This window comes from Billgrantia tianxiuensis, assembly GCF_009834345.1.
Classification (GTDB): Bacteria; Pseudomonadota; Gammaproteobacteria; order Pseudomonadales; family Halomonadaceae; genus Halomonas; species Halomonas tianxiuensis.
This window is the reverse complement of record NZ_CP035042.1, coordinates 622,403-737,745: the sequence shown is the minus strand read 5'-3', so window position 1 is coordinate 737,745 and position 115,343 is coordinate 622,403. Positions and strand designations below refer to the sequence as shown.

Annotated in this window: 90 protein-coding genes, 3 tRNA genes and 12 pseudogenes (1 of these 105 cut by a window edge); 35 read left to right on the top strand and 70 right to left on the bottom strand. The window is 65.0% G+C overall.

Annotated features, from left to right (window positions below):
• Nucleotides 1-178 precede the first annotated feature (178 nt).
• Together EKK97_RS03370 and EKK97_RS03365 are read left to right on the top strand one after the other, a co-directional pair.
• Nucleotides 179-1,657, top strand: a complete 1,479-nt coding sequence (locus EKK97_RS03370; RefSeq protein ID WP_159549058.1) for a hypothetical protein — start codon at nt 179-181, stop codon at nt 1,655-1,657.
• Between the two features lie 193 nt (nt 1,658-1,850).
• Nucleotides 1,851-2,192, top strand: a complete 342-nt coding sequence (locus tag EKK97_RS03365) for a 2Fe-2S iron-sulfur cluster-binding protein (protein WP_149328627.1) — start codon at nt 1,851-1,853, stop codon at nt 2,190-2,192.
• Nucleotides 2,193-2,277: 85 nt separating this feature from the next.
• Here EKK97_RS03365 and EKK97_RS03360 read toward each other — a convergent pair whose 3' ends face one another.
• Genes EKK97_RS03360 through EKK97_RS03350 form a run of 3 tightly spaced genes read right to left on the bottom strand, consistent with a single transcriptional unit; the run spans nt 2,278 to nt 5,748 of the window.
• The gene (locus tag EKK97_RS03360; RefSeq protein WP_159549055.1) at nt 2,278-3,600 is read right to left on the bottom strand and encodes a sodium ion-translocating decarboxylase subunit beta; all 1,323 of its coding nucleotides are present in this window, start codon (nt 3,598-3,600) and stop codon (nt 2,278-2,280) included.
• A gap of 13 nt (nt 3,601-3,613) precedes the next feature.
• The gene (gene oadA / locus EKK97_RS03355) at nt 3,614-5,440 is read right to left on the bottom strand and encodes a sodium-extruding oxaloacetate decarboxylase subunit alpha (RefSeq protein ID WP_159549052.1); all 1,827 of its coding nucleotides are present in this window, start codon (nt 5,438-5,440) and stop codon (nt 3,614-3,616) included.
• Between the two features lie 59 nt (nt 5,441-5,499).
• Entirely contained in the window at nt 5,500-5,748 is a 249-nt protein-coding gene (locus EKK97_RS03350) for an OadG family transporter subunit (RefSeq protein WP_159549049.1), read from the bottom strand.
• Nucleotides 5,749-5,915: 167 nt separating this feature from the next.
• Between EKK97_RS03350 and EKK97_RS03345 the strand changes: the two genes are divergently transcribed.
• Nucleotides 5,916-6,878: a tRNA dihydrouridine synthase gene (locus EKK97_RS03345; RefSeq protein ID WP_159549047.1), complete on the top strand. Its 963-nt coding sequence runs from the start codon at nt 5,916-5,918 to the stop codon at nt 6,876-6,878.
• A gap of 192 nt (nt 6,879-7,070) precedes the next feature.
• On the opposite strand, the gene EKK97_RS03340 is transcribed toward EKK97_RS03345, so the two are convergent.
• From EKK97_RS03340 to EKK97_RS03295, 11 genes and pseudogenes are all read right to left on the bottom strand, one after another.
• Nucleotides 7,071-7,147, bottom strand: a tRNA-Arg gene (locus EKK97_RS03340).
• Between the two features lie 92 nt (nt 7,148-7,239).
• Nucleotides 7,240-7,316, bottom strand: a tRNA-Arg gene (locus EKK97_RS03335).
• Nucleotides 7,317-7,349: 33 nt separating this feature from the next.
• Nucleotides 7,350-7,442: transfer RNA gene (locus EKK97_RS03330), tRNA-Ser, on the bottom strand.
• Nucleotides 7,443-7,541: 99 nt separating this feature from the next.
• On the bottom strand, nt 7,542-7,742 hold the full coding sequence (gene csrA / locus EKK97_RS03325; RefSeq protein ID WP_159549045.1) for a carbon storage regulator CsrA: 201 nt from the start codon (nt 7,740-7,742) through the stop codon (nt 7,542-7,544).
• Between the two features lie 252 nt (nt 7,743-7,994).
• Nucleotides 7,995-9,245: an aspartate kinase gene (locus tag EKK97_RS03320; RefSeq protein ID WP_159549043.1), complete on the bottom strand. Its 1,251-nt coding sequence runs from the start codon at nt 9,243-9,245 to the stop codon at nt 7,995-7,997.
• Nucleotides 9,246-9,349: 104 nt separating this feature from the next.
• The gene (locus EKK97_RS24230) at nt 9,350-10,030 is read right to left on the bottom strand and encodes a DHHA1 domain-containing protein (RefSeq protein WP_236551364.1); all 681 of its coding nucleotides are present in this window, start codon (nt 10,028-10,030) and stop codon (nt 9,350-9,352) included.
• Nucleotides 10,024-11,957, bottom strand: a pseudogene (alaS, locus tag EKK97_RS03315) (alanine--tRNA ligase). Before alaS ends, EKK97_RS24230 begins: the two are co-directional and overlap by 7 nt.
• 172 nt (nt 11,958-12,129) lie before the next feature.
• Nucleotides 12,130-12,612 (bottom strand): regulatory protein RecX, encoded by a 483-nt coding sequence (locus EKK97_RS03310; RefSeq protein ID WP_159549041.1) that lies wholly within the window; start codon nt 12,610-12,612, stop codon nt 12,130-12,132.
• Nucleotides 12,613-12,615: 3 nt separating this feature from the next.
• Nucleotides 12,616-13,680 (bottom strand): recombinase RecA, encoded by a 1,065-nt coding sequence (gene recA / locus EKK97_RS03305; protein WP_159549039.1) that lies wholly within the window; start codon nt 13,678-13,680, stop codon nt 12,616-12,618.
• Between the two features lie 129 nt (nt 13,681-13,809).
• A complete protein-coding gene (locus tag EKK97_RS03300) occupies nt 13,810-14,331 on the bottom strand; it encodes a CinA family protein (protein ID WP_159549037.1) in 522 nt (173 codons plus the stop codon).
• Nucleotides 14,332-14,477: 146 nt separating this feature from the next.
• On the bottom strand, nt 14,478-15,584 hold the full coding sequence (locus EKK97_RS03295; protein ID WP_159549035.1) for a mechanosensitive ion channel family protein: 1,107 nt from the start codon (nt 15,582-15,584) through the stop codon (nt 14,478-14,480).
• Between the two features lie 153 nt (nt 15,585-15,737).
• Here EKK97_RS03295 and mutS point away from each other — a divergent pair.
• Nucleotides 15,738-18,325 (top strand): annotated as a pseudogene (mutS, locus tag EKK97_RS03290) (DNA mismatch repair protein MutS).
• Between the two features lie 374 nt (nt 18,326-18,699).
• Nucleotides 18,700-19,022: pseudogene (gene fdxA / locus EKK97_RS03285) on the top strand (ferredoxin FdxA).
• A 497-nt stretch (nt 19,023-19,519) separates the two neighbouring features.
• On the opposite strand, the gene eno reads toward fdxA, so the two are convergent.
• From eno to pilM, 13 genes and pseudogenes are all read right to left on the bottom strand, one after another.
• Nucleotides 19,520-20,812, bottom strand: coding sequence for a phosphopyruvate hydratase (eno, locus tag EKK97_RS03280; RefSeq protein ID WP_159549033.1), 1,293 nt, complete (start codon nt 20,810-20,812; stop codon nt 19,520-19,522).
• 94 nt (nt 20,813-20,906) lie between these two features.
• Nucleotides 20,907-21,773 (bottom strand): 3-deoxy-8-phosphooctulonate synthase, encoded by an 867-nt coding sequence (gene kdsA, locus EKK97_RS03275; protein ID WP_422673182.1) that lies wholly within the window; start codon nt 21,771-21,773, stop codon nt 20,907-20,909.
• Nucleotides 21,774-21,777: 4 nt separating this feature from the next.
• Nucleotides 21,778-23,433, bottom strand: a complete 1,656-nt coding sequence (locus EKK97_RS03270) for a CTP synthase (RefSeq protein ID WP_159549030.1) — start codon at nt 23,431-23,433, stop codon at nt 21,778-21,780.
• Nucleotides 23,434-23,560: 127 nt separating this feature from the next.
• Entirely contained in the window at nt 23,561-24,115 is a 555-nt protein-coding gene (locus EKK97_RS03265) for a cupin domain-containing protein (RefSeq protein WP_159549027.1), read from the bottom strand.
• 114 nt (nt 24,116-24,229) lie between these two features.
• Nucleotides 24,230-25,651 carry an FAD-dependent oxidoreductase gene (locus EKK97_RS03260; protein WP_159549024.1) on the bottom strand — a complete coding sequence of 474 codons (1,422 nt, stop codon included), beginning with the start codon at nt 25,649-25,651 and terminating at the stop codon, nt 24,230-24,232.
• 23 nt (nt 25,652-25,674) lie between these two features.
• Nucleotides 25,675-30,124 (bottom strand): annotated as a pseudogene (gene gltB / locus EKK97_RS03255) (glutamate synthase large subunit).
• A 469-nt stretch (nt 30,125-30,593) separates the two neighbouring features.
• Nucleotides 30,594-31,705, bottom strand: a pseudogene (gene aroB / locus EKK97_RS03250) (3-dehydroquinate synthase).
• A 2-nt stretch (nt 31,706-31,707) separates the two neighbouring features.
• Complete coding sequence (aroK, locus tag EKK97_RS03245) at nt 31,708-32,250, bottom strand: shikimate kinase AroK (RefSeq protein ID WP_159549021.1); 543 nt, start codon at nt 32,248-32,250, stop codon at nt 31,708-31,710.
• Nucleotides 32,250-33,560 (bottom strand): annotated as a pseudogene (locus EKK97_RS03240) (type IV pilus secretin PilQ); the annotation flags it as partial. The gene aroK and the pseudogene EKK97_RS03240, both read right to left, overlap by 1 nt.
• Nucleotides 33,561-33,688: 128 nt before the next feature.
• On the bottom strand, nt 33,689-34,207 hold the full coding sequence (locus tag EKK97_RS03235) for a pilus assembly protein PilP (RefSeq protein ID WP_159549015.1): 519 nt from the start codon (nt 34,205-34,207) through the stop codon (nt 33,689-33,691).
• Entirely contained in the window at nt 34,204-34,827 is a 624-nt protein-coding gene (locus tag EKK97_RS03230; RefSeq protein ID WP_159549012.1) for a type IV pilus inner membrane component PilO, read from the bottom strand. Before EKK97_RS03230 ends, EKK97_RS03235 begins: the two co-directional genes overlap by 4 nt.
• Nucleotides 34,811-35,392: a PilN domain-containing protein gene (locus EKK97_RS03225; protein WP_236551363.1), complete on the bottom strand. Its 582-nt coding sequence runs from the start codon at nt 35,390-35,392 to the stop codon at nt 34,811-34,813. The genes EKK97_RS03230 and EKK97_RS03225 overlap by 17 nt, the downstream gene beginning before the upstream one ends.
• Nucleotides 35,389-36,450, bottom strand: coding sequence for a type IV pilus assembly protein PilM (pilM, locus tag EKK97_RS03220; protein ID WP_159549009.1), 1,062 nt, complete (start codon nt 36,448-36,450; stop codon nt 35,389-35,391). Before pilM ends, EKK97_RS03225 begins: the two co-directional genes overlap by 4 nt.
• Before the next feature lie 270 nt (nt 36,451-36,720).
• Between pilM and EKK97_RS03215 the strand changes: the two are divergent.
• Together EKK97_RS03215 and EKK97_RS03210 are read left to right on the top strand one after the other, a co-directional pair.
• A pseudogene (locus EKK97_RS03215) lies at nt 36,721-39,242 on the top strand (penicillin-binding protein 1A).
• Between the two features lie 103 nt (nt 39,243-39,345).
• The gene (locus EKK97_RS03210) at nt 39,346-40,092 is read left to right on the top strand and encodes a DUF481 domain-containing protein (RefSeq protein WP_159549006.1); all 747 of its coding nucleotides are present in this window, start codon (nt 39,346-39,348) and stop codon (nt 40,090-40,092) included.
• A gap of 90 nt (nt 40,093-40,182) precedes the next feature.
• On the opposite strand, the gene EKK97_RS03205 is transcribed toward EKK97_RS03210, so the two are convergent.
• The gene (locus EKK97_RS03205) at nt 40,183-41,454 is read right to left on the bottom strand and encodes a malic enzyme-like NAD(P)-binding protein (protein ID WP_159549003.1); all 1,272 of its coding nucleotides are present in this window, start codon (nt 41,452-41,454) and stop codon (nt 40,183-40,185) included.
• Nucleotides 41,455-41,701: 247 nt separating this feature from the next.
• Nucleotides 41,702-41,917, bottom strand: a complete 216-nt coding sequence (rpmE, locus tag EKK97_RS03200; RefSeq protein WP_159549000.1) for a 50S ribosomal protein L31 — start codon at nt 41,915-41,917, stop codon at nt 41,702-41,704.
• Nucleotides 41,918-42,125: 208 nt separating this feature from the next.
• Here rpmE and EKK97_RS03195 point away from each other — a divergent pair, with 208 nt between their 5' ends.
• From EKK97_RS03195 to tatC, 13 genes are all read left to right on the top strand, one after another.
• Nucleotides 42,126-44,363: a primosomal protein N' gene (locus tag EKK97_RS03195; protein WP_159548997.1), complete on the top strand. Its 2,238-nt coding sequence runs from the start codon at nt 42,126-42,128 to the stop codon at nt 44,361-44,363.
• A 217-nt stretch (nt 44,364-44,580) separates the two neighbouring features.
• A complete protein-coding gene (gene argS / locus EKK97_RS03190) occupies nt 44,581-46,266 on the top strand; it encodes an arginine--tRNA ligase (protein WP_159548994.1) in 1,686 nt (561 codons plus the stop codon).
• A gap of 3 nt (nt 46,267-46,269) precedes the next feature.
• A complete protein-coding gene (locus tag EKK97_RS03185) occupies nt 46,270-46,995 on the top strand; it encodes an SPOR domain-containing protein (protein WP_159548991.1) in 726 nt (241 codons plus the stop codon).
• Between the two features lie 174 nt (nt 46,996-47,169).
• The gene (gene hslV / locus EKK97_RS03180) at nt 47,170-47,688 is read left to right on the top strand and encodes an ATP-dependent protease subunit HslV (protein ID WP_159548988.1); all 519 of its coding nucleotides are present in this window, start codon (nt 47,170-47,172) and stop codon (nt 47,686-47,688) included.
• Nucleotides 47,689-47,699: 11 nt separating this feature from the next.
• Entirely contained in the window at nt 47,700-49,022 is a 1,323-nt protein-coding gene (hslU, locus tag EKK97_RS03175; RefSeq protein WP_159548985.1) for an ATP-dependent protease ATPase subunit HslU, read from the top strand.
• Nucleotides 49,023-49,137: 115 nt separating this feature from the next.
• Complete coding sequence (locus EKK97_RS03170) at nt 49,138-49,521, top strand: gamma-butyrobetaine hydroxylase family protein (protein ID WP_159548982.1); 384 nt, start codon at nt 49,138-49,140, stop codon at nt 49,519-49,521.
• A 123-nt stretch (nt 49,522-49,644) separates the two neighbouring features.
• On the top strand, nt 49,645-50,412 hold the full coding sequence (ubiE, locus tag EKK97_RS03165; protein ID WP_159548979.1) for a bifunctional demethylmenaquinone methyltransferase/2-methoxy-6-polyprenyl-1,4-benzoquinol methylase UbiE: 768 nt from the start codon (nt 49,645-49,647) through the stop codon (nt 50,410-50,412).
• Between the two features lie 7 nt (nt 50,413-50,419).
• A complete protein-coding gene (locus EKK97_RS03160) occupies nt 50,420-51,058 on the top strand; it encodes a ubiquinone biosynthesis accessory factor UbiJ (RefSeq protein WP_159548976.1) in 639 nt (212 codons plus the stop codon).
• The gene (ubiB, locus tag EKK97_RS03155) at nt 51,058-52,680 is read left to right on the top strand and encodes a ubiquinone biosynthesis regulatory protein kinase UbiB (protein ID WP_159555665.1); all 1,623 of its coding nucleotides are present in this window, start codon (nt 51,058-51,060) and stop codon (nt 52,678-52,680) included. The genes EKK97_RS03160 and ubiB overlap by 1 nt, the downstream gene beginning before the upstream one ends.
• A 30-nt stretch (nt 52,681-52,710) precedes the next feature.
• Nucleotides 52,711-53,046 (top strand): phosphoribosyl-ATP diphosphatase, encoded by a 336-nt coding sequence (locus EKK97_RS03150; protein WP_159548973.1) that lies wholly within the window; start codon nt 52,711-52,713, stop codon nt 53,044-53,046.
• 47 nt (nt 53,047-53,093) lie between these two features.
• Nucleotides 53,094-53,354, top strand: coding sequence for a Sec-independent protein translocase subunit TatA (gene tatA / locus EKK97_RS03145; RefSeq protein ID WP_159548970.1), 261 nt, complete (start codon nt 53,094-53,096; stop codon nt 53,352-53,354).
• Between the two features lie 6 nt (nt 53,355-53,360).
• Complete coding sequence (gene tatB / locus EKK97_RS03140) at nt 53,361-53,798, top strand: Sec-independent protein translocase protein TatB (protein ID WP_159548967.1); 438 nt, start codon at nt 53,361-53,363, stop codon at nt 53,796-53,798.
• Nucleotides 53,795-54,580 carry a twin-arginine translocase subunit TatC gene (gene tatC, locus EKK97_RS03135; protein ID WP_159548964.1) on the top strand — a complete coding sequence of 262 codons (786 nt, stop codon included), beginning with the start codon at nt 53,795-53,797 and terminating at the stop codon, nt 54,578-54,580. Before tatB ends, tatC begins: the two co-directional genes overlap by 4 nt.
• Before the next feature lie 79 nt (nt 54,581-54,659).
• Here the strand turns inward: tatC and elbB are convergent, their stop codons facing one another.
• Nucleotides 54,660-55,322, bottom strand: coding sequence for an isoprenoid biosynthesis glyoxalase ElbB (gene elbB / locus EKK97_RS03130; RefSeq protein WP_159548961.1), 663 nt, complete (start codon nt 55,320-55,322; stop codon nt 54,660-54,662).
• A gap of 238 nt (nt 55,323-55,560) precedes the next feature.
• Here elbB and hemB point away from each other — a divergent pair, with 238 nt between their 5' ends.
• Together hemB and ppk1 are read left to right on the top strand one after the other, a co-directional pair.
• A complete protein-coding gene (gene hemB, locus EKK97_RS03125; RefSeq protein ID WP_422673557.1) occupies nt 55,561-56,559 on the top strand; it encodes a porphobilinogen synthase in 999 nt (332 codons plus the stop codon).
• 53 nt (nt 56,560-56,612) lie between these two features.
• Complete coding sequence (gene ppk1 / locus EKK97_RS03120; protein WP_159548955.1) at nt 56,613-58,832, top strand: polyphosphate kinase 1; 2,220 nt, start codon at nt 56,613-56,615, stop codon at nt 58,830-58,832.
• Between the two features lie 28 nt (nt 58,833-58,860).
• Here the strand turns inward: ppk1 and EKK97_RS03115 are convergent, their stop codons facing one another.
• From EKK97_RS03115 to rho, 8 genes and pseudogenes are all read right to left on the bottom strand, one after another.
• Nucleotides 58,861-59,373 (bottom strand): DUF3087 family protein, encoded by a 513-nt coding sequence (locus EKK97_RS03115; protein ID WP_159548952.1) that lies wholly within the window; start codon nt 59,371-59,373, stop codon nt 58,861-58,863.
• Nucleotides 59,374-59,455: 82 nt separating this feature from the next.
• Nucleotides 59,456-60,538: a 3-deoxy-7-phosphoheptulonate synthase gene (locus EKK97_RS03110; RefSeq protein ID WP_201297000.1), complete on the bottom strand. Its 1,083-nt coding sequence runs from the start codon at nt 60,536-60,538 to the stop codon at nt 59,456-59,458.
• A 5-nt stretch (nt 60,539-60,543) separates the two neighbouring features.
• Entirely contained in the window at nt 60,544-60,708 is a 165-nt protein-coding gene (locus EKK97_RS23565; RefSeq protein ID WP_201296999.1) for a hypothetical protein, read from the bottom strand.
• Between the two features lie 326 nt (nt 60,709-61,034).
• On the bottom strand, nt 61,035-61,160 hold the full coding sequence (locus tag EKK97_RS25300) for a hypothetical protein (RefSeq protein ID WP_267964028.1): 126 nt from the start codon (nt 61,158-61,160) through the stop codon (nt 61,035-61,037).
• A gap of 38 nt (nt 61,161-61,198) precedes the next feature.
• Nucleotides 61,199-61,912 carry a dihydromonapterin reductase gene (gene folM / locus EKK97_RS03105; RefSeq protein WP_159548946.1) on the bottom strand — a complete coding sequence of 238 codons (714 nt, stop codon included), beginning with the start codon at nt 61,910-61,912 and terminating at the stop codon, nt 61,199-61,201.
• Complete coding sequence (locus EKK97_RS03100) at nt 61,909-62,688, bottom strand: NAD(P)H-flavin reductase (protein WP_159548943.1); 780 nt, start codon at nt 62,686-62,688, stop codon at nt 61,909-61,911. Before EKK97_RS03100 ends, folM begins: the two co-directional genes overlap by 4 nt.
• Nucleotides 62,685-64,184 carry a 4-hydroxy-3-polyprenylbenzoate decarboxylase gene (gene ubiD, locus EKK97_RS03095; protein ID WP_159548940.1) on the bottom strand — a complete coding sequence of 500 codons (1,500 nt, stop codon included), beginning with the start codon at nt 64,182-64,184 and terminating at the stop codon, nt 62,685-62,687. Before ubiD ends, EKK97_RS03100 begins: the two co-directional genes overlap by 4 nt.
• A 245-nt stretch (nt 64,185-64,429) precedes the next feature.
• Nucleotides 64,430-65,688: pseudogene (gene rho / locus EKK97_RS03090) on the bottom strand (transcription termination factor Rho).
• A gap of 461 nt (nt 65,689-66,149) precedes the next feature.
• Between rho and ppx the strand changes: the two are divergent.
• The gene (ppx, locus tag EKK97_RS03085) at nt 66,150-67,694 is read left to right on the top strand and encodes an exopolyphosphatase (protein ID WP_159548937.1); all 1,545 of its coding nucleotides are present in this window, start codon (nt 66,150-66,152) and stop codon (nt 67,692-67,694) included.
• 30 nt (nt 67,695-67,724) lie between these two features.
• On the opposite strand, the gene tilS is transcribed toward ppx, so the two are convergent.
• The 18 genes and pseudogenes from tilS to rpsB all read right to left on the bottom strand — a co-directional run bounded on the left by tilS (nt 67,725) and on the right by rpsB (nt 88,909).
• Entirely contained in the window at nt 67,725-69,026 is a 1,302-nt protein-coding gene (tilS, locus tag EKK97_RS03080; RefSeq protein ID WP_159548934.1) for a tRNA lysidine(34) synthetase TilS, read from the bottom strand.
• Nucleotides 69,010-69,963, bottom strand: coding sequence for an acetyl-CoA carboxylase carboxyl transferase subunit alpha (gene accA, locus EKK97_RS03075; protein ID WP_159548931.1), 954 nt, complete (start codon nt 69,961-69,963; stop codon nt 69,010-69,012). The genes tilS and accA overlap by 17 nt, the downstream gene beginning before the upstream one ends.
• A gap of 524 nt (nt 69,964-70,487) precedes the next feature.
• Nucleotides 70,488-73,991, bottom strand: a complete 3,504-nt coding sequence (dnaE, locus tag EKK97_RS03070) for a DNA polymerase III subunit alpha (RefSeq protein WP_159548928.1) — start codon at nt 73,989-73,991, stop codon at nt 70,488-70,490.
• Between the two features lie 128 nt (nt 73,992-74,119).
• Complete coding sequence (rnhB, locus tag EKK97_RS03065) at nt 74,120-74,731, bottom strand: ribonuclease HII (protein WP_159548925.1); 612 nt, start codon at nt 74,729-74,731, stop codon at nt 74,120-74,122.
• Nucleotides 74,728-75,951, bottom strand: coding sequence for a lipid-A-disaccharide synthase (lpxB, locus tag EKK97_RS03060; protein WP_159548922.1), 1,224 nt, complete (start codon nt 75,949-75,951; stop codon nt 74,728-74,730). Before lpxB ends, rnhB begins: the two co-directional genes overlap by 4 nt.
• A 69-nt stretch (nt 75,952-76,020) precedes the next feature.
• Nucleotides 76,021-76,788, bottom strand: a complete 768-nt coding sequence (lpxA, locus tag EKK97_RS03055; RefSeq protein WP_159548919.1) for an acyl-ACP--UDP-N-acetylglucosamine O-acyltransferase — start codon at nt 76,786-76,788, stop codon at nt 76,021-76,023.
• A complete protein-coding gene (gene fabZ, locus EKK97_RS03050) occupies nt 76,785-77,228 on the bottom strand; it encodes a 3-hydroxyacyl-ACP dehydratase FabZ (protein WP_159548917.1) in 444 nt (147 codons plus the stop codon). The genes lpxA and fabZ overlap by 4 nt, the downstream gene beginning before the upstream one ends.
• A gap of 118 nt (nt 77,229-77,346) precedes the next feature.
• Nucleotides 77,347-78,386, bottom strand: a pseudogene (gene lpxD / locus EKK97_RS03045) (UDP-3-O-(3-hydroxymyristoyl)glucosamine N-acyltransferase).
• 43 nt (nt 78,387-78,429) lie between these two features.
• Complete coding sequence (locus EKK97_RS03040; RefSeq protein ID WP_159548914.1) at nt 78,430-78,933, bottom strand: OmpH/Skp family outer membrane protein; 504 nt, start codon at nt 78,931-78,933, stop codon at nt 78,430-78,432.
• 25 nt (nt 78,934-78,958) lie between these two features.
• A pseudogene (gene bamA / locus EKK97_RS03035) lies at nt 78,959-81,300 on the bottom strand (outer membrane protein assembly factor BamA).
• 120 nt (nt 81,301-81,420) lie between these two features.
• The gene (rseP, locus tag EKK97_RS03030; protein ID WP_159548911.1) at nt 81,421-82,779 is read right to left on the bottom strand and encodes a sigma E protease regulator RseP; all 1,359 of its coding nucleotides are present in this window, start codon (nt 82,777-82,779) and stop codon (nt 81,421-81,423) included.
• 54 nt (nt 82,780-82,833) lie between these two features.
• Nucleotides 82,834-84,027, bottom strand: coding sequence for a 1-deoxy-D-xylulose-5-phosphate reductoisomerase (gene ispC / locus EKK97_RS03025; RefSeq protein WP_159548908.1), 1,194 nt, complete (start codon nt 84,025-84,027; stop codon nt 82,834-82,836).
• 16 nt (nt 84,028-84,043) lie between these two features.
• Nucleotides 84,044-84,843 (bottom strand): annotated as a pseudogene (locus EKK97_RS03020) (phosphatidate cytidylyltransferase).
• Complete coding sequence (gene uppS, locus EKK97_RS03015) at nt 84,836-85,588, bottom strand: polyprenyl diphosphate synthase (RefSeq protein ID WP_159555664.1); 753 nt, start codon at nt 85,586-85,588, stop codon at nt 84,836-84,838. Before uppS ends, EKK97_RS03020 begins: the two are co-directional and overlap by 8 nt.
• A gap of 78 nt (nt 85,589-85,666) precedes the next feature.
• Nucleotides 85,667-86,224, bottom strand: a complete 558-nt coding sequence (gene frr / locus EKK97_RS03010) for a ribosome recycling factor (protein WP_159548905.1) — start codon at nt 86,222-86,224, stop codon at nt 85,667-85,669.
• 4 nt (nt 86,225-86,228) lie between these two features.
• Nucleotides 86,229-87,005 carry a UMP kinase gene (gene pyrH, locus EKK97_RS03005; protein WP_201296998.1) on the bottom strand — a complete coding sequence of 259 codons (777 nt, stop codon included), beginning with the start codon at nt 87,003-87,005 and terminating at the stop codon, nt 86,229-86,231.
• Nucleotides 87,006-87,124: 119 nt separating this feature from the next.
• Nucleotides 87,125-87,994 (bottom strand): translation elongation factor Ts, encoded by an 870-nt coding sequence (gene tsf, locus EKK97_RS03000; protein ID WP_159548902.1) that lies wholly within the window; start codon nt 87,992-87,994, stop codon nt 87,125-87,127.
• 168 nt (nt 87,995-88,162) lie between these two features.
• The gene (rpsB, locus tag EKK97_RS02995) at nt 88,163-88,909 is read right to left on the bottom strand and encodes a 30S ribosomal protein S2 (RefSeq protein WP_159548900.1); all 747 of its coding nucleotides are present in this window, start codon (nt 88,907-88,909) and stop codon (nt 88,163-88,165) included.
• A gap of 324 nt (nt 88,910-89,233) precedes the next feature.
• Here rpsB and map point away from each other — a divergent pair, with 324 nt between their 5' ends.
• The 7 genes from map to EKK97_RS02960 all read left to right on the top strand — a co-directional run bounded on the left by map (nt 89,234) and on the right by EKK97_RS02960 (nt 97,007).
• Nucleotides 89,234-90,025, top strand: coding sequence for a type I methionyl aminopeptidase (map, locus tag EKK97_RS02990; protein WP_159548898.1), 792 nt, complete (start codon nt 89,234-89,236; stop codon nt 90,023-90,025).
• A gap of 11 nt (nt 90,026-90,036) precedes the next feature.
• On the top strand, nt 90,037-92,718 hold the full coding sequence (locus EKK97_RS02985; RefSeq protein ID WP_159548896.1) for a [protein-PII] uridylyltransferase: 2,682 nt from the start codon (nt 90,037-90,039) through the stop codon (nt 92,716-92,718).
• A 101-nt stretch (nt 92,719-92,819) separates the two neighbouring features.
• Nucleotides 92,820-94,019, top strand: coding sequence for a succinyldiaminopimelate transaminase (gene dapC, locus EKK97_RS02980; RefSeq protein WP_159548894.1), 1,200 nt, complete (start codon nt 92,820-92,822; stop codon nt 94,017-94,019).
• Nucleotides 94,019-94,363: a Spx/MgsR family RNA polymerase-binding regulatory protein gene (locus EKK97_RS02975; protein WP_159548892.1), complete on the top strand. Its 345-nt coding sequence runs from the start codon at nt 94,019-94,021 to the stop codon at nt 94,361-94,363. Before dapC ends, EKK97_RS02975 begins: the two co-directional genes overlap by 1 nt.
• Before the next feature lie 32 nt (nt 94,364-94,395).
• The gene (dapD, locus tag EKK97_RS02970; protein WP_159548890.1) at nt 94,396-95,421 is read left to right on the top strand and encodes a 2,3,4,5-tetrahydropyridine-2,6-dicarboxylate N-succinyltransferase; all 1,026 of its coding nucleotides are present in this window, start codon (nt 94,396-94,398) and stop codon (nt 95,419-95,421) included.
• On the top strand, nt 95,408-96,580 hold the full coding sequence (dapE, locus tag EKK97_RS02965; RefSeq protein ID WP_159548888.1) for a succinyl-diaminopimelate desuccinylase: 1,173 nt from the start codon (nt 95,408-95,410) through the stop codon (nt 96,578-96,580). The genes dapD and dapE overlap by 14 nt, the downstream gene beginning before the upstream one ends.
• A 19-nt stretch (nt 96,581-96,599) precedes the next feature.
• Nucleotides 96,600-97,007 (top strand): hypothetical protein, encoded by a 408-nt coding sequence (locus EKK97_RS02960; RefSeq protein WP_201296997.1) that lies wholly within the window; start codon nt 96,600-96,602, stop codon nt 97,005-97,007.
• A 156-nt stretch (nt 97,008-97,163) separates the two neighbouring features.
• Here the strand turns inward: EKK97_RS02960 and EKK97_RS25295 are convergent, their stop codons facing one another.
• A complete protein-coding gene (locus tag EKK97_RS25295; protein ID WP_159548886.1) occupies nt 97,164-97,628 on the bottom strand; it encodes a cold-shock protein in 465 nt (154 codons plus the stop codon).
• A 50-nt stretch (nt 97,629-97,678) separates the two neighbouring features.
• Here EKK97_RS25295 and EKK97_RS02950 point away from each other — a divergent pair, with 50 nt between their 5' ends.
• Complete coding sequence (locus EKK97_RS02950; protein WP_159548884.1) at nt 97,679-97,993, top strand: SlyX family protein; 315 nt, start codon at nt 97,679-97,681, stop codon at nt 97,991-97,993.
• 36 nt (nt 97,994-98,029) lie between these two features.
• Here the strand turns inward: EKK97_RS02950 and trxB are convergent, their stop codons facing one another.
• Both trxB and EKK97_RS02940 read right to left on the bottom strand, forming a co-directional pair.
• Nucleotides 98,030-98,980 carry a thioredoxin-disulfide reductase gene (gene trxB / locus EKK97_RS02945; RefSeq protein ID WP_159548882.1) on the bottom strand — a complete coding sequence of 317 codons (951 nt, stop codon included), beginning with the start codon at nt 98,978-98,980 and terminating at the stop codon, nt 98,030-98,032.
• Between the two features lie 147 nt (nt 98,981-99,127).
• Nucleotides 99,128-99,337 carry a zinc ribbon domain-containing protein gene (locus EKK97_RS02940; RefSeq protein WP_159548880.1) on the bottom strand — a complete coding sequence of 70 codons (210 nt, stop codon included), beginning with the start codon at nt 99,335-99,337 and terminating at the stop codon, nt 99,128-99,130.
• A 173-nt stretch (nt 99,338-99,510) separates the two neighbouring features.
• On the opposite strand from EKK97_RS02940, the gene acnA reads away from it, so the two are divergent.
• The gene (gene acnA / locus EKK97_RS02935; RefSeq protein ID WP_159548877.1) at nt 99,511-102,261 is read left to right on the top strand and encodes an aconitate hydratase AcnA; all 2,751 of its coding nucleotides are present in this window, start codon (nt 99,511-99,513) and stop codon (nt 102,259-102,261) included.
• A gap of 124 nt (nt 102,262-102,385) precedes the next feature.
• On the opposite strand, the gene EKK97_RS02930 is transcribed toward acnA, so the two are convergent.
• From EKK97_RS02930 to radC, 11 genes and pseudogenes are all read right to left on the bottom strand, one after another.
• Nucleotides 102,386-104,062: an NAD-dependent malic enzyme gene (locus EKK97_RS02930; protein ID WP_159548874.1), complete on the bottom strand. Its 1,677-nt coding sequence runs from the start codon at nt 104,060-104,062 to the stop codon at nt 102,386-102,388.
• A gap of 125 nt (nt 104,063-104,187) precedes the next feature.
• Nucleotides 104,188-105,392 (bottom strand): annotated as a pseudogene (locus tag EKK97_RS02925) (YeeE/YedE family protein).
• 117 nt (nt 105,393-105,509) lie between these two features.
• The gene (locus EKK97_RS02920; protein ID WP_159548871.1) at nt 105,510-106,535 is read right to left on the bottom strand and encodes a tryptophan--tRNA ligase; all 1,026 of its coding nucleotides are present in this window, start codon (nt 106,533-106,535) and stop codon (nt 105,510-105,512) included.
• 91 nt (nt 106,536-106,626) lie between these two features.
• Nucleotides 106,627-107,742: an alanine dehydrogenase gene (gene ald / locus EKK97_RS02915; RefSeq protein WP_159548868.1), complete on the bottom strand. Its 1,116-nt coding sequence runs from the start codon at nt 107,740-107,742 to the stop codon at nt 106,627-106,629.
• A 185-nt stretch (nt 107,743-107,927) separates the two neighbouring features.
• Nucleotides 107,928-108,368, bottom strand: a complete 441-nt coding sequence (locus tag EKK97_RS02910; protein WP_159548865.1) for an acyl-CoA thioesterase — start codon at nt 108,366-108,368, stop codon at nt 107,928-107,930.
• Nucleotides 108,369-108,387: 19 nt separating this feature from the next.
• Complete coding sequence (locus EKK97_RS02905; protein ID WP_159548862.1) at nt 108,388-108,699, bottom strand: putative signal transducing protein; 312 nt, start codon at nt 108,697-108,699, stop codon at nt 108,388-108,390.
• Between the two features lie 34 nt (nt 108,700-108,733).
• A complete protein-coding gene (locus EKK97_RS02900) occupies nt 108,734-109,924 on the bottom strand; it encodes a class I SAM-dependent rRNA methyltransferase (protein ID WP_159548859.1) in 1,191 nt (396 codons plus the stop codon).
• Between the two features lie 22 nt (nt 109,925-109,946).
• Nucleotides 109,947-110,771, bottom strand: coding sequence for a bifunctional DNA-formamidopyrimidine glycosylase/DNA-(apurinic or apyrimidinic site) lyase (gene mutM, locus EKK97_RS02895; protein ID WP_159548856.1), 825 nt, complete (start codon nt 110,769-110,771; stop codon nt 109,947-109,949).
• 133 nt (nt 110,772-110,904) lie between these two features.
• Complete coding sequence (gene rpmG / locus EKK97_RS02890; protein WP_129140669.1) at nt 110,905-111,060, bottom strand: 50S ribosomal protein L33; 156 nt, start codon at nt 111,058-111,060, stop codon at nt 110,905-110,907.
• Between the two features lie 24 nt (nt 111,061-111,084).
• Entirely contained in the window at nt 111,085-111,321 is a 237-nt protein-coding gene (gene rpmB / locus EKK97_RS02885; protein ID WP_010630182.1) for a 50S ribosomal protein L28, read from the bottom strand.
• A gap of 360 nt (nt 111,322-111,681) precedes the next feature.
• Nucleotides 111,682-112,356, bottom strand: a complete 675-nt coding sequence (gene radC / locus EKK97_RS02880) for a RadC family protein (RefSeq protein WP_159548853.1) — start codon at nt 112,354-112,356, stop codon at nt 111,682-111,684.
• A 134-nt stretch (nt 112,357-112,490) separates the two neighbouring features.
• Between radC and coaBC the strand changes: the two genes are divergently transcribed.
• From coaBC to EKK97_RS02865, 3 genes are all read left to right on the top strand, one after another.
• Nucleotides 112,491-113,777, top strand: a complete 1,287-nt coding sequence (coaBC, locus tag EKK97_RS02875; protein WP_159548850.1) for a bifunctional phosphopantothenoylcysteine decarboxylase/phosphopantothenate--cysteine ligase CoaBC — start codon at nt 112,491-112,493, stop codon at nt 113,775-113,777.
• Nucleotides 113,778-113,818: 41 nt separating this feature from the next.
• Nucleotides 113,819-114,289 (top strand): dUTP diphosphatase, encoded by a 471-nt coding sequence (gene dut / locus EKK97_RS02870; protein ID WP_159548847.1) that lies wholly within the window; start codon nt 113,819-113,821, stop codon nt 114,287-114,289.
• A gap of 100 nt (nt 114,290-114,389) precedes the next feature.
• Nucleotides 114,390-115,343: the 5' portion of a phosphomannomutase/phosphoglucomutase gene (locus EKK97_RS02865; RefSeq protein WP_159548844.1), read on the top strand. 444 nt of this gene lie beyond the right edge of the window; 954 of the gene's 1,398 nt are visible here — the first part of the coding sequence; its start codon is at nt 114,390-114,392; its stop codon lies beyond the right edge, outside the window.

The following is a 115,343-nucleotide window of genomic DNA, read 5'->3' as shown; positions in this document are numbered from 1 at the left end:
CGACAACCGCCGAGATGAGCGAATGACATGTGCGAAAGATGTCAAAGCACCACTTTCGTGACATGCAAGGCAACGACAACCGTGGCAATGCAGCAACCGACAACTACAAGCAGTCGATGAGCCGCCCGACACCCTCGGCGCCGCCATCGCCAAGCCTGACGACACGACAAGGTGCAACATGGAACAACTCGAACAGATACCTCTCACCGCCTCGCACTGGGTCTTTCTCCTGGTGATCCTGGCGATCTTCGTTTCCATCGGCTTCCGCAAGGGTGTGATCATCCCCTCCATTGCCGGTATCTTCATGCTGGGCCTACTGGCCGAAGCTCCTCACGAGGGTGGACTCAACCAGCTCATCTTCGCCGTTCAGGTGGTTTTCCGTGCCCTGCTCAATGCCGGCACCGAGCTGTTCGACATCATGCTGGTCATCGCGTTGATGGTCGCCATGCTCAAGTCGCTCCAGCACCAGGGCGCCGATCGCTTGATGGTGGCGCCGATGAAGAAGCTGATGGTCGGCCCCTGGACCGCGTTCTTCGTCGTCGGTATCACCATGTACATCGCCGCTGCCTTCTTCTGGCCGACCCCGGCCGTGGCACTGGTCGGCACCGTGCTGATCCCCGTGGCCATGCAAGTGGGCCTGCCGGCCATCGGCGCCGCCATGGCAGTGAATCTGTTCGGTCATGGCATGGCGCTCTCCGCCGACCCGGTGATTCAGGGCGCCAGCCGCCTGACCGCCGGTGCCGCCGGTATCGAGACCACCACCCTGGTGCCCTATACCCTGCTGTTCTCCCTGGTGGTGGGCGTGGTAGCGATCACCCTCGCCTGTATCCACCTGCGCCGCGACATGCGCTCCGGTGTACTCCAAGCACCCAAGACCGATGAAGTCTTCAGTCCCCGCTCGGCAGGAGCCGCCGCCGTTCAGGCCGACACCGTCAAGGAAGTGGATGAGCCTGCCGCCGGCCCCTATGCACGTCTCTTTGCCATCGCCGTGCCGGTCATCCTGCTCGGCATCGCGGGGCTGATGATCTATCGCGCGCTGTTCCTGCCCGACCAGGCGATCCGCGGCGGCGGCGCCACGGCACTGCTGGGCGGCACGGCTACCGTGTTGCTGGTGCTCTCTTCATTCGCCTCCCACGGCCACCACGCCCTGGACGGCATCAGCACCTATACCCGCGAAGGCTTCTTCTTCGCCATCAAGATCTTCGCCCCGATCATCCCGATCGCCGGGTTCTTCTTCCTCGGCCATCCCGAGCACTCCTCGCAGGTGATCGGCGCCAGCGCCGCCGGCTATCTGTTCGACATCGGCCACAACATCGGCCATTACATCGACGGCAATGTCTTCCTGCTGACCTTTGGCATGGCGTTCATCGGCCTGCTCTCCGGCATGGATGGCTCGGGCTTCTCCGGCCTGCCGCTGGTGGGCTCGCTGTCCGGCGCCCTGGGCACCGGTGCCGGGGTCGACGTGCATGTACTGGCCGCCCTCGGCCAGGTAGCGGCGATCTTCGCTGGCGGGGGCACGCTGGCGGCCTGGGCCTTCGGCGTGGCGGCCGACGCCGGCATTGCCGGGGTCAGCCCCTCGGCTCTGGTGCGGCGCAACTTCGTGCCGGTGATCTCCGGTATCGTCGCGGCATGCCTGCTCGCGATAGTGCTGCTCTAGCCTTCTCGGCATCGCGGCACCCTGGCCGAGGCGCCAGGGTGTCGTTTTCCGCAGCAGAAGAGGAAACGAGGGTTGACGAAATCAACCTTATGGCACATGGTATACCATATGCCATCACAATCTAATGCTCGCGCGCCCTAGGGGCCTCCTAGACCCTAAGCACGCTACGACGACAACGAGCCAGGTGAATGCCATGCCCCTGATCAAGATTCACAAGAACGGCGAAGTCTTCGAAGGCGAAGTCCAGCCCAACACCAACCTGGTCGTGCGCGCCGGAATCCGCCAGTTTCCCTATCCCCACCTCAGCTACGGCTGCGGCATGGGCAAGTGCGCCAAGTGCATGTGCAAGGTGATCAAGGGCGGCGAAGCGCTGCCAGAGCCCAACTGGAAAGAGAAGAAGATGCTTGGCACGCGTCTCGAGCAGGGCTATCGCCTGGCCTGCCAGCTATGGGTGGAAGAGGATCTCGAGCTGGCCCAGGAGAGCCCGGCCGCCACTACCAGCCAGAGCCGTGCCGGTAGCGTCACGACATCATGAGCGCACCCCGCCGTCGCGGTGAGGTCGCCACGACGCAAAGGAGCCCGCCAGCTCGCGCTGGCGGGCTCCTGCCGTTGCGTGTCGCTCAGCCCAGGTACTTGATCATTACCCCAGCGGCCACCGCCGAACCGATCACGCCGGCCACGTTGGGCCCCATGGCATGCATCAGCAGGAAATTGTGCGGATTGGCCTCGAGGCCGATCTTGTTGGACACCCGCGCGGCCATGGGCACCGCCGAGACCCCCGCCGAACCGATTAGCGGATTGATCGGCATGCGGCTGACCAGGTTCATCAGCTTGGCCATCAGCACGCCGGCCGCGGTACCGATGGCGAAGGCCACGATGCCCAGCCCCATGATCCCCAGCGTTTCCATGGCCAGGAAACTCTCGGCCATGAGCTTGGAGCCCACGGACAGACCGAGCACGATGGTGACGATGTTGATCAATGCGTTCTGGGCGGTGTCGGTGAGACGCTCCACCACGCCGCATTCGCGCATCAGGTTGCCAAAGCAGAACATGCCCAGCAACGGCGCGGCATCCGGCAGGAACAGGGCCACCAGCAGCAGCAACGACAGCGGGAAGACGATCTTTTCCAGCTTGGAGACCGGACGCAGCTGGGTCATGGTGATCTCACGCTCACGCCGGGTGGTGAGCAGCCGCATGATCGGCGGCTGGATCATCGGCACCAGCGCCATGTAGGCGTAGGCAGCGACGGCGATGGCGCCGAGCAACTCCGGTGCCAGCACGCTCGAGACGTAGATCGAGGTGGGCCCGTCGGCACCACCGATGATGCCGATGGCCGCAGCCTGTTGCAGCGAGAAGTCCATGATCCCGAGCGACGACAGCCCCACCGCACCGAACAGCGTGGCGAAGATGCCGAACTGCGCCGCAGCCCCCAGGAACAGGGTGCGCGGATTGGCCAGCAGTGGGCCGAAGTCGGTCATCGCGCCCACGCCCATGAAGATCAGCAGCGGGGCGATGCCGGAGGCCACGGCAACGGAGTAGAAGACGTAGAGCATGCCGTCGCTGTAACCGACGTTGACCGCCACGTCATGAGCGGCCCGCAGCTGATCGGGCGAGGCACTGTCGTGGGCCAGCAGCTTGAGCGAGGTGCGCCATGTCTCCACGTCCGCCAGCGGATCGAGGGTGGCCCCCAGTGCGGCGGCGATCTGCTGCAGCACCGCCGGGCGAGCCACCTCGATGGCCTGGTCCAGCGCCGAGATCGCCAGCCCGGCTTCGGGAATGTTGGCGAGAATGCCGCCAAAGCCGATCGGCACCAGCAGCAGCGGCTCGAACTTCTTGGCGATGGCCAGGTAGAGCAGCACCAGCCCCACCAGGATCATGGCCGCCTGGCCTAGGGTCAGATTGTAGAGGCCGGAACCCTCCCACAGGGTCAATAACTTGTCCATGGAACGCAGGCCCTTACAGCACGATCAGGACGTCGCCGACGGCGACGCTGTCGCCCTCGCCAACCTTGACCTCGGAGACGGTACCGCCGCTGGCGGCACGCACTTCGGTCTCCATCTTCATGGCTTCGAGGATGATCACCACGTCACCCTCCGCGACCGTATCGCCCGGGCGCACGTTGACCTTGAAGATGTTGCCGGCCAGCGGGGCGGAGACCGTTTCACCGCTCGACGCTGCCGGCGCAGCGGCCTGGGGCTGAGCCTGCTCCTGAATCGCGCCGATCTCGCCGCCTTCGGCGACCTCGACCACATACTGCTTGCCGTTGACCGTGACGGTATAGGTCTCGGGGCCGGCGGACGCTGCGGCGGGAGCCGCGGGCACCTTGGCCCCCTGCGCTGAAGAAGCCGGCAGGTTGGCGCTGGGCGACTCCTGGCCCGGCGCCTGGGGGGCCGGTTCGAAGGCATCGGGGTTGTCGCGGTTCTTGAGGAACTTGAGCCCGATCTGCGGGAACAGCGCGTAGGTCAGCACGTCATCGATCTCACGCTCGCCCTCGGCGAGGCGGATACCGTCGGCCTTGGCTTTCTCCTTGAGTTCGGCAGCCAGGCGCTCCATTTCGGGCTCGAGCAGATCGGCAGGACGACAGGTGATCGGCTCGCCGCCTTCCAGCACACGGCTCTGCAGCGCCTTGTCGAACGGAGCCGGGGCGGCGCCATATTCACCCTTGAGCAGCGCCTGGACCTCCTTGGAAATCGACTTGTAGCGTTCGCCCATCATCACGTTCATCACCGCCTGGGTGCCGACGATCTGCGAGGTAGGCGTCACCAGCGGAATGAAACCCAGGTCTTCGCGGACGCGTGGAATCTCGGCAAGCACGTCATCGAGCTTGTCGCCGGCGCCCTGCTCCTTGAGCTGGCTCTCCATGTTGGTGAGCATGCCGCCCGGCACCTGGGCGACCAGGATGCGCGAATCGATGCCCTTGAGCGAACCTTCGAAGGCAGCGTACTTCTTGCGCACCTCGCGGAAGTAGCCGGCGATCTCCTCGAGCAGCTCGAGATCGAGATTGGTATCGCGCCCGGTGCCCTTGAGGATCGCCACCACCGATTCGGTAGGGCTGTGGCCGTAGGTCATCGACATGGAGGAGATCGCCGTGTCGACGTTGTCGATGCCGGCTTCCACCGCCTTGAGAATCGTGGCGGTAGACATGCCGGTGGTGGCATGGCACTGCATGTGGATCGGAATCGACAGCGTCTTCTTCAGCCGCGTGACCAGTTCATAGGCATCATAGGGCGCCAGCAGGCCGGCCATGTCCTTGATCGCCAGGGAATCGGCGCCCATGGCGGCGATGGTCTCGGCGAGCTCCACCCAGCTGTCGAGAGTGTGCACCGGGCTCACGGTATAGGAGATGGTGCCCTGGGCGTGCCCCCCCACCTTGCGCACGGCCTGGATGGCCCGCTCCAGGTTGCGCGGGTCGTTCATGGCATCGAACACACGGAACACATCGACGCCGTTGATCTTGGCACGCTCGACGAAGCGATCGACGACATCGTCGGCATAATGGCGGTAGCCGAGCAGGTTCTGTCCGCGCAGCAGCATCTGCTGCGGCGTGTTGGGCATGGCCTCCTTCAACGCCCGTATCCGCTCCCACGGATCCTCGCCGAGATAGCGGATACAAGCGTCGAAGGTGGCACCGCCCCAGGACTCCAGCGACCAGAAGCCGACCCGATCGAGCTTCTCGGCGATCGGCAGCATGTCGTCGAGGCGCATGCGAGTGGCGAATAGCGACTGGTGGGCGTCGCGCAGGACGACGTCGGTGATGCCCAGCGGGCGGTTGGTCTCACTCATGACAATGATCCCGTGAATGGCATGTTATGTAGTAGTATTGGCGGCCGCTGCGGCGTCGATCAGCGGCGATGGCGGCGGCGATAGCGATGGATGGCGGCAGTGATGGCAGCCATCAGCTCCGCGTCGTCCGCACGGCCAGAGGGTTTGGAGACGGGCGCGGGAGCTGGAGGGGTAGCCGGCGCCAGGCGGCATACGACCCATGACATCAGGGTGGTGACGAGCACGAGGAGCGTAAGAAAAACAAAAACAAACCCCATGCCGACCCCCATCAGGGCCAGACCATCCAGCAGCAGCTGTTCGTCCCGCATGCATTATCTCCCTTATTCTTCGCGACTTATTGGCGAACTGACGCCAACATGCCGATAAGCTTTCAAGTCGGCCATATAAACTGCCCCCACTCGAGGTGGATTGCAAGCGACCTATGGTGGAAGCCAACGTTGTTGTTTTACTACAAGGTAGGATCGGTCTCGCCCCCATGGAGGGCGTGATCGATGCTCATACCCGCGACCTGCTGACCCGCCAGCCCGGCTTCGACTGGACGGTGACGGAATTCGTCCGCGTCGTCGACGCCCGCCTGCCACCCAAGGTCTTCCTGCGTCACTGCCCCGAGCTCGACAGGCGCGTGACGACGCCTTCAGGCGTGCCGGTGGCTCTCCAACTGCTCGGCAGCGATCCAGCGGCACTGGCGGCCAATGCCGAACAGGCGAGAAAACTCGGCGCCAGCGCCATCGATCTCAATTTCGGCTGCCCGGCCAAGCTGGTCAACCGGCATGACGGCGGCGCCTCGCTGCTACGCGACCCTCGCCGGGTGCACGCGGCCGTAGCGGCCGTGCACGCGGCCGTGGGCGACGAGATACCGGTCACGGCCAAGATCCGCCTCGGCTTCTCGCATCGCCGCCTGGCGCTCGACTGCGCCAAGGCCGCAGAGGACGGCGGCGCCACGCAACTGGTCGTGCATGCCCGCACTCGAGACGAGGGCTACCGACCTCCGGCTCACTGGGAGTGGATCGGCCGTATCCGCCGCCACCTGAGCATTCCAGTCGTGGCCAACGGCGACATCTGGAGCCTCGAGGACTACTGGAAGGCCCGCACCCTCTCGGGCTGTCGCGACGTCATGCTGGGCCGAGGCGCGCTGGCCGACCCCTGGCTGGCGCCGCGCATACGCCACTGGCTGGCAACCGGCGAGCAGCTAGCCGCCACTCCCTGGCAGGCCCGCGCCAAGGTTCTGGCAGACTTTGCTGCATTGCAGCGTATCACACTCCCCGACCGTATTGTCACCTCCCTGGTAAAGCAATGGCTTAATCACATGCGACAGCGCGATGCCGAAGCGGCCCAACGCTTCCAGGCGGTCAAGCGCATCAACGAGCTCGAGACGCTGCTCGCCAGGCTTGCCCAGCCCCATGAAGCGCCGGCTCACGGCACGCTCGAGCCAGCCTGAGCCGGCCCGAAGGCACCGCAGGAGACGAGCAGGAGGGAATAAAAAAGGGTGCCCATCGACTCACGAGGGCACCCAAACGATCGCGCGACCGGCATCATCCCATGCCGGCTCGGCTAGTCGATACGCGTGTCCGGCACAGGTGCCAGGGACACAGACAGAAGACCCGCCCTCTGACGAGGACGGGTCGAAATCTGGCGCGCCCGGGAGGATTCGAACCTCCGACCACCTGATTCGTAGTCAGGTACTCTATCCAGCTGAGCTACGGGCGCTAGTGGCAAGATCCGACGATCTTGCTGGCAGAATGCCTTTCTTCGAACCGCACGGCGAGAGATGACACAGTCATGCTCATACTCACCCATCGTGGCGCGCCCGGGAGGATTCGAACCTCCGACCACCTGATTCGTAGTCAGGTACTCTATCCAGCTGAGCTACGGGCGCACATTACGCTTCGAACAACGACAACATGTCGAATGGCGGAGAGGGAGGGATTCGAACCCTCGATGGGGCTATAAACCCCATACTCCCTTAGCAGGGGAGCGCCTTCAGCCACTCGGCCACCTCTCCCTCAACGACACGGCGCATATCCTATCGTTTCCCCGAGCCTTTGTCCAGCATATTCAGTGATTTGTTTCCTGTGCTGGAAGGATCGGAAACGGCGCTCCGTTACGAAGACGGACCACTTCCCCCTTCTTCGTCGGATTTCTCCCGTTGGATGCGCTGATAGATCTCTTCACGATGCACAGCGACATCTTTGGGGGCATTGACGCCAATGCGGACCTGATTGCCCTTGACGCCAAGGACGGTCACGGTGATGTCATCACCGATCATCAGCGTTTCTCCGACACGGCGGGTCAGGATGAGCATGACTGATCTCCTTCTCAGACGACTAGCAACGGGATACGCGTCGATCCCATCGACGCTAAGCTGCTGCTTGCATTATGTAACATTTTCTCTACTGTGCACCACCACCAACCCCACCATGACATCATGACAGCGTTGAAGGGAAGCCGTACCAATCTCATCAGACCGTCGCTTCCCCAGGCAGCAACTCCCCAACAGAGTAGAAAAGGCACCGCCTTTAGTCGTCCGTACCTTGTTAATTTTCTTGTAACTTCCCTATTCGCTTTCGATATCGCTCTTATCCAGACCAAAAGCGGTGTGCAGGGCGCGAACGGCAAGTTCCATCTGTTTTTCGTCGATCACCACCGAAATCTTGATTTCCGAGGTGGAGACCATGCGGATGTTGATGTTCTCGTCGGCCAGGACGCGGAACATCTTGGACGCCACGCCGGCATGTGAGCGCATTCCCACACCGACCAGCGAGACCTTGGCGATGTTATCGTCACCATTGACCTCACCGCCGCCCAGATCGGGGATCACCTGCTCCTCGAGGATCTTGAGGGTCTTCTTGTAATCCCCCTTGGCCACGGTGAAGGTGAAGTCGGTGTAGTCACCGGCAGGCGCCACGTTCTGCACGATCATGTCGACTTCGATGTTGGCATCGGCGATCGGTCCGAGAATGCGCGAGGCGACGCCAGGCACGTCCGGCGTGTGGAGCAGCGTCAGCTTGGCCTCGTTGGCGGTGAAGGCGATGCCTGAGATCAGCGGTTCTTCCATGGAGTCCTCGTCTTGGTCGGATTCAGCAACGATCAGGGTGCCGGGGCCATCCTGAAAACTGGACAGCACACGCAGCGGGACATTGTACTTACCGGCGAATTCCACCGAGCGGATCTGAAGCACCTTGGAGCCAAGGCTCGCCAGCTCCAGCATCTCCTCGACGGTGATGGTGTCGAGGCGCTGTGCCTTCGAGCAGACCCGTGGATCGGTGGTATAGACGCCATCGACGTCGGTGTAGATCTGGCACTCGTCGGCGCCCAGCGCCGCCGCCAGCGCCACGCCGGTGGTATCGGAGCCGCCGCGACCGAGGGTGGTGATGTTGCCCTCCTCGTCGACCCCCTGGAAGCCGGCGACCACGACCACCTTGCCCTCGTCGAGGTCTTCGCGCATCTCGTCGGTCTCGATACGCTGGATGCGTGCCTTGGTGTGGGCGCTGTCGGTCAGGATCCCCACCTGGGAGCCGGTATAGGAGGTGGCCGGCACGCCCAGCTTGTGCAGGGCGAGAGCCAGCAGCGAGATGGTCACCTGCTCGCCGGTGGAAACCAGCATGTCCATTTCGCGCGGCGTGGGCTCGTCGTTGATCTCGTTGGCCATGGCGATCAGACGGTTGGTCTCGCCGCTCATGGCGGAGACCACGACCACCACCTGATGGCCGTCGTCACGAAAGCCCTTGACCTTCTCGGCCACGGCCTTGATGCGCTCCACGGAGCCCACCGAGGTGCCGCCGAATTTCTGTACGTATAGTGCCATCTGCGTTTTTTCCCTCGTATGTCGAGCGGGGTCGCGCCCGGATGAGTGAAAGATGTGTCCATGCACACAGGGACGGAGCATGCGCTACCGTCCCTGTTCAACCGCTACGAGAGCCGTGCCTCGACCCAGCCTGGCACACTCTCCAGCGCGCCTGGTAGAGCCACGACATCGCTACCGCCGGCCTGGGCCATGTCGGGTCGGCCACCGCCCTTGCCGCCGACCTGCGAAGCCACATGGTTGACCAGCTCGCCGGCCTTGACCTTGCCGGTCAGGTCATCGGTGACGCCGGCAATAAGACTCACCCTGCCGGCCTCCTGGTCCGCCACGCCGAGCACCACGATGCCCGAACCGAGCTTGTTCTTGAGCTGGTCGAGAACGCCGCGCAGCTCCTTGGCCGAGACACCCTCGAGTTGAGTGGCCAATACCCGCACCCCGGCAACCTCGCGCGCCTGGCTGAGCATGTCGCTACCGGCGGCACTGGCCAGCTTGGCCTTGAGCCGCTCGAGCTCCTTCTCCAGGCTGCGGTTGCGCTCCACCAGCGATTCGACGCGCTCCTCGACCTGCTCCGGCTTGGCCTTGAGGCGCTCGCCGATGCGCGCCAGACGCGTCTCCTGCTCGCGGAAATAGGCCAGCGCGCCCTCGCCGGTGATCGCCTCGATACGGCGCACCCCAGCGGCAATGCCCTGCTCGGCGACGATGTGGAAGCAGCCGATGTCGCCGCTGCGAGCCACGTGAGTACCGCCGCACAGCTCGATGGAGAAGTCGTCGGCGCCAATGGTCAGCACGCGCACGCTGTCGGCGTACTTGGCCTCGAACAGCGCCGCCGCCCCCGGGCCTTGGCCTGGTCGAGAGTCATCTGGTCGATGCGGGTCGGCGCGTTGGCCAGGATCTGCTCGTTGACCAGGCGCTCCACCTCGGCGAGCTGCTCGGGGGTCATCGCCTCGAAATGGCTGAAGTCGAAGCGCAACCGCTCGGGTGTGACCAGCGAGCCCTTCTGCTGCACGTGATCGCCCAGCACCATGCGCAGCGCCTTGTGCATCAGGTGGGTCGCCGAGTGGTTGCGCACGGTGGCGGCGCGCAGGCCGGCATCGACCTGAGGACGTACTTCAGCACCCACTGACAGAGTGCCCTCCAGCATCACCCCGTGGTGCAGGTGATGGCCACCCTGCTTCTGGGTATCGCGGACCAGGAAACGCCCACCGTCGAGGTGGAGGTAGCCGGTATCGCCCACCTGGCCGCCGGACTCGCCGTAGAACGGCGTGCGGTCGAGTACCACGACGCCATGCTGCTCGGGCTCGAGCGCGGCCAGGGCGTTGCCCTCGCGATCGACGATGGCGGTCACGGTGGCCCGGTCCTCGAGCCGATCGTAGCCGGTGAAGGCGGTCTCACCCTTGAGCTCCAGTGCAGCGCCGTAGTCGGCGCCGAACTGACTGGCGGCGCGGGCGCGCTCGCGCTGGGCCTCCAGTTCACGCTCGAAGCCGGCTTCGTCGAGGGTCACGCCGCGTTCGCGGCAGACGTCGGCGGTGAGATCGTAGGGAAAGCCGTAGGTGTCGTAGAGCTTGAATACCGTCTCGCCCGGCAACACCTCGCCGTCAAGGGCGGCCAGGGCTTCCTCGAGCAGGCTCATGCCGTGCTCGAGGGTGCGTGCGAACTGCCCCTCCTCCTTGAGCAGGATACGCTCGATCTGACTGCACGCCTCGTGCAGCTCGGGGTAGGCCTCGCCCATCTCGGCATCCAGGGCCGCCACCAGCTTGTGGAAGAACGGCTCGCTGGCGCCGAGCTTGTGGCCGTGACGAATGGCACGGCGAATGATCCGGCGCAGCACGTAGCCGCGCCCCTCGTTGGAGGGCAGCACACCGTCGGCGATCAGGAAGGCGCAGGAGCGGATGTGATCGGCGATCACCCGCAGCGAGGGCGTGGCGGTATCGGCGTGACCGGTTGCCTCGGCCGCTGCTTTCAGCAGGTTCTGGAACAGGTCGATCTCATAGTTGGAGTGCACGCCCTGCAGTACCGCCGCCACCCGTTCGAGGCCCATGCCGGTGTCGATGGAGGGCTTGGGCAGCGGGTTCAGGTTACCGGCGGCATCGCGATCGAACTGCATGAACACCAGGTTCCAGATCTCGATGTAGCGGTCACCATCCTCCTCGGGCTGCCGGGAGGCCCACCCCACACCTCGGGGCCGTGGTCGAAGAAGATCTCGGAGCTGGGTCCGCAGGGGCCGGTATCGCCCATCTGCCAGAAGTTGTCCTCGTCGAGCTTGGAGAAGCGCTCGGGGTCGACACCGATTTCCTCCTTCCAGATCTTTTCCGCCTCGTCGTCGCTCACGTGCACCGTGACCCACAGCTTTTCGGGAGGCAGTCCCAGACGCTGGGTGAGGAACTCCCAGGCAAAGCGAATGGCATCGCGCTTGAAGTAATCGCCGAAGCTGAAGTTGCCCAGCATCTCGAAGAAGGTGTGGTGGCGCGCGGTATAGCCGACGTTGTCCAGGTCGTTGTGCTTGCCGCCGGCACGCACGCAGCGCTGGGCCGAGGTCGCGCGCACGTAGGGGCGCGGGTCGCGACCGAGGAAGACGTCCTTGAACGGCACCATCCCGGCATTGGTGAACAGCAGCGTCGGGTCGTTGCCCGGCACCAGGGAGCTCGATGGCACGACGGTATGGCCGTGCTCTTCGAAGTAACTCAGGAAGGCCTGTCTGATGTCTGCGCTTTTCATGGGGTATCCGTGGCGATGAGCGTGGTCACCCGACGGGCAGGCGCGTTCGGCGCCGTTTTCATGGCCGAATTCGCACGCCTCGGCGTGTCAGGAGCGCCACCTGGGGCGTCACAAAGGGAGGCATTATAACGCAGTTGTCAAGCGACTAAAGGGGAGGCGTTCAAGCTGTCGCTCATTCGGCGGCGCCGAGTCGCTCCAGAGCGTGACGAATCTGCTCGAAGTCGAAGCCGCGCGAGGCCAGGAAACGCTCGCGCCGGGCGCGTTCGCGGGGGGAGTCGCCTGGGCTGGAGAAGCGTCGCTCGAGCACTTCGCGGGCAAGCTCGAACCAGTCGACCTCGCTCTCCTGCTCGGCCTCGGCCAGCACGGCCGCGATCAGGGCACGCTCGACACCGCGCCGCTCCAGCTCGGCGCGGATCTTCAGCGGCCCCTGGCCACGCGTGACCCGCGAGCGCAGAAAGCTCTCGGCGAAGCGGGCGTCGGACTGCAAACCGGCCTCGGCCAACGCATCGAGGCAGTCGTCGATCGCCTCGGGGGAGTGGGTTCGGACCGATAGCCGCTGCGCCAGCTCGGCGCGCGAATACTCACGCCGGGCCAGCAGACGGATGGCGTCGTCCCGCGGGGACGACGCATGTTCGGCTTCGGGCCGTACAGGCATGGCTTAGAGCAGGTCGTCCTCGCGCCCGGCGTCGGCCGCCACGGCTTCCTCGGCCTCCTCCTCCTTGGGCGCCGCCGTGACCAGCAGCTGGGCACGGATCTGGCTCTCGATCTCCTCCATCACCGCCGGGTTATCCTCGAGGAACTGGGCGGCGTTGGCCTTGCCCTGGCCGATCTTGTTGCCCTGGTAGCTGTACCAGGCCCCGGCCTTGTCGACCAGATTGCACTGCACGCCGAGGTCGATCACCTCACCGGCGTGGTAGATACCCTTGCCGTAGAGAATCTGGAACTCGGCCTGACGGAACGGCGGTGCCACCTTGTTCTTCACCACCTTGACCCGGGTCTCGTTGCCGATCACCTCGTCGCCCTGCTTGACCGAGCCGGTGCGGCGGATGTCGAGGCGCACGCTGGCGTAGAACTTGAGCGCGTTGCCCCCGGTGGTGGTCTCGGGGCTGCCGAACATCACGCCGATCTTCATGCGGATCTGGTTGATGAACACCACCAGGCAGTTGGCGTTCTTGATGTGGCCGGTGATCTTGCGCAGCGCCTGGGACATCAAACGCGCCTGCAAGCCGACGTGGGAGTCGCCCATCTCGCCCTCGATCTCAGCGCGCGGGGTGAGCGCCGCCACCGAGTCGATGATGATCACGTCGACCCCGCCGGAGCGCACCAGCATGTCGCAGATCTCCAGCGCCTGCTCGCCGGTATCGGGCTGCGAGACCAGCAGGTCGTCGAGGTTGACGCCGAGCTTTTCAGCATAGCTCGGGTCGAGCGCGTGTTCGGCGTCGATGAAAGCGCAGGTCTTGCCCTGCTTCTGGGCCTCGGCGATCACCGACAGCGTCAGGGTGGTCTTGCCCGAGGATTCCGGGCCGAAGATCTCCACCACGCGGCCGTATGGCAGGCCACCGATGCCGAGTGCGATATCGAGGCCCAGCGAGCCGGTGGACACCGACGGCATCGTCACCCGCGGCGCATCGCCCAGACGCATGACGGTGCCCTTGCCGAACTGGCGCTCGATCTGGGAAAGGGCGGCATTCAATGCCTTGGAGCGGTTTTCATCCTGTGCCATGTGGCTCTCCTCGCAGAACTCGCTGACGCTTGCAGATGCATAATGTAGGGCGGGCTGCCGACGGGGGAGCTCGCCTGACACTGTATGGTTGGACAGTAGTATGACGAAAAAAACGCCGCGCGCCTAGCACTACGAATGCGGCTCGGCCTCGAGGTAGCGAATCAGCCCGACGATGGCTTCGCGTACTGCACGCTCGCGTACCGCACGACGATCGCCGGGAAACTGGAAGCGCTCGGCCTGCTGCCGCGCCTCGCTGCCCCAGGCCAGCCACACGGTACCTACCGGTTTCTCCGGCGTGCCGCCGTCGGGCCCCGCCACACCGCTGATCGCCACGCCGAGCTTGGCCCCGCTGTCGCGACAGGCGCCGGCCACCATGGCCTCCACCACTTCGCGGCTGACCGCCCCGTGCTGGGCGATCGTTGCCTCGGGTACGCCGAGTAGGCGTGCCTTGGCGGCGTTGGAGTAGGTCACGTAGCCGGTTTCGAAGTAGTCCGAGCTACCGGCTACCGAAGTGATGGCGCTGGCCACCCCGCCTCCAGTGCAGGACTCGGCCGCGGTGACGCTGACGCCATGCTCACGGCAACGCCGCCCGAGCCGCTCGGCGAGCGTGGCGAGATCGAGGTTGGCCAGACTGGATGCACTATGGGGCATGGTATCGCTCCTTTTTGCGAGAGAGTCGGCGCTTTCCGAGTAGAACCGGCGGCACCGTCCAAAGGTTCTGCGACTGCCTTACCATAGCGCATCCTGCTCCCCGGCATCATCAGTGGTCCTGATGCTCCTACCCGCCAGCAACGGCCTCACGACCGCGAGGCCTGCTGCACCTGAAAGCCGGTAGCGGTGGATGGCACTTCGTCGAGGAACTCGAGCGAGCGCACCGGCATGGCGAATTTGATCTCGCGCTTGCGCAATTCGTCCAGCAAGCCGAAGTTGATCGCCTGCTGAATATCCATGTAGAGCGTGAAATCCGAGCTGAGTACGTAGTAGACGACTTCGTATTTCAGCGCGTAGTCATCGAAGAAACGCAGATGGGCCCGGTCGAAGCGCGTGCTCTCCACCGATTCGATGACCTGCCTGACCACCTCCGGCACCTCGCGCACCTTATCCAGCGGCGTCCGAAAGGAGAGCGACAGGTTGAACACCACACGCCGCTCCTGCATGCGGTTGTAGTTATGAATGGTCTGCTGCAGCAGGCGAGTGTTGGAGATGATGATTTGCTCGCCGCTGAGGCTGCGTATACGGGTGGTCTTGAGCCCGATGTACTCGATGGTGCCGGCGATATCGCCGAAGACGATGAAGTGTCCGACCTTGAACGGCTTGTCGATGCCGATCGACGCAGAGGCGAACAGGTCGCCGAGCAGCGTCTGCACCGCCAGCGCGATGGCAATGCCGCCGATCCCCAGGCTGGCCACGAAGGCGGTGATGTTGACCCCCAGATTGGCCAGGATGGAAAGCAGCACCACGGCCCAGAGCCCGGTGCGAAACATCAGCAGGACCATGGTCACGGTCAGCTGGTTATCGCGCCCGGCCTCCGATCGCAGCGTACCCTCCTTCCACAGGTCGAGCGCGGCATCGACCCACAGGCCGAACTGAAACGCCAACACAAGGAACCACAGGTGGCTGACCCGCTGTTCCCAGACAGGATCGAGCTCTACCACGAACAGGGCAACCTGCAATGCCAGCACGGCGAGCAACAGCCGGCTGGTATGCTCGGCGATATGCGCGGCATAGTGCCGCCAGTGTCCGCGCCCATGGGCCGACCAGTCGATGATGCGGCCAACGAGCAGGCGCAATGCCAGGCGCAGGACGAGGTAAGCGACTAGCGTGATGCCCAGCAGCAGGAGCGCAGTCACCAGGGTAGGCTGGCTTAGCCATGCCCCCCAGTCTTGCCAGAGTTCCGTCTCCATGGATGCCTCCCTTTGTCCAATGGCGCCAGTCATTATGGTCAAAACGACGCCTCCTGATGCCGTGGCTTTGTTACGGCATGTCGAGCGCGGGTGGGGCGTGGTAACCTTGCTCTCTTCCATGCCCCACACAACCGACAAGCCAGCCGAGAAAGCATGAACGACGCGGTCAAGACGGATGTGCCGAGCCATACGCCGATGATGGCTCAGTACCTGAAGATCAAGCGCGAGCACCCTGACGTGCTGCTCTTCTATCGAATGGGCGACTTCTACGAACTGTTCTTCGACGACGCCAGACGCGCCGCCGCGCTACTCGATATCACCCTGACCCAGCGCGGCCAGTCCGCGGGCAAGCCGATTCCCATGGCCGGGGTGCCCTACCATAGCGCCGAAGGCTACTTGGCGCGCCTGGTGAAAGCCGGCGAATCGGTGGCGATCTGCGAACAGATCGGCGATCCGGCGACGAGCAAGGGACCGGTGGAGCGCCGCGTGGTGCGCATCGTCACCCCCGGTACGCTGCACGACGAGGCCTTGCTCGATGCCCGGCGCGACAATCTGTTGGTCGCCGTGCATCCCGTCGGCGACTGCTGGGGAATCGCCTGGCTGGAGCTTTCCAGTGGACGCTTCAGCGTGCTGGAGGTGGAGGGCGAAGGGACATGCTCGCCGAACTGCAGCGCCTCGATCCCGCGGAGCTGCTGGTACCCGAAAGCCTGTCACTGCCTCCCGCCCTGGAGGGAAGGCAGGGCCTGCGCCGCCAGAGCGACTGGCTGTTCGATCTCGAAACCGCCAACCGCCTGCTGTGCGATCAATTCCAGGTACAGGATCTGCGCGGTTTCGGCTGCGCTCATCTCCAAGCGGCACTCACCGCTGCCGGGGTGCTGGTCGAGTATGCCCGCGACACCCAGCGCTCGCGGCTACCTCACGTTACCGCGCTCGGCGTGGAGAGCCGCGACGATGCCGTGGTGATCGATGCCGCCAGCCGTCGCAACCTGGAGATCGATACCAACCTCGGCGGCAGCGGCGACAACACCCTGGCCAGTGTGCTCGACACCACCGCCACCGCCATGGGCTCGCGACTGCTCAAGCGCTGGCTCAACCGCCCGCTGCGCGACCGTGCCCAGGTGCAGGGACGCCAGGCGGCGGTCGCCCTGCTGCTCGAGCAGGAGGGCTTCATGGCCCTGCGCGAGTTGCTCAAGGCGATCGGCGACGTCGAGCGCATCCTTGCGCGTGTCGCGCTCTACAGTGCGCGACCGCGAGACCTCGCGCGCCTGCGCGACGCCCTGCTGGCCCTGCCGGAACTCGAGCGCGAACTCGCCGGCTACAGTGACGGCACCGCACTCGACGAGCTGAGTCACCATATCCGCCCCTACCCCGAACTCGCCGACCTGCTCGCCCGTGGGCTGGTCGACAACCCGCCCGTGGTAATTCGCGACGGCGGCGTGATTCGCGAAGGCTTCGACGCCGAGCTCGACGACTACCGCGGGCTGGCCGAGCATGCCGGCGACTACCTGGTGCAGCTCGAGGTCCGCGAGCGCGAGCGCACCGGCCTCGCCGGCCTCAAGGTGGGCTACAACCGGGTGCACGGCTACTACATCGAGATCCCCCGCGCCCAGGCCCGCGAGGCACCGGTCGACTACATCCGGCGCCAGACCCTGAAGAACGCCGAGCGCTTCATCATCCCCGAACTCAAGGAGTTCGAGGACAAGGCGCTGTCGGCCAAGTCGCGAGCCCTGGCCCGCGAGAAGCTGCTCTACGACGGCCTACTCGATTCACTCAACGCCGAACTCAATGCGCTCCAAGGCACCGGCCGCGCTCTGGCCGCCCTGGACGTGCTGGCGGCCTTCGCTGAGCGCGCCCAGGCACTCGGCTTCTCGCGGCCCCGTCTCGCCGAAGCGCCGGGCATCGAGATTCGCGGCGGACGCCACCCGGTGGTGGAGCACGTCAGCGACGCCCCCTTCGTGCCCAACGACCTGATGCTCGACGACCGCCGCCGCATGCTGGTCATCACCGGTCCCAACATGGGCGGTAAATCGACCTACATGCGCCAGGCGGCGCTGATCGTCCTGCTCGCCCATACCGGCAGCTTCGTGCCGGCGGACGAGGCGTGCATCGGCCCGGTGGACCGCATCTTCACCCGCATCGGCTCGTCGGACGACCTGGCCGGCGGCCGCTCCACCTTCATGGTGGAGATGACCGAGACCGCCAGTATCCTGCACAACGCCACCGACCATAGCCTGGTGCTGATGGACGAGATCGGGCGAGGCACCAGCACCTTCGACGGCCTGTCGCTGGCCTGGGCCAGCGCCGAGCACCTGACCCGCACACGCGCCTTCACCCTGTTCGCCACCCATTATTTCGAGATGACCGCGCTGGCCGAGCAGGCCGAGGGGGTAGCCAACGTGCACCTCACCGCCGCCGAACACCGCGATGGCATCGTTTTCATGCATCGGGTGGAAGAGGGCCCTGCCAGTCAAAGCTACGGCTTGCAGGTGGCCCAACTGGCCGGCGTGCCTCAATCCGTCATTGCACGCGCACGCGACAAGTTGGCGCAGCTCGAGCAGCAGGAGGTGGACCAGAGCAGTCGCGGCGAAACCTATAACGCCAACGCAGCCAAGCCGATGCAGAGCGACCTGTTCGCCACCGCGCCGCACCCGCTGCTCGACGCCCTAGCCGGCCTCGACCCGGATGAGCTGACGCCGCGCCAAGCGCTGGAGTTGATCTATGCCTGGCGGAAGCAGCTGTAGGCGCCGCGCCGCTTGCTCAGGCAGGGCGGCATGTCTAGAATGAAGCGTCCAGCGATTTCAATCTTATAAAAAGTTTATTTTTTATAACCATCAGACCTAAGAAAGTGCTGAAGAAATCGCCGAGCGAGGTGAAGCGCAAGGCGCACGGAGCACAGAACCGAGCATAGCGACAAACAGCCGTAGGCTGACCCCGAAGGGGCGAGAAGCCGAAGGCTTCGAGTCAACCGGAGCATATGGGGTATATGTGAGGATTCCGAGCACCGCGTAACGCAGCGATTCGCTCGCACAGGCATTTGTTCAGTGCTTCTCTAAGACTGATACCGAACATTACCAACCGGGAAGGGCACGACCCGGCTGCGAGGAGGGAGACAGGCATGACCTTTGTCGTCACCGAAAACTGCATCAAGTGCAAGTACACCGATTGCGTCGAGGTCTGCCCGGTGGATTGCTTCTACGAAGGGCCCAACTTTCTGGTAATCCATCCGGACGAGTGTATCGACTGCGCCCTGTGCGAGCCCGAGTGTCCTGCCGAAGCGATCTTCTCGGAAGATGAACTACCAGAGGGCCAGGAAGAGTTCATTGCCCTCAATGCCGAACTCTCCGAGGTGTGGCCCAACATCGCGGAGAAGAAGGATCCCCGGCCGACGCCGAGGAGTGGGACGGCAAGCCTGGCAAGCTGCAGTACCTGGAGCGCTGAGTCTCGCAGCTTTCTGCGACCAAATAATAGCTGAGTGCCGGGAAATGCCCGAGTACCGGGTTGCCTAGCACTCGGCACATTTTCCTGACCACGACACGCAAAAAAAGGCGGCCCATAGGCCGCCCGGCTCCCAGCATTTCCTTGGGCGGCTCCCTCCGCCCTCTCTCCTGTGGCATCTTCCCTGCCCGGAGGCGACTTCCTGTCACACCGGGCGTGCCACACAAATAGCATCCCGTTGCATCCTGCTGGAGAGCCTCCCGCTCTGCCTTGTCCCACGTCCATTCTGGCATTTCCGCCAAACGACGCAAGCACGCCCTAAGCAACCTTATCGCCTGCCCCAGGTTGACCACCTCCAAGCAGAATTCTTTTAAAACAAAGACATAAAAGAAGGCCGACACCTTAGGTGTCGACCTTCTGAGGCTTCCATTAGCTTAAATCGTCGCCTCTTTGTAGCAAATATCCTACAAGAATGTCAGCAATGTCGTCGGTTGGATGAATCACTGACCCTTGATTGCGGAGCGACCGGGGTAACCGACGCGCTCGCCGAGCTGCTGCTCGATCACCAGCAACCGGTTGTACTTGGCGACCCGGTCGGAGCGGCACAGCGAGCCGGTCTTGATCTGCCCGGCCGAGGTGCCCACGGCCAGATCGGCGATGGTGGTGTCCTCGGTCTCGCCGCTACGGTGAGAGATCACCGCGGTGAAGCCGGCGTCCTGGGCCATCTTGATGGCGTCCAGCGTCTCGGAGAGCGAGCCGATCTGGTTGAACTTGATCAGGATGGAGTTGCCGATCTTCTCATCGATGCCGCGCTTGAGAATCTTGGTGTTGGTGACGAACAGATCGTCGCCGACCAGTTGCACCTTGTCGCCGAGCTTGTCGGTCAGTGCCTTCCAGCCGTCCCAGTCGGATTCGTCCATGCCGTCTTCGATGGAGACGATGGGGTACTGGTCGCACAGCTCGGCCAAGTAGTCGACGAAGCCGGCGGCATCAAAGGACTTGCCTTCGCCCGACAGGCTGTACTGGCCGTCCCGGTAGAACTCGGAGGAGGCGCAGTCGAGCGCCAGGGTCACGTCACGGCCGAGTTCGTAGCCGGCATCGCTCACGGCCTGCTTGATTACCGCCAGCGCCTCGGCGTTGGACTCCAGGTTCGGCGCGAAGCCGCCCTCGTCGCCCACCGCAGTGGCCAGGCCGCGCGCAGAGAGCACCTTCTTCAGTGCATGGAAGATCTCGGCGCCAACCCGCAGAGCCTCGCGGAAGTTGGGCGCACCCACCGGCTGGATCATGAACTCCTGGATGTCGACGTTATTGTCGGCATGCTCGCCGCCGTTGAGGATGTTCATCATCGGTACCGGCATGCTGTACTGGCCCGGCTGGCCATAGAGTTCGGCGATGTGGGCATACAGCGGCATGCCCTTGGCGTTGGCCGCGGCCTTGGCGGCAGCCAGCGACACGGCAAGGATGGCGTTGGCGCCAAGATTGGCCTTGTTGTCGGTACCATCGAGTTCGATCATGGCATTGTCGAGACCACGCTGGTCGCGGGCATCCATCCCGACCAGACGCCCACGGATGGCGCCGTTGACCGCCTCGACCGCCTTCAGCACGCCCTTGCCCAGGTAGCGCGACTTGTCGCCGTCACGCAGCTCCAGGGCCTCGCGCGAGCCGGTGGAAGCACCGCTGGGAGCGCAGGCCACGCCCACGGCGCCGCTCTCCAGGTGCACTTCGGCCTGCACGGTGGGGTTGCCACGGGAATCGAGCACCTCGAGGGCGTGGATTTCGACAATCTTGGTCATCTGTGTCGTCCTTTCATTCAGTCAGTCAGCGTTGATTGAGTCGATGGGAACTGCTTTCTCTCTCGGCCTTTATAGAAGCTGCCTGGGTAGCCCGTTATTCGATTCTCAGTGCCGGGAAGCCCTTGACCAGTTCGTCGAGCGCCTTGAGCTGCGTCAGGAAGGGCTCGAGCCGATCCAGCGGCAGCGCGCAGGGACCGTCGCACAGAGCGCTGTCGGGGTCCGGGTGGGCTTCGAGGAAAAGCCCGGCAAGCCCTACGGCGACACCCGCCCGTGCCAGCTCGGCGACCTGCTGGCGACGCCCGCCGGCACTGTCGGCACGTCCGCCCGGGCGCTGCAGGGAGTGGGTGACGTCGAAGAAGACTGGGCAGCCGGTCTGCTTCATGTCGCCGAAGCCGAGCATGTCAACCACCAGGTTATTGTATCCGAAGCTCGAGCCGCGCTCGCACAGCAGCACGCGGTCGTTGCCGGCCTCCTCGCACTTGCGAATGATGTGACGCATCTCGTGGGGCGCCAGGAACTGCGGCTTCTTGATGTTGATCACCGCGCCGGTCCGGGCCATGGCGACTACCAGGTCGGTCTGGCGCGCCAGGAACGCCGGCAGTTGGATGATGTCGGCGACTTCGGCCACAGGCTCGGCCTGCCACGGTTCGTGGACGTCGGTAATCACCGGCACGCCGAAGCGCTGCTTGATCTCGGCCAGTATCTCGAGCCCCTGCTCCAGCCCGGGGCCACGGAACGAATGGATCGAGCTGCGGTTGGCCTTGTCGAAGCTGGCCTTGAAGACGTAGGGCATACCGAGCCGGCCGGTCACCTCGACATAGGTTTCGGCCACCTCGAGGGCAAGCTCGCGGGACTCCAGTACGTTCATGCCGCCGAGCAGCATCAAGGGCAAAGAATTGCCGGCGGTGAGGCCGGCAATGGAAACATGACGTTCGGGTGCGGACGGGGCCATCTCTGACATGGTCTCACTCCTGATGCGAGGTCAGTGCGCGAGTACGCGCCGCCTTGTGCTCCAGCGCCGCATTGACGAATCCGGTAAACAGCGGGTGGCCATCGCGCGGTGTGGAAGTGAATTCGGGATGGAACTGGCAGGCCACGAACCAGGGGTGATCAGGCAGCTCGACCATTTCCACCAGGGAGTTGTCGACGCTCTTGCCGGAAACCACCAGGCCGGCCTTCTCCAGCGCCTCGACGAACTGGTTGTTGACCTCGAAGCGGTGGCGGTGGCGCTCGACGATCTCGTCGCTGCCGTAGGCCTCGCGCGCCTTGGTGCCAGGCTCGAGATGGCAGACCTGACCGCCCAGGCGCATGGTGCCGCCCAGGTCGGAGGCCTCGCTGCGCAGCTCGATCTTGCCTTCGGCATTGATCCACTCGGTGATCAGGCCCACCACCGGATGCTGGGTATCGTGGGTGAACTCGGTGGAGTTGGCGTCCTCCCAGCCTGCCACGTGGCGAGCGAACTCGATCACCGCGACCTGCATGCCGAGGCAGATGCCGAGGTAGGGAATGCCGTTCTCGCGAGCGTAGCGGGCGGTCTCGATCTTGCCCTCCACGCCGCGCTCGCCGAAGCCGCCCGGCACCAGGATGGCGTCCTTGCCGGCCAGGCGCTCGGTGCCGTGGCGCTCGATGTCCTCGGAATCGATGTAGTCGACGTTGACCTTGACCCGAGTCTGGATGCCGGCATGGATCAGCGCCTCGTTGAGCGACTTGTAGGCGTCGAGCAGCTCCATGTACTTGCCGACCATGGCGATGTTGATCGACTTGAGCGGGTTGAGCTTGGCATCGAGCACGCGAACCCATTCGGCGAGGTCGGCCGGATCGGCCTCGAGGCGCAGCTTGTCGCAGACGATCTCGTCGAGGCCGTGCTCGTGGAGCATCAGCGGAATCCGGTAGATGGTGTCGGCATCCTGCAGCGGGATGACCGCGCGCTCCTCGACGTTGGTGAACAGCGCAATCTTGCGCCGCTCGGTCTCCTCCAGCTCGACCTCGCTGCGACAGATCAGGATGTCGGGCTGGATACCGATCGAACGCAGCTCCTTGACGCTGTGCTGGGTCGGCTTGGTCTTGGTCTCGCCGGCGGTCTTGATGTAGGGCACCAGGGTGAGGTGCATGAAGATCGCCCGGCTCGCCCCCAGCTCGCTACGGATCTGGCGGATCGACTCGAGGAACGGCAGCGACTCGATGTCGCCCACGGTACCGCCGATCTCGACCAGAGCCACATCGAAGCCCTCTCCACCGGCATACACACGACGCTTGATCTCGTCGGTGATGTGCGGGATCACCTGCACCGTGCCGCCCAGGTAGTCGCCACGGCGCTCACGGCGCAGTACGTGCTCGTAGACGCGGCCGGTGGTGAAGTTGTTGCCCTGGGTCATCTTGGTGCGGATGAAGCGCTCGTAGTGACCCAGGTCGAGGTCGGTCTCGGCGCCATCTTCGGTGACGAACACCTCGCCGTGCTGGAAGGGGCTCATGGTGCCCGGATCCACGTTGATGTAGGGATCGAGCTTGAGCATGGTGACCTTGAGGCCACGCGCCTCGAGAATCGCCGCCAGCGAGGCCGACGCGATGCCCTTGCCGAGAGAGGACACAACGCCGCCGGTCACGAAGATATATCGTGTCATGGAAAACCTGTCGAAACGTGATCGGTAGGCCCGGCAGAAAGCCGCGCCAGGATGGGACGACAGCGTAGCAGATTACGACCAATGGCTCAATTTCGGTACACGTACGCCGAGATTCACGACCGCACCTTCACGCCCACCAGCGCGCACTGTCACCGCCCAGCGGGTCGTGCGGCGGCCGCGAAACCTGGGCGATACGCGCCACGGCAGCATCGTGTGCCTCCGGGTCGGCACGGATCAGGTCGAGTTCGCGCTGATCCCTGGGGTAGGCAGCGAGCAGCAGGAAATCCTCGCTGGCCTCCAGGTGGCAGTGGCCGGTGCCCGCCGGCAGCACCAGGGCATCGCCGGTCTCGAGCGTGAAATCCTCGCCTCGCTCACCGCCCAGGCGCAGCCTGCCCCAGCCCGAGAGCACGCCAAAGGCCTCGTGGGCGATGGAGTGATAGTGGTGGTAATCGTAGACCCCACCGCGCCAGCTCGGCCGCCAGCCGTTGGCGCGAAACAGCCGCTCGAAACGCGCCGCGATAGCCTCGCGGTCGAGCGCGGCAACGACTCCGCGGGAGCGAAACAGCAACGTCGCCAGCGGGCTGTTGGGGATGCGCCCGTCGTCGGCGAAGACCTGGCAATCGGGGGCAACGGGGCCGCCATCGGCATCGGCCAGCCCCAGCATTTCGAGCGAATCGTCCATGATCGTCTCCTGTCGCGTTCAGCTGCTGTCACAGACCTGAGTCTAGAAAAGGAGCGCCCAGAACGACAACGCCCCGGCACTTGGCCGGGGCGGAACGCATCGGGAGTGGAACGCTTACACACCGAGGTAGTCGAGGATGCCCTCGGCGGCCTGACGTCCCTCGAACACGGCGGTGACCACCAGATCGGAGCCGCGCACCATGTCGCCGCCGGCGAAGATCTTCTCGTTGGTGGTCTGGAAGGCATAATCGCCCTTCTCGGGGGCCACCACGCGGTCACGCTCGTCGAGCTCGATGCCGAACTTCTCGAACCAGGGCGCCGGGCTCGGCTGAAAGCCGAAGGCGATGACCACGGCGTCGGCCGGCAGGATCTCCTCGGAGCCGGGCACCACCTCGGGACGACGGCGACCGTTCTCGTCGGGCTCGCCCAGGCGCGTGCGCACCACCTTGACCCCCTCGACCTTGCCTTCGCCCACTACCGCCACCGGCTGGCGATTGAACAGAAACTCCACCCCCTCCTCGCGGGCATTGGCCACCTCACGCTTGGAGCCGGGCATGTTCTCCTCGTCACGGCGATAGGCGCAGGTGACCGAGCTGGCACCCTGACGAATCGCCGTGCGGTTGCAATCCATGGCGGTGTCGCCGCCACCCAGCACTACCACCTTCTGGCCTTCCAGCGAGACGTAGTCGGCAGGATCGGTCTCAAAGCCGAGGCAGTGATTGACGTTGGCGATCAGGTAATCGAGCGCCTTGTGCACGCCGGGCAGGTCCTCGCCAGGGAAGCCGCCGGTCATGTACTTGTAGGTGCCCATGCCGAGGAACACCGCATCGTACTCTTCGAGCAGTGACTCGAAGGGGATGTCCTTGCCGATCTCGACGCCCAGGCGGAACTCGATGCCCATCTCCTCGAACACCGCGCGGCGGCGCTCCATCACCGTCTTGTCGAGCTTGAACTCGGGAATGCCGAAGGTCAGCAGGCCGCCGATCTCGGGGTACTTGTCGAACACTACCGGCTTGACCCCGTTGCGCACCAGGATGTCGGCGCAGCCCAGACCCGCCGGGCCGGCACCGATGATGGCGACCTTCTTGTCGGTCCAGGTGACCTGGGACATGTCCGGACGCCAGCCCATGGCGAAGGCGGTGTCGGTGATGTACTTCTCCACCGAGCCAATGGTCACCGCGCCGAAGCCGTCGTTGAGGGTACAGGCGCCCTCGCACAGACGGTCCTGCGGGCACACCCGGCCGCACACCTCGGGCAGCGAGTTGGTCTTGTGCGACAGCTCGGCGGCCTCGAGGATATTGCCCTCGGCCACCAGTTGCAGCCAGTTGGGAATGTAGTTGTGCACCGGGCACTTCCACTCGCAGTACGGGTTGCCGCAGTGCAGGCAGCGGTGCGACTGGCTGGCCGCCTCCTGGGGCTTGAACGGCTCGTAGATCTCGGCGAACTCGCGCGAGCGGGTCCGGGCGTCCTTCTTCTGCGGATCCTGGCGACCCACGTCGATGAACTGGAAGTCGTTTCTGGTCAAACGGTTGGCCATTTGTGTATCTCCTGGAATCCGGCTCACTCGGGACGTCTGCGCGATTCGTCGAGCAGGCTGTTCAGGCTCGCCGCCTTGGGCTTGACCAGCCAGAAGTGACGGACGAAGTCGCCGAAGTCGTCGAGGATCTCGCGCCCTCGGGCGGAGCCCGTCTCGGCCACGAACTCCTCGATGATCTCCCGCAGGTGACGCCGGTAGGCCTCCATGGCCTCGGTATTGACCCGGTGGATCTCCACCAGCTCATGGTTGTAGCGGTCGACGAAGGAACGATCCTCGTCGAGGACGTAGGCGAAGCCGCCGGTCATGCCGGCACCGAAGTTGACGCCGGTCCTGCCGAGCACGCAGACCAGCCCGCCGGTCATGTACTCGCAGCAGTGGTCGCCGGAACCTTCGATCACCGCATGGGCGCCGGAGTTGCGCACGGCGAAGCGTTCGCCGGCCGTGCCGGCGGCGAACAGCTTGCCGCCGGTGGCGCCGTACAGGCAGGTATTGCCGATGATCGCCGTCTTGTGGCTCTCGAAGCGGCTGCCACGGGCGGTACCAGCACCACCTTGCCGCCGTTCATGCCCTTGCCGACGTAGTCGTTGGCATCGCCTTCCAGGTAGAGGTTGAGGCCACGCGCGTTCCATACCCCGAAGCTCTGCCCGGCCACGCCAGTGAAGCGCAGCGTGATCGGAGCGTCCTCGAGGCCGGCCTCGCCGTAGTGCTTGGCCACCGCACCGGAGGAGAGCGCCGGCACCGAGCGGTCGCAGTTGGTGATGGTGAAGGCGAACTCACCGCCGCTCTTGTCGGCGATGGCCTGCTCGATGGTCGCCAGTACCTCCTGGTTCTTGGTGCCGGGGTCGTGCGGCACGTTGCGGCTGACCTGGCAGAACTGCGGCGCATCGGCGGGCACGAAGTCGTTGGCCAGTAGCGGCGTCAGGTCGAGCTTGCGCTGGGAGGCGGTGTCCCCCTCCAGCACTTCGAGCAGGTCGGTGCGGCCGATCAGGTCGGTCAGCTTGCGCACGCCCATCATGGCCAGCAGCTCACGCACCTCCTCGGCGATGAAGCGGAAGTAGTTCTTGACCATGTCCACGGTGCCGCGGAAATGCTCGTCGCGCAGGTACTGATGCTGGGTGGCGACGCCGGTGGCGCAGTTGTTGAGGTGGCAGATACGCAGGTACTTGCAGCCCAGCGCCACCATCGGCGCGGTGCCGAAGCCGAAGCTCTCGGCGCCGAGAATCGCCGCCTTGACCACGTCGAGGCCGGTTTTCAGGCCGCCGTCGGTCTGCAGGCGGATCTTGTCGCGCAGGCCGTTGATGCGCAGCGCCTGGTGCACTTCGGGCAGGCCCAGTTCCCAGGGGCTGCCGGCGTGCTTGATCGAGGTCAGCGGGCTGGCCGCGGTGCCGCCATCGTAGCCCGACACGGTGATCAGGTCGGCGTAGGCCTTGGCCACACCGGTGGCGATGGTGCCGATACCAGGCTCGGAGACCAGCTTCACCGACACCTGCGCCTCAGGATTGACCTGCTTGAGGTCGAAGATCAGCTGCGCCAGGTCCTCGATGGAATAGATGTCGTGGTGCGGCGGCGGCGAGATCAGCGTCACGCCGGGTACCGAGTAGCGCAACCGAGCGATCAGGTCGTTGACCTTGCCGCCGGGCAGTTGGCCACCCTCTCCGGGCTTGGCGCCCTGCGCCACCTTGATCTGCAGCACTTCGGCGTTGACCAGGTAGGCCGGGGTGACGCCGAAGCGGCCCGAGGCGATCTGCTTGATCTTGGAAGAGCGGATGGTGCCGTAGCGCGCCGGATCCTCACCGCCCTCACCGGAGTTGGAGCGCCCACCGGCCTCGTTCATGGCCTGGGCCAGCGCTTCATGGGCCTCGGGGAGAGCGCCCCCAGCGACATGCCGGCGCTGTCAAAGCGTGGAATCAAGTCGTCGACCGACTCCACCTCTTCGAGCGGCAGCGCCGTTTCGGCGGCCTTGAGCCCCAGCAGGTCGCGGATGGTCGCGGCAGGACGCTCGTTGACCAGTTGGGCGAATTTCTTCCACTTGCGGTAGTCGCCCTCCTGCACGGCCTCCTGCAACGCCTTGACCACGTCGGGATTGTAGGCGTGATACTCGTGATCGTGAACGTACTTGAGCAGGCCACCCTGGGCGATGCCCTTGCGCGGCGTCCAGGCGTCCCGCGCCAGCAGCTCCTGCTGCAGCTGCAGTTCGCTGAAACCCGTCCCCTCGATGCGCGAGGCCATGCCGGTGAAGCACAGCTCGACCACCTCGGAGGAGAGTCCCACCGCCTCGAACAGCTGAGAGCCGCGGTAGGAGGCAAGCGTCGAGATCCCCATCTTGGAGAGAATCTTGTAGAGCCCCTTCTGCATGCCCTTGCGGTAGTTCTCGCGGGCATCCGCCGGGTTGCCGGTGAGCTCGCCGGTACGGTGCATGTCGGCCATGACCTGGTAGGCCAGCCACGGGAACACCGCGGTGGCGCCGACGCCGAACAGCACCGCCATCTGGTGCGCGTCGCGAGCGTAGCCGGTCTCGACCACCAGGTTGGCGCGCGGACGCAGCGCCAGCTTGCCCAGATGGTGATGCACCGCCCCCACCGCCAGCGCCGCGTGGATCGGCAGCTGGCCCTTTTCGAGATTGGCGTCCGACAGCACCAGGATCACCTTGCCTTCATGCACCGCCGCTTCGGCCTGACGACACAGCTCGAGGATCGCCGCCTTGAGCCCCATCTGCTCGGGGTCGTAGCCCAGGCTCAGGCACTGGTGGGTGAAGGCCGGGTCGTCCTGCTCGAGCAACGCGGTGAACTTGCGCGGCGACAGCACCGGCGTGGTCAGGATGATGCGATGCGCGTGCTCCGGCGTGGCCTTGAACACGTTGAGTTCGGCGCCGATGCAGGTCTCCAGCGACATCACGATCGCTTCGCGCAGCGGGTCGATGGGCGGATTGGTGACCTGGGCGAATTTCTGGCGGAAATAGTCGGTCAGCAGGCGCTGCTTGCGCGACAGCACCGCCATCGGCGTGTCGTCGCCCATGGAGCCCACCGCTTCCTGGCCGCTCTCGGCCAGCGGGCGCAGCACCTGGTCACGCTCCTCGAAGCTGACCTGGAACATCTTCTGCCAGGTCTTGACCTCGTCGGCGTCCATGTTCTGGAAGCTGGCCAGCTCGGTCAGCGCCGACTCCAGATAGTGCGCCTCCTCCTTCAGCCAGCGCTTGTAGGGGTAGGCCGACTGCAGGCGCGCGTCGATGTCCTCGGTGTGCAGCACCTCACCGGTGTGGGTGTCCACGGCGAGTATCTGGCCCGGCCCGACACGACCCTTGGCCACCACGTCGTCGGGCTTGTAGTCGTAGGTACCGATCTCCGAGGCCAGGGTGATGTAGCCGTTCTTGGTGATCACCCAGCGCGCCGGGCGCAGGCCGTTGCGGTCGAGCATGCACACCGCCTGGCGGCCGTCGGTCATGACCACGCCGGCCGGACCGTCCCACGGCTCCAGGTGCATGGAGTTGTATTCGTAGAAGGCACGCAGCTCGCTACTCATGGTCTCGACGTTCTGCCACGCCGGCGGCACCATCATGCGCACCGCGCGATGCAGTTCCATACCGCCCATCAGCAGCACTTCCAGCATGTTGTCCATGCTCGAGGAGTCGGAGCCTACGGTGTTGACGATCTCGTCGAGCTCGGCAATGTCGGGCAGGCGCTCGTTGACGAAGTTCTCCTTGCGCGAATTTGCCCAGCTGCGGTTGGCCTCGATGGTGTTGATCTCGCCATTGTGGGCCAGCAGGCGGAACGGCTGGGCCAGCGGCCAGCGCGGCTCGGTGTTGGTGGAGAAGCGCTGGTGGAAGACGCAGATGGCGGTCTCCAGGCGTTCATCGCCGAGATCCTGATAGAAGGTCGGCAGGTCCACCGGCATCATCAGGCCCTTGTAGGAAATCACCCGGGACGACAGCGAGCAGACGTAGAAGTCCTCTTCGTCACGCAGCATCTGCTCGGCGCGGCGGCGCGCCATGAACAGGTCGACATCGAAGCGATCGGCATCGCCCAGCTTGCCGGGCTCGACGAATAGATGCCGGATCCGCGGCAGGCAGGCACGTGCGATGGGACCGCAGCAGGAAGGGTCGACCGGAACCTCACGCCAGCCTCGAATCACCAGGCCGCAGGCCCGCAGCTCGCCTTCGAGGATACCGCGCGCACGCGCCTCCTTGGCATCGTCGTCGGGCAGGAACACCGCTCCGACGGCGAATCGCTCGCCGAGCTCGACGTCGAGCGCCTCGACGGCAACTTCGCGCATGAAGGCCTCGGGCATCTTCAGCAGCAGGCCGCAGCCATCACCGGTCTTGCCATCGGCGGCAATACCGCCGCGGTGGGTCATGCAGGTGAGGGATTCAATGGCGGTACGCAGCAGGTCGTGGCTCGCCTGCCCCTCCATATGTGCGATCAAGCCGAATCCACAGTTGTCGCGGAACTCACCTGGTTGATGAAGGCCTCGGTTCATGGGCGTGCCTCAAAGAATGACTATTGACCAAACGGAAGCAGTTATGTATTTTGGCTGGTTTTCTTTTTATTCTGACTGCCAAGGGCAGCCTGCTGCCGTCGCGAGAAAAGGACGCCCAGCATAGACAGTTACTGCCCTGCCGCGCAATCTCCCGCCCGCTACGCCCTTTGCAAAACTCTCGTCAAATCCGCAACTTGCTGAATGATCTAAAGCAAAAAAAACCACCAGTTCAAAGACTTGCGTGGCGCATAAACGGATTTCAAACGATCAAAACCAAGCATTCGACTTTAGTCGAAAAAGGGTCATTTCTCCCATACCGATACGGCATGAGGCATACGGATTTGATGCCTGAGGTGCAACACGAGTCGCTCTGAACAGCTCAGGACAACGCCTGACGAACGGCAAGCAGGCCGCACGAAGCGATTCGTGCGGCCTGCTTGCGCCCAAGAGAGGAAAAATCGGCGGAACGTCAGTTCCGGGGGAAGGTGGCCAGCAACTCCTCGAGCAGCTCTCGAGGCGTCTGGTCGTGAATCACCGCACGACCCAGCGTTTCGAGCAGGATCAGGCGCAGGCGCTCGTCGATGTTTTTCTTGTCCAGGCGCATCCGCGCAAGGAAGTCCTCCACGCCCATGTCGGCGGGAGCCGCCAGCGGCAGGCCGGCAGCGGCGATGATCGCGGCAGTGCGCTCGACTTCCGCCTGGGACAGCCAGCCGAGGCGGTGCGAAAGCTCTGCCGCCATCAGCATGCCAACCCCTACCGCCTCGCCATGCAGCCACCGGCCATACCCCTGGTGCGCCTCGATGGCATGGCCAAAGGTATGGCCGAGATTGAGCAGCGCCCGTACATCCTGTTCGGTTTCGTCCTCGGCCACGATGTCGGCCTTGAGCTGGCAGCTGCGCTCTATGGCCCAGGCCAACGCCTCGGGCTGCAAGGCTCTCAGGGCGGTCATCGCATCTTCCAGCCAGACGAGGAACTCGGCATCGCGAATCAGGCCATACTTGATCACCTCGGCCAGCCCGCCGAGAGCTCCTTGGCCGGCAGCGTGCGCAGGGTATCGGTGTCGATCAGCACCGCCCGCGGCTGCCAGAAGGCACCGATCATGTTCTTGCCCAGCGGATGGTTGACGCCGGTCTTGCCACCCACCGAGGAGTCCACCTGGGAGAGCAGCGTGGTGGGCACCTGGATGAAGGCGACGCCGCGCTGGTAGCAGGCGGCAGCGAAGCCAACCATGTCACCGATCACACCGCCTCCCAGGGCGATCAGGGTACAGCGACGATTGAAGCCGGCCTCGAGCAGCGCATCCCAGATAAGGCCAACGCTGGCCAGGGTCTTGGTCGCCTCGCCGTCGGGTAGCACCACCTCGCGCACCTCGGCATCGCCCGGCAACCCTGACTTCAGGCGCGCCAGGTAATGCGGAGCAACCGCCTCGTTGGTCACGATCATGACCTGGCGCCCGGCCAGGTAGGGCGCCAGGCAGGAGGGATCGCCGAGCAGGCCGGTGCCGATATGAATGGGGTAGCTGCGTTCACCCAACGCTACCTGCAGGCTGCGTCGGGTCGCTTGACGTTCGCTCGTGGACATGGTCAGGCCTTGGCTTGTAAGGGGTCGATGATCCGCTGCACGCGACGCACGATCTCGTTGACCACGGCGCGCGGACTGCGCCGGTCGGTGCGCACCACGACATCGGCGGTGGCGCGATAGAGGGGATCGCGCAGATCGAACATCTCGCGCAGCACCTGCTCGCGGTCGGGGCGCTGCAACAGGGGGCGGTTGCGATCCTTGGCCACGCGCTTGAGCTGCTGCTCGACGGTGGTGAACAGGTAGATCACGGTGCCCCGCTCGCGCAGCCGGCGCCGATTGGATTCACGCAGCACCGCTCCGCCTCCGGTGGCGATGACCACGCCATCGAGCTCCGTCAGCTCGGCGATCATCTGCTCCTCGCGCTGACGGAAACCCGCCTCACCTTCGACGTCGAAGATCCACGGAATGTCGGCACCGCAGCGCGCCTGGATCTCATGGTCGCTGTCGAGGAATTCACGTGAAAGCTCGGCCGCCAGAAGGCGGCCGATGGTGCTCTTGCCGGCTCCCATGGGGCCGATCAATATCAGATTGGGCAAGTCCTGCATCAGTGAATCGCCAGGCCGTCCTCGAGAATGCGTGGAGTGATGAACACCAGCAGCTCCACTTTCTGATTGCTCGACTCATTGTACCGGAAAAGCCTGCCCAGCACAGGCAGGTCACCAAAGAACGGCGTCTTGACCAAGCGACTGAGCTGCTCGGTGGTAAGAATCCCGCCCAGCACCACCGTCTCCCCATTGTCGACCAATACCTGGGTCTCGATGCGGTTGGTATCGATCGGCGGTGCCTGCCCCGCCGGCGCCTCCCTGAAACTGTCGTTCTTGACTACCAGATCCATGATGATTCGGTTGTCGGGGGTGATCTGCGGCGTCACTTCCAGCGACAGCTCGGCTTCCTTGAACTCGGTCTGCGGCACGTTGCCTTCGCCGATGGACTGGAAGGCCCGCTCCTCGCCCTGGATGATGGTCGCCTTGCGCTGGTTGGCGGTAATCACGCGGGGCTGGGAAATCGTCTGGCTCTGGTTCTCGCTCTCCAGCGCCCGCAGTTCCAGGTCGAGCAGGATATCGCCGGAAAGATACCCGAAGCCGAAGCTGGTGATGGGGTTGGCACTGCCGAGGTCGACAGCAAGCCCACCGCGCCGGAACTGACTGCCAGAGGGCGCGTCGCCACCACCGGTGAACTGGCCGCGCGAATCGCGCTGGCCGGAGAAGCCATTGCCGTAGGCGGCGACCATCTCGCCGGAGGAAGCGCCTTCCAGGTTAAGGCGACGGCTGCCGCGGGAAGAGAGCCCCCAGTTGACGCCGAGCTGCTGGGTCACGCCGTCACGGGCAATGACGATGCGCGCTTCGATCTGCACCTGGCGCACGGCCACGTCGAGCCGGTCCAGGGTGCGCAGGATTTCCTGGACCTGATCGGCGGTATCCTGAAGCAACAGCATGTTGGTGCGCACATCCACCGCCACCCGACCGCGCTCGGTCAGCAGGCCAAAGCCGTCTTCGCCACGTAGCAGTTGGGCCAGGTCCTCGGCCCGCGCATAGCGCACCTGCACATACTCGGAAACCAGCGGGGCCAGCGCCTCCGACTGCGCCCGCGCCTCGATCTGCTGGCGCTCGATGTCAGCCAGCTCGTTGACCGGCGCCACGAGGATGACATTGCCTTCCTGGCGACTGGCCAGGCCGTGGCTCTCGAGTATCAGATCGAGCGCCTGGTCCCAGGGCACGTCCTGCAGGTTGAGAGTGACCTGGCCGGTCACGCTGTCGCTGGCCACCAGGTTGAGGCCGGTGAAGTCGGCGATGATCGCCAACACCGAGCGCACCTCTATGTCCTGGAAGTTGAGCGTGATGCGCTCTCCAGTGTATGTCGATGCCGCGAGAACAGGCGCTGCCGCCAATGCCAGACAGAGCACCACAAGTATGCGAATCACATGTCCCATCGTTTTCCCTGACCTTCCCTGTTCCAACACCCAGCCACCGACTGCGCGACTCTTCAACGCCTCGCCTCGTCCAGCAACAGGCGAACGGTTCGCTCCGTCCAGCCCCCTCCCCCGGCAGGCACCAGCTCGACCAGCTGTACCGTGGTGCCGGTGATGCTGACGATACGTCCGTGATTCCTGCCCAGGCGATGGCCGGCCCGCAGCCGATGCACCTCGCCATCCGGCGCCTTGACCAGGGCATGGGTCTGCCCGCTCATGGTCAGGGTACCGACGAGCCGCAGCGCTGCCAGGTCGTATGCCTCGAGAGCTTCCAAGTCCCGCTCGGAGTCCGGAGCGAGTTCGCCGCTGCCCGCTGACGTCTGCTCCGGCAACTGCGGCTGGAACGGGCTGCGACGGCCGCCGATCTGGTAGGACACCGCTTCGTAGTCGGGCACGGCAGGCATTTCCAGCGGTCGTGGCGTGCCCGGATTGTGGCGAATGTCGCTTAGCCGACGATCGAGATCGCCCAGTTGGGGATCGGCGCACCCAGCCAGCAACAGGCCAACAAGGCCCCATGAGCAGCGCCTTTTCATTGCCCATCCCCTTCGCCCAAGGGCCGATAGCTGTAGGTACGGGCCAGCATCGAGAGGCGCAGGCGCTCGCTACCTTCCAACGGCGCCAGCACGAAGTCGTGTAAAGTGACGATACGCGGCAGCGCCGCCACGCTGGCAATGAAACCGGCGATCTGATGGTATCCGCCCTCCACCTGCAGGTCGAAGGGGCGCTCGATATAGAAGTCCCGCTCGACCATGCCACGCAGACGAATGAAGTCGATCGTCAAGTGGTGGTCGCGAGCACTCCCGCTGATGTTGTCGATCAACGCAGGGATCTCTGCCCCAGAAGGCAGCAGGGCCATGAGTTCGCCCATGTGCCACTCGAGCTGGACCATTTGCTCGAGCATCTCGGGCAGGCGGGCCGCCTGGGCGGCTCGGTTGCGGTACTCCGCCAGCAGCCGCGCCTCCTCGGCCTGCGCTCGCTGCAGTTCATCGGCCTTGGGGCCGGCCAGATACCAGTGCGCCGCGGCCAGGGTCAAGGCAAGTATCAGCAGGCAGCAGAGCCACTGCTGCTGCAGCGGCCAGGTGCCGGCCTCCTTGAGGTCCAGACCGCGCCAGTCGAGCTCGCGGAGGCGGCGAATTTCAGCCTGCAGGTTCATGATTCGTTCCCGCCTTCCGCCTGGTCGCTACCCGGGCTGAGCTGCCCCACGCCGAGACTGAAACGGCGTCGTGAACCGCCGCTGGACTCAACCTCGGAGAGCACCGGCTCGGAGAACGACGCAGCAGCGGACAGGGCTCGCAGCTGCTCGGACACCGATGGTTGCTCTCCGCGCGTCCCGACAGGCGAAGCTGGTCGCCCTGCCGGCTCAACTGGGTATAGTGCACGCCATCGACCAGACTCAGGGTCAGATCGCGAAAGACGCGCACAGTCTGGGAGCGGCCCTGCTGTAGATCGCTGAACACCCGGACCTGGCCGATCATGCGTTCGCGTTTGGCTTCATACTCACCTAGCGAACGAATCTCGCCGTCGAGCTGTTGCATGCGCTGGCGAATATGCGCATTGCGTTCGTGCTGGGCATCCAGCGCGCTGTCGTAGTAGCAGGTCAGCCCCCAACCGCCCGCTCCGCCGAGCAGCACCGCACCCACCAGGGCCAGGTGAAAATAGCGACTGCGACGGATCCGCTGCCGCTCCCGCCAAGGTAACAGGTTGATCTCGATGGTCATGCCGGCGACCTCATGGCCAGGCCGCAGGCGGTCACCATGGCCGGAGCATCGCTGACCAGGGCCTGCACATCGATACGCGAGCCGAATCGCATGCGCAGGAAAGGGTTGGCGATGGCCACCTGCATGGCGCCCTCCCCGGCGAGCCGTTCGGCCAGTCCGGGAATGACGCTGGAACCGCCGGCCAGCACCATGCGTTGCACTTCGTGCTTGCGACCCGCGGTATAATAGAGCTGCAGCGAACGTTCGACCTGCTGCACCAGGGTGTCGAGGAAAGGTGCCAGTGTGCTGGTCTGATAGTCGTCGGGCAGCTCTCCGCGCTTCTTGGCCAGTCCGGCCTCCTCCAGCGTCAGTCCGTAGCGCCCCCGTATCGCCTCGGTGAGCTGGCGCCCGCCGAAAGCGTTGTCGCGGCTATAGACGACACGACCGCCGCACAGTACGTGGAAGGCGTTCATGGTGGCGCCGATATCGACCAACGCCACGCAGTCCTCGTCACCACCGGCCGGCGGCAGCTGCTGGCGCAGCTCGCCGAAGGCACGCTCCTTGGCAAAGGTCTCGACATCCATCGCCACAGGCTCGAGCCCCGCCTGCTGCAGGGTATCGGTGAGCTGGTTGACGTCCTGCTGACGACAAGCGACCAGCAGCACGTCCTGTTGGTCGCCACTGCGGGCATTGAGCCCCAGACGCTGGAAGTCGAAGGCGACCTCGCTGAACGGAAACGGAATGTGCTTGTCTGATTCGAGTTGAATACGCGCTTCGATCTCGTCATCGTTGAGCGAAGCGGGAAACGTCAGGATCCTGGTGATGGCGGCGCTGGCCGGTACGGCAGCCACGGCCTGCCGTGAGGCTGGCCTGGCGCTCCCGACCGCGTGTCGGAGCGCATCGGCCACTTCGCCCATGTCGCGAATGCGCCTCTCGACCACGGCGCCTTCGCGCAGTGGCCTGACGGCGTAACTTTCGACCTGGTAGTGGAGACCCACTTGCCTGAGTTCGATCAGCTTGACCGATGCCGAGGTAATGTCGACACCGATCAACCCCTTGCCGGAGGGTCTCAGTCGCATTAATCGCTATCCCTGCGTATGCCGTGGCGATAATTCGCTCGTTATGATCTTGCTTGTGCGAGTCTTTAACGCTTGGCTACTGGAAAGCTGACCAGACTCGCACTACCCGCAACGAGGTTACATGATATTTCGCCATTGCATACAAAGCAGGACGGGACACAGCTTCAACGCTGGTGGCAAGCGGCCTCGATTCTTTATAATGGTCGTGCCAGTGAAGGCGCTCTTTCATCGCCATTTCCCCCCTGCTCTCACCACGGATAACGCCTTTTCATGAAGTGGATCAAGACTCTGGTTATCTCGGCCTTCTGGCTGTTGGTCTCACTGTCCGTCGCGGCGCTGCTCAGCGTGGCCGGGGCAGCGTTGTATTTCTCGCCGGGCTTGCCCGACGTTCGCCAGTTGCAGGACTTCGAGCTGCACACGCCGCTGCGCATCTTCACCCGTGATGGAAAGCTGATCGGCGAATATGGCGAAGAGCGTCGCATGGCGGTCTCCTTCGACGAAATCCCCGAAGACTTCATCCAGGCCCTGCTGGCCGCCGAAGATGCCGCTTTCTTCGAGCATCGCGGCGTCGACCCCCGCGGCCTGGCCCGGGCGGCGGTGGAGCTGGTCGCCAGCGGCGACATCCAGTCGGGTGGCTCCACCATTACCATGCAGGTGGCGCGTAACTACCTGCTCACGCTCGACCGCACCTTCACCCGCAAGATCCGCGAGATCCTCCTGGCGCTGCAGATGGAGCGCATCCTGACCAAGGAGGAGATCCTCGAACTCTACGTCAACAAGATTTTCCTCGGTCACCGTGCCTACGGCATCGCCGCCGCCGCGGAGGTCTATTACAACAAGCCGCTGGAGGAACTCACCCTGGCGCAGAAAGCGATGATCGCCGGTCTGCCCAAGGCGCCCTCGCTGTTCAATCCGCTGGCCAACCCGAACGCTCGCTGATCCGTCGCAACTGGATCCTCTACCGCATGCGCCAGCTCGGCCATATCGACCAGGCCACCTACGAGGCTGCCGTACAGGAGCCGACCACCGCACGCCGCCATGTTGCCCAGGTCGAAGTGGACGCCGACTACGTGGCCGAGATGGCGCGCCAGTACGCCCTCGAACAGTTCGGCGAGGAGGCCTATACCGGCGGCTACCGCATCCACACCACCCTGGACAGCGAACTGCAGCCTTTCGCCCGTCAGGCCCTGGCCCGCGGCTTGATCGACTACGATACCCGCCATGGCTGGCGCGGCCCGGAAGAGCGCGACATTCCCGCCAGCCTGGCCGAAGCGCAGGAGCGTACCGAACGCCGCGGACTGGAAGAGGAACTCGACGAATCCCCCGAGATCATGCAGACCGCGCGCCAGGCCGCCGAGCGCAGCCAGACCCGTGTGGAAGGCATCGACGGTGACGTCAGCAACTGGCTGCGGGTACTGGAACGTACTCCCGGCTTCGGCCCGCTGCAACCGGCTATCGTAGTGGCCAGCGAAGGCCGCGAAATGCGCGTCCTGACGCGCAACGCCGAGATCGTCACTCTGAACTGGGAAGGCCTTTCCTGGGCACGCGAATATCGCAGCCCGCGTGCGCGTGGCCCGGAGCCGGGCTCCGCCGCCGACATTGCCCGCACCGGCGACCTGGTGCGCATCCTGCAGCGTGACGACGGCAGCTGGCGACTCTCTCAGCGCCCCGATGCCGAAGGCTCGATCGTGGTGATGGATCCACGTAGCGGTGCCATTCTCGCCCTGCAGGGCGGCTTCAGCTTCAACGCCAGCAAGTTCAACCGTGCGGTACAGGCACAACGCCAGTCAGGCTCGATCTTCAAGCCCTTCGTCTTCCTTGCGGCACTCGACACCGGCCTGATGACAGCCTCCACCGTGGTCAACGACGCCCCAGTGGTGATGCATGACGGCAGCAGCCTGTGGCGGCCGGTGAACTCCAGCGGCGACTTCCTCGGCCCGACTCGCCTGCGCGTGGCACTGGCACGCTCGCGCAACCTGGTCACCATTCGCATCCTGCAAACCCTGGGGCTGGAAAACACCATTGAGTACCTGGAAGGGTTCGGCTTTGCTCCGAGCCGGCTGCCCCGCGGCCTGTCGCTGGCCCTGGGCAGCGCCGATCTCACTCCGCTGGAGATGACCAACGCCTATGCCGTGCTGGCCAATGGCGGCTTCCAGGTCGCTCCCTGGTTCATCGAGCGCGTGACCCGCGGCAACGACGACCAGATCATCAGCGAAGCCCGGCCGGCCATTGCCTGCCGCGACTGTCGCGATGGACAAACCGAAGTCGAGATCGACGGCAAGCGCTACGACGTGGCCCCCAGGGTCGCCGACCCTACCGCCGTCTATATCCTGCGCGACATGTTGCGCGACGTGATCGAGAACGGCACAGGACGCGCTGCGCTGTCGCTCAATCGCAACGACGTGGTCGGCAAGACCGGCACCACCAACGATCAGCGCGATGGCTGGTTCGCCGGGTACAACGACGACCTGGTAGCGACCGTATGGGTCGGCAAGGACAATAACGAGTCGATCGCCGAGTACGGCGGCAATGCGGCCTTGCCTATCTGGATCGACTTCATGGGCAACGCGTTGAACGGACGCCCCGAAGCCAGGCCCGAACGGCCTGCGGGACTGGTCACGGCGCGCATCGACGAACAGACCGGTCGGCGTCTGGCCGATGGCCAGCCAGGCGGTATCAGCGAGATTTTCCATCCCGACTACCTGCCGGACATGGAGCCGCGCCGGATCGAGCAGGAGGTCGAGCAGCGCAGCGGTTCACAGGGGACGGGAAGCTACGAAGCGATCTTCTGACGACATCGCCCGGGCGGCACGGAGGCCGCCCACGTCTTGCCAACCACCACAGGCCGCCCTTGATGCGGCCCGTTAGCGGGACAACAGGACAGGTTATTCAGCCATGCCACGCCTAATGTCATGGAGCGTCATTGGATTGACGCTGTTACCGGGCACCGCCCTTGCCGCCAGCGTCTTCTATGCGCCTCCGCCGCCGGAGGAAGACGCCCCGACCTTCAGCGGCGAAGCCGAACTCGGCTACACCCACCTCTCCGGCAATACCGACAGCCAGACCCTGATCGGCAAGAGCCGCCTCACCTGGCTGACTGGAAACTGGACCCACACACTGCGCGGCGAAGTGCGCAACGTGACCCGCAACGGCGAGACCAGTGCCGAGCAGTACCTTCTCTCGGGCCGCGAACGCTACGACTTCCACGGCCCGCACTACCTGTTCGGCTTCGCCCGCTGGGAGAAGGACCGCTTCAGCGGCTACGACCAGCAGTTCACTACCATTGCCGGCTACGGTCGCGACGTCATCGATCATGAGCGACATCGGCTATCGCTCGAGGGCGGCCCCGGGTTTCGCCACGATCGGGTACGGGACGACGAGAACGACAACCTAGGCGTCGTCTACAGCGCACTCGACTATCAGTGGACACTCTCCGACTATTCGAACCTGCGCCAGGAGATGTCGGTGGAAGCCACCGATGTCAACACCATCTCGCGGTCGGTGTCGTCACTCACGTCGCGACTCAACTCACGGCTCTCGCTGCGCCTCTCCCATGAGATCAAGCACAACTCCAGCCCACCCGAAACGGCGGATGCGAATACCGACCACACCACTAACGTGACGCTGCTCTACACCTGGTGACTCCGACACCGGGGCACGACGACACGTCAGAACGCAACGCGCCGGCTCGAAGGCCGGCGCGTTGCGTCAGGGAATGCCTACGGTTGGCCGTCAGCCGCCGTAGACGTCATCCACGGTCTTCAGCGGGTAGTGCGCAGGATAGGGACGCCGCGCCACACCCGAATCCACCGCGGCCTGGGCCACCGCCGCCGGGATACGCTCGAGCAACCGCACGTCGACCGGCGTGGGGATGATGTACTCGGGGCCGAACTCCATGTGCTCACGCTCATAGGCGTCGAGCACCGCCTGGGGCACCGGCTCGCGCGCCAGGTCCTTAAGGGCATGCACCGCAGCCACTTTCATCTCCTCGTTGATACGCGTGGCGCGAACGTCCAGCGCACCGCGGAAGATGAAGGGGAAGCCCAACACGTTGTTGACCTGATTGGGATAGTCGGAACGGCCGGTGGCCATGATCACGTCGGGCCGCGCTTCCCGCGCCACGTCGGGATGGATCTCCGGGTCGGGGTTGGTGCAGGCGAAGACGATGGGGTTCGGCGCCATCTTGCGCATGTGCTCAGCAGTCATCAGGTTGGGGCCAGACAGGCCGATGAACACGTCGGCGCCGTCGATGGCGTCGTCCAGCGTGCGCTTGTCGGTCTCCACCGCGAACATCGCCTTGTAGGGATTGAGCCCCTCGCGCCCGGCATGGATGACCCCACGACGATCGAGCATGATCAGGTTCTCGGAGCGGGCGCCACAGGCCACCAGCAGCTTCATGCAGGCAATCGCCGCGGCTCCGGCGCCAAGACAGACGATCTTGGCCCCTTCGAGGCGCTTGCCGGCGATCTCCAGTGCATTGAGCATGCCGGCCGCAGTGACGATGGCAGTGCCATGCTGATCGTCGTGGAATACGGGGATGCTGCACTGTTCGATGAGCGCCTGCTCGATCTCGAAACACTCGGGCGCCTTGATGTCCTCGAGGTTGATGCCACCCCAGGTATCGGCAATGCGCGCCACCGTATCGATGAAGGCCTGCGGACTTTCGGCATTGACCTCGATGTCCACCGAATTGATGCCGGCGAAGCACTTGAACAGTACACCCTTGCCTTCCATCACCGGCTTGCTGGCCAGCGGTCCCAGATTGCCCAGGCCGAGAATGGCACTGCCGTCGGAAATCACCGCGACCAGGTTGCCCTTGCCGGTATAGCGATAGGCATTCTCGGGGTCACGTGCGATCTCGCGCACCGGTTCGGCGACACCAGGACTGTAGGCAAGGGAAAGATCACGAGCGGTCGCAGTGGGCTTGGTCAGTTCCACGGAAAGCTTTCCGGGAATCGGCTTGGCGTGATAATCCAGCGCGGCCTGCTTCTTGGCGTCTGTCATGCTGTGAGTCCGGTATCCATCTCTTGGGAAAGGCCACCTACAATATAGAAAAACCTTCCACAGCTCAACAGCCGCCCCGTTTGGCGATTTTGAACGCTCGTTCGCGAACATTCGATTCCATTTGCTGCAACTTATGCCAAAAGCCCCAGCTATAACGCTTACCTTATCGCCAGCCTTTACGCCGCGCAAAAGAAAACCCGCCATGAAGGCGGGTCTCCTGAGCGATGATGCTCGCGGCAATGGCGAATCAGCCACGCTTGATGGCGGCACCGAAACGCTTGTTGAAACGCTCGACGCGACCACCGGTGGTCGCCTGCTTCTGCTTGCCGGTATAGAAAGGGTGGCACTGGGAGCAGACATCCAGTGACAGGTCATGACCGGCAGTAGAGCCGATCTCGAAGGTCGCGCCGCAGGAGCAAGTGGCGGTGACCGTCTTGTAATCCGGGTGAATACCTTGTTTCATCTTGAGCCTCATGGAGCGGTATGCCGCCACCTGATCCGTTGCCAGGCACCGCATACGGGTTGTCTGTCGTCGCTACTCGTTGAACATTAAGTTCGTTAACCAACCGGTAGCCGCCAAGAGCCTGACACCCTTCTGCCAACACCAGGAAGCAAGAGGGACAGACGTCACGACGGCCGGATATTCTAGCAGAGTTGACGCCGGAGGCCAATTGCCCGATTCCCTCTCTTCGCCACCGCCGCGCGTACTGCGCGTCGCCATCCCCAGTCCCCTGAGACGCCTGTTCGACTACCGTGCAAGCCATGAGGCGCCGCCGGGAGGGTGGCGGCCCGGTATTCGGGTACGCGTGCCGTTCGGCCGTCGTCAGGTCGTCGGGGTCGTGGTGGCGTGCGCCGCTCGAAGCGACCTGGCACCGGACAAGCTCAAGCCGGTGGAAGCCTGGCTGGATGCCGAGCCGCTGCCTGAGGATTGGCTATGGTTGTGTCAGTTCACGGCGCGCTACTACCAGCATTCGCTTGGCGACACCTTGCATCAGGCGATGCCCGTGCTGCTGCGCCAGGGTCGCCCCCTGGCCGGTCGCATGCGCGAGCGCTGGCAGGCCCTGACGGAGCCCGGCACGAACGACCCGCGCCTGAAGCGTGCTCCACGTCAGGCCGAGCTGCTGGCCATGTTGCGCCAGCATCCACACGGCTTGCCTACCCAAGCGATAGTGGCCCAGGGCTATTCCCGCGAACAGCTGACCACCCTGGTGGAAAAACAGCTAGCCGTCCGTGAAGAGATTCCTCTGACCGCCGCCGAACCCGCCACCGAGCAACTGCTCGCCGAGCCGGCCCTGCCACTCAACCGCGAACAGGCCCAGGCGTTGGCAGCCATCCATGAGCGGCTCGATGCCTTTCACCCCTGCCTGCTGCACGGGGTCACCGGCAGCGGCAAGACTGAAATCTACCTGCAGTTGATCGAGGCGGTGGTCGCCCGTGGCCGCCAGGCGCTGCTGCTGGTGCCGGAGATAGGATTGACACCGCAGACCCTGGCGCGCTTTCGCAGCCGTTTCCGGGTCCCCGTGGTGGCACTGCACTCGGGACTCACCGACAACGAGCGCCTGGACGCCTGGGAGGCAGTGGCCAGCGGCCGTGCGCCCATCGTCATCGGCACCCGCTCGGCAATCTTCACGCCGCTAGCGCGGCCCGGCGCCATCATCGTCGACGAGGAGCACGACGGCTCGTTCAAGCAACAGGAGGGGCTGCGCTACCACGCCCGCGATCTGGCCGTGGCCCGTGCCAAGCATCACGGCATCCCACTCGTATTGGGCAGCGCCACGCCCTCGCTGGAAAGCCTCTACCACGCCGAGCGCGGCAACTATCGCCACCTGCGCCTGACGCGCCGCGCCAGCCGCCATGCCCCGGCCCGACTGGAGCTGACCGATCTGCGCGGCCGGCCGCGCCAGGGCGGGCTCATCCCACCGGTCATCGAGGCGATACGCGAGACGCTCGCGGCCGGCCACCAAGTCCTGGTGTTCATCAACCGCCGCGGCTTCGCTCCGACATTGGCTTGCCATGCCTGCGGCTGGCTGGCCGACTGCGACTCCTGCGACGCGCGCATGACCCTGCACCGCCAACCGCCGATGCTGGCCTGCCATCACTGCGACAAACGCCGCCCGGTGCCCGACGCCTGCCCCAGTTGCGGCAGCGCCGACCTGCGCCCGCTGGGCAGCGGCACCGAGCGCACCGAAGAGACGCTCGCCGGCCTTTTCCCCAAGGTGCCGGTCCATCGCATCGATCGTGACAGCACGCGCCGGCGCGATGCCTTCGAGCAAACCCTCGCCCAGGTGCGGCGCGGCGAACCCTGTCTGCTGGTGGGCACCCAGATGCTGGCCAAGGGCCACCATCTGCCGCACGTTACGCTGGTGGTCGTGGTCAATGCCGATGCCGGGCTCTACGCCAGCGATTTTCGCGCCCTGGAACACAGCGCCCAGTTGCTCGTCCAGGTGGCCGGTCGTGCCGGCCGTGCCGCCCATCCCGGTCGCGTGCTGGTGCAAACCCTGCACACCGACGACCCTCACCTGCGGCTGCTCGCCGAACACGGCTACGATGCCCTGGCCGAGCAGCTGCTGGCCGAACGCCGCGCCGCCGCGCTGCCGCCCTATCGTTTTCTCGCCCTGCTGCGGCTGGAGAGCCCACGAGAGGACGCGACCATCTCGCTTGGCCGCGAGGCGGCAGCAATGCTGCGCGGCTGGATCGGCGAGCACGCCCCCGACGTGCATTGCCTGGGGCCGGTGCCCGCGCCCATGGAGCGGCGCCAGAACCGCTACCATGTCCAACTGCTGCTGAGCGCCGGTCGGCGCAGCCAGCTGCATGCCGCCTGCGCCCGGCTCACCGCCTGGCTGGAGGCCTCACCCGGGGCGCGCCGGGTGCGCTGGTCGCTGGACGTCGACCCGCAGACACTGGCTTAGCCACGAGCCACCAGCTTACCTCTTGGCCCGAAGCCCGAAGCCCGAAGCCCGAAGCCCGAAGCCCGAAGCGATGCTGGCAGGGTTTAAAGCCGCGCCACAATTGCCGATAATGTTCGACCAGCCCATTCTTCGTGGCCGCGCCATTCACGAGTGCCTCAGGCTAGCCTGGTCACTGTCATCGCCTCGTGCGCCCGCCGCAACAGGACATAGCCGCTTCATGAAAGAGACGATCATTTCCCTGCTCGAGAACGCCGTCGATACGCTCAAGCAGCAGGGCACACTGCCCGCCGATGCCGCGCCGACCGTCAAGGTCGATCCGACCAAGGACAAGGCTCACGGCGACTACGCCACCAATCTGGCACTGATGCTGGCCAAGCCGGCCGGTAAGAAGCCGCGCGAGCTGGCCGAGGCACTGGTCGCGGCGCTGCCGCAAAGCGACGCCGTGGAGAAGGTGGAGATCGCCGGGCCGGGCTTCATCAACTTCTTCGCCGCCGCCGACGCCGCCGCCCAGATCGTGCGCCAGGTACTGGATGCCGGCGACACTTTCGGCCGCAGCCTGGTCGGGCGCGGCCACAAGGTGCAGGTCGAATTCGTCTCCGCCAACCCCACCGGCCCGCTTCACGTTGGCCACGGCCGTGGTGCCGCCATCGGCGACTGCATCAGCCGGCTGCTCGAGGCCACCGGCTTTGATGTGACCCGCGAGTTCTACTACAACGACGCCGGGGCCCAGATCGCCAACCTGGCGCTCTCGGTACAGGCCCGCGCCAAGGGCCTCACCCCCGACGACGACGCCTGGCCCGAGGATGGTTATCGCGGCGACTACATCATCGAGGTGGCCAACGACTACCTGGCCGGCGAGACGGTGCACGCCGACGACCGCCACGTCACCGCCAAGGCCGACCCGGACGACCTCGACGCCATCCGCGACTTCGCCGTGGCCTGGCTGCGCCGTGAGCAGGACCTCGATCTCAAGGCCTTCGGCGTCTCCTTCGACGTCTATTTCCTGGAGTCTTCGCTCTATCGCGAAGGCAAGGTGGAAGAGGCGGTGGAGCGCCTGATCGCAGGCGGCCACACCTACGAGCAGGACGGCGCCCTGTGGCTGCGCACCACCGACTTCGGCGACGACAAGGACCGGGTGATGCGCAAGTCCGACGGCAGCTACACCTACTTCCTGCCCGACGTGGCCTATCACCTGAACAAGTGGCAGCGTGGCTTTACCACCGTTATCAACGAGCAGGGTGCCGATCACCATTCCACCGTGACCCGGGTCCGCGCCGGTCTGCAGGCGCTGGAAACCGGCATTCCTCAGGGCTGGCCCGACTACGTGCTGCACCAGATGGTGATGGTGACCCGCTCCGGCGTGGAGGTGAAGCTCTCCAAGCGCGCCGGCAGCTACGTCACCGTACGCGACCTGATCGACGAAGTGGGGCGCGATGCGACGCGCTTCTTCCTCGCTGCACGCCGCGCCGATTCGCAGCTCACTTTCGACATCGACCTGGCCCGCTCGCAGTCCAACGACAACCCGGTCTACTACGTGCAATACGCCCATGCCCGGGTGTGCAGCATGCTGCGCAAGGCCGAGGCCCAGGGGCTGAACTTCGATCACGACCTGGCGATGGTCAGCCTGGGCCGCCTGACTGAGGACCACGAGAAGGCGGTGATGAACCGACTGGCACGCTTCCCCGAGGTCGTCGACCATGCCGCCGCCTCGCGCGAACCGCAGCAGGTGGCCCAATACCTGCTGGATCTCGCAGCCGAATTCCACTCTTGCTACAACGCGGTGAAAGTCATGGTCGAGGACGACGAGTTGCGCAACGCCCGTCTGGCCCTGGGCCTGGCCACTCGCCAGGTACTGCGCAACGGCCTCGACCTGCTTGGCGTCAGTGCCCCGGAGGAGATGTAAGCCATGGCCGCTCGTCGCACGCCCAAGAAGCGCGGCGCCACCACCAGCCGCAAACGAACCCCCGCCCGGCGCGAGGGCTTTCGCCTGCCCGGCTGGGTGTGGGGCGTCGGCGGCGTCGTTGCGGGCTTCCTGCTGGCCCAGCACCAGCACGGCTCCGCCCCGTGGCAGGAAGGCAGCGATTCGCCACTGGCCAACCTGATCCCGCGGACACCAACGGAAGTCAGTGAACCCGCGCCGACCATCGAGCCGCGCGAACCGCGCATGCCGACCTTCGAGTTCTATACCCTGCTGCCCGAGGAAGTCGTGGCGCCACGCGAGGTCGCCTCCACTGCCTCGCCGCCTGAGCCGACGGTCAACGTGCCGCCTCCCATCGACGGCAATGCCGCCGCCGAACAGGCACCGGCCGACGACCCCATCGCCCAGGTGATTGCCGCCAACCTGCGTGACGAGGTGAGCGCCACCCCGGCCAGCGAGGCGGCGGCACCGGCGGGTACGCGCTACATGCTGCAGGCGGCATCGTTCCGCCAGCCGGAAGATGCCGAGCAACTGCGCCAGCGTCTGCGCAACCTGAGCCTGATGGCCCAGGTCAGCCAGGTGCAGTCCGCCGACGGCCAGACCTGGCACCGCGTCATGGTCGGCCCTTACGACGACACCCGGGAGCTCAACCGCGCCGAGGACCTGATGGTGACCCAGGGAATCACCCCACTGCGCCATCGCGCGACCAACTGAGCTCCCCTGACGGCACACACGGGGCGCGCATCGATTCCGCCCGCGCTCGACGAAGGCGCTTGAATTCGCCCCCTGCCGCCCGCACCTACCCTGAACGCTCTTTCACGGTCCCCGGACATGCCGGGGACCGAAAGTCACCGGGAGCCCTCGGCTCCCCGTTACGGAGTCATCTCCATGACCACGATCGTTTCCGTGCGCCGCGGTGATCAGGTGGCCCTGGCCGGCGACGGCCAGGTATCGCTGGGCAACACCGTGATGAAGGGCAATGCCAGCAAGGTTCGCCGCCTCTACCGCGGTCAGGTGCTGGCGGGTTTTGCCGGCGGCACCGCCGACGCCTTCACCCTGTTCGAGCGCTTCGAAGCGCAGCTGGAAAAGTACCAGGGCAACCTGGTCAAGGCGGCCGTGGAGCTGGCCAAGGACTGGCGCACCGACCGTGCCCTGCGTCGCCTCGAGGCCCTGCTCGCCGTGGCCGACAAGAACGCCTCGCTGATCATCACCGGCAACGGTGACGTGGTGGAGCCGGAGCGCGGCATCATCGCCATCGGCTCGGGCGGCAACTTCGCCCTGGCCGCGGCCCGCGCCCTGCTGGAGAACACCGACCTCTCGGCCAAGGAGATCACCGAGAAGTCGCTCGAGATCGCCGGCGACATCTGTGTGTTCACCAACCACCACGTCACCCTCGAAACGCTCTGAAGGCCGCCACCATGTCCCAGATGACACCCCGCGAGATCGTTCACGCCCTGGATCAGTACATCGTCGGTCAGCAGGACGCCAAGCGCGCCGTCGCCATCGCCCTGCGCAACCGCTGGCGTCGCATGCAACTCGATGACGACCTGCGCCCCGAGGTCACGCCCAAGAACATCCTGATGATCGGCCCCACCGGGGTCGGCAAGACCGAGATCGCCCGACGCCTTGCCAAGCTGGCCCGCGCCCCCTTCATCAAGGTCGAGGCGACCAAGTTCACCGAGGTGGGCTATGTCGGTCGCGACGTGGAATCGATCATTCGCGACCTCACCGAGGCCGCGGTCAAGCTGGTGCGCGAGCAGGCCAAGGACGAAGTGCGCCACCGCGCCGAGGACGCCGCCGAGGATCGCATTCTCGATGCCTTGCTGCCGCCTCCCCGCGGTCAGGAGGCCAGCCCGCGTGCCGACAGCTCCACTCGCCAGATCTTTCGCAAGAAGCTGCGTGAGGGCGACCTCGACGACAAGGAGATCGATATCGAGATCACCCCCCAGGGCCCGGGCATCGACATCATGACCCCGCCAGGCATGGAGGAGATGACCAGCCAGCTGCAGAGCCTGTTCTCCAACATGGGGCGCCACAAGACCGAGACCCGCCGGGTCAAGGTCAAGGACGCTTTCGCCCTGCTGCGTGACGAGGAGGCCGCCAAGCTGGTCAACGAGGAGGAGATCAAGCACCGCGCCATCGACGCCGTGGAGCAGAACGGCATCGTTTTTCTCGACGAGATCGACAAGGTAGCCAAGGGCAGCGGCCAATCCAGCGGCGGCGAGGTCTCCCGCGAGGGTGTGCAGCGCGACCTGCTGCCGCTCATCGAGGGCTCCACCGTCTCGACCAAGTACGGCATGGTCAAGACCGACCACATCCTGTTCATCGCCTCCGGTGCCTTCCACCTGTCGCGCCCGTCCGACCTGATTCCTGAGCTGCAGGGCCGCCTGCCAATCCGGGTCGAGCTGGAAGCGCTCACACCAGAGGACTTCAAGCGCATCCTCACCGAACCTTCCGCCGCCCTGACCAAGCAGTACAAGGCGCTGCTGGCCACCGAAGGGCTCCAGATCGACTTCACCGAGGATGGTATCGAGCGCATCGCCGAGATCGCCTGGAAGGTCAACGAGGGTACCGAGAACATCGGCGCGCGGCGCCTGCACACGGTAATGGAGCGACTGCTCGAGGAGGCCTCGTTCAAGGGCGCCGATCTTGGCAGCCCGCTGTCGATCGATGCCGCCTACGTCGACTCCCAGCTCGGCGAGCTGGCCATGGACGAGGATCTGTCGCGGTATATCCTCTAAAGCGCGGCTACGCCGCGCGAAGAGGGAAGAATGAAGAGGGAAGCAGTGCCATGCTCTTCCTTCTTCCAGGCGCGCAGCGCCGTTCTTCTGTCTCACATCTCACCGGAGGTGCCCCATGACAGCCCCCATCCCCAGCAAGATCCACTACCACAAGAAGGCCCGCGAGCTGGAGCTCACCTACCCCGACGGCGAGAGCCACCGCCTGCCGGTGGAGTACCTGCGCGTCTACTCCCCCTCCGCCGAGGTGCGCGGCCATCACCCCAGCCAGGCCGTGCTGCAGGTCGGCAAGAAGGACGTCGGTCTGAAGAACATCGAGCCGGTGGGCCGCTATGCCGTCAAGCTCGCTTTCGACGACGGCCACGACAGCGGTATCTACAGCTGGGAATACCTGTTCGAACTGATCGAGAACCGCGAGGCCTACTGGGCCGACTATCTCGAGCGTCTGGAGAAGGCTGGCGCGAGCCGCGAACCGCTGGGCATCGAGATCAAGCAGCTCTAATCGTGATCGAGCAGCTCCAGTAGCCCCAGCAGGTCAAAGACAAGGCAGCCGGGGGAAGGCTACAATGTGGCCCAACATGAGGCCAGGCCTCACCTTTCGCAGCGATTCGGGAGCCTTTCACGCATGAGCCCTCACTCCACCCCCGGGGACCAGCGCACCACCCACTTCGGCTATCAGGAAGTGCCGGTAGAGGAAAAGGCCTCGCGCGTGGCCGACGTATTCCATTCCGTGGCGGCGCGCTACGACGTCATGAACGATCTCATGTCGCTGGGCATCCACCGGCTGTGGAAGCGGCTCACCATTGAGCGCTCGGGCGTACGTCCCGGCCACAGCGTGCTCGACATCGCTGGCGGCACCGGCGATCTGACGCTCAAGTTCTCGCGCATGGTCGGCCCCCGCGGCCGGGTGGTACTGGCCGACATCAACGAATCCATGCTGCGGGTCGGGCGCGACAAGCTGCTCGACAATGGCGTCGGCGGCAACGTCGAGTACGTGCAGGCCAACGCCGAGTGCCTGCCGTTTCCCGACAACAGCTTCGACTGCATCACCATCGCCTTCGGCCTGCGCAACGTCACCGACAAGGACGCCGCGCTGCGCTCCATGGCCCGGGTGCTCAAGCCCGGCGGCCGGCTGCTGGTACTGGAATTCTCCAAGCCGAACAACCCCGTACTGACCCGTGCCTACGACGAATATTCCTTCCGTCTGCTGCCGCTGATGGGCCAGATGGTAGCGGGCGACGCCGACAGCTATCGCTACCTGGCCGAGTCGATTCGCATGCATCCCGACCAGGAGACGCTCAAGGCGATGATGGAAGCGGCAGGCCTGGAGCGGGTGGAATACACCAATCTCACCGGGGGCATCGTCGCCCTGCATCGCGGCATCAAGCTCTGAGGGCGCAATGACCTTGACCCCGACCCTGCTGCTGGCCGGCATCGAGCGCACCCTCAACGCCCTGCTCGCCCGGGACCTGGCCGCCCCCTCGCGCCTGGCCCGGCTGTCTGGCAGCCGGCTGTTGTTGCGCCTGGAGCGTCCCTCCCTGGCGTTGTTGCTGAGCTTCCATCCTCACGGCGTGGACCTGATGCGTCAGGACGACTTCGACGAGAGCAGCGCCGACACCGTGGTGGAACTCGATGCCGAGGCGCTGGGAGAGCTGCTTGGCGGCGAATCCCTGGAGCGCCTGATGTTCCGTGGCAGGCTCGCAGTGCGCGGGCGGGTCCATCTGCTCGAGGAGGTGCGTGACCTGTTCCTCGACCTCGAGATCGACTGGGAAGCGGAGCTGGCTCGCTGGCTGGGCGACGTACCCGCCCATAGCCTCGCCGAAGGGCTGCGAAGCCTGGCCCGCTGGGGCCTGCGTGCCCAGGAGGAAATGCGCGCCGATGTTGCCGAGTACGTGTTCGAGGAAGCTCGCCTGCTCCCCGGCCGCCGGCAGCTGGAGAACCTGCGCGATCATCTCACCGAACTGGAGGTGGCCACCGATCGACTCGACGCCCGCCTGACCCGGCTGCGCCGCAGGCTCGAGAGCGAGGCCGCGTCATGATGGGGCTACGGCTGCTGCGCATCATCTGGGTGATTACCCGCTATCGCCTGGATACCCTGCTGCCCTTGCAGCGCTTGCCGTGGTGGCTGCGGCTGGTCTTCGTGCTGTCACCGCTGCGGCTGGTGCCGGTGGGGCGTCGCAGCGGCGGCGAGCGCCTGCGCCTGGCGCTGGAGTCGCTCGGCCCCATCTTCGTCAAGTTCGGCCAACTGCTCTCCACCCGCCGCGACCTGCTACCGGAGGAGATCGCCGACGAGCTGCGCCGCCTGCAGGACCAGGTACCGCCTTTCCCCGGTAGCGAGGCCTCCGCCCTGGTGGAAACCGAGCTGCGCATGCCTCTCGAGGTCGCCTTCGCCCACTTCGAGCCCGAGCCGCTGGCCTCGGCCTCCATCGCCCAGGTGCATGCCGCCCGCCTGCATAGCGGCGAGGACGTGGTGGTCAAGATCATCCGCCCCGGTATCGACCACATCATGCGCCAGGACATGGCACTGATGTACCGCGTGGCCGGCCTGCTGACGCTGATCCCCGAGGCCCGCCGGCTGCGCCCCATCGAGGTGGTGCGCGACTATGAGGCAACCCTGTTCGACGAGCTCGATCTGCACAAGGAAGCGGCCAACACCTCGCAGCTCAAGCGCAATTTCAAGGATTCGCCGCTGCTCTACGTACCCACGATCTACTGGTCGCATACCCGCAAGCGAGTCATGGTGCAGGAACGCGTGCATGGCATTCCCGTTGCCGACATCGCCGCACTCGAGGCCCAGGGTACCGACCTCAAGCGACTCGCCGAGCGCGGCGTGGAGATCTTCTTCACCCAAGTGTTTCGCGACAACTTCTTCCACGCCGACATGCACCCGGGCAATATCTTCGTCGCTCGCGAGCACCCCCAGGACCCGCAGTACATCGCCATCGACTGCGGCATCGTCGGTAGCCTGACCCGCGAGGACCAGGACTACCTGGCACGCAACCTGCTGGCCTTCTTCCATCAGGACTATTACGAGGTCGCCGCACTGCACATCGAGTCGGGCTGGGTCGGCGAGGAGACTCGCGCCAACGAATTCGCCGCGGCGATCCGCACGGTATGCGAGCCGATTCTGGAGAAACCGCTCAAGGACATCTCCTTCGGGCAGGTGCTGCTCGGCCTGTTCCAGACCGCGCGGCGCTTCAACATGGAGGTGCAGCCACAACTGGTACTGCTGCAGAAGACCCTGCTCAACATCGAGGGCCTGGGACGCCAGCTCTATCCCGACCTCGACCTGTGGAGCACCGCCAAGCCATACCTGGAGCGCTGGATGAAGGAGCGCGCCGGAGCGGTCGGGCTATGGGAGTCGCTCAAGCGCCAGGCACCGGAGCTGTCGCGCCAACTGCCTGAGCTACCCAGCGTGGCCCACCAGGCACTGACCCGGATCGAGCACGAGCACCGCCAGCGCCGTCGCCAGGCCATGGCCCTGAACGGCATCCAGCACCAGCTTCGCGTTGGCCGCCGCGGCGGTCGACGCCTGCGCCTGGGGGTGTTGCTGGCCGGGCTGGCACTGGCCTGGCAGCCGCTGTCCGAGTGGGCCGTGAACCAACCCTGGCCGATACTGGCCCTTGGTGCCATCGGCCTCGTGCTGCTGGCCTGGCAATGAACTTGACCCACCGCAACCGGAATCGCCCCCATGCGTGATATTCTTGACGAACTCTTCGACGTGCTGCGCCAGCGCCGCAGCGCCGACCCCACCGAATCCTACGTGGCCGCCTTGCACGACAAGGGGCTTAACAAGATACTCGAAAAGATCGGTGAGGAAGCCACGGAAACCCTGCTGGCCGCCAAGGATGCCGAAACCGGTGGCGAGGCCGAACGCAAGGCCCTGGTCGCCGAAACCGCCGACCTGTGGTTTCATAGCCTGGTGATGCTGTCGCATCTCGGACTCGACCACCGGGACGTGCTAGACGAGTTGGCCCGCCGTTTCGGAATCTCCGGGCACGAAGAGAAGGCCGCAAGGTCCAAGTGAAATTGGCTTCCGGATCCGCCGGAAACCCAACTCAGAGGTAACGCTTCATGTTAGGTGGCATCAGTATCTGGCAACTGCTGATCGTACTCGGCATCATCATCCTGATCTTCGGCACCAAGAAGCTGCGCAACGTCGGCTCCGACCTGGGCGGCGCGGTCAAGGGCTTCAAGCAGGCCGTCAACGAAGACGACGAGAAGAACAAGCCGCAAGCCAAGGTGACCCACGAGGAGCAGCAGCCCAATACCTATGACGTCCAGGCCGAGCAGAAGTCGGCGGACAAGGTCGAGGAACGGGAAGAGCGCAAGTAAGCCTCCATGTTTGATATCGGCTTCCTGGAACTGCTGATTCTCGGCATCGTGGGTCTGCTGGTACTCGGTCCGGAGCGCCTGCCCAAGGCGGCGCGCACGGCGGGACTGTGGATCGGCAAGATCAAGCGCACCGTCTCGAGCATGCAACGCGAGATCAACTCGCAGCTCGAGGCGGAGGAGCTGCGTCAGAAGCTCAAGGAGCAGCAGACCAAGCTCGACGAGAGCCTCAACAAGGCCAAGCGCGACGTCGAGAGCATCGCCCAGCCCTACTCGTCCTCGACACCGCACAAGGACGACGACGAGCGGCCCGATGCCGACCGGCGCCAGACCGACGACGAAGCGCCGTCGGCTTCCGCTCGCCTCGACGATGCCCTGGCCGAAGCCAGGGCCACGAGCCACGAGTCCTCCCCTTCCGACGATGACAAGGGCGCCGCTTCCCGATGAGCGACTCCGACGACAAGCAGGAACTTGGCCAGGCCCCTCTGATAGAACACCTGATCGAGCTGCGTTCGCGCCTGTTGCGCGCCGTGGTGGCGATCTTCGTGATCTTCCTGGGGCTCTACCCGTTCGCCAACGAGATCTACACCTTCGTGGCCCAACCGCTGATGGGCATGCTCCCGGAAGGCTCGCAGATGATCGCCACCGAGGTGGCCTCGCCGTTCCTGGCCCCCTTCAAGCTGACCCTGGTGGTGGCGGTGTTCGTCGCCATCCCCTACGTATTGCACCAGGCCTGGGCCTTCGTTGCGCCCGGACTCTACGACAACGAGAAGGCCCTAGCCCTGCCGCTGCTAGCCTCGAGCGTAGGGCTGTTCTATGCCGGCGCCGCCTTCGCCTACTACGTCGTCTTCCCGCTGCTGTTCCAGTTCTTCACCCAGACCGGGCCGGAGAACGTGGCGGTGATGACCGACATCAATCAGTACCTGAATTTCGTCCTCAAGCTGTTCTTCGCTTTCGGCGTGGCCTTCGAGATCCCCATCGCCACCTTCCTGCTGATCGCCTCCGGGGCCACCACGGTGGAGAGCCTGACCAAGAAACGCCCCTACATCATCCTGGGCTGTTTCGTCGTCGGCATGCTGCTGACCCCGCCCGACGTGATCTCCCAGAGCCTGCTCGCCATCCCCATGTACCTGCTCTACGAGGTCGGCATCCTGTTCGGTCGCCTGGTGCGGCGCAAGAAGCAACGGCCGGACCAGACCACCCCAGCCGAAGAGCGTGACGACACCTGAGCCACCATCAAGCAGGCGATGAACGTAAAGCGCCCCCGTCCGCCAGCGAACGGGGGCGCTGCGCATGCGAAGCGCGGCGTTACAGATCCATCAGCTCATCGATACGCTCTACCAGTTTGAAGATGCCAGTGGCGGCCTCACCGATGCGCGTGGCGAGCATGTAGGCCGGGGTGGTCACCACACGATTCTCGAAGTCGACCACGATATCTTCGACGCCACAGCTGCGATGCAGCCCCCCCATCGAGCTGATCGCACCGGCAACACCGGGATCGTGGCCGATGGTCACGGCAATGCCCGGACCCAGCAACTTGGGCACCAGCGCCGGCGCGATGCACATCAGCCCGATCGGCTTGCGCGCCTCATGAAAGGGCGCCACTGCCTCGACCAGTTCCGCCAGCGGCTCCATGTCACTGCCGGCTTCGGCGAAGTTGGACAGGTTCTTGGCCGCGCCGAAGCCACCGGGCAGGATCACCGCATCGAACTCATCGGCCTCGAGCTCCCCCAGCGGCGCTATGTTGCCCCGCGCCAGCCGCGCCGACTCCAGCAGCACGTTGCGCGTCTCGCCCTCGACCGCCTCGCCGTTGCGATGGTCGATCACGTGGTGCTGCATGATGTCCGGTGCAAAGCAGCGATAGCCGATGCCCAGTTGATCCAGACGCAGCAAGGTCAGGGTGGTCTCGTAGATCTCCGAACCATCCTGAACGCCGCAGCCCGACAGGATGACCGCCACTTGTTTGCTCATGCCTTTCTCCTTGTAGTAAGGCGCCTCGAATGAAGGGCTATGCCTCGAATCCCGAAGCCAACACTTTAGAGAGTCGTGCCGGGTGCGACAAGGCGCGGCTTTTCGCTTCGATCGGCACTGATATACTCGACACAATACACTTCGTTTGTCATCGAACCGTCATTCTTCCCAGGCACACTGCCGCCAACTGACGACATGGTGGAAGTGGCCACAGCCGGAGTAGAGCATCTTGAGTTTCATGACCACGCGCCAGTTCCCCGCCACACGCATGCGGCGCATGCGCCGCGACGATTTCTCGCGTCGCCTGATGCGGGAATCGACCCTGACCGCCGCCGACCTGATCTGGCCGGTGTTCGTTCTCGACGGCGAGAAACGTCGCGAGACCGTGCCCTCGATGCCCGGCGTAGAGCGGCTGTCGCTGGACCTGCTGATCGAAGAGGCCCGCGAAGCCCACGCGCTGGGCATTCCCGCCCTGGCCCTGTTCCCGGTGGTGGACCAGTCACTGAAGAGTGAGCTGGCCGAGGAGGCCTACAACGCCAGCGGCCTGGTCCAGCGCAGCGTACGTGCACTGAAGGCCGCGGTACCGGAGCTGGGCATCATGACCGATGTGGCGCTCGATCCGTACACCATCCACGGCCAGGACGGGATCATCGACGACAGCGGCTACGTGCTCAACGACCGCACCGTGGAGACGCTGCTCAAGCAGGCGCTGTCACACGCCGAGGCCGGGGCCGACATCGTCGCACCGTCGGACATGATGGATGGCCGCATCGGCGAGATCCGCCAGGTGCTCGAGCAGGAGCATCTCCACAACGTGCGCATCATGGCCTACAGCGCCAAGTACGCCTCGCGCTACTACGGCCCGTTCCGCGATGCGGTGGGCTCGGCAGCCAACCTCGGCAAGGCCGACAAGCGCACCTATCAGATGGACCCGGCCAACAGCGACGAGGCGCTCCACGAGGTGGCCCTGGACCTGGCCGAAGGCGCCGACATGGTGATGATCAAACCCGGCATGCCCTATCTGGACGTGGTGCGTCGGGTCAAGGACGAACTGCGGGTGCCCACTTATGCCTACCAGGTCAGCGGCGAGTACGCCATGCACATAGCCGCCTTCGACAACGGTTGGTTGGACCCCGACGAAGTGATGCTCGAGTCGCTGATGTGCTTCAAACGCGCCGGAGCCGACGGAATCCTGACCTATTTCGCCAAACGAGCGGCGACACTGCTCGCACCCTGACGGCGGAGCCCGACCGAGCGGGGCACTCTGCCGCTTAGCCACGAGAGAGCGCTATGGTAGATGTGCCCGGCCCTGCCGGCCCCCTTGCACCAACGGAAATCGAAACGCCTGGCGGCGGAGCCGACGAGACGACCCTCGAACCGGCCGCACCGCGCCTCAACCAGGGCCATGCCGGCGTCAAGCCCAAATCCCAGCCCGACTCCGTGGCCGACCTGGGCGACCCGACGCTCTACTTCAACCGCGAGCTCTCGCACCTGCAGTTCAACGTACGCGTGCTCGAGCAGGCTCTGGATGAGGCACATCCGCTGCTCAACCGGCTGATGTTCCTGCTGATCTTCTCGTCCAACCTGGACGAGTTCTTCGAGATCCGGGTCGCCGGCCTCAAGCATCAGGTCGCCTTGGGCGACGAAACCACAGGCGCCGACGGCCGCCTGCCGCGTCAACTGCTGGCCGAGATCTCCCAGGTCGTGCACGAGCAGGTCGATCGTCAGTACCAGATCCTCAACGAGGTTCTGATCCCTGCCCTCGAGGCCCAGAGGCTGCGCTTTCGCCGCCGCAACGAGTGGACCGAGGCACAGCAGGCCTGGATTCGCGCCTTCTTCGAGAGCGAGATCGTACCGGTAATCAGCCCGATCGGGTTGGACCCATCGCACCCTTTCCCGCGACTGGTCAACAAGAGCCTCAACTTCATCGTCGAGCTGGAAGGCAAGGATGCCTTCGGCCGCAAGGGCGGGCTGGCGATCCTCCCGGCACCGCGCTCGCTGCCGCGGGTCATCGCGCTACCCGGTGAACTCTGCGAGGCGGACTTCCAGGAGTTCGTGTTCCTGTCGTCGATGATCCACGCTCATGCTGCGGAGGTCTTCCCCGGCATGACGGTACGCGGCTGCTACCAGTTCCGCCTGACCCGCAACGCCGACCTCTCGATGGACCCCGAGGAGGTTTCCGACCTGGCTTCGGCGCTGCGCGGCGAGCTGCTGGCCAGGCGCTATGGCAGCGGCGTGCGACTGGAAGTCGCCGACAACTGCCCCGAGGAACTAGCCGCCTTCCTGCTCAAGCAGTTCGAGCTCGAACAGAGCGATCTATATCGCGTCAATGGCCCGGTGAACCTGACGCGCATGATCTCGGCGCTGGGCGATCTGGAGCGACCCGATCTGCGCTACCGCCCCTTCACGCCGGGGCTGCCCAAGGCGCTGCGCAAGAAAGCGAGCCTGTTCGAGGCCATCGCTGGCAGCGATATCCTGCTGCACCACCCCTTCCAGGCCTTCTCTCCGGTAGAAGATTTGCTCCGCGAGGCGGCCCGCGACCCCAACGTGCTGGCGATCAAGCAGACCCTCTACCGTACCGGGGCCGATTCAGCCATCGTCAACGCCTTGGTGGAAGCGGCAAGCAACGGCAAGGAGGTCACCGTGGTGATCGAGCTGCGTGCACGCTTCGACGAAGCCGACAACCTGGCGCTCGCCTCACGCCTGCAGGAGGCGGGAGCCATCGTCATCTATGGCGTCATGGCCTACAAGACCCATGCCAAGATGATGCACATCGTACGCCGCGAGCGGGGAAAACTGCGCCATTACGCCCATCTGGGCACTGGCAACTACCATGCTCGCACCGCCAGGCTGTACACCGACTACAGCCTGCTCACCGCCAATGCCGCGCTGTGCGCCGACGTGCACAAGGTATTCCAGCAGCTCTCGGGCATGGGTAGGGCACAACATATCGACAGGCTGCTGCATGCGCCCTTCACACTTCACGAGCGCCTAGTCGCCATGATCGAGCGCGAGGCCGAGCATGCCCGTCGCGGCCGCCGCGCCCAGCTGATCATCAAGTGCAACTCGCTGACCGAGCCGAAGCTGATCCAGGCGCTGTATCGGGCCTCCCAGGCCGGCGTCGAATGCGAGCTGATCATTCGCGGCATGTGCTGCCTGCGCCCCGGCGTGCCGGGAGTCTCGGAGAACATCCGCGTGCGCTCGATCATCGGCCGCTTTCTCGAGCACACCCGGGTCTTCCACTTCCACAATGACGGCAAGGAGGAAACCTGGTGCTCGAGCGCCGACTTCATGGCGCGCAACATGTTTCATCGGGTCGAGACCGCCTTCCCGCTCCTCGACCGCAAGCAGGCCGAACGAGTGCGCAAGGATCTCGAAACCTACCTGGTGGACAACTGCCAGAGCTGGCTGCTGCAGCCGGACGGTCGCTACCTGAAGCAGCAGCCGGGGAACAGCGCACCGATCAGCGCCCAGGAAACGCTGCTCTACGCCTACGCGACCAAGGTCTGAGCCAGGCTGAACGCTCGGGACGGCCTCTTCAGCTCTTGCGGAAAGCGGCCAGGTCATGGGGGTCGAACCCCTCGATCCGCTCAGGCAGCCCCCGTTCCTCGCGTAGGTGCCGGATCCTGGCACGCTCGCCGAGCAGTTCGCCGTCGTCGTCCAGGGTGCGGCCGTTGAGTTCGGCTAACTGCGCCATGCCCTGGTGATAGGCGGTCATCAGATGAAGGGCGACGCCGTTGCCCTGATCCATTTCACGACGCAGGGTGGCGAGGTAGCCGCTGAGCCGCGAGAGATGATGCTTTAGCTGCCACACGTAGCGCATCTCTCGCATCCATGGCCGCTCGCGCAGCACGGCGAAGGTCAGGCTGGTCGCCAGCAGGCCGAGAAAGACACCCAGGGCGTTGAGCCACAGGCTGGAGCCGAAGGTGGCGGTCAGCAGTTGGGCGAACAGCATGCCGAAGACGATCAGCTGTCCCGCCATGACGACGCTGATGATCCTCGCCTTGCGGCGATAGGTCTCGGGGTCGTGGTGTTCGAAGGTAAACGGCATGCGGGAGCTCCTGTAGCAGCGATGCCGGGATTATCCCGGCATCGCCACGGCGAGTACAGGCCTCCCGAGCCAGTTGTCCGGCTCAGCGCAGCCGCCCGGCGGCTTCCAGCAGCAGCGCCTCGGTCTCCTGCCAGCCCAGGCAGGGGTCGGTCACCGAGACGCCATGGCGCAGCGTGCCAGGAGCAAGTTCCTGGCGCCCTTCTTCCAGGTGACTCTCGAGCATCAGCCCCATCAGGGCCGTTTCGCCACGCAGGCGCTGCGCCACCACGTCACGCAACACCTCGGCCTGGCGCCGATGATCCTTGCACGCATTGGCATGGCTGCAGTCGACCATCAAGCGCGCGGGCAACCCGGCCCGTTCCAGCGTCCGGCGGGCCTCGCCGACCGAAACACTGTCGTGATTAGGGCCGTGGCGGCCTCCCCGCAGCACCACGTGAGCATGTCGATTGCCCGAGGTCTCACGCAGCGCCGGGCGGCCCTGGTCGTCGAGACCGAAGTGCTGGTGCGGATGCGCTGCCGCACGAATGGCGTCCACTGCAACCTGTACGTCGCCACTGGTGGCGTTCTTGAAACCCACCGCGGCCTCGAGACCACTAGCGAGTTCGCGATGCAGCTGCGATTCGGTGGTACGCGCACCGATGGCAACCCAGGCCAGCAAGTCATCGAGATAGGCGGCCAGCATCGGCTGCAGCACTTCGGTGGCCACCGGCAAGCCAAGCGTCGCGACTTCGTGCATCAAATGGCGCGACAGGTGCAGGCCGCGGGCCATGTCGCCGCTGCCGTCCAGGTCAGGGTCGTAGGCAAGTCCTTTCCAGCCTACCGTGGTACGCGGTTTCTCCACATAGACCCGCATGACCGGCAGCAGGCGATCACTTACCTGCGGCACCAACTCGGCCAGACGGTGAGCATACTCCAGGGCAGCCAGAGGGTCATGGATCGAGCAGGGCCCCACCACCACTAGCATGCGGTCGTCACGGCCGCTGACGATGTCCTGGATGGCGCGGCGCTGGCTGTGCAGGCGTTCGGCCACGAGGGGCGCCACAGGCAGTCGGCGACGCAGCTCGCCGGGCGTGGGTAGCGTCATTTCGACCCGGCTGGCACGGGAAATATCGAGATCGGCATGGTCATCGGCCAGGCGTTGGGCAAGAGATGCGGGGGCGTTCATGATAGTCAACTCCGTGAGGTCGGCAAACATCGTGTCGTCATGCCACCGGTCATCTCACGGTCGGAGGTGGCGCACTGGACCGACCGCGCGGCGCTAAATCGCCAGCCATAGTCCCAGCCGTAATAGGCGTGATGGGCGTAGGCGGCGAAAGTGGCGCGGCGTGCGGTCATGGCGCATCTCCTCTGGTTGATGGTATCGGGCGAACACCGGGCGACCAACGCAAAACCCCCGGTCGGGTTGCCGACCGGGGGTTTTATGGGAGGCAACCCGGTTAGGGTGTGCCTTCGCGGCTGTCCTCGCTCAGGACCCAGCCGCCGGCACACCGGAACTAAACCAATACCAATACTGGCCACCGAAGCCGGCGCCATGCGCAGCCACCGCACGCGGGGCGCGGTAGGACACAGCAAGGGGCAGGCTCAGTTTCGGTGTCATGGTCGTCTCCCGATGTTCTGGCTTCATCGTGCCGGATCGGCGCAGGCTTGGCAAGCGCCGCCTGTCAGCCGGCGATCACCTGATACCAGCCGATGGTCGCGGGCAAGGCAGTCATGCTGACCAGTACCATCAGGCCCAGCACGATCGACAGCAGTCCGCTGTCATCCTTGAAATTAGGGTCGTTCGCCATGGCAAAACCTCGTTATGAGTATCAGGGGGAAAGCTATTCTAACGGAGGTGGCGCCCGCCATCGACCGGCAAGGTGATTCCGGTCACGTAGCGGTTGTCGAGCAGGTAGCGCAGGCTCTGGTAGATCACACCCGGCCCCGGCACCATTCCCATGGCCGACTTGGCCTTGGCCTTCTCGACATAGTCCTCGTCGTCGCCCTCGCCTAGCATGATCAGCGCCGGTGCGATGGAATTGACCTGGATCCGGGGAGCGTACATGGCTGCGAACGAGAGCGTCAGGTTGGCCAGACCCGCCTTGGTGGCAGCGTAGGCCGCATGTTTCTTCGAACCTTTCTGCACCACGTAGTCGGTCATGTGCACAATGTCGCGCTGGGGCTCACCACACGCCTCGAGCAGCTCGCGGCAGTGCAGGTTGATCAGGTAGGGGGCCTGCATGTGGATGCGAAACAGCCGCTCGAAAGCAGCCCCGGCCTCGTCATCCTGGCTGTCCGGCGCCCAGTCGCTGGCGTTGTGCACGATGGCCCGCAACGAACCCGTTTCGTCCTTGAGCCTAGCGATGAAATCGAGAATTCCCGCCTCGCTGGAGAAATCCGCCTGCAGGGTGACGATGCCTCGGCTGCGCAGAGCCTCGAGCTCGGGGCGCTCGCGGCGATAACTGATGATCACCGGGTGCCCATCCTCGGCCAGGCGCTCGGCGCAGTGACGCCCCAGGCGCTGGGCACCCCCGGTGACCAGGATCGGCGAGGCGCTCACCGCGCACTCCCCCTGCGCAACACCCCGGCGGTGGGCACCAGCGGCTGGCGCGGTGCATAGGCGAAGACGTCGGAGAATACCCGGTTCGGCTCCAGACCCAGCGAGGCCAGTACGTCGACACAGGCATAGACCATGCCCGGCGAGCCGGAAAGATAGACATCGTAGCCACTGACGTCTTCGAGCCCGCTGGCCAATGCCTGGTCGATGCGGCCCAGGTGGCCCTGAATGCGCTCACCGGACACCGGCGGCTCCGGCACTGCCTCGGTGACCACATGGAAGCGCACGTTTTCGTGCTGCTCGGCCCACTGCCGCGGCAGGCTCTCGAGATAGAGATCACGCCGCTCGCGGGCGGCCCACCACAGCTCGATGGGTCGTTCAGGCGCCTCGTGCAGCGAGGCCTCGACGATCGCCTTCAACTGGGCGAAACCGGTACCGGCGGCAATCAACAGTAGCGGGCGCCGGCTAGTGGTATCCAGCACGCAGTCGCCGCCCGGCAGTCGCACCGTCAGATGGTGCGCCACCACGATCAGTTCGCGCAGCCGGGCGGAGTTCTCGCGCTCCGGCCAGTGCTGGATATGCAGTTCCAGCGTACCGTCACCGACATGCGCACTGGCAATGGAGAACGGCACCCAGGTCTCGTCGTCCAACTTGAGCTCGAGATACTGACCCGGCTCATGGGCCATGGCCTCGGCGCGCCCTTCCAGGCGTACGCGGAACACGTCGGGGGTCAGGTCCTCCACCGCCGTCACCTGGCAGCTCAGGGTCCTTGGGGTCATGCAGGCCTCTTGTCGTCAGGGTGTGGGGGCAGATGGATACCCAGCTCGTTCCAGCGCTCGCTGACGCGGGCCTTGACGGCCTCGTCCATGACGATGGGCGTGCCCCATTCACGATCGGTCTCGCCAGGCCACTTGGTGGTGGCGTCCAGCCCCATCTTCGAACCCAGCCCCGCCACCGGCGAGGCGAAGTCGAGGTAGTCGATGGGAGTATTCTCTACCATCACGGTATCCCGGGCCGGATCCATGCGGGTGGTAATGGCCCAGATCACGTCCTTCCAGTCGCGGGCGTCGACGTCGTCGTCGAGCACCACCACGAACTTGGTGTACATGAACTGCCGCAGGAAGCTCCATACGCCCATCATCACGCGCTTGGCGTGGCCCGGATACTGCTTCTTCATGGTCACCACCGCCATGCGGTAGGAGCAGCCCTCTGGCGGCAGGTAGAAGTCGACGATCTCGGGAAACTGCTTGCGCAGGATCGGTACGAACACTTCGTTGAGCGCGACGCCCAGGATCGCCGGCTCGTCGGGTGGCCGCCCGGTATAGGTCGAGTGGTAGATGGCGTCACGGCGCATGGTCATGCGCGTCACGGTGAACACCGGGAACTCGTCGACCTCGTTGTAATAACCGGTATGGTCGCCATAGGGGCCTTCCGGCGCCATGTCGTCGGGGTAGATGAAGCCCTCGAGGATGATCTCGGCGGAAGCCGGCACCTCGAGATCGGCGTGTCCGCACTTGACCAGCTCGGTGCGCGAGCCCCTCAAGAGCCCAGCGAAGGCGTACTCGGAGAGCGAGTCCGGCACCGGGGTTACCGCGCCGAGAATGGTAGCCGGGTCGGCGCCCAACGCCACCGCCACCGGGAAGGGTTCGCCAGGGTTCGTCTGCTGGAACTCCTGGAAATCCAGCGCGCCGCCGCGGTGCGACAGCCAGCGCATGATCAGGCGGTTCCTGGAAAGCTTCTGCTGGCGATAGATGCCCAGGTTCTGGCGCTTCTTGTGCGGCCCGCGTGTCACCACCAGCGGCCAGGTGACCAGCGGTGCGGCATCACCGGGCCAGCAGTGCTGGATCGGCAGGCGGTCGAGGTCGACGTCGTCGCCCTCGAGCACCACCTGCTGCACCGGGGCGCTGCGCACCGTCTTGGGCCCCATGCTCATCACCTGCTTGAAGATCGGCAGCTTGTCCCAGGCATCGCGAAAGCCCTTGGGCGGCTCGGGCTCCTTGAGGAAGGCGAGCAACTCGCCCACCTCGCGCAGCGCCTCCACGCTGTCCTGGCCCATGCCCATGGCGACCCGCTTCGGCGTGCCGAACAGGTTGCCGAGCAGCGGCATGTCATGCCCCTTGACGTTCTCGAACAGCAGCGCCGGGCCACCGGCGCGCAGGGTGCGGTCGCAGATCTCGGTAATCTCGAGATAGGGGTCCACCTCAGCAGAAACACGTATCAGCTCGCCCTGGGCTTCCAGAGCGGCGATGAAGTCGCGCAGGTCGTTGTACTTCATTCGATTTCCCGTTTCCGGAACGACGAAAGGGGCAGCATAGCATGCCGCCCCTTTGGGCACCGCTGGCCAACTCATCCTTACCCGCGGCCACTCCGCCGACAGGTCCCGGAGCGCCAGACCGTCGAGGAGGCGCTGTGAACCCATCCCTGGGCGCTACTTTTGCCATCCATGGCAAAAGACCTCCTCTTCGCCCTGTCCCCGGCGCCGCTAGCCTTAGCCTAGCAACCGAAGCCTAATAGCCCCGATCAACGACGCTTCATCGCCTCGAAGAATTCCAGGTTCGTCTTGGTATCTTTCAGGCGGTCGATAAGGAACTCGGTGGCCGCGGTATCTTCCATCGGGTTGAGCAGCTTGCGCAGGATCCACATGCGCTGCATCTCGTCCTCGGAGGCAATCAGGTCCTCGCGGCGGGTGCCGGAACGACGGATGTTGATTGCCGGATAAACGCGGCGCTCGGCGAGCTTCCGGTCCAGGTGGGCTTCCATGTTGCCGGTGCCCTTGAACTCCTCGAAGATCACCTCGTCCATCTTCGAGCCGGTGTCGACCAACGCGGTGGCGATGATGGTCAGGCTGCCGCCCTCTTCGATGTTACGCGCGGCACCGAAGAAGCGCTTGGGCTTCTCCAGGGCATGAGCGTCGACACCGCCGGTAAGCACCTTGCCGGAACTCGGCACCACGGTGTTGTAGGCGCGCGCCAGACGGGTGATGGAGTCGAGCAGGATCACCACGTCCTTCTTGTGTTCGACCAGGCGCTTGGCCTTCTCGATGACCATCTCGGCAACCTGCACGTGACGTGCCGGCGGCTCGTCGAAGGTCGAGGCGACCACCTCACCGCGCACGGTGCGCGACATCTCGGTCACTTCTTCCGGACGCTCGTCGATCAGCAGCACGATCAGGTGACACTCGGGTTGTTGCGCGTGATCGAGGTGGCAATGTTCTGCAGCATCAGCGTCTTGCCCGCCTTGGGCGGCGAGACGATCAGGCCGCGCTGGCCCTTGCCGATGGGAGCGGTGAGATCGATGATGCGCGCAGTGAGATCCTCGGTGGAGCCGTTGCCGATCTCCATGCGCAGCCGCTCTTGGGGGAACAGCGGCGTAAGGTTCTCGAACAGGATCTTGTGCTTGGCGTTTTCCGGCTTGTCAAAGTTGATCTGGCTGACCTTGAGCAGCGCGAAATAACGCTCGCCTTCCTTCGGCGGACGAATCTTGCCGGAGATCGAGTCGCCCTTGCGCAGGTTGAAGCGACGAATCTGCGACGGCGAGACATAGATGTCGTCGGGGCCGGCCAGGTATGAGCTGTCAGCACTGCGCAGGAAGCCGAAGCCGTCCTGGAGGATTTCGAGCACACCATCGCCGTAGATGTCCTCGCCGCTCTTGGCGTGCTTCTTGAGGATGGCGAAGATGATGTCCTGCTTGCGCGAGCGGGCCAGGTTGTCGATGCCCATCTCGCGGGCGATCTCCAGAAGGTCCGGCACGGATTTTTGCTTGAGTTCGGTAAGATTCATCGGTGTGTTCGGAAGTTGCTCATGTCAGCGTGGCGGCACGGCAGCCGTGGGAATGGTGCGGAAAGAACGGTAAGCCGCTTGGGTGCGTTCAGAGCCCGGAAGAGCTGCCGCTCAGGTGCGATGTCCGTCGCAATACGACCACTCAGCGCAGGAGTCGCCGGCACGGTATCGTGTTCGAGGGAGCAGCGCTTCTTGTCGCCTGAACTTATCGCCTGGTGCGTCTCAAGTGCCACCAAGGCTTTTGGCACATGACAACGAACGACAAGAAGGGGGCTGACTGACGACTTGATAATGACCGCGACGCGGACGTCGTGTCTCGGTCGGAAAGCATTCGGAACAGGCGAACGACCCGATGTTAGTCAAGGCCGGCGACGAACGCAACCCCGTCTATCGTTCCCTGAGCGATTGACACGATCCAGCCGTCACAGCACCCTTTAGCCATTCGCCATCAGGATGCCTCGATGACCTCACCCACGGAACGGCCCCAGCCCGCCGACGACACCGCCATTCTGCCTCAACCGCCAAGCCCCAAGCGCCTGGCCGCGATCGACCTGGGCTCCAATAGCTTTCACCTGCTGGTCGCCCATTATCAGGACGACCGCTTGCAGGTCGTGGCGCGGCGCGGCGAGAAGGTACAGCTGGCCGCCGGACTCGATGCCGAAGGCCAGCTCGAGGAAGCCGCCATGCAGCGGGCGCTCGACTGCCTGGCCCGCTTCGCCCCCTTCGTCGCCGACATTCCCCAGGGCCAGCTGCGCGTGGTGGGCACCAACGCCCTGCGCGACGCCCGTAACAGCCAGACGCTCATCGATCGCGCCGAATCCCTGCTGGGGCATCGCATCGAGATCATCGGTGGCCGCGAGGAGGCAAGACTGATCTATCTGGGGGCCGCCCACTCCCTGGCCGAGAACGGCCGCCGGCTGATCATCGACATCGGCGGCGGTTCCACCGAGTTCATCATCGGGGAGCGCTTCGAGCCATTGGCGCTGGAGAGCCTGCAGTTGGGCTGCGTGACCTATACCCGGCGCTTCTTCGAGGGCGGCGAGATCAGCGAGAAGCGCATGCGTCGCGCCGAACTGTCGGCCCGCTCGGAGCTGGCCAACATCCGCCGTCCCTATTGCCAGTTGGGCTGGGACGACCCGGTGGGTTCGAGCGGCACGATCAAGGCTGCCGCCTCGGTCATCGCCGCCGCCGGTGGTGCACCCGACGGCCTGGTGACCCGCGCAGGACTCACGCGAATACGCAGCGACCTGATCGCCTGCGGCCACCTCGACCGGGTGGCCCTGGAAGGACTCAAGACGGATCGCGCCAGAGTGTTTCCCGCCGGCGTAGCGATCCTCTGTGCCATCTTCGAGGCGTTCGACCTCGATCACCTGCGCTATGCCGATGGCGCCCTGCGTGAAGGCGTGCTCTACGACATGGTGGGCCGCAACAGTCCCGAGGACTCGCGCCTCAAGACGTTGGCATCGCTACAGCAGCGCCACGGCGTAGACATGCGCCAAGCCGAGAACGTGGCGCTCTCCGCGGCCCGGCTATTCGCCCAGGTGCGAACGGCCTGGGGGCTCGGTGACGATCAGGCACGCTTTCTCGAGTGGGCCGCACGCCTGCATGAGATCGGCCTGGCGATCTCCCACAGTCAGTTCCATCGCCACGGTGCGTATCTGCTGGAACATTCGGATCTGGCCGGCTTCTCGCGCCCCGAGCAGCGTCTGCTGGCGTTCCTGGTGCGTGCCCACCGGCGCAAGTTCCCGCTGCGGGAGTGGCGCGCCCTACCCGAGTCGCAGCAGCTTTGCCACGCTCGTCTGGCCCGCCTGCTGCGACTGGCGGTACTGCTCAACCACTCGCGCGGGGAACAACCCACCGAAACCCCGCGTCTCGAGGTCATCGACGGCGAGACGTTGCAGCTGACGCTGGCCGACGGGGAAAGCGACGAGGCGCTGCTGCATACCGATCTGGAGCAGGAAGCCGCTTACCAGAAGGCGGCCGGGTTCAGCCTGAACGTGACCTGAGCCGCCATTCGCAGCCGGCCCCGCAAGCACTCAAGCCGCCGGCTGCGCTCGCCAGCCGGCGGCCACCGCCAGCCAGCGTCCTTCCGGCAGCAGGAGCGCCGCCACCGGCTCCTCTTCATGCCAGGCCACGGCCAGGCGTTCGCGCGCCCAGGGCGGTACTCCGGCCTCCTGCAGCAGCCGCTTGAGATCCCTCGCGCCACGTCCCGCCAAGCGCAGACGCTCGCCGCCCCGGCGCGGCATTAGCACCAGCCGCACCGAGTGGCCGTCGGTGGGCGCCAATGCGACCGTCACGTTCCCCCAGGGCGTTGGCAACGGTTCCTCTCCCTGCCATTCGACCCGCCATTCGGCCGGCAACGCAGCAGTCCGGCGCTGGAGATAGAGCTTCCCACGCCATATTCGCGCCTCGACGTCGGCCCAGTCGACTCGCGCCTGGGCATCATCGCGCGCGTTGAGCTGGATCAGCAGGGTTTCAAGACGCGCCGAGGGTGGCGACGCCAACCCCAGCCGGCGGCAGGCATATCGCACCAGCGTGCGCTGTCGCGCTGGTGCGAGCGATGCAAGCTCCACTACCGGCAGGCAAGCCGGATCGTCGCCCAGCAGGGCGAGATCGCTCCCGACCAGCGCCTCGACCATTTCCTCCGTCTCGGCGGCGTACGCTGCGCTGCGTGCCAAGGCATCGGCCGCATGAGGCCAGCGAGACTGCAGCAGCGGCAATACACTGCGGCGCAGAAAGTTGCGATCGAGGGTTTCATCCGCGTTGGAGGGATCGTCAATCCAGCGCAAGCCGAGCCGCTCTGCCTCGGATTCGAGGGCGACCCGCGGAACGTCGAGCAGGGGACGCTCGAGCCGCCTGCCCTGCCACTCGCGCAGCCGGGGCATGGCCGCCAGGCCACGCGTGCCGCTGCCGCGCAGGGCGGCGAGCAGGAAGGTCTCGGCCTGATCGTCGCGGTGCTGGGCCAGCCACAGCGTCTCGCCCGGCACCACACGGCGGGCGAAAGCCGCGTAGCGCGCCTGCCGCGCCGCGCCTTCGAGCCCCAGCCCGGCGTCACGCTCGACCTTCACGCGCTCAACGAAGAGCGGTACCCCGAGGGGCGAGCAGAGCCGCCGGCAGTGGAGCTCGAAACCGTCGGCGGCGACCTGCAAGCCATGGTGAACGTGCAATGCATATAACGGTCGGGGATGGCGCCGACAGGCCGCGGCAACGAGCGTGAGCAGCAGGCTCGAATCCAGCCCGCCGGAGAGTGCCACCCAGACGACACGCCCCGGCGGGGTTTCCGCCAGGGCGTCATCGATCAAGGCTTGCAGCGATTCTTTCTTATGCTGGAGCGCCATAGCTCATCAGACGCTCGTAGCGTCTTTCAAGAAGAGCATCGGTCTCCATCGCTTCGAGCCGATCCAGGCTCGCCAGCAGCGATTCCTTGACCCGTTCGGCGGTAGTCTGGGGGTGACGATGGGCGCCACCCAGCGGCTCCTCGATCAAGGTATCGACGAAGCCCAGTTCCTTGAGCCGCTCGGCGGTGATGCCCATCGCCTGGGCAGCATCGGCCGCCTTCTCGGCGCTTTTCCACAGGATCGAGGCGCAGCCTTCGGGGGAGATCACCGAATAGGTGGAGTACTGCAGCATGGCCAGCTCGTCGCATACGCCGATTGCTAGCGCCCCGCCGGAGCCGCCCTCGCCCACCACGGTGGAGATGATCGGCGTCTTGAGCCGCGACATCACCGCCAGGTTGTAGGCGATGGCTTCGCTCTGGCCGCGCTCCTCGGCATCGATGCCGGGGTAGGCGCCCGGCGTGTCGATGAAGGTGAGCACTGGCATCTTGAAGCGCTCGGCCATTTCCATCAGGCGGCACGCCTTGCGATAGCCCTCGGGGCGCGGCATACCGAAGTTGCGCCGCACTTTCTCCTTCACCTCGCGCCCTTTCTGGTGGCCGATCACCATCACTGGGCGGCCTTCGAGACGGGCGACGCCGCCAACGATGGCAGGGTCGTCGGCGAAGCGACGGTCGCCGTGCAGCTCATCGAAGTCGGTGAAGACATGCTCTAGGTAGTCGAGTGTGTAGGGGCGCTGGGGATGGCGCGAAATCTGCGACACCTGCCAGGGCGTCAGGTCCTTGAAAATCGATTCGGTGAGCTTGCGACTCTTCTCCTCGAGGCGACTGATCTCGTCGCTGAGGTTGAGTTGGCTGTCGTTGCCGACCAGGCGCAGCTCTTCGATCTTGGCCTGGAGTTCGGCGATGGGCTGTTCGAAATCGAGGTAATTGGGATTCATAGTGGCTGGGCCGCCTTGTCATTGCTGTCGCCGGGGCATGATGAACGCTGTTCGTCCCGGAAGCCATAAAATCGAGTGTCGGGCATTATCGCACCCTCAACGCACGGCGCAAGGCGCGGAACAGCGGCTTTTCCGGCGACAGGTCTCTGCGGAGGCGCTGTGAACCCATCCTTGGGCGCTACTTTTGCCCTGCTTCGCTCTCGCATCCTGCTCCGCTTGCAGGACCGGGGCTGGCCATCCATGGCCAGCCCGTTCGGAGCAGTGCTCCTCACCCATGGCAAAAGACCTCCGCTGCGACCTGTCCCCGGCGCCGCTCGCAGCCGTTTAAGCCGTATGACCGAGCGCAGACACTTTTCGCAGGCCTTGGGAAGCGCTGAACAAATTGACGAGCGAGATGAAGCACAAGGCGCACGGAGCACAGGAACCGGAGCATATGGGGTATATGTGAGGATTCCGACCGGGCTGGCGCACCAGCACCGCGCAACGCAGTGATTCGCTCGCGCAGGCATTTGTGCAGTGTTTCCCTAGCGGTATTTGAGGCGCACACCATCCTGCCCCTCTACCTCGCGCAGCGCGATCAGCAGCTCGTCGCTGGGCGCCACGCGCCACTGCGCATCGAGCTCCATCCAGCCGGCAGCCTCGTCGTTGCGATAGCGCAGGCGTACCGGCAGGCCGCCATCGTCGCGGTGCGGCGTGAGGCTGGCACGCAGCGTGTCCACGAGGCGTCCGTTGACTCGGGTGCCGTCCAGCGACAGCTCCACCGCCTCGCCAAAGCGGGATCGAGCGGCCACCATCGGCGTGACCTCCTTGCCGCGCAGGCGCAGGCCACCGGAGAAGTCGTCGCTGGAGACTTCGCCCTCGACGATCAGCACCTGGTCGGCCTCGATCTGCCCGCGCAACTGGTCGAACAGCTCGCCGAACAGCGACGCCTCGATGCGCCCGGTGCGGTCGTCCAGGGTGATGAAAGCCATGGTGTCGCCACGCTTGGATTTCATGGTGCGCATCGCTACCACCAGGCCGGCCACGCGCTGCGGTTCGCGCGACGGCTTGAGATCGACGATACGGGTGGAGACGAAGCGGGCAAGCTCCTTCTCGTACTCGTCAATGGGGTGGCCGGTGAGGTAGAGCCCCAAGGTCTCCTTCTCGCCGGCCAGGCGCTCCTTGTCGGTCCACTCGCGAGCACGCCGATAGGTCTCGTAGGGGTCGCTCTCGGCCTCGTCATCGGCGAAGGCTTCGCCGAACATGTCCATCATGCCCAGGCTCTGGTTGGTCTGGGTCTGGGCGGCGGCGCGGATGGCATCGTCCAGGGCGGCGGCCAGCACCGCCCGGTTCGGCCCCAGGTTGTCCAGGGCGCCGGAGCGTATCAGCGCTTCCAGGGTACGCTTGTTCATGCGCTTGGGGTCGACCCGGCGACAGAAGTCGAACAGGTCGCTGAACGGACCATCGGCCTCGCGTGCCTCGACGATGGCGCCGATGGGCCCCTCGCCCACACCGCGAATGGCACCCAGGCCGTAGACCACGCGGCCCTCGGTATCGACGGTGAACTTGTAGGCGCCGATGTTGACGTCCGGCGGTGTCACGGTAAGACCGATGCGCCGCGACTCCTCGATCAGCGGCACCACCTTGTCGAGGTTGTCCATTTCGGTGGACATCACCGCGGCCATGAACGGGCCAGGGTAGTGCGTCTTGAGCCAGGCGGTCTGGTAGGAAACCAGGCCGTAGGCCGCCGAGTGCGACTTGTTGAAGCCGTAGCCGGCGAATTTCTCCACCAGGTCGAAGATGTTGCCGGCCAGCTCCTTGTCGATGCCGTTGGCGGCGCAGCCCTCCATGAAGCCGCTGCGCTGCTTGGCCATTTCCTCGGGCTTCTTCTTACCCATCGCCCGCCGCAGCATGTCGGCCTGGCCCAGCGTGTAGCCGGCCAGCACCTGGGCGATCTGCATCACCTGCTCCTGATAGAGGATGATGCCGTAGGTGGGCTCGAGCACCGGCTTGAGCCACTCGTGCTGGTAGTCCGGATGCGGATAGGAGATCTCCGCGCGACCGTGCTTACGGTTGATGAAGTCGTCCACCATGCCCGACTGCAGCGGCCCGGGACGGAACAGGGCCACCAGGGCGATCATGTCCTCCAGCGAGTCGGGCAGCAGGCGCTTGATCAGCTCCTTCATGCCACGCGATTCGAGCTGGAACACCGCCGTGGTCTCGGCACGCTTGAGCATTTCGAAGGTGGGACCGTCGTCGAGCGGGATGCTGTCGATGTCGAGCGGGCCCTCGCCCTTGGCCGCTCGCACCTTGTCGACCATCTCCAGCGCCCAGTCGATGATGGTCAGGGTGCGCAGGCCGAGGAAGTCGAACTTGACCAGTCCTGCCTCCTCGATGTCGTTCTTGTCGAACTGCACGACCAGTCCCGAGCCGCCCTCGTCGCACAGCAGCGGCGAGAAGTCGGTGAGCTTGGTGGGGGCGATCACCACGCCCCCGGCGTGCTTGCCGGTGCCGCGGGTGATGCCTTCGAGCTTGACCGCCATCTCCCAAATCTCGGCGGCCTCCTCATCGGCCTCGAGGAACTCCTTGAGCGCCGGCTCGGCCTCCAGCGCCTTGGCCAGGGTCATGCCCACCTCGAAGGGAATCAGCTTGGAAAGCTTGTCGCCCAGCGAGTAGGGCTTGCCCTGGGCGCGGGCCACGTCGCGCACCACCGCCTTGGCCGCCATGGTGCCGAAGGTGACGATCTGCGACACCGCATTTCGCCCGTAGCGATCGGCCACGTACTCGATCACCCGGTCGCGCTTCTCCATGCAGAAGTCGACGTCGAAGTCGGGCATCGAGACCCGCTCGGGGTTGAGGAAGCGCTCGAACAGCAGGTCATATTCCAGCGGGTCGAGATCGGTGATCTTTTGCGCGTAGGCCACCAGGGAGCCGGCCCCGGAGCCTCGTCCCGGCCCCACCGGCACGTCGTTCTCCTTGGCCCACTTGATGAAGTCCATCACGATCAGGAAGTAGCCGGGGAAGCCCATCTGGATGATGATGTCGAGTTCGAAATCAAGACGCTCGCGGTAGCGCTTGTCGATCTCGGCGTACTCAGCGCTGTCGCGCGGATACTTCTCGGGCGGATAGAGGAAGTCGAGGCGCTCGTCGAGGCCGTCGTGGGAGACCTTGCGGAAGAATTCATCCTGGGTCATGCCCTCGGGGATCTCGAACTCCGGCAGGAAGATCTCACCCAGGCGCACGTCGACGTTGCAGCGCGCGGCAATCATCACGCTGTTCTCGAGCGCCTCGGGGATGTCGGCGAACAGCTCGGCCATCTCCGCCGGACTCTTGAGGTACTGCTCTTCGGTGTACTTGCGCTCGCGGCGTGGGTCGTCCAGCGCCTTGCCCTCGCCGATGGCGACTCGCGTCTCGTGGGCCCAGAAGTCGTCGCGCTCGAGGAAGCGCACGTCATTGGTGGCTACCACCGGCGTATCGCTGGCCATGGCCAGCTCCACCGAGAGGTGCACGCACTCCTCTTCCAGTGGCCGCCCGGTGCGGGTCAGCTCGAGGTAGTAACGGTCCGGGAAGGCGGCTTTCCACTCCTCGAGCAGCACGCGTGCCTCGTCGCGATGGTCGGCCAGCAGGTGGCGGCCGATTTCGCCCTCGCGACCACCGGATAGGGCGATCAGTCCCTCGCTCTGCTCGAGCACCCAGGACTTCTCCAACAGGGCGCGCCCTTGCCGCTGCCCTTCTGTCCAGCCACGCGAGATCAGCTCGGTGAGGTTGCGATAACCGGTATCGTTCATCGCCAGCAGGGTTAGGCGGTAGGGATGCTCGTCATCGTAGGGATTGGTCAGCCACAGGTCGGTGCCGATGACCGGCTTGAGCCCGGCTCCCTGGGCACCGCGATAGAACTTGACCAAGCCGAACAGGTTGGCTTCGTCGGTTACGGCCAGTGCCGGCATGCCCTGCTCGGCGGCCGCCTTGAGCAGCGGCTTGAGCCGCACCAGGCCATCGACCAGGGAGTATTCGGTATGCACGCGGAGATGAACGAAAGGCGTGGTCATAAGAGGCTCGGGGCTAGGCGGTAAATGGTCGACACGTAAAACGGGCTGTTGATCCTGCGGTATGACTCAGCGTCCTGCTTCGCTCGGGCTGATCCGGCGCCCTCGCTATACTGGGAGCGACTCATGGGCTAAAGCAGCTCGAGTTGTCCCTTCAGCGGGGCGAACGAGCGGCGATGCTCGGGCAGGGGCCCGAGACGCTCCAGCGCGTCCAGGTGTTCGGGCGTGGCGTAGCCCTTGTGACGGGCGAAGCCATACTCGGGGTAGAGGCCATGGAGCGCTACCATCTGGGCATCGCGGGCCACCTTGGCGAGTATCGAGGCGGCGGCGATAGCCGGATGGCGGGCATCGCCCTTGACGATCGCCTGGCCGGGAACATGATGCCCGGGCAAGCGATTACCGTCTACCAGCAGGTACTCCGGCACCAGCGGCAAGGCATCGATCGCCCGGCGCATGGCCAGATGCGTGGCATGGTAGATGTTGAGTTCATCGACTTCGGCATGTGTGGCCTCGGCCACGGCGAAGGCCAGCGCCTTGTCGCGGATCTCGACGTCCAGCGCCTCGCGTCGCTGTGGCGTTAGCTTCTTGGAATCGGTCAGGCCTTCGATAGGACGCAGCGGATCCAGAATCACCGCCGCAGCGACCACCGCGCCGATCAGCGGTCCACGCCCCACCTCGTCGACGCCGGCCAGCAGACGACCTTGGTAGTCGATCGTCAGCGGTGGCAGGTGGCATTCGTTCATGCCTCGCTCCTCTTGCCTTGCGCCTCTGCACTCTGCTCCATCGTTTCGCTCGCCAACGACTCGGGCAGCGGACGCCCCGCGACCACGGCCTCGATGGCCTCGACCGCCTTGGCGCTGGCGTTGCGCTGCAACCCTGCATGCAGGTTGGCAAAACGCGCCTCGAGATCGGCCCGTGCACCGGCATCGTCGAGCATCGTCCCTAGGTGCTCGGCGATCGCCTCGACGCTAGCCGCATCCTGGATCAGCTCCGGCACCAAGGTCTCCTGGGCGATCAGGTTGGGCAGCGAGATCCATGGTATCTTGACCAGGCGCCTCGCCAGCCAGTGTGTCAAAGGCGCCATGCGGTATGCCACCAGCATCGCACGATGACACAGCATCGCCTCCAGAGCGGCGGTTCCGGAAGCTAGCAGCACGGCGTCGCTGGCCACCATGGCCTGGCGTGCCCGACCGTCGAGCAGGATGGTCCGTTCGGCGAGCAGCGGGCGGTGTTCGAGAAGTTGTTCCAGCGCCTGACGGCGTAGCGGGGTCGCGGCCGGTATCACCACCTTTAACGTCGGCCGTTCGCGACATAGTCGCTCGGCAGCATCGAGGAAGGTTTCACCGAGATAGCGGATCTCGTTGGCCCGAGAGCCGGGCAGAACGGCCAGTACCCTATCGTCTGGCGTCAGGCCGAGTTCGCTGCGCGCGCCGTCGCGATCGTTGACCAGCGGCAGCTCGTCGGCCAGCGGATGGCCGACGAAGGCCACCGGCAGCCGATGCCGTTCGTAGAAGGCCGCCTCGAAGGGCAGCAGAGCCAGCATGGCGTCCACCGAACGGACGATTCCCTTGACCCTGCCCTGGCGCCATGCCCAGACCGTCGGGCTGACGTAGTGCATGGTGGTGAGGCCGGCCTCGCGCAGCTGGCGCTCCAGGCCCAGGTTGAAGTCGGGCGCGTCGATGCCGATCATCACGTCCGGCTGCCAGGCCAGCGCATCGGCACGCAGCGTGCGGCGAACGCGAACCAGCTCAGGCAGGTGCTTGAGCACCTCGACCAGGCCCATCACCGAAAGCGTCTCCAGGGGAAAACGGCTGTCGATACCTTCGGCAAGCATGCCGGGACCACCGATACCGCGGAACTGCACCTGCGGATGACGCGCCTTCAGGGCGCGCATCAGACTGGCGCCGAGCTGATCACCGGACATTTCGCCGGCGACGATATAGACACGCGCGATTCCGCTCATATCGTCCTCATCGCCATGAACCCATGCTTATCCTGCGCAGAGGCACCAGCGCCTCCGACACGCCATCGCTCAGCGCACGATGCCGCGAGTCGAAACCTCGATGGAAGCGGCAAAGGCCTCGGTTTCGGGCAGCGAATAGCGGCTGCGGATCTCGTCCAGCGCCTGGGCGACGGTCAAGCCCTGACGGTAGACCAGCCGGTAGCTGTCGCTCAACGCCTTGATCGCCTCGGCCGAGAAACCGCGCCGCTTGAGCCCGACCAGATTGAGACCGTGGACCTGGGCGGGGTTACCGTTGATCATGACGAAGGCCGGAGTGTCCTTGGTGATGATCGAACCGCCACCCGCCATGGCATGGTCGCCAAAGTGACAGAACTGGTGAATCGCCGACAGCCCGCCGAGAATGACGAAATTTCCCAGGGTCACGTGGCCAGCCAAGGTCGCCTGATTGGCCAGCACGCAGTCGTCGCCGATGATGCAGTCATGGCCGACATGGACATAGGCCATGAACAGATTGCGCGAGCCGATAGTGGTTTCGCCACGGTCCTGGGCGGTGCCGCGATGCAGGGTCACCCCTTCGCGGATGACGTTGTCGTCGCCCATTACCAGCCGCGTCGGCTCACCGGAATATTTCTTGTCCTGGCAGTCCTCGCCAACGGAAGCAAACTGAAAGATGCGGGTGCGGGCCCCCAGTACGGTGGGCCCCTTGATGACCACGTGTGGGCCGATGCGGCTGCCGGGCCCGATCTCGACGTCGGGCCCGATCACGCTGAAGGGACCGACCTCGACATCCTCGGCCAGACGTGCCCCGGGGTCGACGATGGCAGTGGTATGTATCAAGAAACCTTCCTCTCCGCACAGATGATATCGGCCTCACAGACCAGCTCACCGTCAACGGTAGCACGACAGGCAAACTTCCAGATGCCGCGCTTTTCACGCTCGACCCTGGCCTCCAGCTTCAGGCGATCGCCCGGCATCACCGGTCGCTTGAAGCGCACGTTGTCGCTACCCACCAGATAATAGACGTAGCCGTCGGCAGGCAGCTTGTTGACGGTTTTGAAGCCGAGAATGCCGCAAGCCTGAGCCAGCGCTTCGAGTACCAGCACGCCCGGCATGATCGGGTGGTGGGGGAAGTGGCCGTTGAAGAATGGCTCGTTGATGCTGACGTTCTTGTAGGCAACGATGGATTCGCCGAGGCTCAGCTCCATGACCCGATCCACCAGCAGGAAAGGGTATCGGTGCGGCAGATAATCACGAATCTCGTTGATGTCCATTACCATCGTAGCGACCTCTGAAATGAAGTAGGGAAGCCATCACGAGCGGCAACGCGTGTCGCCCCGGCTTCCCGAAAAACGCCTGCTCAGGCAGGCGGGAATTATAGCGCCGCCCGATCTCGTCTCAACCCTCTTGGCTGCGCTTCTCCAGCCGGCTCAAGCGGCGAGCCATGTCGTCGAGCTGCTTGAAGCGTACCGCGTTCTTGCGCCACTGGGCATTGGTCATGGCCCCGGTGCCCGATGAATAGACACCCGGCTCGTGGATCGAGTTGGTCACCAGGCTCATGCCGGTGACCTGTACGCCGTCGCAGATCGTCAGGTGGCCCGAGAGACCCACGCCTCCCCCAGCATGCAGTTCCTGCCCACCTTGGTGGAGCCGGCGATCCCAACGCAGCCGGCCAGCGCCGTATGGTCGCCGATGCGCACGTTGTGTGCGATCTGTACCTGGCTGTCTATCTTGACGTCGTTACCGATTACGGTGTCGTCGAGCGCACCGCGATCGATGCTGGAACAGCTACCGACCTCGACGTCGTCGCCCAGCACCACGCCACCGAGCTGGGCGATCTTGTGCCAGCGGCTGCCATCGTGGGCGAAGCCGAAGCCGTCGCCGCCGATCACGCAGCCGCTGTGCAGGATGGCCCGCGCCCCGATGATCACGCCATGACAGACGGTAACGTTGGGGTGCAGCCGTGAGCCGGCGCCGATATGCGAGCCGGCACCGATGAAACAGCCGGCACCAACCACCACCTCGTCTCCCAGCTCCACCCCGCTCTCGACGACGGCATTGGGGCCGATCGAAACCCGCTCACCCAGCACCACGTCGTCCGCCACCACGGCCGCAGGATGGACGCCACCTTGCGGCGCCGCAAGGATGGGGTCGAACAGCTGCGACAGGTGGGCATAGCCAAGATAGGGATTGGCCAGTTCCAGGCGCGCCACGGGGCAGGCGGCGGCATGCTCCGGATGCAGCAGCACGGCACCGGCCCGCGCGTTGGCGAGGTCCTTGAGGTAGGAGCGGTTGGCAACGAAAGCGACCTGGTCGGGACCAGCCTCCTTGAGGGAAGCCAGCCCCCGGACCTGGCGGCTGCCATCGCCGACCAGATGAGCGCCGAGCCTTTCGGCAAGCTCGGCCAGGGTGAATTCGGGAGTAGCAGGGTGCGTCATGGAAACCCGTGTCGACCGCGTGCGGCAGTTGCCGCAATGGATATCAGAGTGAATTGAGAATCTCGATCACTTCACCCGTCAGGTTAGGCAGGTCCTGTTCGGAATGCAGCACGCCCTGGGGCTCCACCAGCACCTTCACGCCGTGCCGCGAGATGACCTGTTCAACGGCCTGATCGAGCTTCGGCTCGGCCTGCTGCAGGAACTCCTGCTCGGCGCGCATCTGCTCTTCCATGATCTGCTGACGCAGCTGCTCGAAGCGGCTGCCTTTCTGCTGGAACTCCTGAATCAGGGATTGGCGCTCGGCATCGGGAAGGCTGTCGCCCTCCTGCTGCAGGCGCTGCTGCAGCTGGGAGAGTTCCTGCCCCAGAGACTGGGCCTCCTGCTGCTGCCCGGCCAGGCGGCTCTCAAGCTGCTGCATGGAGCGCTGGGCGGCATCGGACGCGAGCAGCGCCTGACGCCAATCGAGTACCGCAACCTCGGCCGAGTGGGCCGGCAGCGCCACGATGGCCAGCAGACCCAAGCAGAGAATGGCTGTCAACTTACGCATGTATAACACCTCTTGGCAGGCCGGCTCAGAAGGTCTGGCCCAGTGAGAATTGGAAGAACTGCGTGTCGTCGCCGCTTTCGTCGTTGAGCGGCTCGGCGATGCTGAAGGTCAACGGTCCCACCGGAGTCAGCCAGGAGAGCCCCACGCCGATGCTGTAACGCAGGTCGCCCAGGTCGACCCGGAAGAGCAGCGTGACGGCTCGTCCCCGGGCATCACGTCATAACAGCTGGTCAGGAAGGTGTTGCCGGCGTCTATGAAGAAGCCGGTCTGCAGCGAACGCTGGTCCTCGATGAAGGGCAGCGGGAAGAGCAGCTCGGCGCTGCCTTCGACCAGGACGTTGCCGCCCAGTGTGCGGTCGCGCCCGGACTCGCGCGGCGTGGTGCGCTGGCCCAGGGTGTTGCCGGTGAAGCCGCGTACCGAGCCCAGGCCGCCAGCGAAGAAGTTCTCGTAGAACGGATAGGGATCGCTGCCGATGCTGTCGGCATATCCCAGGGTAGTGCCGAACTTGAGCGCCCAGGTCTCTTCCTCGTTGAGGGCGAAGAGCTGCTGGGCACGCGCGCGCAGCTTGAAGTAGTCGGCATCGCTGCCGGGGGCCGCGGTCTCCAGCGACAGGCGCTGGTAGTTGCCGGAGGTGGGCATGATGCCGCGGTTGAGATTGTTGCGCGTCCAGCTGGCGGTGAGCTTGAGGCTCTGGGCGTTGTCGCCCTGCTCCTCGACGTAGCGCACGATTTCCGAGGCAGTGTCGCGGTAAGTCTTGACCGTCAGGTCCTCGACGCTGGCACCGAAGTTGAGTCGAGACAGCTCGCTGATCGGATAGCCGAAGTTGATCCCCGCGCCGTAGGCGTCGGTGGAGTACGTCGAAATGTCCGAATCCTCGTAATCGGTTTCGCGGTAGAACAGGTTGTAGCCGCGCGAAATGCCGTCTAGCGTCCAGTACGGGTCGGTGAAGCCGAAGTTGACGCTGGTGAAGGTATCGCTTCGCTGGGCGCCGATGTTGACGCGGTTGCCAGTGCCCAGGAAGTTGTTCTGGGCCAGCGCTGCGCCGTAGATCACGCCGGCGCTCTGGGAGAAGCCGATGCTAGCCGAAATCGAGCCGGAGGGCTGCTCCTCCACCGTGTAGGTGACGTCCAGCTTGTCAGGCTCACCGGCCACCGGCTGGGTCTCCACCTCGACCTGGCGGAAGAAGCCCAGTCGCTCCAGTCGACGACGCGACTGGCTGATCGATTCGGTGGAAGCCGGCGCCCCCTCCATCTGGATCATTTCGCGGCGCAGCACCTCGTCCTGGGTGGTGGTATTGCCGATGAAGTTGATCCGCCTCACATAGGCACGCCGCCCCGGCTCGACGTTGAAGGTGAGATCAACGGTCTCGCCATCGGCACGCGGTTCGGGCACCCCGTCGACCCGGGCGAAGGCGAATCCCTCTGCCCCCAGGCGCGAACGCAGCGCCTCGGTGGAGGCGGTGACGTCGCTACGCGAGAAGATCTCGCCGCTCTGCACTTGCAGCAGGTTGCGCGCCTCGCGTTCGCCGATCTGCAGGTCGCCGGCGAAGCGGATGTCGCCCAGGCGGTACTGGCTACCCTCGTCGACGTTGACGGTGACGAAGATCTGCGACTTGTCCGGGCTGATGGAGACCTGGGTGGATGTGATGTTGAAGTTGACGTAGCCGCGATCGAGGTAGAACGAGCGCAGCCGCTCAAGATCGCCGGCCAGCGCCTCGCGGGAGTACTCGTCGCGTGAGAACCAGCCGAAGAAGCGCCCGGGGCGGTCGTTGAGTTCGAACACCTCGCGCAGCTCGTCGTCGTCGAACTGGCGGTTGCCGACGATGTTGATCTGGCGGATCTTGGCAACGGCACCCTCGTTGATGTCGATGTCGACCTGAACCCGGCCTTCGTCAATCTCACGCACGCTGGTTTCGATCCGGGCGCTGTAGCGCCCCTGGGCCTGGTAAACGCCCTCGAGCTCGCGCTGGATGTCCTCGAGCGTGGAGATTTGCAGCACCTGGCCTTCGGCCAGCCCGCCCTCGCGCAGGCCACGGCGCAGGTCTTCCTCGGAGAGGCGACGGTTGCCACTGATGTTGAGCCGCGAGATGGTTGGCCGCTCGACGACCTGGATGACCAGGACGTCGCCGTCGCGGGCGAGCTGAATGTCCTCGAACAGGCCAGTGGCAAACAAGCTGCGGGCTGCCTCGGCAAGCTCGCGGTCGTCTACCCTGTCTCTTGCGCTGATGGGGAAGGCGTTGAAGACGGAGGCGGCGGAAACCCGCTGCAGCCCTTCCACGCGAATGTCGGAAACTTCAAAAGATTGGGCCAGCACCGTACTGGAACCGGCCAGCAGCAGTGCCGCCAGTCCGAGTGTCTTGATATTCATGCAGTCGCTTCGCTCGCGTTGATCCGCCTGCCTGTCCAGACAGGCACCATATACATATGTGCGGGTGACTGACAAGGCAGAGCGAAGCTCTGCCTCCCTGTGCCCCGATAGGGGCGCTTGCTACCAGAGACGCATCAGATCGAAATACAGGGCCATCAGCATCAGCATGCCGACCAGCGCCAGGCCGATGCGCAGCCCAACCGCCTGAGCCCGTTCCGATACCGGCCGGCCGCGCACCGCTTCGACGAAATAATAAAGCAGGTGGCCGCCGTCAAGTACCGGAATCGGTAATAGATTGAGTACTGCCAGGCTGATCGAGAGGTAAGCCAGGAAGCTGACGAAACTCTCCAGCCCGGTGCGTGCCGTATCCCCCGCCATCTGGGCGATGGTGATCGGCCCCGACAGGTTGGTCGGCGAGATCAGCCCCACCAGCATCTTGCGAATGGCACCGAGGGTCAGCACGGTCATCTCGCCGGTACGGCTCATGGCCTGCCCTACTGCCGCCACGGGACCATAACGAATCTCGCGGCGAAACTCCGCGGGCCACTCCACCGGCTCGACGCCGGCGCCAACATAACCGATGGCCGCCCCCGTCTCGATTTCGCGCGAGCCAGGAACCAGCGTCAGTTCGAGACGCTCGTCGCCACGCGCCACCTCGAGCTCCAACGTCTCGCCGGGGCTGGCACGCACTACACTGACGAAATCCATCCACTCATCGACAGGACGTCCGTTGACGGCCAGGATCTCGTCACCCGGCTGCAACCCCGCCTCGGCGGCGGGTTCGCCGTCGATTACCTGGCCCAGCACGGCGGGGAAGCGTGGCTGCCAAGGAGTGATGCCGAGGCTCGCCAACGGCTGCGGCGGGTCCTGGCGCACCAGGTAGTCCTGCACGGGCAGGCGGTATTCGCTCGGATCGGACGAGGCATCGTCGCGCGCCTGGAATACCAGTTCGCCGCTGGCGCCAATGTGAGCGATCAGGCGCAGGTTGATCTCGTCCCAGGAGCGCACGGCACTGCCCTGAACCGAGACGATCTCCTGTCCGTTGGCCAGACCACTGCGGGCAGCCGGCGAGTCAGGCGTCACCTCGCCCACCACCGGCGCCACCGTGGTGGTACCGGCGACGAACAGTGCCCAGTAGGCAACGATGGCGAGCAGGAAATTGGCCAGAGGCCCCGCGGCGACGATGGCGATACGCTGCCACACCGTCTTGCGGTTGAACGCCTCGTGAAGCTGGTCGCCGGGCACGGGAGCCTCGCGCTCGTCGAGCATCTTGACGTAGCCGCCGAGCGGAATCGCCGCCACGGCGAACTCGGTCCCGTGACGGTCGACGCGAGACCAGATCGGTTTGCCGAATCCCACCGAGAAGCGCAGCACCCGGACACCGCAGCGTCGCGCCACCCAGTAATGGCCGAACTCGTGGAAGGTGATCAACAAGCCCAGCACCACGATGACGGCCAGCACGTTCTGGATCAGGCCCAAGACAGCCTCCTTGATAGAACTACATTAGACCGGCACAGACCGGATTAGACCGGCTCAGTGCCTTTCCAGCCATCCACGCGCCGCCTGGCGCGCTCGGGCATCGGCATCCAGGATGGATTCCAGGTCGCCGCCGGCTTCGACCGGCAGCGCCTCGAGAGTCGCGGCCACCAGCTCAGCGATGCCAGGGAAGCTCAACCGGCCTGCCAGGAAGGCATCGACGGCCACTTCGTTGGCACCGTTGAGAACGGCCGGTGCCGTCCCCCCCTCCCTCATGGCCTCGCGAGCCAGCCGCAGGCACGGGAAGGCCACCTCATCCGGCGCCTCGAAATCGAGCCGGGCGATCTGGAACAGATCCAGCGCCTCGACACCGGCCTCGATGCGCTCCGGCCAGGCCAGGCCATAAGCGATCGGGGTACGCATGTCCGGGTTGCCCAACTGCGCCAGCACCGAACCGTCGCTGTAGGCCGCCATGGAGTGGATCACGCTCTGCGGGTGAACCACCACCTGCACCTGCTCGGGCCGGGCATCGAACAGCCAGCACGCCTCGATCAGCTCCAGCCCTTTGTTCATCAGGGTGGCACTATCCACCGAGATCTTGCGCCCCATCGACCAGTTGGGATGAGCACAGGCCTGCTCCGGCGTCACCGTCGCCAGACGCTCCCGCGTCCAACCACGGAAAGGCCCACCGGAAGCCGTCAGCAGCAGCTGAGTCACCCCATGACGGGACAGACCGCCGCGATGCTCGGAGGGTAGACACTGGTAGATGGCATTATGTTCGGAGTCGATCGGCAATAGCGTGGCGCCGTGGCGTGCCACGGCATCCATGAACAGCGCCCCCGACATCACCAGCGCTTCCTTGTTGGCCAGCAGCACGCGCTTGCCTGCGCGCACCGCGGCCAGCGTCGGCAGCAACCCTGCGGCACCGACGATGGCGGCCATCACCACGTCCACCTGCGCCTCGCAGGCTACCTCGACGAGCGCAGCTTCGCCGGCCCGCACCTCGGTGCCCAGGCCCGCCTGGGAGAGGCGCTCACGCAGCCAGGCAGCATCGGCTTCCTCGCCCAGCACCACCACCTCGGGATGATGGCGCAAACACAGCCCCAACAGCGCCTCGCGCGAACGCTGCGCGGTCAAGGCATGCACGCGATAGCGCTCGGGATGACGTGCGATCACGTCGAGCGTATTGGTGCCGATGGAGCCAGTGGCTCCCAGCACCGTCACACGCTGCTGCCGGAGAGGCTCGCTCATGTCACAGCACCCCACGCTACAGAACGCCAAGGGAGAGCAGGGCGAACAACGGCACGGCAGCGGTCAGGCTGTCGATGCGGTCGAGCACGCCGCCGTGGCCGGGCAACAGGTTGCTGGAGTCCTTGATGCCGCGAAAGCGCTTGAGCATGCTCTCGAACAGGTCACCGAGCACCGAGACCAGGGTCACCACCACCGTGGCGAGCGCCAGCCCCAGACCGCCCGCAAGGCCCAGCCCCTGCCAGACGGCGAACACCAGTGCCAGTACCAGCGTCACGCCGATGCCACCGCCGACGCCCTCCCACGACTTGCCGGGGCTGACCGCCGGCGCGAGCTTGCGCCGCCCCCAAGCGCGACCGCTGAAGTAGGCCCCGATATCGGCGCCCCAGACCAGCAACAGGACATAAAGCAGCCAGACGCCACCGGTATCGCGCAATACGTTGAACCCCACCCAGGCCGGCAGCAGCACCCATAACCCCATGATCAGGCGCGTGGCCGTGGAGCGCCACTGCTCACTCCGTGCGGGATACTGAGTGACCCAGTAGAGGTTGGCCACCCAGCCGGCCACCGCCAGCCATAGCGGCCACGTCGCGAACGCAGCCCCGGCCAGCCATAGCACGAGCATCAGCAGCGCCATGCCGGCCACCAGCGCCAGACGGCGCCCCGCCTCGGTCACACCGGCAAGATTGGTCCATTCCCAGGCGGCCAGCAGCACGATGGCGCCAGTAAAAAGAGCGAAGCCCCCCCCGTGAGGCCGAACAGGCCGGCCAGCATCAGCGGCGCCAGCCACGCCGCGGTAATGATCCGCTGTCTAAGCACCTTCGGCCTCGATCTGTTCGTCGGTCATTCCGAAGCGGCGCTGTCTTCGGCGGAAGTCGTCCACTGCCAGGTCGAAGGCATCGCCATCGAAGTCCGGCCACAGCAGCGGCGTGAAATAGAGTTCGGCATAGGCCATCTGCCACAGCAGAAAGTTGGAGATGCGCTGCTCACCGCTGGTCCGGATGCATAGGTCCACCGGTGCCTCGCCGGCCAGGCACAGCTCATCCTGCAACTGGTGCTCATCGATGGCGGCAGGGTCGAGTTCCCCGGCTGCGGCACGTTCGGCCAGACGGCGAGCGGCCGTGACGATGTCCCAGCGCCCGCCATAGTTGGCGGCAACCACCAGGTGCATACGCTGGTTGTCCCGGGTCAATGCCTCGGCCTTGGCGATGTACTTCTGGATCGAGGTGGAAAAGGCGCTGCGGTCGCCGATCACCGAGAGGCGAATGCCGTTGTCATGGAGCTTTTTCACCTCACGCTTGAGGGCGATGAGAAAAAGATCCATCAGCGCGCTGACCTCGGCCTCGGGACGGCGCCAGTTCTCACTGGAGAAGGCGAACAGCGTCAGGGTCTGGATACCGCGCTCGGCAGCGCGCCGGATCACCGCACGCACGGCCTCGACACCCGCACGATGGCCACGAATGCCGGAGAGTCCACGCGCACGCGCCCAGCGGTTGTTACCGTCCATGATGATCGCCACGTGCTGGGGCAGGTCGTCGCCGGGCGGCTTGGGGGCATCTGCGATGCAGAGGTCTGCGCTGGCGTCATGATGTCTCGCAATGGGGATGGAAGAACCGGGCGACAGGTCGCCGCCCGGCGCTGCTCAGACCTGCATCAGGTCGTGTTCCTTCACTTCGAGCTGCTTGTCGATCTCGGCAATGTACTTGTCGGTCAGCTTCTGGATGGCGTCCTCGGCGCGATGCTGCTCATCCTCGGAGATCTCCTTCTCCTTGAGCAGCGCCTTGATGTCATTGTTGGCATCGCGACGCACGTTGCGCACCGCCACACGGGCATTCTCGGCCTCGGAGCGGGCCTGCTTGATGTAGCCCTTGCGGGTCTCCTCAGTGAGCATCGGCATCGGCACGCGGATCACGTTACCGGCACTGGAAGGGTTCAGGCCCAGGTCGGAGGTCATGATCGCCTTCTCGATCTTGGGCACCAGGTTCTGCTCCCACGGCACCACGGAGAGGGTGCGAGCGTCTTCCACATTGACCGAGGCGACCTGGTTGAGAGGTACCTGGCTGCCGTAGTACTCCACGGTGACCGAATCGAGAATGCTGGAATGAGCACGCCCGGTACGGATCTTGTTGAAGTTGGCATGAAGGGCATCGAGGCTCTTCTTCATGCGACTTTCGGCATCTTTCTGGATGTCATTGATCACGGTATCAACCTCTGTCTATCAGCGTGCCTTCCTTGCCGCCCACCACCAGGTTCAGCAGGGCGCCCGGCTTGTTCATGTTGAATACGCGAACCGGCATGTCATGGTCCCGCACCAGGCAGATAGCGGTCAAATCCATGATGCCGAGCTTCTGATCGAGCGCATTATCGTAGCTCAGATGATCGTACTTGACCGCATCGGCGTGCTTCACCGGATCCTTGTCGTAGACGCCATCCACTTTAGTGGCCTTGACTACCACATCGGCATCGATCTCGATGCCACGCAGACAAGCGGCCGAATCGGTGGTGAAGAAAGGATTGCCGGTGCCGGCGGAGAACAATACCACGTCTCCGGAGGTCAGGTAGCGAATGGCCGTGCGACGGTCGTAATGTTCCACCACGCCGCTCATGGGGATGGCCGACATGACCCGCGAGCGAATGTTGGAGCGCTCCAGCGCGTCGCGCATGGCCAGGGCGTTCATTACCGTGGCCAGCATGCCCATGTGATCGCCGGTGACCCGATCCATGCCCGCTTCGTTGAGCGCGGCGCCGCGGAACAGGTTGCCACCGCCAATGACGATACCGACCTGCACGCCGATCCCCACCAGTTGACCGATCTCGAGCGCCATGCGGTCGAGCACCTGTGGGTCGATGCCGAAGTCGTGCTCGCCCATCAGGGCTTCGCCGGAGAGCTTGAGCAGGATGCGCTTGTACTTGGACTTTTCACCGCGGGACTTGTCGGAGCGGGGCTGGGCGGGACTATCGACCTGATCGGGAATGGCCATGGCAACTCTCCTGGGCGCAAGGTGGGATGAAGCAACGCTCTGCTGCGACCGACGTGGCGGCCGGATACGAGAAGGCGTGCGCTCGCGCGCACGCCATCATCGAACTGGAACCTCTGACCTTAGCGGCGGCCAGCCTGTTCCATGACTTCCTTGGCGAAGTCGACCTCTTCCTTCTCGATGCCCTCGCCCACTTCAAAGCGAGTGAAGCCGATCACCTCGCCGCCAGCGGCCTTGACGAACTCGGCCACGGACTGGTTCGGATCCTTGACGAAGGGCTGCTCGGTCAGGCTGTTCTCGGCCAGGTACTTCTTCAGACGGCCTTCGACCATCTTCTCGGCGATCTGCTCGGGCTTGCCGGCCATGTCGGGCTGGGCCAGGATGATCGCCTTCTCCTTGTCGAGCTGCTCCTGGGGCATGTCCTCGGGACGCGCCACGGCCGGATTGATCGCAGCCACGTGCATGGCGACGTCCTTGGCCACCTCGGCGTTACCGCCCTTGAGCAGGGTGAGCACGCCGATACGGCCGCCGTGGACATACTCGCCCACCAGCGCGCCCTCGGGCGCCTCGACCACGGCGCAACGACGCACGCCGATGTTCTCGCCGATCTTCTGTACCAGTTGCTCGCGAGCGCTCTCGAGATCGCCCGCCATCACGGCCGCCACGTCCTCGCTCTTGGCAGCGAAGAAGGCATCGGCCACCTTGTCGGCAAAAGCCTTGAAGTTGTCGTCGCGAGCGACGAAGTCGGTCTCGGAGTTGATCTCGACCACCACACCATAGCTGCCGTCTTCGGCGACACGAGTCGCCACGGTGCCTTCGGCGGCGGTACGGCCGGCCTTCTTGGCGGCCTTCAGACCGGAACTCTTGCGCAGGTTCTCGATGGCGACCTCGATGTCACCACCGGCTTCGGTGAGTGCCTTCTTGCACTCCATCATGCCGAGCCCGGTACGCTCGCGCAGTTCCTTGACCTGGGAAGCGCTGATCGCTGCCATGGTATTCACCTCTCGATAAGTGGAACCCGGTTAGGTTCAACCTGGGAATAAGGGCGCCGGGCCCATGGGCCCGGTGAAATCTCGCCCCGCCGCGGCGGAACGGTAGCGGGCGGCCGAACGAATTGGTCGCCCACCCGGACCGGCGTTGCCGGCCCGGGTGACTCGCCGTTACTCGGCAGCGGCAGTGGCGTCGCCACCTTCACCCTCGGTGACCTCGACGAACTCGTCGGGACGGCCTTCCTTCGCACGCGCGCAGGCGTCGGCGATCGCCCTGACGTAGATCTGGATGGCACGGATGGAGTCATCGTTGCCGGGGATCACGTAGTCGACACCGTCCGGGTCGGAGTTGGTATCCACCACACCGATGACCGGGATGCCGAGCTTGTTCGCCTCGTTGATGGCGATACGCTCGTGGTCCACATCGATCACGAACAGGGCGTCGGGCAGGCCGCCCATGTCCTTGATGCCGCCGATGGAGCGCTCGAGCTTGTCCTGCTCGCGGGTCGCCATCAGGACTTCTTTCTTGGTCAGCTTGTCGAAGGTACCGTCCTCGCGCATGGCCTCGAGGTCGCGCAGACGCTTGATCGACTGACGAATGGTCTTGTAGTTGGTCAGCATACCACCGAGCCAGCGGTGGTTGACGAACGGCATGCCGACGCGGGTGGCTTCTTCCTTGATGATCTTGCTCGCACTGCGCTTGGTGCCGACGAACATGATCTTGTTGTTGGAAGCGGCCATCTTCTCGACCACGTCGATCACCTCGTTGAGGGCCGGCAGGGTGTGCTCGAGGTTGATGATGTGGATCTTGTTACGCGCGCCGAAGATGAACTTGCCCATCTTCGGGTTCCAGTAACGGGTCTGGTGACCGAAGTGTGCGCCCGCCTTGAGCAGGTCGCGCATGTTGACGTGTGCCATGGATGACTCCTGAAAATCGGGTTAGGCCTCCACGCACCCCATGGATCCGACCGCCGGGAAGAACCGCGGCAGCACCCGGGACCATGTGCCGGTACGTGTGTGTTTTCAAGGCTGTTGGATTAACGGCCGGCGCCGTGGGCATCATTGTGCCTCGTGCGGCCCGCTGCCGACGCCTTCGCTGTCATGCCGGCCGCAGGCGAGCCTGGCGGGCGACGATTGCAGGAATGCGCGCGGCTTTATACCATAGTTCGCCAACGAGATGAAGTCGCCCGCCGCCCACGCCGCCCCGTTGTCGGCGCTGCAACCCCTCTGAACCGAGATTTCATGAACATACCCATCAAGACGCCCGACGAGATAGAAAAGATGCGTGAGGCCGGCCGCCAGGCCGCCAGCGTGCTCGAGATGATCGCCCCTCACGTCCAGGCCGGCGTGACCACCGGCGAACTGGACCGTCTCTGCCACGACTATATCGTCAACGAGTTGGGCTCGACGCCGGCACCGCTCAACTATCACGGCTTTCCGAAGTCGATCTGCACTTCGATCAACCACGTGGTCTGCCACGGCATCCCCGACCCGGGCAAGAAGCTCAAGAAAGGCGACATCATGAACATCGATGTCACCGTGAAGACCGCCGACGGCTACCACGGCGACTCCAGCGTGATGCACGTCATCGGCGAGAGCATCCAGGGCGAGCGACTGTGCCGCGTGACCCAGGAGTGCCTGTACAAGAGCATTGCCCTGGTACGTCCCGGGGTGCGCCTCTCCGAGCTTGCCCGTGCCATTCAGCATCACGCCGAAACCAACGGCTACTCGGTGGTGCGCGACTTTTGCGGTCATGGCATCGGTGCCAGCTTCCACGAGGACCCGCAGGTGCTGCATTATGACGGCTACGCGCCCGAAGCCGACGCCACCCTGGCCGCCGGCATGTGCCTGACCATCGAGCCGATGATCAACGTCGGCGGGCACCAGACCAAGGTACTGCGTGACGGCTGGACCGCAGTGACCCGGGACAAGAGCCTGTCCGCGCAGTGGGAGCATACGCTGCTGGTCACCGAGACCGGCGTCGAGGTGCTCACGGCGCGCCATGAGGAAGACTTCTCCTTCCTCGACCACTGAGTCGAGTCGCCATGCTCCTGCACCACTATCGCTTCGCCCCCGACGAATCGCTGTTCGATGCCGAGACCTTCCGACGCGAACTGGCAGGAACTCGCTCCCCCATCGCCCCGTTCAAGGCGGCGCTGCGCGACATCCAGAGCCGGCTCGACGAGCGGTTCCACGCCGGGGCCGACATTCGCGACCTGATACACGGTCGGGCCTGGTGCCTCGACCAGTTGCTCAGCGTAGCGTGGTCGCTACAGGAGTGGCCCGATGACGGCGTGGCTCTGCTCGCCGTGGGCGGCTACGGCCGCGGGGAGCTGCACCCCCATTCCGACGTCGACCTGATGCTGCTGCTCGAGGATGACGACGACACTCCCTACCGTGGGCCGTTGACCGCCTTCATCACCTTGCTGTGGGACATCGGGCTGGAGATTGGCCATAGCGTGCGCTCACTCTCCGACTGCGAACGCGAGGCCGCGAGTGACATCACCATCATCACCAACCTGATGGAGTCGCGCACTCTGGCCGGCCCGGAGTCCCTGCGCGAAGCGATGAAGGCGCGCATCGCCGCCGAGAGCATGTGGCCCGCCGACCGCTTCTTCGAGGCCAAGTGGCAGGAGCAGATCGCTCGTCACCATCGCTTCAACAACTCCGAGTACCATCTCGAGCCCAACATCAAGAGCTCGCCGGGCGGCCTGCGCGATATCCAGATGATCGGCTGGGTGGCCAAGCGCCACTTCGGCAGCCAGCGCTACGAGGATCTAGTGGCGGAAGGCTTCATGAACGATGCCGAGCTGCGCATCCTGAGCCAGGGCCAGGCCTTCCTGTGGCAGGTGCGCTACGCGCTGCACATGCTCACCGGCCGCGCCGAGGATCGCTTGCTGTTCGACCATCAGCGCACCATCGCCGAGCTGTTCGGCTTTCGCGACACGCCCGAGCGCCTCGCCGTCGAGCAGTTCATGAAGCGTTACTATCGCCATGTCACCGCGCTGGCAGGGCTCAATGACATGCTGCTGCAGCACTTCGACGAGGCGATCCTGCGCGACGGAGAGCGACTGGAGACCGTCGCCCTCAACGAGCGCTTCGCGATCGAGGGCAGCTACATCAAGGCGCGCCACCGCTCGGTGTTTCGCGAGCATCCCTCCGCCTTGCTCGAGCTGTTCCTGCTGATGGCCGAGCACCCCGAGATCGAGGGCGTGCGTGCCGACACCATTCGCCTGATTCGCGACAATCGTCATCTGATCGACGACCTCTACCGCGACGACGAACACCACCAGCACCTGTTCATGTCACTGCTGCGTTCCAGCGGCAACGTGGCACGCCAGCTCCGGCGCATGAACCGCTACGGCGTGCTCGGCAAGTACCTGCCGGAGTTCGGCCAGGCCGTCGGGCTGATGCAGCATGACCTGTTCCACATCTACACCGTGGACGCCCATACCCTGCGCCTGCTCAAGTGCATTCATCAGTTCCGCAAACCGCAGGCGAGCGATGACTTCCCGGTAGCGGCAGCGCTGGTGCACCAGTTACCCAAGCTGGAGCTGTTGTGGATCGCCGGGCTCTACCATGACATCGGCAAGGGGCGCGGCGGCGACCATTCGATCCTCGGCGCCCGCGACGTGGAGCGCTTCGCCGAGCGGCACGGCCTGTCGCAACGGGATACCCGGTTAATCAGTTGGCTGGTGGAAAACCACCTGGTGATGTCCATGGTGGCGCAGAAGCGCGACATCACCGATCCCGACGTGATTCGCGAATTCGCCACTCTGGTGGGCGACGAGACCCGCCTGGACTACCTCTACGTGCTGACCGTGGCCGACATCAATGCCACCAACCCGACGCTGTGGAACGGCTGGCGCGCATCGCTGCTGCGCCAGCTCCACGCCGAGACCAAGCGAGCCCTGCGGCGCGGCCTGGACAACCCGCTCGATCGCGAGGAGTGGGTCGCCGAGACCCGCAGCGAGGCGCGCTCGCTGCTGACCACGGTAGGCGCCGACCTGAGCCGGGTCGAGCGCTTGTGGGAACAGCTTGGCGAGGAGTATTTCCTACAGTACGCCCCCAGCGAGATCGTCTGGCAGACCCTGGGCATCCTCGCCCACCGCGAGTCGGCGCTGCCGCTGGTGCTGATAAGCGCCCCCACCGACGACATGTCCGAGGGGGGCACCAAGGTCTTCATCCATACCCGCTCGGTGGACGACCTGTTCGCCGCCACCGCCGCCGCCATGGAGCAGTTGGGACTATCGATTCACGACGCGCGTATCGCCACCTCGAGCAACGACTGGACGCTCAACACCTTCATCGTGCTCGATGACCAGGGCCGTGCGATACGCGACCCGGGGCGCATCGAAGAGATCCGCGCCCACCTGGTCGAGGAACTCGATGACCCCGAGGATTATCCCCAGATCGTCACCCGTCACACACCGCGCCAGCTGCGCCACTTCAAGGTGCCCACCGAGGTGCTGATCGAGCAGGACCCGGCCAACGAGCGCACCCTGCTGGAGCTGACCGCGCCCGACCGCCCCGGCCTGCTGGCCCGGGTAGGCCGCATCTTCATGGAGCAGGACATCTCGCTCTCGGCGGCCAAGATCGCCACCCTGGGCGAACGGGTCGAGGACGTCTTCTTCATCACCGACAAGTCAGGCGCACCGCTGACCGACCCCGAGCGTCAGCAGCGCCTGCGCGAGCGCCTGATCGAAGTGCTGGACGTGGCGGGCTGAGGCGCGCGCCGACAAGTTTGAGGCGAGCCGGGGGCTTCCCTATAATCGTCGGTCTGCCTGCAGACACGACAACGACGCCGCCCCACGGCGCCTGGACACCAATGAACCCCGATCTCGACGCCCTCAAGCCCTATCCGTTCGAAAGGCTTGCCAAACTGAAGTCCGGCGTGACGCCTCCCGAAGGACTCTCACCTATCCCGCTGACCATCGGCGAGCCGCAGCACGCCCCCTTCGGCGCCGCGCTGGAGACCCTCGCGGCGCATCAGCTCGACTTCGCCCGCTACCCGGCCACCGCCGGCATTCCCGAGCTGCGCGACGCCATCGCCGGCTGGGCCACGCAGCGCTTCGGACTCGAGGGGCTCGACGCCGAGCGCCAGGTGCTGCCGGTCAACGGTACCCGCGAGGCGATCTTCGCCTTCGTCCAGGCGGCCCTGGACCGCAGCCGTCCGGCCCGGGTGGCAGTGCCCAACCCCTTCTACCAGATCTATGAAGGCGCCACCCTGCTCGCCGGCGGTCAACCGCTCTATCTCGACTGCCGGGCCGAGAGCGGTTTTCGCCCCGACTTCGATGCCGTACCGGCCGACACCTGGCGCGAGGTGCAGGTCGTCTTCCTCTGCTCGCCGGGCAACCCCACCGGTGCGGTCACGCCGCGTGCCGAGTTCGAGAAACTGATCGCCCTGGCCGATGAGTTCGACTTCATCATCGCCTCCGATGAATGCTACTCCGAGCTCTACCTCGACGAGGGCTCTCCACCACCGGGGCTGCTCGAGGCCTGCGCCGCCATCGGCCGCCACGACTACCGCCGCTGCCTGGTATTCCACTCGCTCTCCAAGCGCTCCAACCTGCCAGGGCTTCGCTCGGGGTTCGTCGCTGGCGACGCCGAGCTGATCGCACCGTTCAAGCGCTACCGCACCTATCATGGCTGCGCCATGTCGCTGCCGCTGCAGCACGCCTCGATCACCGCCTGGAACGACGAGAGCCACGTACGCGACAACCGCAACGCCTATCGCGAGAAGTTCGCCGCGGTGAGCGAAATTCTCGCCCCGGTGCTTGAATTTCCCGCGCCCGAGGCCAGTTTCTATCTATGGCCGGCGGTACCGGGCGGCGACGACGAGGCCTTCACCCGAGCCCTGTTCGCCGCGGAGCATGTCAGCGTGCTGCCCGGCGCCTACATGGGACGCCTGGGCATCGATGGCATCAATCCCGGTGCGGGCCGCGTGCGGCTGGCACTGGTGGCCGAACGCGAGGCTACCGTGGAAGCCGCCCATCGAATTCGCCGTTTCATCGAAAGGAGTGCATGATGGCAACCCTCTTCGTGATCAAGAACTGCGACACCTGCCGCAAGGCGCGCAAGGCCCTGGAAGAGAAGGGACTGCCTTACCAGGTACACGACCTGCGCGAGGACGGCCTCTCCGCGGCGCTGCTCGAGCATATCCTGGCGCGAGTCCCGGTGCTGGAGGCCCTCAACCGGCGCAGTACCACCTGGCGCAACCTCCCCGAGGAGGACAAGCAGGACCTCGACGCCAACAAGGCCCGCGCGCTGATCATGGCCAATCCCACCTTGCTCAAGCGGCCGTTGCTCGATACCGGCGACGAGATACGCGTCGGCTACCGCGACGGCGACTACGACGATCTCAAGGGCTGAAGCCCATCCCCTTCAAGACGTGAGGACACCACATGCTGAGTTTTGCCTTCGGAATCGGCACCCAGAACACCCAGGGCGATTGGCTGGAGATCTACTATCCGGCGCCGCTGCTCAAGCCGGATGCCAGCCTGGTGGAGGCTGTCGGCAAGGTGCTCGACGTTCCCACCGGTAATAGCGCCGTCAGCTTCCTGCCGGAGCACTGTGCCAAGCTTGCCGAGGCGCTCAAGGCAGCGGGCCACGTGGCTCAGGCGGAGCTGGTCGAGGCATTGGCCGCCAGCCAGCGGCCGCTGGTCGCCACCTTCCTGGAAAACGACCTGCCGCCGCAGAGCGCACCCGAGGTCTACCTCAAGCTGCACCTGCTGTCGCATCGCCTGGTCAAGCCGCATGGCGTCGACCTCACCGGCATGTTCGGCCTGCTGCGCAACGTGGCCTGGACCAGCGAAGGCCCGATCGACATCGAGGAGCTGCCCGCCCGCCGCCTCAAGGCGCGCCTGGAGGGGCGCACGCTGTCGGTGGACTGCGTCGACAAGTTCCCCAAGATGACCGACTACGTGGTGCCCAGCGGCGTGCGCATCGCCGACACCGCGCGAGTGCGCCTGGGCGCCTACCTGGGCGAAGGCACCACCGTGATGCATGAGGGCTTCGTCAACTTCAACGCCGGCACCGAGGGTCCGGGCATGATCGAGGGCCGTATCTCGGCCGGCGTGATGGTGGGCAAAGGCTCCGACCTGGGCGGCGGCTGCTCCACCATGGGCACTCTTTCCGGCGGCGGCAACATCGTCATCAAGGTGGGTGAAGGCTGCCTGATCGGTGCCAACGCCGGCATCGGCATCCCGCTGGGCGATCGCTGCACCGTCGAGGCCGGTCTCTACATCACCGCCGGGGCCAAGGTCACCCTGCTCGACGACCAGGGCCAAGAGGTCAAGACCGTGGCGGCACGCGAACTGGCCGGTCAGAGCGACCTACTGCTGCGTCGCAACTCTCAGAACGGCCGCATCGAGTGCCTGACCAACAAGAGTGCCATCGCGCTCAACGAGGCCCTGCATGCCCATAACTGATCCACAGGGGCTCTCCGCGACCCTGCAGCTCGCCTTCGAGCTGATTCGCCGCCCCTCGGTCACCCCCGACGACCTTGGCTGCCAGGCGCTGATGATAGAGCGCCTGGAGCGGCTGGGCTTCCAAATCGAGCGCCTTCCCTTCGGCGACGTGGAGAACTTCTGGGCGACCCATGGCCATCACGGCCCGGTACTGGCCTTCGCCGGCCATACCGACGTGGTGCCGAGCGGCCCCCACGTGCACTGGGAGACGCCCCCCTTCGAGCCCTGCATCGATGACGAGGGCATGCTGCGCGGCCGCGGTTCGGCCGACATGAAAGGCAGCTTGGCGGCAATGATCACTGCGGTGGAGCGCTTCGTCAGCGCCCACCCCGACCACCACGGGCGGATCGCTTTCCTCATCACCTCCGACGAGGAGGGGCCCGCGGTGGACGGCACTCGGGCCGTGGTCGAGCACCTGCGCGAGCGCAACGAGCGCCTCGATTACTGTATCGTCGGCGAGCCCTCCTCCACCGACGCGCTCGGCGATGTGATCAAGAACGGTCGTCGCGGCTCGCTCGGCGGCGTGCTGCACGTCAGGGGAATCCAGGGCCATGTGGCCTACCCGCATCTGGCGCGCAACCCGATTCACCAGGCGCTGCCGGCACTCGACGCGTTGGTACGTGAACACTGGGACAGCGGCAACGACTTCTTCCCAGCCACCAGCTTCCAGATCTCCAACCTGCGTGCCGGCACCGGGGCCACCAATGTAATCCCCGGCGATGTGGAGGTGGTGTTCAACTTCCGCTTCTCCACCGAAGTGACCCATGAACAGCTGCGCTCACGCACCGAAGCGATACTCGATGCCCACGGTCTCGAGTATCAGCTCGACTGGACACTCAACGGCGAGCCTTTCCTGACCGCCGAAGGCGAACTGGTGGAAGCCGCCCTGCACGGCGTGGAAGCGGTGCTCGGCCGCCAGCCCCAGCTTTCGACCAGCGGCGGCACGTCGGATGGACGCTTCATTGCCACGTTGGGCAGCCAGGTAGTAGAGCTGGGGCCACGCAACGCCACCATCCACCAGGCCAACGAATGCGTGCGCGCCGCCGATCTCGACGATCTGAGCCAGGTCTATGAAGCGATCCTGGCCAAGCTCTTCGTCAACGGCACCGCCCAGCCCTGACCGCGCCGAGAGGTTCGCCATGCCAGACTTGCACGAGAGCCCCATGCGCTATCCGGACATTGAGATCTACCTGCGTCAGACCCCATTCGAGGCCATCGATGCCTGGCTCGGCGAAATGCTGGATGCCGCTCCACTGCGCGGCGCCGGGCGTAACAAGTGGCAAACCCGCGGCCATTACGAGGGGCACGAGGTACCGGTGCTGCTGGTGGAAAAAGCTGCCGACGGCTTTGCCAGCCTGTGGTTCGACAGCGCTCACACACCGTGGCCGCGCGACGCCGACTGCGCCCGCGACGCCGCCACCCGGCTCGACTGTGAGGTCCGCTGCTCGCTTGGCGGCTGGCAGCCTGGCGACGACCCCGACCGCTTCTGGCAGGTACTGCCCGACGGCAGCGAAAATGCCATCGACTGGCCCGACTCCGGCCAGTGACCCGAAACGACATCGCCCCGCACGTCAAAACGTGCGAGGCGATGGGTTGTGATAGAGCGGGACTCAATGCGAGAAGCTGCCGAGCGATGACCAGGCTAGGCGGGATTGCTCTTCCCCACGCTTCCAACAACGCCTGGTCGAGCGCAGGCGCTTCGTTCAGGTGATTACCGTGACGTCGTCGGCTTGTAGCCCCCGCTCATTCTCGATCACGTGGTAGCGCACCTTCTGCCCCTCGGCCAGGGTGCGGTGCCCACGGCCGCGAATGGCGCGGAAATGGACGAACACATCCTCGCCGCTCTCACGCTTGATGAAGCCGTAACCTTTGTTAACGTTGAACCATTTGACCTCGCCGATCTCGCGATCGTCGTTCTCGACATCGGCCAGCACTGCAAGCCTGGGACTGAAGGCATGCAGTGTGAGAGTTGCGATCAGCAGCAGCACGAAGGCCGCCGCCGCCACGGCGAAATAGACCGCCGCTACACCCTCGACCTCGAGCATGGCGAACAGCTGGCGTGCCAGATCGCCTCCGGTCAGTGAAATGAACAGTGCGATCAGCAACGGAGCCGGCAGCGCCAGCAGGAGGCTGATCAGCGTACAGCGAATGATAACCTTGCGATTCATGGATCCGTATTGCTCACTTGTTATGTGGAATTGATGAAACAGGATGTCAGATGACGACGCGACCCAAGGCCCCGTCGGCCAATGAAGGTGTCACGATGAACAGCGACACGCAGCGCGACGATTCTAGCATGAGCCCCGAGCATACGCTCGCCGCCCGACTGGAGACACTGGAGAGCCGCATCGCCTACCAGGAACACTGGCTGGATACGCTGGACCAGGCGGTGGCTGCCCAGGAACGGCGCCTGGCGCAGCTGGAGCGGATCAATACCCTGATGCAGGAAAAGCTGCGCGACCAGCAGCGGGCGCTGCAGGATTCGGAGATGACGGCACCGTCACCGCAGGATGAGGTGCCGCCGCATTACTGAAGAAGGAAGAGAGAAGAGCAGCAGCGTAGCCGCGTTCTACAGGTCGTCGAGGTAGCGCTCCGCATCCAGTGCCGCCATGCAGCCGGTGCCGGCGGAGGTCACCGCCTGCCGGTAGACGTGATCCATCACGTCGCCGGCGGCGAACACGCCCGGCACGCTGGTAGCGGTAGCGTTGCCCTCGAGGCCGGACTTCACCTTGATGTAGCCGTCGTGCATCTCCAACTGACCCTCGAAGATGCCGGTGTTGGGGCTGTGGCCGATGGCGATGAACACGCCAGGGGCGGCGATCTCCTTCACGCTGTCGTCGATGGTGGAACGGATGCGTACGCCGGTCACACCGCTGGCATCGCCCAGCACTTCTTCCAGGACGTGGTTCCATTCGAGCACGACGTTGCCGTTCTCGGCCTTCTCACGCAGCTTGTCTTGCAGGATCTTCTCCGCGCGCAGGCTGTCGCGGCGGTGCACCAGGGTGACCTTGGAGGCGATGTTGGAGAGGTAGAGCGCCTCTTCCACGGCGGTATTGCCGCCGCCCACCACCACGACCTCCTTGTTGCGGTAGAAGAAACCATCGCAGGTGGCACAGGCCGACACCCCCTGGCCCATGAACTGCTGCTCGGACGGCAGCCCCAGGTAGCGCGCACTGGCACCGGTGGCGATGATCAGCGCATCGCAGGTATAGCTGCCGCTGTCGCCCTTGAGGGTGAAGGGGCGGTTGCGCAGGTCCACCTCATGGATGTGGTCGAACAGCACTTCGGTATCGAAGCGCTCGGCATGACGCTTCATGCGCTCCATGAGTTCCGGCCCCTGCACGCCGGCATCGTCACCGGGCCAATTGTCCACATCGGTAGTAGTAGTCAGCTGACCACCGGCCTGAATGCCGGTGATCAGGACCGGCTTGAGGTTGGCCCGCGCCGCGTAGACGGCAGCAGTATAGCCGGCCGGACCGGAGCCCAGGATGATCAGGCGTTCGTGACGCGCTTCGCTCATGAAGAGATCCTCGCAACTCGAAAACGGGATGAGGCATGACGTGTCTCGCCCCGGACGTGTCGTCGCACGTTACCGGGAGCATGGTTGAGGCCATTGTACCAGTCTCGGGCGTCCGGGGCGTGGTACCTCTTTCCCCTCATGGGAACGTTACAGCACCTCGTCGTCGCGCCCCAGCACCAGGGCTTCCAGCTCGCCTTCGATCGGCGATACCTCTACCCGAACCTGGATCGGCGAGCAGCAGTAGGGGCAGTCCTCCCAGGTTGCGTGACTGCCTTGAGAGACATCGACCAGCAGGTCGAAAGGCATGCTGCAGTAAGGGCAGTGGACCGAATAGCTGTCGAGCCGCTCTTCATGCATGCGGGACCTCCCCAAGCGCCGCCCCTTCCCTCGGCGGAGCATCAGCGCCATGCAACGGTCTTTCGTTCAGCATAGAAACCTTGGGCAGCGCTTGAAAGGGAGACCTATCATGACCATGTGTTAGGCATGAGACTGAAGAAAAGGACCGTTCATTACCGTGACAGGAGGCTTTCATGAGCCGTGACGAGATGCCGGATACCCTGCAGACCCTGGACGCCGGCGGCACCACCTATCACTACTACAGCCTGCCGCAGGCAGCCAATGCCCTGGGCAACATCGACAGGCTGCCGAAGACCCTGAAGATCCTGCTGGAGAACCAACTGCGCTTCGCCGACGATCCGAGCGTGGCCCGCGAGGACCTTCAGGCCCTGGTCGACTGGCAGCAGGGGGGGCGCTCCAGCCGCGAGATCGGCTATCGCCCGGCCAGGGTGCTGATGCAGGATTTCACCGGCGTTCCCGGCGTGGTGGATCTGGCCTCGATGCGCGCCGCGGTGCAGAAGCTCGGCGAGGATCCCTCGCGTATCAACCCCCTCTCGCCGGTGGATCTCGTCATCGATCACTCGGTGATGGTCGACAAGTTCGGTAATCCCACCGCTTTCAAGGACAACGTCGCCATCGAGATGCAGCGCAACCGCGAGCGCTATGAATTCCTGCGCTGGGGCCAGGACGCCTTCGACAACTTCCGCGTGGTGCCGCCGGGCACCGGCATCTGTCACCAGGTGAACCTGGAGTATCTGGGCCGTACGGTGTGGACCAAGGAGGAGAACGGTAAGACCTTCGCCTACCCCGACACCCTGGTGGGCACCGACTCCCATACCACCATGATCAACGGCCTCGGCGTGCTCGGCTGGGGCGTGGGCGGTATCGAGGCCGAAGCCGCCATGCTCGGCCAGCCGGTGTCGATGTTGATCCCCGAGGTGGTGGGTTTCAAGCTCACCGGCAAGCTCAAGGAGGGCATCACCGCCACCGACCTGGTGCTGACGGTGACCCAGATGCTGCGCAGCCGTGGCGTGGTGGGCAAGTTCGTCGAGTTCTACGGCGATGGCCTGGCCGACCTGCCGTTGGCCGACCGTGCGACCATTGCCAACATGGCGCCGGAATATGGCGCCACCTGCGGCTTTTTCCCGGTCGATGACGAAACGCTCGCCTACCTGCGCCTGACCGGCCGAGACGATGCCCAGATCGCCCTGGTGGAGGCGTACTGCAAGACCCAGGGGCTGTGGCGGGAACCCGGTGACGAGCCAATCTTCAGCGATACCCTGCACCTCGACCTGGGCGATGTCGAAGCCAGCCTGGCCGGGCCCAAGCGCCCTCAGGACCGCGTTGCCCTGAAAGACATGAAGGCGACCTTCGAGAAGCTAATGGAGGGAGAAAACGGCGACAAGCCGCTTCCCAGCGAGGAAAAAGGCCGGCTGTTCTCCGAGGGAGGCCAGACCGCGGTCGGGGTGCACGATAGCTACGAGCACCACGACAGCCAGAACGTCGAGCTGGACGGTGAGCAGTTCATGCTCAATCCCGGCGCCGTGGTGATCGCCGCCATTACCTCCTGCACCAACACCTCCAACCCCAGCGTGATGCTGGCCGCCGGCCTGCTGGCACGCAACGCTCGAGCCAAGGGGCTCAAGACCAAGCCCTGGGTCAAGACCTCGCTGGCCCCCGGCTCCAAGGTGGTAACCGAATACCTCGAGGCTGGCGGTGTGCAGGAAGACCTGGATGCCCTGGGCTTCAACCTGGTGGGCTACGGCTGCACTACCTGTATCGGTAACTCCGGTCCGCTACCTACGCCCATCGAGAAGGCAGTCGAGGAGGGCGATCTCACCGTGGCTTCGGTGCTCTCCGGCAACCGCAACTTCGAGGGTCGCATCCATCCGCTGGTGAAGACCAACTGGCTCGCCTCACCGCCGCTGGTGGTGGCCTACGCTCTGGCCGGTAACGTGCGTCTGGACCTCAGCCAGGATCCGTTGGGCGAGGACCGGGACGGCAACCCGGTCTACCTGCAGGATATCTGGCCCTCCCAGGCCGATATTGCCAATGCCGTGGAGAAGGTGAAGACCGACATGTTCCGCAAGGAGTACGCCGAGGTCTTCGAAGGCGACGAGACGTGGAAGGCACTGCAGGTACCGCAGAGCCAGGTCTACGAGTGGTCGCCCTCCTCCACCTACATCCAGCACCCGCCCTTCTTCGAGGGCATGGGCCGCGATCCGGAGCCCATCGAGGACGTCGAGAATGCCCATATCCTCGCCCTGCTGGGCGACTCGGTGACCACCGACCACATCTCTCCGGCCGGCTCCATCAAGCCCGACAGCCCCGCCGGACGCTACCTGCAGGAGCGCGGCATCAAGCCGGTAGACTTCAACTCCTACGGCTCGCGGCGTGGCAACCACGAGGTAATGATGCGCGGCACTTTTGCCAACGTGCGCATCCGCAACGAGATGCTCGACGGCGTGGTCGGCGGTGAGACCCGCCACGTGCCTTCGGGCGAGCAGATGGCGATCTACGACGCCGCCATGAAGTATCAGGAGAAGGGCACACCGCTGGTGGTGATAGCCGGCAAGGAGTACGGCACCGGCTCCTCGCGCGACTGGGCGGCCAAGGGCACGCGCCTGCTCGGCGTACGCGCGGTGCTTGCCGAATCCTACGAGCGCATCCACCGCTCCAACCTGATCGGCATGGGCGTGGTGCCGCTGCAGTTCCCCGAGGGCGAGAGCCGCAAGACTCTGGGCCTGAGCGGCGACGAAACGATCTCCATCGAAGGGCTGGCCAACCTCACCCCAGGCGGGAAGGTCACGGTCATTGTGAAGAGCGACAAGGGCGAGAAGCGCATCGAGGCGCTGTGCCGCATCGACACCGCCAACGAGCTGGAGTACTACCGCCACGGCGGTATCCTCCACTACGTGCTGCGGCGGATGATCGGCGCGGCGTAAGTCCGTTCCTTCAGCCTGCGCTCGCGCGAAAGCCCCTGCCGGTTAACCGGCGGGGGCTATTTGTATTGGGCTTCGGGCAGCATTTTAGCCCGCAACTCGAGACCCGTAGCCCATGGCTCGCAACCTAGAACGCGCGACGGCGGTAGTCCCGATACTCCGGCGTCCAGCTGCTGCGCTCGATCGCCTGGCGCAGCTTGATACCATCGGTACGCAGCGCCACGCCCTCCTGCTGGGCCTGGGCGGCAACTTCGAAGGCAATGGCCTTGGAGAGTTCGCGGATCTGCGACAGCGGCGGCAGCAAGGCCCCTTTGCCCTCCTTGACCAGCGGCGCCTCGCGCGCCAGCGCCCGGGACGCGGTCATCAGCATGGTGTCGGTGATCCGCTTGGCACCGCTGGCCACCACGCCGAGGCCGATGCCGGGGAAGATGTAGGCATTGTTGCACTGGGCGATGGGATAGGTCTTGCCATTGTGCACCACCGGCATGAAGGGGCTACCGGTCGCCACCAGCGCCTGGCCGTCGGTCCACTCGATCACGTCCGCGGGCGTGGCCTCGGCGCGGGAGGTGGGGTTGGAGAGCGGCATGATCACCGGGCGCTCGCAGCCAGCGTGCATGGCGCGGATCACGTCCTCGGAGAACAGACCCGGCTGGCCCGACACGCCGATCAGCACCGTGGGCTTGATATGGCGCGCCACCTCGAGAAGGGATTGGTTCTTCCATCCTTCGACGAGTTCGGGTTCATGGGCCAGGCGACGCTGGAAGTCGCGCAGCCACGGCTGGTCCGAAGTCACCAGGCCATCGCGATCGACCATGAACACCCGCCGCCGCGCCTCCTTCTCGGAGAGTCCCTCCGCCTGCATCGCCACCACCACCTGCTCGGCGATACCGCAGCCGGCGGAACCGGCACCGACAAACACTACGCGCTGGTCGGCGATGGTCTCGTCGCGGGCCTGGCAGGCCGCCATCAGCGTGCCCACGGCAACGGCAGCGGTGCCCTGAACGTCGTCGTTGAAACAGCACAGCTGGTCGCGATAGCGCTCCAGCAGCGGCACCGCATTGGCCTGGGCGAAATCCTCGAACTGCAGCAGCACATTGGGCCAGCGACGCTTCACCGCAGCGATGAACTGGTCGACGAAGGCGTCGTACTCCTCCTGGGAGATACGCGGATGCCGCCACCCCATGTACATCGGGTCGTCGAGCAGTGCCTGGTTGTTGGTACCCACGTCGAGGGTGATCGGCAACGTGTAGGCGGGGCTGATGCCGCCGCAGGCGGTGTACAGCGCCAGCTTGCCGATGGGGATACCCATGCCGCCGATGCCCTGATCGCCGAGACCGAGGATCCGCTCGCCGTCGGTTACCACGATCACCTTGACCCTGTCTTTGGTGGCGCTGCGCAGAATGTCGTCCATCCGCTCGCGGTCAGGGTAGCTGACGAACAGGCCGCGGTGACTGCGGTAGATGTTGGAGAACTCCTCACAGGCTTGACCCACCGTGGGGGTGTAGATGATCGGCAGCATCTCCTCAAGATGCTCCATCACCATGTGATAGTAGAGGGTCTCGTTGTCGTCCTGGATCGCCCGCAGGTGAATGTGCCGCTCCAGGTCGCTATGACACTGCTGGTACTGGCGGTAGGCCCGTTCGGCTTGCTCCTCGATGGATTCCACGTTCTGCGGCAGCAGGCCGACCAGGTTGAACTCGAGGCGCTCCTCGCGGGTGAACGCACTGCCCTTGTTGAGCAGTGGCATCTCGAGCAGCGATGGACCAGCGTAAGGAATATAAAGTGGACGTTTGCTTTCGGGCATCTTTTGTCTCGATACGGTGACTGGAACCGGGCCGTAGGGAAGCGCAGTCCGGTGTACTGCCCTTCCGGAGCGCTCTGATGGCGCTCTTGGCGCCAACTCTACCACGCCTCTGCCATCGTGGCGCATCAGCTGACTTTGGCACGGGTCCTGTCGCTGGGTGGACGGTCGAAGAACCACGGACGCAGCCTCACGCCGAGCATGTTGCCGGCAAAGCCCGCCACCAGCCACACCCAGCCATGCAGGCTGCCCGACGCAATGCCGCTGAAGTAGGCACCTATGTTGCAACCGAACGCCAGCCTGGCCCCGTAGCCCAGCATCAGGCCCCGATCACCGCCGCCACCACCGAGCCCAGCGGAATCCGCAAGGTCGGGGCAAAGCGTCCGGCCAGGGTGGCAGCCACCATGGCGCCCAGAATGATCCCTACGTTCATCACCGTGGTGATGTCGCTCCATACGCTGGCGTGAAGCGCCGCGGCGTTGCCCGGGCTCTGCCAGTAGCCCCACTGGCTCACGTCGCCGCCAATGAATTCATAAGCCTTGGCGCCCCACAGCGCGAAGGCGGAGGTGATGCCCCAAGGGCGTCCAGCCAACGCCAGGGTGGCGAAGTTGAGCAGCGCCAGTGCCACGGCACCAAGCAGCAGCGGCCAGGGGCCGGTGAGCCAGCGTCCCTGGCTGAGGTTGGCGCGTGGCGCTTCCTCCAATCCGCCATGACGGCGCTTCTCCAGCAGCACCGTCAGCACGGCGATGGCACCGAACAGGGCCAGACTCACGGCAATTCCGCCACCGGCGCCGAAGGTCTGTACCAGCGACACCGGCTGAAAGGCGGGCAAGCTCATCCACCATGAGAAATGGGCGGTACCGATCAACGAGCCGACGATGAAGAAGAGCAACGTGATCGCCATGCGTGCATTGCCACCACCGGCGGTGAACAGCGTGCCCGAGGCGCAGCCGCCGCCGAGCTGCATGCCGATACCGAACAGGAAGGCGCCCACCACCACCGAGACCCCGATGGGTGAAACGAAGCCCGTCACGCTCTGACCCCACAGGCTGCCCGCCCCCAAGGCGGGGAAGAACAGCACCACGGCGATGGCCAGCATTACCATTTGGGCGCGCAGCCCACGCCCACGTCGTTCGCTGATGAAGACCCGCCAGGCGGCGGTAAAGCCGAAGGCGGCGTGATAGAGAGAAACGCCGAGCAGCGCCCCCACGACCATCAGCAGACCCATGCGAGTGCCGAAGGCCAGACCGACCAGCAGCGCACCCGTCAATGTCAATGCGCCCAGCAGCAGAGAGACCCGTCGCGGTCGTATCGCATCCAATGCAGTGGCCATGAAACTCCTCCTCTCCATTCGCTCCTGTAGCGTGGCAAGTTCCACCGAAGTGCGCCAGGCGACTGCCAAAACGTGACAGGGCGCCCGAAGGCGCCCCGTACAGGAACTGCTCAAAGGCTAGATGAAACGTCCCAGCCCAGCGGCCTGGCGCAATTTATCCATGAACGGCGCGGCCTCGGCACGAGCCCGCTCAGCGCCCTTGAGCAGCACGCTTTCGATGTGCCCGGGATCCTCCATCAGCGCCTGGTAGCGTTCGCGAGGCTCGCGCAGTTGCGCATCGAGATGTTCGAACAGTCGATTCTTGACCTCGCCCCAGCCAATTCCGTTGGCGTACTCGCTGCGCATCGCCTCGCGCTCCTCGCGTGTGGCGAAGGCAGAGTAGATCTGGAACAGGGTGCAGCCCTCCGGGTCCTTGGGCTCGCCGGGCTCCAGCGAGTTGGTCTTGATCTTGCGCACCAGCTTGAGCAGCTTCTTCTCGGAGACGAACAGCGGAATGGTGTTGTTGTAGCTCTTGGACATCTTGCGCCCGTCGAGACCGCCCAGTACCGCCACGTCGTCGTCGACCACCGCTTCGGGCAGGGTGAAGAACGCGCCCTTGTAGAGGTGGTTGAATCGCCCGCCGATATCGCGAGCCATCTCGATATGCTGGATCTGGTCGCGCCCGACCGGCACCTTGTGGGCGTTGAACATGAGAATGTCGGCGGCCATCAGCACCGGATAGCCGAACAGGCCCATGGTGATACCCTTGTCGGGGTCCTGGTTGCCGGCAGCCTCGTTCTCGGCCACCGCCGCCTTGTAGGCGTGGGCGCGGTTCATCAGGCCCTTGGCGCACACGCACGACAGCATCCAGGTCAGTTCGGGGATCTCGGGAATATCCGACTGGCGGTAGAAGATGGCGTTGTCGGTATCCAGCCCCAGCGCCAGCCAGGTGGCGGCGATCTCCAGGCGCGACTCCTGTACGCGGCGGGGGTCCTGGCACTTGATCAGCGCATGCAGGTCGGCAAGGAAGTAATAGGACTGCACGCTGGGGTCCTGGCTCGCGGCGATGGCCGGCTTGATGGCCCCGACGTAATTGCCCAGGTGCGGGGTACCGGTGGTGGTGATGCCGGTGAGAACGCGTGTCTTCTGGGATACTGCACTCATGGAAGGCGGACTCTGCTTGTCGGAAATGCCCGCTATGGTAACGCGAGGGGGCAGTCAAGGCGACCTGCCCCCGCTTCAAACAAATCGGCCGTTACCGCACCAGGCTAGCGGGATCGACGCTCTCAAGGCCAAAGGCCTCGGCCACGGCGCGGTAGGTGACCTGACCGTCGTGGACGTTGAGCCCGGGCAGGAAGTGGGAGTCGTCGGCCAGCGCCCGCTTCCAGCCCTTGTCGGCCAGGGCGATGACGAACGGCAGGGTGGCGTTGGTCAGCGCCTGGGTCGAGGTGCGCGCCACCGCGCCCGGCATGTTGGCCACGCAGTAGTGGACGATGCCGTCGACCACGTAGGTCGGCTCGGCATGGGTGGTGGGCTTGCTGGTCTCGAAGCAGCCGCCCTGGTCGATGGCCACGTCCACCAGCACACTGCCGGGCTTCATGTCGGCGAGCATCGCGCGGGTGATCAGCTTGGGCGCGGCGGCACCGGGAATCAGCACGGCGCCGACGATCAGGTCACTCTCGCGCACCGCCTCGTCGATGGCATCGGCAGTGGAGAATACGGTCTTCATGCGGCCCTGGTAGCGGTCGTCGAGCACTTCCAGGCGCGAAATCGACTTGTCGAGCACGGTCACTTCGGCACCCAGACCCAGCGCCATGCGCGCGGCATTCTCGCCCACCACGCCGCCGCCGATCACCGCCACCTTGCCGGGAGCCACTCCGGGCACGCCGGGCAGCAGCACGCCGGAACCGCCCTGGGCCTTCTCCAGACTATGGGCACCAGCCTGCACTGCCATACGGCCCGCCACGGTGCTCATCGGCGCCAGCAGCGGCAGCCCCCCCTGACGGTCGGTGACGGTCTCGTAGGCGATGCAGGTGGCCCCGCTCTCCATCAGCCCACGAGTCAGCTTTTCCTCGGCCGCCAGGTGCAGGTAAGTGAACAGCGTCTGGCCGCGGTTAAGCCGCGCCACCTCTTCCGGTTGTGGCTCCTTGACCTTGAGGATCAACTCGGCCTCGCCCCAGAGGGTATCGACATTCGCTTCGAGCCGGGCGCCGGCCGCCTCAAAATCGGCGTCGGAGAAACCCGCTCCCTCCCCGGCACCCACTTGAACGGTTACCGAATGGCCTCGCGTCGCCAGCTCCCGAGCCCCCGTGGGTGTCAGGGCGACGCGATACTCATGGTTCTTGATTTCCTTCGGCACGGCGATCTTCATTGGGCACCTCCTGCGGCACTGTCTTGTTAGGGGACCATCCTTGTTAGGGGATCGTCACGCCCATTACAGCACAATCAGTCCATACACGAAGTACCAACGATAAAGAACGGCAAAAATCCATTCTCAAGGCCAGTGCGGCAGAAAATCGTTGTTTTTAAGAGAGTGCTGACAAAAAAATCACGGCCTCACTCGAGCACAAGCGCTCCACCGTAGATCGCCACGTACTCCTCGGGCAGGCGGCGTGGCCGACCGCTGGAGAGTTCGATACAGGCGAAGCGGGTGCGAGCACGCAGCAGAGTGCGACCGTCGGCGGGCCGAACGAGCTGGAAGCGCCGGGTCAGGGTCAGGCGGCCGTCGCAGCCGATGATCCAGGTGGCAAGCGCCAGGCGCTCTCCCTCGAAAGCAGGCGCCAGGTAGTCGAGTTCGTGGCGGTGCACGGCCATGGCCCGGTCCAGCTCGCGATAGCGGGCCAGATCGAGGCCGAGATGCTCCGAATGTGCCCAGCTCACTTGCTCGACCCAGCGTAGATAGGCGGCATTGTTGGCGTGACCGTACTTGTCGATGGCCGAGGCCTGTACCTCGAGCTCGATGACGAACGGATCGGGAAGGTCCCACTCCTGGGCCATGGTGCGCTCCCTTGCAGGTTCAGACTTTGGACGTACCGCAACGCCAGCAGGCCTCGAAGACGCCTTCCAGCGTTTCACCGCAGTTCGGGCAGCACCACTCCGCTTCTTCGGTGCTGCCCGTCATGGCATGACGGATCAGGGTTTCGGCGCGCTTGCGGTTGTGTTCGGCCACCCATACCTCGGGCTCGCATTCCCCCAGCGGTAGTTCGCCCGCGCCCCCACCCAGCACCATGTTGCGCAGCTCAACGGGGATACCCGCCGCGACCAGCAGGTTGCGCACGTGGCTGACCAGCAGCGCATTGGAGTGGGCGAAAACGCGTACGTAGCTCATAGGTACCGTTCTAACATCATCGGGCGCAGCAATTTCAATCGCGGAACACGCGGACGCCCAGAGCCTTCAGGTAAGCGGTCTCGGGAATGGCAGGATGGACCGGATGGTCCTCCGCCTGGTGCCCCTGGTAGACGATCTGTCCATGGCGATCCTGGTGGCGCACCGCACCGCGCACCACTTCCACCAACCGCTCCTGGGCCAGGTGCATGGAGCACGAGGCCGAGAGCAGCAGGCCGTCGCGCCCCAGCAAACGCATGGCCTCACGGTTGAGCTTGCCATAGGCGCGCTCACCGTTGGGAATGTCCTTGCGCTTCTTGATGAAGGCCGGCGGATCGAGGATCACCACATCGAACTGCTCGCCGTCGGCCTTGAGTGCGGCCAGCGCCTCGAAGGCGTCGGCTTCGCCTACCGCCACCTGCTCGTGCAGGCCGTTGAGAGCCGCGTTTTCGGCCACCCGCTCCAAGGCCTGGGCGCTGACGTCCACGCATAGCACCTCGCGGGCACCATGTGCCGCCGCCTGCACGCCCCAGCCACCGATGTAGCTGAATACGTCGAGTACCCGCTTACCGGCCACCAGGCCGTTGAGCCAGGCGCGGTTGGCGCGATGGTCGAAGAACCAGCCGGTCTTCTGGCCGTCGAGTACCGGCACGTGGAAGCGCACGCCGTTCTCCTCCATCAGCACCGGGCCGTCGAGCTCGCCCTTCGCCACGGTGACCTGGCGCTCGAGCTGCTCCTGGCGCCGCCCGGACGAGTCGTTCTTGAACACGATGACCCGGGGCGAGAGTACCTTGTCCAGCGCAGCGACGACCTCTTCGGCGAGTCGTTCCATGCCCAGGGTATTGAGCTGGACCACCACGACGTCGTCGAAGCGATCCACCACCAGCCCCGGCAGCAGGTCGCCCTCGCCGTGCACGAGGCGGTAGAAGGGCTTGGCATAGAGGCGCTGGCGCAGTGCCAACGCCTGGTTGAAGCGATGCACCAGCAGCGAGCGGTCGAGGCGCATGTTGGGGTCGCGCGATACGACTCGGGCACAGATCAGCGAGTTGGGATTGACGTAGGCCACGCCCATGGCCTTGCCATTGGCGGCCTCGACCACCACCTGGGCGCCCGGCTCGAGGCCCTTGAGCGGCGTGGCCTCGATGTCGACCTCGTTGGAGTAGAGCCACAGGTGACCGGCCTTGAGGCGGCGGTCGGCGTTCTTCTTGAGGCGCAGGGTCTGGGTCATGGTCGGTCTCATGGAATGGGGATCATTTTTGGCAAGAGGGGCAGAATACACTGGCCCGCTGGCCCAGCGTCACCAGCCGCAGCTCGCCGTTGCAGCGCCGGCAACCCTGGCCGTGGCGGCCATAGACGTTGAGGCGCTGCTTGAAGTAGCCCGGCTCGCCAGTGCCGCTAACGAAGTCGCGCAGGGTGGTGCCGCCCTGGGTGATGGCGGCGGCCAGAACCTCGCGCACCGCCGCGGCCAGGCGCTCGTAGCGCTCGAGGGAGATGCGTCCCGCCGCCCGGCGCGGGTCGATGCCGGCCAGGAACAGCGCCTCGCTGGCGTAGATGTTGCCCACGCCGACCACTACGGCATTGTCCATCAGGAACGGTTTCACGGCCATGCGCCGGCAACGCGAGAGCCGATAGAGCCGCTCAGCGTCGAAGGCCTCGGAGAGCGGTTCCGGCCCCAGGTTCGCTAGGCGCGGGTCGCTCTCCAAGCTGCCGGCGAGCCAGTCGACGAAGCCGAAGCGGCGCGGATCGTGGTAACGCAGGATGGCGCCGTCGTCGAGCACCAGGTCGACATGGTCGTGCTTCTTGGGCAGATCGCCCAGCCGGGCGATGCGCAGGCTGCCCGACATGCCCAGATGCCAGATCAGGCTGCCGTCGCGCTCGCCCTCGATCGGCAGCAGCAGATACTTGGCGCGCCGCGATAGGATGCCGATGCGAGAACCCACCAGGCGCTCGACGAAATCGTCGGGCACCGGCACGCGCAGGCGCGGCTGGCGCACTATCGCCTCGACGATCTCGCGCCCCTCCACGTGGGGAGCGATGCCGCGCCGGGTAGTCTCGACTTCGGGAAGCTCGGGCATGGCGAGGAAATATCCGGGAAATAGATACGCCTGAACCCGACCGCAGGGCCGGGTTCAGGAGGACAGGTCTTGCTACCTGCGGCTGGAAGCCGTCAAGTCGCCATGGACGCCCAGCGGCGGGCGTCGGATCGGCTTACTTGATCTTGGCTTCCTTGTACATCACATGCTTGCGGACGACCGGATCGTACTTCTTGAATTCGAGCTTGTCCGGAGTGTTCCGCTTGTTCTTGTTGGTGGTGTAGAAGTGGCCGGTACCGGCGCTGGACACCAACTTGATCTTATCGCGCATGACTGCTTACTCCCTGATGATCGCTTAGACGGCTTCGCCGCGCTTGCGGATGTCGCTGAGCACCGCGTCGATGCCCTTCTTGTCGATGATGCGCATACCCTTGGAGGAGACCCGCAGCTTGACGAAGCGGTTCTCAGACTCCACCCAGAAACGGTGGGTGTGCAGGTTCGGCAAGAAACGACGGCGGGTCTTGCGCTGGGAGTGTGAAACGTTGTTACCAGTCACCGGGCGCTTGCCGGTAACCTGACATACTTTGGACATGGGAGCCTCCAACCGCTTGGCCAGGTGGTCAAACCTGTGTGTTCAAAACCTGTCGGGCAAACCGGGAACGACCCCGTTGTCATTTGACCCAAGGGAATTCAAAGGCTGCACTTTATAGCAGAGTGCGCCCCTACAGGCAAGTAGCCGCGTATTCTACACTCCCCTACCCCCACTCCCGCAAGCTTTCATAAGCCGTCGTACTTCCACCACAAGCAATGGGCCTTCTCCACCCAGCCAGCGAACCGAGCGAGCGAAGGCCAGGCTAGGCGAACCTTGTTGAGCAAGCGGAGTTTAGTGGGCTAAATGGGCATTGCGAAGCAAGGTTCAACGCCGCATGGCCGAGCACAGCCGGTTCCCCACCTAAAGCCACCCTCTCTCCGCAAACGATACCACCTCCCCGTCTCCGACAACGAAGTGATCCAGCACGCGAATCTCGAACAGCGAGAGTGCCTCGCGCAGCCGCTCGGTGATACGCCGGTCGGCATCGGAGGGTTCGGCCACGCCGGAGGGGTGGTTATGGGCGAAGATGATCGCCCCGGCGCCCAGCTCCAGCGCGCGGCGCGCCACCTCGCGGGGGTAGACCGAGGCACTGTCCAGCGTGCCGCGAAACAGCGACTCGAAGCGGATCACGCGGTGCTGGGTATCGAGAAAAAGCGCGGTGAACTCCTCGTGCCCCAAATGACGCAGTTGGGTAGCCAGGTAAGCGCGCACCAGAGTGGGTGAGGTCAGCGCATTGCCGCGAGCGAGCTGGGCCGCCAGGTGTCGCTTCGACAGTTCAAGGGTGGCTTGGAGCTGGACGAACTTGGCCGTGCCCAGGCCTCGCTCGGCGCAGAAGCGCTGTTGGTCGGCCTCGAGCAACTGGCGCAGACCGCCGAACGAACCCAGCAGGTCGCGGGCAAGGTCCACCGCTGAGCGCCCCGCCACCCCCACGCGCAGGAAGATGGCCAGTAATTCGGCGTCGGATAGTGTCCCGGCACCCAGCGCCAGCAGTTTTTCCCGCGGGCGCTCGCCCTCGGGCCAGTCGCGAATCGACATCCCGTGTCTCCTTGCTACGCTTTCCCTGATGATTGAAGTCACCCATTGTAACCGACCTTGACGAAAGGCTGCGGCTGCGCAACTTCAACGGCAGTGGTAAGGTAGGCGGTCGGGTTTCAGTTCAGGAAAACAGCATGGCAACGCAACGCGTACGACGGCTTGCCAGCCGGCGCATCCTGCTCGGCATCAGTGCCGGCATCGCCGCCTACAAGAGCGCCCAGCTCGCTCGGCTGCTCAAGCAGGCGGGCTGCGAGGTTCGCGTGGTCATGACCGAGGGCGCCCAGGCTTTCATCACGCCGTTGACGCTGCAGGCGCTGACCGGTGAGCCAGTGCGCACCTCGCTGCTCGATCCCGAAGCGGAGGCCGGCATGGGCCATATCGAGCTGGCCCGCTGGGCCGAGACGATCCTGATCGCCCCGGCCACCGCCGACCTGATGGCGCGCCTGGCCCAAGGCATGGCCGACGACCTGCTCACCACCCTGTGCCTGGCCAGCGAAGCCGAGAAGATCATGGCGCCGGCCATGAACCAGGCCATGTGGCGCCACATCGCCACCCAGCGCAATGCCAAGCGCCTGGAACAGGACGGCTGGCGACTGCTGGGGCCGGCCAGCGGCGATCAGGCCTGCGGCGACGTGGGGCCGGGGCGCATGCTCGAGCCCGAGGCGATCATGGCCGAACTCATCCCGCCGTCCAGCGCAGCCGTGCACGGCCAGGCCCCAGCGGCCGAGGACGCCCCGGCCCGAGGCCTGCACGTGGTAATCACCGCCGGCCCCACTCGGGAGCCGTTGGACCCGGTGCGCTATCTCTCCAATCACAGCTCGGGAAAGATGGGCTTCGCCCTGGCCGCCGCTGCGGCAGAGCTCGGCGCCCGGGTCAGCCTGATCAGCGGCCCGGTGAACCTGCCCACACCCCAGGGGGTCGAGCGCACCGATGTGGAGACCGCGCTGCAGATGCACGAGGCAAGTCGCCGGTTGGCGGCCGACTGCGACCTGTTCATCGGCTGTGCCGCAGTGGCCGACTATCGCGCCGCGACGGCCGCCGAGCACAAGATCAAGAAGCGCGAAGGCGAGGAAGGCCTGACCCTGAAGCTGATCAAGAACCCCGATATCATTGCCGATATCGCCCATGCGCGCGATGCGGCCGGGGGACGTCCCTTCGTGGTGGGCTTTGCCGCGGAAACCCGCGATCTCGAGGCCTATGCCCGCGACAAGCTGACACGCAAGCGGCTGGACATGATCGTCGCCAACGATGTCTCCGCCGCAGGGCTCGGTTTCGGCGCCGACGACAATGCCGCCCTGCTGCTGTGGCGCGACGGCGAGGGAGAAGGCGGCGAGCAACTGCCGCCGCAGCCCAAGACCGAGTTGGCCAGGGCGGTGATCGAGCGAGCGCTCGGCTGCCTGACTTCCCGCCCCGTACATTGAACCCAAACCTGCCCGGAACCCGCAGAACCGACGGAGCCACCATGTCCGATTCCCGACCCCAACAACCGCGCCTGGCCGTCAAGCTGCTCGACGAGCGCCTGCGCGACTTCATGCCCCGGTATGCCACCCTGGGCTCCGCAGGAATGGATCTGCGTGCGCTGCTCGACGAGCCGCTGGTCCTCGAGCCCGGCCAATGCGAGCTGGTGCGCACCGGGCTCGCCATTCATATCGGCGACCCGGGCCTGGCCGGCCTGATCCTGCCGCGCTCGGGCCTGGGCCACAAGCACGGCATCGTGCTCGGCAACCTGGTGGGACTGATCGATTCCGACTACCAGGGCGAACTGATGATCTCCACCTGGAATCGCGGCACCGACACCTTCGTACTGGAGCCGTTCGAGCGACTGGCCCAGTATGTCCTGGTACCGGTGGTCCAGGCCGAGCTGGAAGTCGTCGACGAATTCGAGGCTAGCCTGCGTGGTGAAGGCGGCTTCGGCAGCTCGGGCCGCCATTGACCGCTAGGAACGCCGCCGATCGTCCCAAGGAGCGGTGACGCCGGCAGCGCCGTCGCAACCTGGCATCAACGAACCCACACCTGTCTGACAAGGAACCGCTATGAGCCAAGTCGAGAACAGCCCCGTACCGGCCTCCATCTTCCGCGCCTATGACATTCGCGGCATTGTCGACGACACCTTGACCGAGGCGACCGTCGAGAAGATCGGTCGAGCCATCGGCTCGGAGGCCGCCGCCCGTAACGAATCCACCGTGGTGGTGGCCCGCGACGGTCGTCTCTCCGGCCCACGGCTGAGTGAGGCATTGATTCGCGGACTGACCGCCGCTGGCCGCGACGTGATCGACATCGGCATGGTGCCCACGCCGGTGCTCTACTTCGCCACCCACATACTCGAGGGCACCGCTTCAGGGGTGATGGTCACCGGCAGCCACAATCCACCCGACTACAACGGCTTCAAGATCGTACTGGGCGGCGAGACGCTCTCGGGCGAGGCGATCACCGCGCTGTACAAGCGCATCGAATCCGACGACCTCAGCGAGGGCCAGGGTAGCGTGTGCCATGAAGACGTGCGCGATGCCTATCTCGAGCGTATCGTCGGCGACATCCGTCTCGAGCGCCCGCTCAAGGCGGTGGTCGACTGCGGTAACGGCGTGGCCGGCGAGCTGGGGCCCAAGCTGATCGAGAGGCTGGGGGTCGAAACGATACCGCTGTTCGCCGAGATCGATGGTAACTTCCCCAACCATCACCCCGACCCGGGCAAGCTAGAGAACCTGCAGGACGTGATTCGCACGGTGAAGGAAACCGGCGCCGACATCGGCCTGGCCTTCGACGGCGACGGAGACCGCCTGGGCGTGGTGACGCCGAGCGGGCAGCTGATCTACCCCGATCACCTGATGATGGCCTTCGCCGAGGACATGCTGGAGCGTAACCCAGGTGCCCGGGTGATCTTCGACGTCAAGTGCACCGGCAACTTGGCAGGCGTCGTCGAAAAGGCAGGAGGCACGCCGGAGATGTGGCGTACCGGCCATTCGCTGATCAAGGCACGCATGAAGGAG

Coding starts and splice junctions, on each gene's coding strand:
- EKK97_RS03040 (WP_159548914.1), bottom strand. CDS start 78,933: ATGCGTAAGTTGACAGCCATTCTCTGCTTGGGTCTGCTGGCCATCGTG.
- tatB (WP_159548967.1), top strand. CDS start 53,361: ATGTTTGATATCGGCTTCCTGGAACTGCTGATTCTCGGCATCGTGGGT.
- accA (WP_159548931.1), bottom strand. CDS start 69,963: ATGAATCCCAATTACCTCGATTTCGAACAGCCCATCGCCGAACTCCAG.
- EKK97_RS03320 (WP_159549043.1), bottom strand. CDS start 9,245: ATGGCACTATACGTACAGAAATTCGGCGGCACCTCGGTGGGCTCCGTG.
- EKK97_RS03295 (WP_159549035.1), bottom strand. CDS start 15,584: ATGGAGACGGAACTCTGGCAAGACTGGGGGGCATGGCTAAGCCAGCCT.
- EKK97_RS03230 (WP_159549012.1), bottom strand. CDS start 34,827: ATGAACCTGCAGGCTGAAATTCGCCGCCTCCGCGAGCTCGACTGGCGC.
- ubiE (WP_159548979.1), top strand. CDS start 49,645: ATGAGCCCTCACTCCACCCCCGGGGACCAGCGCACCACCCACTTCGGC.
- EKK97_RS02910 (WP_159548865.1), bottom strand. CDS start 108,368: ATGGCCCAGGAGTGGGACCTTCCCGATCCGTTCGTCATCGAGCTCGAG.
- rpmB (WP_010630182.1), bottom strand. CDS start 111,321: ATGTCCAAAGTATGTCAGGTTACCGGCAAGCGCCCGGTGACTGGTAAC.
- hslU (WP_159548985.1), top strand. CDS start 47,700: ATGTCCCAGATGACACCCCGCGAGATCGTTCACGCCCTGGATCAGTAC.
- EKK97_RS03365 (WP_149328627.1), top strand. CDS start 1,851: ATGCCCCTGATCAAGATTCACAAGAACGGCGAAGTCTTCGAAGGCGAA.
- eno (WP_159549033.1), bottom strand. CDS start 20,812: ATGACCAAGATTGTCGAAATCCACGCCCTCGAGGTGCTCGATTCCCGT.
- ppk1 (WP_159548955.1), top strand. CDS start 56,613: ATGGTAGATGTGCCCGGCCCTGCCGGCCCCCTTGCACCAACGGAAATC.
- argS (WP_159548994.1), top strand. CDS start 44,581: ATGAAAGAGACGATCATTTCCCTGCTCGAGAACGCCGTCGATACGCTC.
- csrA (WP_159549045.1), bottom strand. CDS start 7,742: ATGCTCATCCTGACCCGCCGTGTCGGAGAAACGCTGATGATCGGTGAT.
- EKK97_RS03205 (WP_159549003.1), bottom strand. CDS start 41,454: ATGACAGACGCCAAGAAGCAGGCCGCGCTGGATTATCACGCCAAGCCG.
- EKK97_RS02985 (WP_159548896.1), top strand. CDS start 90,037: ATGCTCCTGCACCACTATCGCTTCGCCCCCGACGAATCGCTGTTCGAT.
- acnA (WP_159548877.1), top strand. CDS start 99,511: ATGAGCCGTGACGAGATGCCGGATACCCTGCAGACCCTGGACGCCGGC.
- tatA (WP_159548970.1), top strand. CDS start 53,094: ATGTTAGGTGGCATCAGTATCTGGCAACTGCTGATCGTACTCGGCATC.
- dut (WP_159548847.1), top strand. CDS start 113,819: ATGTCCGATTCCCGACCCCAACAACCGCGCCTGGCCGTCAAGCTGCTC.
- radC (WP_159548853.1), bottom strand. CDS start 112,356: ATGTCGATTCGCGACTGGCCCGAGGGCGAGCGCCCGCGGGAAAAACTG.
- oadA (WP_159549052.1), bottom strand. CDS start 5,440: ATGAGTGAGACCAACCGCCCGCTGGGCATCACCGACGTCGTCCTGCGC.
- EKK97_RS02975 (WP_159548892.1), top strand. CDS start 94,019: ATGGCAACCCTCTTCGTGATCAAGAACTGCGACACCTGCCGCAAGGCG.
- EKK97_RS03345 (WP_159549047.1), top strand. CDS start 5,916: ATGGAGGGCGTGATCGATGCTCATACCCGCGACCTGCTGACCCGCCAG.
- rpsB (WP_159548900.1), bottom strand. CDS start 88,909: ATGGCACACGTCAACATGCGCGACCTGCTCAAGGCGGGCGCACACTTC.
- EKK97_RS03115 (WP_159548952.1), bottom strand. CDS start 59,373: ATGCCGTTTACCTTCGAACACCACGACCCCGAGACCTATCGCCGCAAG.
- EKK97_RS02900 (WP_159548859.1), bottom strand. CDS start 109,924: ATGACCCAGACCCTGCGCCTCAAGAAGAACGCCGACCGCCGCCTCAAG.
- EKK97_RS03235 (WP_159549015.1), bottom strand. CDS start 34,207: ATGAAAAGGCGCTGCTCATGGGGCCTTGTTGGCCTGTTGCTGGCTGGG.
- fabZ (WP_159548917.1), bottom strand. CDS start 77,228: ATGGTAATGGACATCAACGAGATTCGTGATTATCTGCCGCACCGATAC.
- trxB (WP_159548882.1), bottom strand. CDS start 98,980: ATGAGCGAAGCGCGTCACGAACGCCTGATCATCCTGGGCTCCGGTCCG.
- EKK97_RS03265 (WP_159549027.1), bottom strand. CDS start 24,115: ATGGACGATTCGCTCGAAATGCTGGGGCTGGCCGATGCCGATGGCGGC.
- pilM (WP_159549009.1), bottom strand. CDS start 36,450: ATGCGACTGAGACCCTCCGGCAAGGGGTTGATCGGTGTCGACATTACC.
- EKK97_RS03225 (WP_236551363.1), bottom strand. CDS start 35,392: ATGACCATCGAGATCAACCTGTTACCTTGGCGGGAGCGGCAGCGGATC.
- EKK97_RS03100 (WP_159548943.1), bottom strand. CDS start 62,688: ATGACCCCAAGGACCCTGAGCTGCCAGGTGACGGCGGTGGAGGACCTG.
- lpxB (WP_159548922.1), bottom strand. CDS start 75,951: ATGAGCGGAATCGCGCGTGTCTATATCGTCGCCGGCGAAATGTCCGGT.
- EKK97_RS03300 (WP_159549037.1), bottom strand. CDS start 14,331: ATGCCCCATAGTGCATCCAGTCTGGCCAACCTCGATCTCGCCACGCTC.
- dapE (WP_159548888.1), top strand. CDS start 95,408: ATGCCCATAACTGATCCACAGGGGCTCTCCGCGACCCTGCAGCTCGCC.
- hslV (WP_159548988.1), top strand. CDS start 47,170: ATGACCACGATCGTTTCCGTGCGCCGCGGTGATCAGGTGGCCCTGGCC.
- kdsA (WP_422673182.1), bottom strand. CDS start 21,773: ATGTCAGAGATGGCCCCGTCCGCACCCGAACGTCATGTTTCCATTGCC.
- dapD (WP_159548890.1), top strand. CDS start 94,396: ATGCTGAGTTTTGCCTTCGGAATCGGCACCCAGAACACCCAGGGCGAT.
- EKK97_RS02940 (WP_159548880.1), bottom strand. CDS start 99,337: ATGCATGAAGAGCGGCTCGACAGCTATTCGGTCCACTGCCCTTACTGC.
- ispC (WP_159548908.1), bottom strand. CDS start 84,027: ATGAGCGAGCCTCTCCGGCAGCAGCGTGTGACGGTGCTGGGAGCCACT.
- EKK97_RS03310 (WP_159549041.1), bottom strand. CDS start 12,612: ATGCCTGTACGGCCCGAAGCCGAACATGCGTCGTCCCCGCGGGACGAC.
- rpmE (WP_159549000.1), bottom strand. CDS start 41,917: ATGAAACAAGGTATTCACCCGGATTACAAGACGGTCACCGCCACTTGC.
- EKK97_RS03160 (WP_159548976.1), top strand. CDS start 50,420: ATGACCTTGACCCCGACCCTGCTGCTGGCCGGCATCGAGCGCACCCTC.
- EKK97_RS03260 (WP_159549024.1), bottom strand. CDS start 25,651: ATGGCCAACCGTTTGACCAGAAACGACTTCCAGTTCATCGACGTGGGT.
- EKK97_RS02905 (WP_159548862.1), bottom strand. CDS start 108,699: ATGAGCTACGTACGCGTTTTCGCCCACTCCAATGCGCTGCTGGTCAGC.
- tilS (WP_159548934.1), bottom strand. CDS start 69,026: ATGGCGCTCCAGCATAAGAAAGAATCGCTGCAAGCCTTGATCGATGAC.
- EKK97_RS02950 (WP_159548884.1), top strand. CDS start 97,679: ATGACGACGCGACCCAAGGCCCCGTCGGCCAATGAAGGTGTCACGATG.
- EKK97_RS02930 (WP_159548874.1), bottom strand. CDS start 104,062: ATGCCCGAAAGCAAACGTCCACTTTATATTCCTTACGCTGGTCCATCG.
- EKK97_RS03370 (WP_159549058.1), top strand. CDS start 179: ATGGAACAACTCGAACAGATACCTCTCACCGCCTCGCACTGGGTCTTT.
- dapC (WP_159548894.1), top strand. CDS start 92,820: ATGAACCCCGATCTCGACGCCCTCAAGCCCTATCCGTTCGAAAGGCTT.
- EKK97_RS02920 (WP_159548871.1), bottom strand. CDS start 106,535: ATGAGTGCAGTATCCCAGAAGACACGCGTTCTCACCGGCATCACCACC.
- map (WP_159548898.1), top strand. CDS start 89,234: ATGAACATACCCATCAAGACGCCCGACGAGATAGAAAAGATGCGTGAG.
- EKK97_RS03170 (WP_159548982.1), top strand. CDS start 49,138: ATGACAGCCCCCATCCCCAGCAAGATCCACTACCACAAGAAGGCCCGC.
- EKK97_RS03150 (WP_159548973.1), top strand. CDS start 52,711: ATGCGTGATATTCTTGACGAACTCTTCGACGTGCTGCGCCAGCGCCGC.
- ubiB (WP_159555665.1), top strand. CDS start 51,058: ATGGGGCTACGGCTGCTGCGCATCATCTGGGTGATTACCCGCTATCGC.
- rnhB (WP_159548925.1), bottom strand. CDS start 74,731: ATGAACGAATGCCACCTGCCACCGCTGACGATCGACTACCAAGGTCGT.
- ubiD (WP_159548940.1), bottom strand. CDS start 64,184: ATGAAGTACAACGACCTGCGCGACTTCATCGCCGCTCTGGAAGCCCAG.
- EKK97_RS25300 (WP_267964028.1), bottom strand. CDS start 61,160: ATGGCGAACGACCCTAATTTCAAGGATGACAGCGGACTGCTGTCGATC.
- EKK97_RS03185 (WP_159548991.1), top strand. CDS start 46,270: ATGGCCGCTCGTCGCACGCCCAAGAAGCGCGGCGCCACCACCAGCCGC.
- EKK97_RS25295 (WP_159548886.1), bottom strand. CDS start 97,628: ATGAATCGCAAGGTTATCATTCGCTGTACGCTGATCAGCCTCCTGCTG.
- ald (WP_159548868.1), bottom strand. CDS start 107,742: ATGAAGATCGCCGTGCCGAAGGAAATCAAGAACCATGAGTATCGCGTC.
- EKK97_RS23565 (WP_201296999.1), bottom strand. CDS start 60,708: ATGACCGCACGCCGCGCCACTTTCGCCGCCTACGCCCATCACGCCTAT.
- aroK (WP_159549021.1), bottom strand. CDS start 32,250: ATGCAGGACTTGCCCAATCTGATATTGATCGGCCCCATGGGAGCCGGC.
- EKK97_RS03270 (WP_159549030.1), bottom strand. CDS start 23,433: ATGACACGATATATCTTCGTGACCGGCGGCGTTGTGTCCTCTCTCGGC.
- mutM (WP_159548856.1), bottom strand. CDS start 110,771: ATGCCCGAGCTTCCCGAAGTCGAGACTACCCGGCGCGGCATCGCTCCC.
- hemB (WP_422673557.1), top strand. CDS start 55,561: ATGACCACGCGCCAGTTCCCCGCCACACGCATGCGGCGCATGCGCCGC.
- dnaE (WP_159548928.1), bottom strand. CDS start 73,991: ATGACCACGCCTTTCGTTCATCTCCGCGTGCATACCGAATACTCCCTG.
- tsf (WP_159548902.1), bottom strand. CDS start 87,994: ATGGCAGCGATCAGCGCTTCCCAGGTCAAGGAACTGCGCGAGCGTACC.
- EKK97_RS03210 (WP_159549006.1), top strand. CDS start 39,346: ATGCCACGCCTAATGTCATGGAGCGTCATTGGATTGACGCTGTTACCG.
- EKK97_RS03360 (WP_159549055.1), bottom strand. CDS start 3,600: ATGGACAAGTTATTGACCCTGTGGGAGGGTTCCGGCCTCTACAATCTG.
- rpmG (WP_129140669.1), bottom strand. CDS start 111,060: ATGCGCGATAAGATCAAGTTGGTGTCCAGCGCCGGTACCGGCCACTTC.
- ppx (WP_159548937.1), top strand. CDS start 66,150: ATGACCTCACCCACGGAACGGCCCCAGCCCGCCGACGACACCGCCATT.
- EKK97_RS03110 (WP_201297000.1), bottom strand. CDS start 60,538: ATGAACGCCCCCGCATCTCTTGCCCAACGCCTGGCCGATGACCATGCC.
- recA (WP_159549039.1), bottom strand. CDS start 13,680: ATGGCACAGGATGAAAACCGCTCCAAGGCATTGAATGCCGCCCTTTCC.
- EKK97_RS02960 (WP_201296997.1), top strand. CDS start 96,600: ATGCCAGACTTGCACGAGAGCCCCATGCGCTATCCGGACATTGAGATC.
- tatC (WP_159548964.1), top strand. CDS start 53,795: ATGAGCGACTCCGACGACAAGCAGGAACTTGGCCAGGCCCCTCTGATA.
- pyrH (WP_201296998.1), bottom strand. CDS start 87,005: ATGGCCATTCCCGATCAGGTCGATAGTCCCGCCCAGCCCCGCTCCGAC.
- elbB (WP_159548961.1), bottom strand. CDS start 55,322: ATGAGCAAACAAGTGGCGGTCATCCTGTCGGGCTGCGGCGTTCAGGAT.
- coaBC (WP_159548850.1), top strand. CDS start 112,491: ATGGCAACGCAACGCGTACGACGGCTTGCCAGCCGGCGCATCCTGCTC.
- EKK97_RS03350 (WP_159549049.1), bottom strand. CDS start 5,748: ATGCGGGACGAACAGCTGCTGCTGGATGGTCTGGCCCTGATGGGGGTC.